Here is a 115343-nt window from a genome sequence, read left to right as displayed (position 1 = left end):
TTGATTTTATGCTCGCCAATCGTAACCAGGTTATATCCCGGTGCATTTTGCGCAGCGTCCACCTTGTATGCCTTTCAGTAACGTGGTTGGCCGTGCCAACCTCTCCCGGCGTCGGATCAGGAGAATAACCACAATCAAAATAAGTAAATTGGTACGATTATACTATACTGTTCAGACCGGGCACGGCAATGATAAGTTCCGCTGCAACTGCGAGCAGCCCGGCCCGTCTATGCCAAGCATTTCAAGGAACTGAAGGACATACTTGCATTCATCTGATCTTGCAAGCATCAAGCAGATGGCTGCTTTGGCTCTTTCACCTATGTCATATACACAGACAGCCCGTAAAAAATGCGATGCGCGATCACGCAATCATTGACAGAAACCCGAAGTCATGGCTTATCGCGCAGCAGAAAATACTTACATCGGGCCTGAAATTTGGCAAATTGTAGCCCGCTGTTTATGACCCAAAGGAGTGTGGCACGCTATGGCGCGCAACGGATTCGACGCAATTGATCGCAAAATTCTTCGTGAAATTCAGGAAGACGGTCGCATTTCGATGGTCGAATTGGCTGACAAGGTCGGCCTGTCTGTTTCTCCCTGTCTGCGGCGTTTGCGCAAACTCGAAGAAAGCGGCGTGATCCGCAAATATGTTGCCCTGCTTGATCCGGCACATCTTCATCTTGGCGTGAATGTCTTTGTCACCGTCTCCCTGACCCAGCATGACGAACCATCGCTCCGCCGCTTTGAAACCGCGGTCCAGGAACATCCGGAAATCGTCGATTGCTATGCCATGGTCGGCAATCAGGATTACATGATGCGCATCGTCGTGCCCGACCCCGCATCCTATCAGCGCTTCCTGTCCGAAGTGATGATGAAACTTCCCGGTGTTGCCAACATGAAATCAAGCTTCACCCTGCATGAAGTCAAAAACAGCACCACCCTTCCGGTTTCCGACATCGACTGATCTGATGTTGCTGACCTGCGAGTGCTGATTTGCGGCTTGCGCCATCTAAGCAATGGCGCAAAAAACGACGGACCGTTCCAACCGGCACCGTCATCCCCGCGCAAGCCGGCACATCGCCTCCGGGCGCAAAACATCCCAGCTTTAGCTTAGCCCTGCGGACACACTGCGCACTTGGGCACCCGGCCTTAAGACACAAGGTCGAAACGCCAGCCGTGTACGCGCATCATGTCCGCCGTTACGCGCGCATCGTCGCCACACGCCGGTCCGGGATAATGGTCGGGAACAGAACGGCCAGTGTCAGACCGCGCAACAGGAAAAAGGCGTTAAACGCCGCCCATAGCAAATGGTTGCTGTCCATCGCCACAGCCCCCCACGCCATCAGCGCATAAATACCCACCGATACCAGCATCATGTTGCGCCAGTGCTTGGTCTGCATCGCGCCCAGAAACACCCCGTCAAACTGAAAGCCCAGAACCCCGGTAACCGGCAAAATGACCGCCCACAGCAAATAGGTATAGGATGCCTCGCGCACCTCGGGGATGCTGGTCAGGGCATCAATGATCCACGGGCCGGTCACGGCAAAGATCGCCGCCATGCAAACCGCTGATACAATCCCCCAGATCGTGGTCTTGCGCACCGCCCACAGGAACTGTTTGCGTCGCTCCGCCCCATAGGCCTGCCCGACAAGGGTTTCGGCGGCATGGGCAAACCCATCAAGGGCAAAGGACCCGAACATCAAAAAGTTCTGCAACACCGCATTGGCCGCAAGGGTAACCTCGCCAAACCGGGCCGAGAAACTGGTAAACAGCGCAAAGGCCGATGTCAGCGCCATGGTGCGCACAAAGATATCACCATTGATCTTCATCAGCTTGGCAAGCTGCACCCGATCAAGAACCCCGATCCCGCGCCATGTGCCGCCCAGACGTTTCAGGTGCGGCTGCATCAAAAACCAGCCCAGAACCACGCCGGAATAATCGGCAATCACCGTCGCACCAGCCACCCCTTTGACGTCCCAGCCGAACCCTTGCACAAACAGGATATCAAGAACGATGTTAAGCGAGTTCAGCACCACCTGGAAAATGAACACCGCCCGGCTGTCGCGCATCGCAAGCAACCAGCCCAGCATGCAATACTGCATCAATGTCGCCGGTGACGCCCAGATCCGCACATGGAAATAGTCCCGTGCGGCGGCCTCGACCGCCGGTGTTGGCGCAATCAATGACATCGCAAGCTCGATGATCGGCCATTGCAATATCATCACCGCAAGCCCGGCAGTCATGGCGATCAGGGCCGCGCGCGCAAACACCGCCCGCACCCCGTTGGGGTCACGCCGGCCATAGGCCTGTGCCGCAAGCCCGGTGGTCGCCATGCGCAGGAAACCGAAACTCCAGAACACATAGGAAAAAATCAGCGCCCCGACCGCAACCGCACCAATATAGTGCGGGCTGTCAAGATGACCGACCACTGCCGTATCGACCGCGCCAAGCAACGGAACTGTGGCATTGGACAAAATGATCGGCAGGGTCAGTGACAGAACACGTCGATCCCCCTTGCCGAACCAGCGGCGCGTGCGGTTCATCTGGGCCTCGGAATTGGACTTGATTTGGGGCGTTTTGCCGAACAGTGCCGGCAACCGGAAGATTTCTTGTCGCACAGATTAAGGCAAGACAAAAGACGGGTTGTCATGACAACCACAGGCAAAAAATCCACATCGTTGAATTTTGTCCGACCTTGCACCTATCATTTTGCAATAATCGTATTTCATTTTTGTGACATCCGTCGCGATTTTCGGAATACCAAATTCGCCAATGCATAAAAATATTGACGCAACCATTTGATTTTAAATGATAAATAAAGTTTCACAATATCCACACTGGAAAAAAGGTCACTTTGCGAAAACCGATACCAACGGATAGATCATTCTTCAGATGATCGTAAAAATGGCGGTGGAATTATAAAAATTCGCCTATACCGGCCTTTCCATCCACACACTTATCCACAGGTTGATGATCCCGACCGGTTCGCGCACGCGAAACCCGATCGTCCCGAAACGGTCCCTGTTCCTTATCACCAGTCATCATCCATCCTGTTGCCATGACCAGCTTGATCTTTTTCCAACCATCCAGTCGTTGTGATCACGCCTTTGCCCCCCCTTTGCGACCTTTGCAAAATTTCCGATCCGTGCAACTTTATTGCCAGCACAAAGGAAACCGGCATGTTTGAACTCACCAGCCTTCTGACCATTGCCATTGCCTTCTTCATCGCCGCGGCATCGCCGGGGCCGGCGACCCTTGCGGTTGCGACGGTCTCGATGCATGCCGGGCGAAAATCGGGCCTGTTTTTCGGGGCCGGGCTTGCGCTCGGACTGGCCTTTTGGGGATTGGTGGCGGCAACCGGTCTTGGCGCGATCCTTCAGGCGTCAAGCTACGCACTCTCGGTCCTGAAGCTGGTCGGCGGGGCTTATCTTCTGTGGCTGGCATGGATGTCGGCCCGTTCTGCCATGGTCAAAGCCGATATGTCTGTGCCCCCCAAATCAACGCGTCCCCCCGGCTTCCGCCACGGGCTGGTTCTCAACCTGTCCAACCCCAAGGCCGTGATTGCCTGGATGGCGGTTCTGGCACTTGGCCTTGATGATGGCGGGTCTGTTGCCCAGGTGATGCTGGCAACCGGCACCTGCATGGTGCTGGGCCTTGCGATCTATATGCTCTATGCGCTGGTCTTTTCGACATCGGGGGCGATGGCGCTTTATCGCAAAACCCGGCGCTGGATCGATGGCGCGGTTGCCGGGCTGTTCGCAGCAGCCGGGATCGGCTTGATCCGCTCTGCCTTTGTAAAACAGTGATCATCTTTCCCCGCTGACTTGCTGAATTTGCTGAATTTGCCGAACTTGCCGCACCTTTAAGCGGGACGGCCCGCGCGGATCATCCTGTTTGCGCCCTTCCGGCTCCTCCGCCATACCCTCTGCCGGCCATATGTCGGTTATCCCGCGACCCCCCGTTGCCCGACCATGGCCCCCTTCATGCCCAAGAATTCCGCAAGATTTCCCGATATTTGCCCTGCACATGACCGACAGCGCGCCGGATCGCAAAAATAACTGGTGGTCAGCTGTCTGCATTGCTAATCAGGGGAAAAGGATTTTTCAGGAAAGTCATTATGAGCACTGATCATCTATTGTCTGGCCCGACACTGCCGGCGGCATCGGGAACCTCCAAAAGCGTTGTGATCCTGCTGCACGGATATGGCGCGGATGGCAACGACCTGATCGGATTGGCCCCGCATCTGGCGCGCGCCCTGCCCGACACCAGTTTCTATTCACCCGATGCGCCGTTCCCGTGCGAAATGTCGCCCTTCGGTCGCCAATGGTTCAGCCTGGCCGAATATGATCCGGAATTCCTGCGCCGTGCGCCCGAAACCATGTCCGGTGCCCTTGCCGCCATGGCCGAAGGAGCCAATAAAAGCGCATCCTACGTCAATGACTTCATTGACCATGTCATGGAAACCCATGGCATTGGCGAAGACCGGATCGCACTGGTCGGCTTTTCGCAAGGCACCATGATGTCGCTGCAAACCGCCCCGCGCCGCGCCAAACAGCTTGCCGGTGTGGTCGGTTTTTCCGGGGCACTTCTGGGCGATGGCGCCTTTGCCACCGATCTGAAATCGCGCCCGCCTGTCCTGCTGGTGCATGGCACCGCCGATCCGGTGGTCCCGATCGAGGCATCGCGCATCGCACGCGATACATTGGCCGCCAACGGCATCGACGTTTCCCTGCATGAACGTCCGAACCTGCAACATGGTATCGACGAAGAAGGTCTGGGTCTCGCGCTTGAATTTTTGCGCAAACATCTCGGCTAAGACCGCTTCAAAACACAAAAAAATGCAAAAGCACCTGCTGTTAGACAGTCAGGTGCTTTTTTTATTGAAAACAGCCCCAACATATCCCCGGTCATCGCACGGGTCTTGCCGGTGATTTCAACAACCGGGCCGCACAAAGCCCCCTGTGATCAACACCATACAGCCCGCGTGGCACGCAAATAACTGATGCACATTTTCGCGCCACACCCTATACTTTCGAGACAAGAACCTATCCATAACATTAATAAAATTCTAAACGGCATCGCTTCCTGCCGTGGCTCAAACGGAAACAATCAAGAAAACGGGTACACAGACCATGCTTCAAAACATCAGGATCGGTAAAAAGGTTGCAAGCTTGTCGCTACTGTCGCTTGTCGCTTTGCTTTTGATTGCCGCACTTGAACTTCAAACGTTGCGCAGCGGGATGCTCGAAGACCGCAAAGACAAAATTCAGACAACTGTTTCAATGCTGGTAACAGCGGCTCAGTCCTATCAGGATCGCGTAAACAGTGGTGAACTCACTCAGGAAGCAGCTACAACCGAGTTCTATCGCTGGAGCACCGCGGCAAGGTTTGATGACGGCACGGGCTATTTCTTTGCCTATGACAAAAACGGCATCAATAAGCTACATGGCGCCAAACCGTCACTTAACGGCACGGATATGAGCCAGGTTAAAGACCCTACGGGCAACTTCATCGTGCAGGACCTCTTGGCTGCGGCTCAAAACCCGGAAGGCGGTTTCTTTTCCTATTACTGGCCAAAACCCGGCGAGCCAGAGGAGAAACTTTTCGAAAAGCTTTCCTATTCCGCTATGCTCCCATGGGGTGATGCAATCGGCACCGGGATCTATATTGACGATGTGGATGCCGCCTTCTGGGAACAGGCCGTTTTTGTGATGATATTCATTGCGATCGTTGTTGCCCTGATGATTGCCTTGTCTCTTGCGATCGGACGCAACATCACAGTTGGCCTGAATAAGCTCTCAACCCGTATGACTGAAATCGCCAATGGCAAACTCGAAGGCGAAATCGAAGGTCAGGACCGTGGCGACGAAGTCGGCGACATGGCACGCACTGTCGTGTCCTTCCGTCAGCAGGCGCTTGAAAATCGCGAATTGCAGGATCGCCAGAAACAGCTGGAAATCCAGGCGGACAAACAGCGCCGCAAGGACATCACCGATATGGCCGACAGCCTTGAACAGCGCGTCAAAAACCTGATCCGCTCGATCTCGACCTCGATCGCCGAAATGAAGCAGGCCACCTCCTCGATGCAGGAAGCCAGCAACACCAACAGCCAGCTGTCTGCCGCTGTGGCATCTGCCACGACCCAGACGTCAACCAACGTTCAGACCGTCTCGGCCGCGACCGAGGAACTGACCGCATCAAGCGATGAAATCGCCCATCAGATCGCCCAGTCGGCAGACATTGCCAATCAGGCCAATGAACAGGCTGCACGCACCAACGAAACCGTCACCGGCCTTGCCGATGCGGCCCAGAAAATCGGGGATGTGGCAAAACTGATCGGCGACATTGCCGAACAGACCAACCTGCTGGCCCTCAACGCCACGATCGAGGCGGCCCGTGCCGGTGACGCCGGCAAAGGCTTCGCCGTGGTCGCAAGCGAGGTCAAAAACCTTGCCAACCAGACCGCCAAGGCGACAGAGGAAATCAACCAGCAAATCCTCTCGGTTCAGAATGAAACCGGCGAGGCCGTTGATGCCATCCGTCTGATTTCCGAAACCATCGCACGCGTTGCCGACAGTTCGACCGCCATTGCCGCCGCTGTGGAAGAACAGCATGCCGCAATCGGGGAAATTTCGCGCAACGTTCAGCAGGCTGCCGATGGCACCGCCGAAGTCTCCCAGCGCATTGAAACCGTCAATGACAATGCCGGGCGCGTATCTTCCGGCACCAGCCAGCTGGCCCATTCGGCTGAAAAACTGGTCGATGAAGCCCGCTCGCTTGATCAGGCGGTCGAAAACTTCCTCGCCGATCTGCGTCAAAGCGCGACCAAATAACCGCGCTTTGATCCCTGCGGATATTTCCGCCCCGACTTCCATCCCCCGGTGCCCGCCACCGGGGGATTTTTGTCTCCCCGGCATGTCTTCCTGTCCGCCCGTTTGGTGCGTATCGGCCCGCTTGTCTGACCGCATTTCCGACAGCATCTCCGACAGCATCTCTGACGACAATTCGGATCACGCTTCGGACGACCCCCGGACCTGTTGCCCTGGCCGTTTAGCAGGCCGTGTCTCTGGCCATTTCAATCGCCCCTTCCCTGGTCGGCTTCTCTTGTCACGTCCCAGGCCCCGTCTCTTGCCACGTCTCAGGAACGTGCCCGGCCGCTCCCGTCTACCGCCCTCCGGACCGCTTCCCAAACTGCGTTCCAAACCTGCCCCGTCCGCAACCACGCCCCGAACATCGCCGCCCGTCATCCTGACAAGCCCCCGACGTTCCGGGCGTGTTTCAAAACACGGATCACATCCTTTGGGTCAAACAGTTTGCCGACCCATGCGCCATATGGCTCTGGCCTGATTGTGGTCTTGGATTTACACTGAGTGCGACTTCAGTTCATTGATCGACCGGCCGCCATGCGGTCTTGGCCATCGGAAGGACGGAATATCATGACGCCTTCAACCAGTCTGAACACGGTTTTTCGCCATGTTTTATCGGGCATCGCGATTGCGGCACTCCTTGTGACTTTCAATCCGCTTGATGTTCGCGCCGAAGACCGGAACCCGTCCCTGCATGGCATTGATACATCCCATCACAATGGCGATATCGACTGGCAGAAGGTGCAAAATAACGGCATTGCCTTCACCTTTGTAAAGGCCACCGACGGGCTGGATTATCTTGATCCGACCTTCACCGACCATTTCGCCGCCGCCCGCAAGGCCGGGCTGTTGCGCGGGGCCTATCATTTCTATGAAACCAATGATGACGGTGCCGGTCAGGCCGACTGGTTTATCAAAAACGTCACCCTTGAACCGGGGGACCTGCCGCCGGTTGTTGATATCGAACGGATCAAACCGCCGGTAAAGGGCGATCTGCATCAACAGTTCGAAACCTTCCTGACCAGACTGGAAACCCATTATGGCCGTCGCCCGATCATCTATACCGGCCCGACATTCTGGGAACATGCCATGAAGGATCATTTTCCCGGCAATCTGCTATGGATTGCCGAATATGGCGTTGATCAACCGACCATCCCGGTGGAATGGGCCAGTTGGAGCTTCTGGCAATATACCGAAGAACTCAGCGTGCCGGGCGTCCCGACCAAGGTTGACGGCACTTATTTCAACGGTGATCACGCCCATCTGGGCGCCATGCTGATCCCGGCCAAATAGCCCCCGCGCCACCCCCGTGCCAGCCCCGTCACAAAGCTTCAGGCACATAGCATCAGGCACGCTGGCACGTTCACGCTGGCAAACTCACACTGGCATCAGCCCCCCGAACGCCACAAACAACAAAGGACGGAAAGCATCCTTTCCGTCCTTCATCATCAGCAATTTTTTATTGGCAGTTCCGGGCCAGCCCCGATGCCAGATGCCCGATGCCCGATGCATAACGCTTTGCCCCCGGCAACCCCGACCGCATCGGCCGTCATAACAGGGGGCTGGCGTCTGCGGCGTTATTTCGACGCCGCAATCGTGATATTGATCGTCACATCATCGCCAACCTGGCTGGTATCGGCCCACTGGCCCTGCCCGACGCCAAAATCGGTACGCGCGATGGTGACGCTGCCTTTTGCTTCGGCCTGATCGCCAGTAATCACCAGATCAAATGGCAAGGTCACTTCACGCGTCACATCGCGGATCGTCAGATCGGCGACCGCCTGATAGCGGCCCGGCTCGATCTCGGAAAACGACTTGGTTTCAAATTTGGCGGTTGGCCATTGTGCCGCATCAAACCAGTCGGACGACACGATCTGGCTGTCGCGGTCACTATTCTGGGTATCGACCGATGCAATATCAATCAGCACCTCGACCGAGGATCCGGCAAGATCGTCTGGCGAAAAGGCAATGGTTGCGGTGAAATCTTCAAACACCCCGTCAAACCCCGCGCCAAGCTGTGTTCCGGTAAAGGCAATCGTGCTTTGGCTGGCATCAACAGTCCACTGGTCGGCGGCCTTTGCCGGGGTGGCAAATACCATAAGCGATGTCACGAACGCGGCAGCAAGCGGGCCCATCAGTGTCGATTTGAAAGTCAAACCCATCAGGAATTCTCCTTGGCAGTCGTATTGGCGCCGATATCGGCATTGTTATTGCCGCCAAACGCCGGCAGCATCCGGCGCAATGTGGCATCGCGATCAATAAAGTGATGTTTCAGGGCCGCACACACATGTCCGCCAACCAGGGCAACAATCACCCAGGACAACACGAAATGCGCAGTCCTGAGACTTTCAAAAAGCCCCTGATCCGGCGCGACAAGGTTTGGCAATGTAAACAGTCCGAAAACACTGACCGGGAAATTGGCCGCGGACGACATCATCCAGCCAGTCAGCGGCATGGCAATCATCACCCCATACAGGCCAAGATGCCCGATCTTTGCCGCCAGCCGTTCAATCGCATGTGTGCCCAATGCCGCGGGTGTCGGTTCGGACAAACGCCAGATGATCCGCAAAACCGCAAGCATCAGGATCGTCACACCAAGCGATTTGTGCCGTGACATCCATTCAAGTTTGGCCATGCCAAGCGGCAGGAAATCCATATACCAGCCAATGGCAAACACACCGATAAACAGTGCGGCAACAATCCAGTGCAGGCTTTTGGTCACGCTGCCAAAACCGTTGCGGTGACTACGCAATGCCATACCCATCCCCTTCCACGCAGAAGACGAAAATGGCAGGCCGGCCATCATGCCAAACCCGCCATTCTCTTTTAAAAAAGTCGGCTTATTTCTGCTTCAGGAATTCCGAAGAAATCTGCAATTTGACGTCATCGCCAACGCCCGGAACCAGGAAGTTCATGCCATATTCCGAACGGATCACGGTACCGGTCGCGCCAAAGCCGACAACATGATCGCCGGTCATCGGATGATCGCCTTCACCGGTCAGGGTAACATCAAGAACCAGCGGCTTGGTTTCGCCAAGCAGGGTCAGGTCACCGGTGATTTTGGCTGCATTGTCGCCAACCAGCTCGACCGAGGTGCTTTTGAACGTCGCGGTCGGGAATTTTTCAACATTCAGGAAATCGGCGGTTTTCATATGATTGTCGAGCGCCTCGACACCGCTATCAACCTGGTTAAGGTCGATCGTGATGATCGCAGCCGATGCTGCCGGGTTTTCACGATCAAGGGTCAGTTCGCCCGAAACACCGGCAAAACGGCCCTGGAAGTTCGAAAAACCAAGATGGTTAACAATAAAGATCACGCTGGTATGGGTCGGATCAAGCTTATAGCTTTCTGCCGCCTGTGCCGAAAAAGCAGCTGCCGAAAGACCGGTTGCAAGTGCCAGTGCAAGACCGGCTTTTTTCATCGCTTTGAACATTGTCTATTTCCCTCATTTTCGGATCGCGATCCGCAATGCTGCGTCGCAAAACTTGTGGCATGAGGATGACAGTCAAACCACCGGCTCTCAAGCCGGTGCTGCGGCAACATATATTTTCTATTCAGGAAACAATATCCGGCGTTTTTGCCATATTTGGGACAACATCCAAACAATCAAATATTGGTTCGCCCGGCATCCGCGCCCCTGAAACGGCGCAAAACCGCCAAAAACCGAAATCCCGCCCGCAAACCACATATCGTCACGGCCTGCCCCCGCATTCCGGCAAAATGGTACGACTGGGTCCGTTCCGTGAACGATCAAACATTCACCGCCAGACACCAAACAGATGACGGAAAAAACCCAGGATCAGAGGCCCTCTGCCCGAGTGCCCGAGAGCACAAGGCTGATGACAGCCTTACATCCATGCTTGTATGGCTGCCATATTAAGGCTGCGATCTTATGGTTGCTCGGGGGCCGGTTTGCCCTGTGCGGCTTCGGGTTTGGAGTCGTCCGCATCCGCCGGATCAAGACATTCTTTCAGCCACACATCGTAAACCGGATGTTCAAGTGCCGAAAGACCGGGGCTTGATGCAAACATCCATCCCGAAAACAGCTGTTGGCGCGTCGCATTGCCATCATCGCGCACATCGGCGATCTCAAGGAAGGTCGCGCTTTCCGGACGTTCTTCGGGCGGGGTCCGGTAACAGGCATCCACCCGGATCGACAGGGTGCCGAAACTGGCGACCTGCCCGACCGGCACTTCAAAAGTCGAAATGCGGGCGGTAATTTTATCAAGCCCCTGAAGCTGGGCAACCGGGGCCGGACGATAATCAAGCGCGGGATAGGCCGTTCCGATCATTGCACATGTCGAACAGATCGCGGCAATCGCAAAAGATCGTTTCATCTTGTTATTCAGTCCTGTGTGTCGCTGGTATCATAGGGATTGTGCAGTTCGGCCACGAGATCACGCATCACCTTGCGGAATTGCTCCTCGTCGCAGCCCATCAGAAGCGCATCTTCAAGCGCATCCTGCATCATCTCGCGCAATTCACCGAAATTGTCGTTCAAAACCTTGATCTTTTCCACGCAGGACAAAGGCGACCCGTCTGTCGCCTGCCAGGTTGGAAAATGTTCAATCTGTTCGGTTTTCTTCATCGAACGCTCCGACATTTCTTGCACAGCAGACCATTTTACTGCCATTGCCCGGCACCCTGCCCGGCAAAACCGGCAAAATCATGACCGGTTTGATCTTGCCCTGCGAGTTGCAAGGGCACCATTCCCGAACTGGTCACAATAGCCCGTCACAATATGGTGTGCTTGTGCCTATTCGCTGCTACTGGTCGAGGAATAAATAACCTGACCAATCAGATCTTCAAGATTGACCGACCCTTGCGTGTATTCGATTTCACCACCGGCCTGGATCATGTCGATATCCCCGCCCGGCTCGATCGATACGAACTTGCCGCCCAAAAGACCATCCGATGCCACCTTGGCCGAACTGTCCATCGGCAGCGACAGGTCCGCGCGCACCGACATTTTGACAACTGCCATATAGGTATCGGGATCAAGTTCCTGTCCGGTAACGCTGCCAACCTTCACGCCGGAAATCCGCACGTCGTTGCCCACGACCAGACCATCAATACGGTTAAAGCTGGCTTTGATTTCATACCCTTCTACCGTGTCGATCCCCGCACGGCTGTATGAATATGCTGCAAACCCGATCGCGACTGCGATCACCGCAGCACCTGCAAGGGTTTCAATCAGTCTGTTGCTCATGGACCTTATCCGATCTGTATCTCTTTGATTGGCATATTGTATTGCACAGCGCCAAAACACAACCGCCCAAAACAGAACCACTTAAACAAAAAAGCAGGCCCCGAAACAAAAACGGGCGCGAGTTGCCCCGCGCCCGCCTGAATTTTCAAATTTCCGGCTGATCAGCCTTCCGGCGACCAGGCCTGATAATCGCCGGTCGCTTTCGCGCGCTTGCCACCGCTATATTCGTGGCCCTGCGGGCGATATGCGTGTTTTGTCCCGGTCAGGTTCGGCAGATGCTCTTTCTGCCAGTCATAACGGTCCTCGGCCTTTTCCGACAGCGGCGCATCAAGGGTATAATGCAGCCATGCATGCCATTCGGCCGGAACTTTCGATCCTTCGTCAACGCCCTTGTAGATCACCCAGCGCTTGGTGCGGCGGCCCTTGGCCGGAGTCTTTTCGGTGTAATAGACATTGCCGAAACGGTCTTCGCCAACGCGCTTGCCAAACAGCGCAGTATAAATACGGGTGCCGACGGTGGCCATGTTGGGTCTCTCTCCAGATTTGGTTTGTCCGCCAGACTGAAACCGGCGGAACAGGGGTCATGCGGTGTGAACCCTGTCGAACAAGTGACTTATATGTCGTGATGCGGTTTGAAAGTCAATGTTTCAAGGACATCGACCCGCCCCAAATCACAACATTTGCCCACAGCCCGCCCCGTCACCACAAGCCGCCTCAACCCCGACCTGAACCAGCGCGCCGCGACAGTGCCATTTATCGGTTCAAAACAACCCACAACTGCTTGTAGTGCGACGACTCATTGATCCGCATATATCTGGGGCGTCTGTCCACCCGGTTATCCACAATCACACACATATATATGGTATGGGCTGTTGGCTGATATCTGCGGATTTGCGCCTGCGATAAAATCAATACTTTAATATAAATATCAAACTGTTATCATTGCCGCATGTGCTAAGAACATCATTGTTACGGCACATTTTCAGCTTCGCACTGGAAATGAAACGCAAACAGCGTTAGCTTGGGTTCGTGTTCGGGAAAACCGATCCTTCCCACACAACATCTAGTCCGAGTCTTAGGACAGGCACACAATCTCGCGGTAACAGAAACCGCAGTTTTACAGGCCCTTAGCCCTGATTCAGAGATTGTTAACACGAATCCCACCAGCATCGAATCAGCAAGACAGCAACCGACCCACTACATGTTGTGGTAAAAATTGCTGTCAACCACAAAGATTAGTGGACTGTGGCGAAATTTTGCCATTATAGTCTTCCCCACGGACCGGATGGTTCCAAGGGGGGACCACACCACCGAATTCAGATAGATGCGAGGCGCCAAAAACACCGGAAAATATCGGGTATTGGGGCAGCGCAAGAGCGATGAGCAAACTATATAAAGTCAGGCGATGTTGGCGCATTACCAGATAGCGCCCCCTCACGTCTGATCAAAACCGGAGCAGACCATGCGGATTACCAGAAAGTTCACTCAGGACGGTGTCAGCCCTTACGCCGACATCGAGTTTCGTAAGTCATCTTCTGTCATCAAAAACCCGGATGGTTCCGTTGTTTTTGCGATGAATGACATCGACATGCCCGCTTCCTGGTCACAGGTGGCGAGTGACGTTCTGGCTCAGAAATATTTCCGCAAGGCCGGTGTTCCGGTTGCCCTCAAACCGGTCAAGGAAAAGGACGTCCCGTCCTGGCTGTGGCGCAAGACTGCCGACACCGCCAAGCTTGACAAAATGCCGGCTGAAAAACGCTATACCAGCGAAACCAGCGCGACCCAGGTCTTTGATCGCCTTGCCGGCACCTGGACCTATTGGGGTTGGAAAGGCGGCTATTTTGACGCCGAATCTGACGCGCTGGCCTTCTTTGATGAAATGCGTTATCAGCTCTCCCACCAGATGGGTGCGCCGAACTCTCCGCAGTGGTTCAACACTGGTCTGCATTGGGCCTATGGCATTGACGGCCCGGCACAGGGTCACTCCTATGTTGATTTCAAAACCGGCGAACTGACCAAATCGGCCAGTGCCTATGAACATCCGCAGCCCCATGCCTGCTTCATTCAGTCGGTTGCCGATGACCTGGTCAATGAAGGCGGCATCATGGATCTGTGGACCCGTGAAGCCCGTCTGTTCAAATTCGGTTCGGGTACCGGTTCGAACTTCTCGAACGTTCGCGGTGCGGGCGAAACCCTGTCGGGTGGCGGTCGTTCTTCGGGCCTGATGAGCTTCCTGAAAATCGGTGACCGTGCTGCTGGCGCGATCAAGTCGGGCGGCACCACCCGCCGTGCGGCCAAAATGGTCGTGGTTGATATCGACCATCCGGATATCGAAGAATATATCGACTGGAAAGTCGTCGAAGAACAGAAAGTTGCCGCCCTTGTTGCTGGCTCCAAACTTGCTGAGAAGCACCTGACCGCGGTTCTTGCGGCCTGCACCAACTGGGACGGTGCCGCTGATTCGGAAGACCGTTTCATTCCGCGCGCCAACCCGCAGCTCAAAGAAGCTGTGCTTGCTGCTCGCGCTGTGATGATCCCGGATTCCTATATCAACAAGATCATCGAATTCGCCCGTCAAGGCTTCACCGAAATCAGCTTCAAGACCTATGACACTGACTGGGATTCCGAAGCATATCTGACCGTTTCGGGTCAGAACTCGAACAACTCTGTTCGTGTATCGAACGACTTCCTTCAGGCTGTTCTTGATAACGGTGACTGGAACCTGATCCGTCGTATCGACGGCAAGGTCGCAAAAACCATCTCTGCCCGCGAATTGTGGGACAAGGTTGGCGAAGCAGCCTGGGCCTGTGCCGATCCGGGCATCCAGTACGACACCACCATTAACGAATGGCACACCTGCCCGAATTCGGGTCGCATCAATGCGTCCAACCCGTGCTCGGAATACATGTTCCTTGATGACACCGCATGTAACCTCGCATCGCTCAACCTGATGAACTTCCGTTCCGATGATGGCGGCGTTGATATCGAGGCCTACGAACATGCCGTTCGTCTGTGGACTGTGGTTCTGGAGATCTCGGTTCTGATGGCACAGTTCCCGTCCGACCGTATTGCCGAACTGTCCTATCGTTACCGTACCCTTGGCCTTGGCTATGCCAACATTGGCGGCCTGCTGATGAGCATGGGCATCCCTTATGACAGCGACGAAGGCCGTGCGATTGGCGCGTCCCTGACCGCGATCATGTGTGGTATTTCCTATGCGACCTCGGCCGAAATGGCTGGCGAACAGGGTCCGTTCCCGGGCTATGCCGACAATGCCGATGAAATGCTGCGCGTCATGCGCAACCATCGCCGTGCGGCTTATGGCGAACAGGAAGGCTACGAAGGCCTGTCAATCAATCCGGTTCCGCTGGTTGCTGCTGACAGCCCCTATGCCGATCTTCCGGTTGCAGCGCGTGCTGCATGGGACAAGGCACTGGAACTGGGTGAAAAGCACGGTTACCGCAACGCCCAGACCACCGTTATTGCGCCGACCGGCACCATCGGTCTGGTCATGGATTGCGACACCACCGGGATCGAGCCGGACTTCGCCCTTGTGAAGTTCAAAAAGCTTGCTGGCGGCGGTTACTTCAAGATCATCAACCGCACCGTTCCGGTTGCGCTTGCAACCCTTGGCTATACCGAAAACCAGATCCGCGACATTGAAAAATACGCGGTTGGTCACGGAACCCTCGTTGGTTCGCCTGCCGTCTCCCATGACGATCTGCGTGCCAAGGGCTTCGATGACGACGCCATTGCCAAGGTTGAAGGTGCACTTAAAAACGCATTCGACATCAAGTTCGTCTTTAACAAATACACCTTTGGCGATGATTTCTGCGTCAACACCCTGGGCCTTGATGCCAAAGCCATCAACTCGATGGACTTTGACATGCTTGCCGCTCTTGGTTTCGACAAGAAACAGATCGAAGCAGCCAACACCTATGTTTGCGGTTCGATGACCCTTGAAGGTGCCCCGCATCTGCGTGACGAAGACCTTCCGGTCTTTGATTGTGCAAACCCGTGCGGCCGTATCGGCAAGCGTTACCTGTCGGCTGAAAGCCACATCCGCATGATGGCAGCAGCCCAGCCGTTCATCTCGGGTGCGATTTCCAAAACCATCAACATGCCGAGCAGTGCTAACATTCAGGATTGCAAGGACGCCTATATGCTGTCCTGGCGCCTGGGTCTGAAAGCCAACGCCCTGTATCGTGATGGCTCGAAACTCAGCCAGCCGCTCAACGCTGCCCTGGTTGAAGAAGACGATTACGCCGATCAGCCGACCGCTGCCAAGGCAACGGCCGTGTCTGAACAGATCGTTGAAAAAATCATCGAACGCGTCATCCGCGGCGAGCGTCGCTCGCTTCCGGGTCGCCGCAAGGGTTACACCCAGAAGGCCACCGTTGGCGGTCACAAGGTTTACCTGCGCACCGGTGAATATGAAGACGGCAAGCTTGGCGAAATCTTCATCGACATGCACAAGGAAGGCGCTGCTTTCCGCTCGCTGATGAACAACTTCGCAATCGCGGTTTCCATCGGCCTTCAGTATGGCGTACCGCTCGAAGAATATGTCGAAGCCTTCACCTTCACCCGTTTTGAACCGTCGGGTATGGTTTCGGGCAACGATGCGATCAAGATGGCAACCTCCATCCTTGATTACATGTTCCGCGAACTGGCCATCTCTTACCTTGGCCGTAACGACCTCGCCCACGTTCAGCCGTCCGACATCCTTCCCGATGCCGTTGGCGAAGGTGTCGCCGAAGGTGATCTTGGCGAAACCGCCCAGAAAGCCGGCGATCAGGCGATCGAAACCATCCGCAAGGTCGCATCAAGCGGCTTCGTACGTCGCAACCTCTATGTTGTCGATGGCGGCGCCCAGACCGAAGAACGCGTTGTCGAAGTCAAGTCCACCGGCACGGACGGTCATGGCCACAATCACAGCCATGAAACCACCGCAAGTGCCGCAACCACCGCGACCCCGTCCGCACCGCAGACCTCTGCGATCCTGACGGCAAGCGAAGAAGTCATCGCCAAAACCGATGACAAGATGGACAAAATTCGCGAAGCCCGCATGAAGGGCTACGAAGGCGACGGTTGCCCCGATTGCGGCAACTTCACCCTGGTGCGTAACGGCACCTGCCTGAAATGCGACTCTTGCGGCGCGACCACCGGTTGCTCCTAAGGGTTACGGCCCGAACGACTTTCTGATCTGATCAGCAAAACGGCCGGGATTTTCCCGGCCGTTTTTTCTTCACCCTAAGGTTGACAAAGAACCAACACGCACATCATTATTTAGAGAAATATTATTTATCTACGAGGCATAGTATGCTTGATAGCAACCCTGCAGCTTATTATGACCATTTGAAATTTATCAGTCGTCAAAAGGTTGCAGATAGCTTTATCAAGCGTTTTCGAAAAACTGGCGGACCGCACAGTTGGGATCTAGTTACACTGTCTTCAGTAAAGAAAAACGCACTGGACTTCGCCCGAATTGAATGGCCCAAACACTATAGTAATGCGCCCAATTTCAATGGGTTTCCAATCGGTTGGCCTGAAATTTATCACAAGTTTTCATATCGACCGTCTTTCTTCGATTTGGCAATATGGCAGCAAGTTGCTGGCGAAGACGTTCTTCAAGGACTATGTATAGGAAGACCTTCGCGAGGGAAGACCCACCTGACCATTAACTGGATAGAGAGGTCTTTTGCTCCAAACTACTTTCGAGGAGGCATATTGTTGCCAGCCCTAGCGTGTGCATATGAGTATGCGAGATTGCTGGGATGCAAAAGAGTCTTGATAAAGAATCCTATTGACTCTGATATATATGGAAAGTACGGATTCACCCCGTTTGCTCTACGTGGAGCGTGCGGGAACTACTTGGGTAAGGAGCTAGAACATGGCTAGCAGCATTTTGGCAGAGAAAGTTGATTTTGCGGTAGATCAGTCTGATGACATCGCGAAACAGGTTGCTGCTGCGCAAAAGCGTGCTGAACAAGTCTACAGCTCGGGAGTAAAAACCCTTGTTGACGAAATCAGTGACGCGCAGTGGAAATCTTGGGATGCATCGGAAGAGTATGCGATCCTGATGGATTCAGATCTTGATGAGGAAGATCTGAATGATAGTGACTGTTCCGCAGTTTAATAAAACGGTCCTGACATTTCGTTCTCCAGAGCCTCAGTAAATACTGAGGCTTTTTCATTTGGATACTATAGCTATGAAGCTAGAGAACACCGCCCTGATCGTTCTTGATGTGCAAAAGGCAATGGATCATCCGCGCTGGAATGCCAAAAACAATCCCGGTTATGCCGATGTGATTGCCAAATTGCTCGCGGCCTTTCGCGCCGCCGACCTGCCCGTGATCCATATCCGCCACGAAGAAGCCAATCCGGCTTCAAGCTTCTATGTCAACGGCCCCGGACAGCCGTTCAAGGACGAAGTCGCACCCAATGCCGGTGAAACCGTCTTCGCCAAGCAGCAAAACTGCGCATTCGTCGGCACCACGCTTGAAAAACACCTGCACGATCAAGGGATCAAACGCCTGATCTTTACCGGTGTGGTCATTCATAACTCGATGGATGTCACCATCCGCATGGCCCATTGTCTGGGCTTTGAAAACTGGTTGCCGCTCGATGCGACCACGGCAATTGATGTGACCGATGCCAACGGCAAGACCTTCCCGGCACAGGATGTGTTTGATCTTTATGCCGCCGTTCTGGCCTCGGAATATTGCCAACTGACCGATGCCGATAGCGTAATCAAATCCCTGCCCTGACATCGTGTTTTTGACGCGTCGGGAACAAGCTTCCCGATTGCGCGTTATCAACCCTGTTCAAAAGTTCTGGCAAACGGAACCGAAAAAAAACAGGAGCAAACATCATGTCGATTGGCCGCATTCTTGGCGTTGTTATCCTTGTGATTGGCGTTGGCCTTCTGGTGACGGGCTATAACGCATCGGAAAGTGCTGTGGATCAGATTTCCGAAACACTGGTTGGTCGCTATACCGATGAAACCATCTGGTATCTGATCGCCGGGATTGCCGGCATCGTCGGCGGTGTCTTGCTGATGCTGTTTGGCCGCCGTCGCTAATTCTCCCCCCGACAGCCTGTTGCCATCGCCCTCGGCCCTCCCCCCACTGAAACGCGGGCCTTGGCGACAGGCTGTTACCCTTTTTTCCTGACCTTCTGACCTCGGGATCTGATCGCGACACTGTTTCGCAAATGGAAACACGCATCATCCCAACGTCCCCCGGTCACTCCCCCCCGGACTTCCCGACCGATCCCGAAATTGGCAAAGCACCGGCAATCCCCGCCAGACGCCCAATGGCAGTTCGTCCGCAGCACTCCGGAAAGCCGATCTTAGGCACCGCATCTCTGGCATAGTTTCCCAAGGCACCATCCCGACACGCCATCACCACGACGCGCCACGACAGGACGCGCTCTCTCGCCCGCTTTCAACTCAAGTCCCGCGCTCCGACGCTCAAAGCAGGTTTTACCCGCACAAGCCCGGCCAGCACCGGTTTTACCCGGCACCGGAAATGCCCGTATGTGCATCTGGAATTACGATCTTTGGTGCATGGCCGTCAGCTCAGGCCGTGGATCCAGCTTTCATAGCGATGATCCAGCAGATCATTTTGCGGTTTGGTCGAACGCGGGACATATCCGGCGCGCACATCCCCCGGCGTCACGCCATATTTGGCACGAAAGGCCCTGATAAAGCTGGCATCGGTTGCATATCCGCATTCAAGGGCAATGTCATAGATCGAACTGCTGCGCCGAGCCGGATCGCTCAGCAAATGCAACGCATGGCGCAGGCGCATATCGCGCACAAACTGGTTCACGCCGCCATATTGTGCAAACAGCTGATACAAAACACTGCGCGACACCCCAAGATCGGATGCCGCACGTCTTGCGGTCAATTCCGTCGACAGCATATTGGCCCGCAAATAGCGCCGCGCGCGTACCAGTTTATCAAGATCCTGGCGAAAACCTGTATTTTGCGCCCCGATGCCCGATGCATCATTCATGCAGGCAGCCAGCATCATGACGATGGTTTTCTGCATCACGGCAATCTGTTCGTCACTCAGAACATCAACATGGCGATGCAACGCCAAAATCTGGTCATGCAGGATCCGCACCAGCGGATCGCGTTCCGACAAAAAACGCAGATTGTGGTCATCTGGATTTTTAAGCTGATCTTCCAGAAGCCGGCGTGGCAAAAACAGATGCAGGGAATTGAAATGGCTGGTCTGTGCTTCTGTGGGCTGGGCGAGATCAAGCAAAAGCAACCCGCCATGGGAAATGGTATCGCCGCCAAGTCCTTTTTCCGCCGCAACATGCCCGCTGGTAAAAAGCTGCACATTGTAATGGTCAAGCCCGTCCCGGCCTGCCATCTGGGAGGATCGGACAAAGTTCTGGGGTTGGCTTTTCGCCTGCACCATCACCATGTCCTTGTGGCACCATGAATTCAGATCGGCGCTAAAGCCGTCCTTGCGATCCTGCCGACGGGCATCAACCGAATAGACGCAATTGATGCTGTCCTTCCAGACTTCAAACTGCTGGTCGCGTGGAAGCGCATCAAGCGAGAAAACCGATCTTTCCAATATCCGGCTGCCAAGTGGCGGCTGCTGGTCCATTCAAAATATGCCTCGGTGGAACAATGACTTGCCCCAGATTGATGCAATTCCGTTTCATTATCAAGACCGCTGGTCATTTATATCGCACCCTGACGGGTGCCATTATCGGCCCCCATCATCAAACTGACGGCAAACCGGCGGCAAATCCGGCCTGTTTGCCCCTGCCTTTTTACCCCAGCCCGTTTACCCCTGCCTGCTTGCTGGCAACAGACTGTTGCCAAACCGGGTCTGGTCTTGTCGTCCGCAGCGGCGCATAGTCATGGCAAATGATGCAATTCTGACCAAGGTAGTCCGCCATGACTGACACCGCGATCTCCCCGTCCCGGCCGGATCAATCCGCACCGCAAGACCGGCATAATCTGGCCCCGATCTTTATTTCGCACGGCTCGCCGATGCTGGTGGCGCGCCAAAGCACGCCGGCATTTGATTTCTTTGTCGGTAATCTTGGCCGTCATACCGATGGCGTGCGCGCCATCCTGATGGTTTCCGCCCACTGGCAAACAGCCGAACCGACCATATCGACCGCTGCGCGTCAGGAAACCATTCACGATTTCTATGGTTTCCCGCAGCCTCTTTATCAGTTGCACTATGACGTTGCTGGCGATCCGGCGCTGGCCCGGCAGATTGCCGATCAGATCGGCTGTGCCACCGACAATGCGCGTGGTCTTGATCACGGGGCCTGGATGCCTTTGATCCTTGCTAGGCCCGATGCCGACATCCCGGTCTTCCAGCTTTCCATGCTTGCCCATGGCGGTCCAGCCGATCATTTTGAACTGGGCAAAAAATTGCGCGGGTTGCGCGATCTTGGCGTTTTGGTGGTGGCAAGCGGGGCGATGACCCACAATCTGCGTGCGCTTGATCGTCACGAAGGCCCGATTGATCCTTGGGCGATCGAATTCACCACCTGGATGATCGACCGGGTCAAGGCCCATGATATTGACGCATTGCTCGATTATCGCCGCCTTGCGCCCCATGCCGCCATGGCCCATCCCGAAGACGACCATCTGATGCCGTTCTATGTCGCCCTTGGCGCCGCATCCGATGATTTCGCCCCCGATGTCATCCATGACAGCTATGAATTTGGCAATCTTGCCATGACGGCCCTTCGTTTCTATGGACCGAACGAGGACCGCATTGCGGCCTGATCAAGCTACCCGCCTGATCTGCCGGGCCTTGCTGATCATCACATATAAAAAGGGGCCGGAAGGAAGTCCTCTCGGCCCTTGTTTCTAGAACATCAACCGAAGCCCAGTGACGATATAGGTCGCCTCGAAATCCTCGCCGTCTTCCTTGGCAAAGTCGGCGGTATCGCCAAATTTGCGTTCATAGGACACCCCGATATAGGGCGCGACACTGCGATCAATCAGATCGTAGCTTAACCGCAATCCGATCTCTGCACTTGATATCCCTGTGCCGATTTCGATTTCCCGATCCTCGGAAAAGGCAGCATTCAGCTCAATCGACGGGGTCAGGATAACGCGATTGGTAATCAGCCCCTCATATTCAAGATCAAGCCGCGCGCTGCCATCGCCGGTTTCGCTGACAAAAAGATCGGCATCGACTTCGATCCATTGCGGCGCAAGCCCCATGATCCCGACCGTCCCGTACCAGCGATCCGTGCCCGTCGGGGTATCAAGCCTTACCCCCGCCTTGGCATCGAAAAAGTCACTGATCGGGGTTTGCAGCACCAACCGGTTTTCAAGCCCTTCATTGATATCGGCCTCAAGGTCGCGTTCGCCCTCGCCCTGCCAGCGCAGTTTGAGCTCGTCCGTTCCCCAAAAGGCATCCGCATCCCAGACCAGCCGTTTTTCATTCTCGTCACCAAGACGATATTCAAACTGTTCGGCCTGGAACCCGTAATAGGTCCGCCCTTCTGCCGCCTGTCCGGTGCCCGGAACGGCGGCCATCACCACGGCGACAAAGCCGCCCTTCATCATCAGATCATGTCGTTTCATGATGGATCAATTCCCGTTCTTCAGTGTCGCAACCGCCGGACCGCCTTCAACCACGACCTTGCGGAACATACCCGTCGCCATGTGATAGCTCAGATGGCAATGAAACGCCCATTGGCCGGGCTCATCGACCTCGGTCTCGGAATAGACCGTGGTGCCGGGATTGATATTGATGGTGTGCTTGACCGGGTTCCATTTGCCCTGCCCGGTATCAAGGATCGACCACATGCCATGCAGATGCATCGGGTGCGACATCATGGTTTCATTGACAAACTTGAACCGCACCCGTTCGCCGTATTTCAGGCGGATCGGTTCGGCATCCTCGTATTTCACGCCATTGATCGACCAGCTATAGCGTTCCATATTCCCGGTCAGGCGCAGCTCGATCTCGCGCGTGGCCGGACGGTCGGCATAAAGCGGCTTTTGCGCCTTGAGATCGGCATAAGACAGGAACTTGCCGCCATTTGCCGCCTTGGGCGTCAATCCGCTGCCCGCCGCATAAAACGGATCGGCGCGATTGCCCATCGCCATCGCCGAATGATCCATCCCCGCCATATTTGAATGGTCCATACCGGCCATGCCGGAATGATCCATGCCCGGCATCGACCCGCCCGATCCATGATCCATTTCCGCATTGCCCATCGCCGAATTGCCCGATGGTGCTGCGCCATGATCCATACCGGCCATATCACTTTGGCCCATATCACCATGGTTCATGCCCATATCGGCCATGGTCAGAAGCGGTGCCTCCTTGCGCAATTCGGGCATTTCGGCACGCATGCCCTCATGCGGGGCCAATGTGCCAAATCCGTATCCCGAACGCCCCATCGATTCCGCCATGATCGCATAGGCCTTGTCGTCCTTGGGCTGGACAATCACGTCATAGGTTTCGGCAACCGCAATGCGGAATTCATCAACCTTTACCGGCTGCACATTATTGCCATCGGCCTGCACCACCGTCATTTCAAGTCCGGGGATCCGCACATCGAAATAGGTCATGGCCGATGCATTGATGAACCGCAACCGCACCCGTTCTTCGGGATGAAACAGCCCGGTCCAGTTCTGTTCGGGCGACATGCCATTGATCAGGCCGACAAAGCCCTGCACATCCTCGATATCGGTCGGCATCATGCGCATCGCGCCCCAGTCGGCACGCTCCGAAAGTGTCGCGCCCAGGCCGTTCTTGCGCACATCCATGATGAAATCGCCAAGGCTGCGCTGATTGCGGTTGTAATAATCAGGCATCATTTTCAGATTGCGCAGGATGCGGTCGCCCGAATGCGGGTGCTTGTCTTTCAGCACCACCACATATTCACGGTCAAATTTGAACGGTTCGCGCTTTTGCGGCTCGATAATGATCGACCCATAGGCCCCGTCGGGTTCCTGAAAACCCGAATGGCTGTGAAACCAGTAGGTGCCGCTTTGCGAAACCGGAATGCGATAGGTAAAAGTCTCGCCCGGCTCGATGCCGGGGAAACTGATGCCCGGCACCCCGTCCATCTGATAGGGCAGGATCAAGCCGTGCCAGTGGATCGACGTTGCTTCATCGAGATTGTTGGTGACATTGATCACCACCTCCTCGCCTTCCTTGAACCGCAAGGTCGGCCCGGGCGATGACCCGTTATATCCGATGCCGCGCGTTTTCATGGTTCCGGTATCGATTTCGACATAATCGACCGTCAGATCATAGGTCGCAGCAAAACCGGTGGCAGACAGCATGACCGTCCCCAGCGCACCCAACAGGGCGCGTAAGACAATGCGTTGTTTCATTTCAAGTTACCTGAAAAGGCCGGACAGACGCCCGGGATGACAGACAAGCCGATCCCGAACGCCCCCGGTCACATCATTGATGATTACTGAAGACGGATTTTGCCCATCATGCCGCTTTCATAGTGGCCCGGCACATTGCACGCGAATTCAAGTTCGGTGTCCTTGGGGAATGTCCAGATCACTTCGGCACTTTGGCCCGGCTCAAGCAGGACACTGTTGGGATCGTCATGCTTCATCGTCATGCCGTTGCCCATGTCCATTTCCATCATCGCCATGTTGATTTTGTCGGCTTCAAGCGCGCCATGCTCCATCATCATGAACATTTCCTTCTGATGGTCTGCATGCATTGCCGCGGTGCCGATATTGAATTCGTGAACGAATTCGCCCTTGTTCTCGATCATGAAGCGCACGGTTTCGCCCGCACGCACAATGATCTTTTCCTGATCAAAGAAATTGTCTTCCATCACGATCCGAATGGTCCGGCGAACATCGGACAACTGGCCGGGCATGCCGATATCGGTCGCTGCCCCGCCATGACCACCGCTATGGCCTGCACCGGCAAAGGCCGGGGCCTGCATACCGGCAAACGCGCCCAAAAGAACGGTCGATGCCGCGATGTGACGGATAAGGGATTTCTTGAAACTGGGCATATCATGCTCCTGAAAATAATCGTCAGAATGATTGCCATCGCCGCATGAAGACATGCGCAAACCTTGCTGCTTTGCCCGACATTGGTCAAACAGACACGGGCCAAACAAACGACGGCGTTTTCTTTAAAACGGGATTATTTTCAGGCGCGCGGCGGCTTGTAGCTGCCATCCGCCTCGGCGGAAACAAGGGTACGGTCCTGCACCCAATAGGTCACAGACGTCACCACCGGCATGAACAATGCCGTGCTGACATGTTCCTCGGCATAGGGACCGCACACCGTCATGCCACAAATATCGGCATGGGATGAATGCGGATCATGGGACACCGGTTTGGTGACATCGATCGTCACAACATGGTGCCCTTCACCGGACGAACCGGAACCTGCCTGCACGGTGCCATGCCCCGACAGCAGAACTGTCAGGCTGATCAGGATCACAAGCATGCAGGAAATGAAACGCAACGGATTTTCCAGTCGAAAGTTAACGCCCAGATCGTTATTCACACCGGCCGTTTGCGTCAAGTGGCAATATTGTGGCACGGATAACATGCTGAAAACGCGATGGTTTTACTGCCCCCGCCAACAAACATGACAGCCCCCTTGTCAGCAACAGATCGCACTTCTACCATCACCGCCAGACCAATTTCCCGTCAATGACAGGCAAGATGAAACGATGCTGCGTCAGGATCAATGCACCCTTGAAATCAAAACCGGTACCCAGGGACTGACTGAAATCACCGATCAGGTGCAATCATGGGTCGCCTCGACCGGCATTGCACGTGGTCAGTTGACGGTCTTTGTCCGCCACACATCGGCCAGCCTGACCATTCAGGAAAATGCCGATCCCGATGTGCGTCTTGATCTGGAAACATTCTTTGGCCGGCTGGTTCAGGAAAATCCGAGCCTTTATCGCCACACCTGCGAAGGCCCCGATGACATGCCCGCCCACATCAAATCGGCCCTGACTGATGTGTCCCTTACCATTCCGATTGCCGATGGCTTTGCCATGCTTGGCACCTGGCAGGGCATCTATCTGTTCGAACATCGCCACGCCCCGCATCGGCGCCAGGTCATCCTGCATCTGATCGGGCAATAGGTCCGGTTACGCCGCACATTCGGGTTTGCGGGCCCAAAGTCCGATTGTCTGGACCTCGATCAGTTCGCGCAGCGTCGCACACATGTCTTCGCAGTCGAAATTCTGCGTGCTCATATGTTCGTGGATCGTAAACAGAAACAGCGCCATCAGGCTTTTGCGGATCAGGGTCGGTGACAGATCCGGGTTCAATTCCCCCGAAAGCTGCGCTTCTTCGATCAGATCGGTAATCGCCTTGATCAGGCCGCTGCGCTGCATCATGTCATGCACCGCCCCCTTGCGCGGCGCAAAGGTCAGCTGGCGCATGATCACGTTCCAAAGTGTCGGATGAAGGCCGATCTGGGTAAAGCGGTATGACGCCACATGCATCAGCTTGTCGACAAAACACCATTCCGGGTCCATCGTATAAAGACCCTTTTCAATGGCTTCGGCCAGTTGTGTGGTCACACAGCTGATGATCAGTTCTTCCTTGGTCGAAAAGTGATGAAAAATCGTCCCTTCGGCGACCCCGGCCCGCTTGGCGATTTCGCGCGTCGATGCCTCCTCGAAATCACCGCTTTCAAGGATGCCCCGCGCCGCCTCAAGTATCTTCTGACGGGTTTCTTCACGTCTGGTTGCCCGAATGCTCATCGGGACCCTCCAACTCATCAAGCAAACTCACTGAGTTCACTCAACTAATACGAAGTGCCCCGTCTGTCAATTCCTTGCGGGCCTTGTCCCGGCACCTTACTGCCGTTGCGGACCGGCCGCGGACACTGTTGCAAGGGCCGCTTCAACGGCCCCGTCGCGCCGCCCTGCCATGTCGGCATCGTTGGCGGCACAGCGCGCCAGAATATCCTTGGCCGACTGATAAAGCCCGGTTTCGACTCCCATGACGCCAAGCACGGTTGAAAACAGATTGTCATGGGAAAACGCGCCATTTTGCGCCTGATCACCAAGGCACTCCTGCCCGACCGCGCGCGCGGTCTGATATCCATCGGACATCCACATCATCATCGGCACATGGGTCTGTTCATCCGGGGCCAGCATATAGGGCGCGCCATGCAGATAAAGCCCGCCTTCGCCAAGCGATTCCCCGTGATCGGACACATAAAGCAACACGGTGTTATAGCGATCCTCATAGGATTTAAGCTTCGCCACCAGTTCCGCCACCACATAATCGGTATAGCGGATCGTATTGTCATAGGTATTGATCAGCTCGCGGGCGCTGCAATTTTCAATATCGCTGCGCGGGCAGTCCGGCGCAAAGGCACGATGGGCTTCGGGATAACGTTTGTAATAGGTCGGCCCGTGGCTGCCCATCAGGTGAAAGGCAATAAGCTGATCGACCGGCTTATCTGCCACCTGCTGATCAAGGTTGCGCAACATCACCTCGTCATAACAGGTGCCAAGAACGCATTCTTCGGGAAACGCATCGGCTGAAATCTCGATGTTAGGAATGCGGTCGCAGACCCCCTTGCAGCCCTCGTCATTATCCTTCCACAGGACCTTAACCCCGGCACGCTGCAACACATCCATCAGGCTTTCACTGTGGCGCGCGATTTCACCGTCATAATTGGCATGATCCATCGGCGAAAACATGCAGGGAACCGAAACCGCCGTCGCCGTACCACAGGATTGCACATTCTGGAACGCCAGAAGCCCGTCAATCTGACTGGTAAAGGGCGATGTCGGGCGATCATACCCGTTGGCCGCCACACTTTGCGCCCGCGCGGTTTCCCCGATCACCAGAAACATCAATGTCGGCTTGGTCTTTCCCGGTGCGGCGACAAGACGCGCATCCTCGCCGATCTTGCGAAACGGCATATCGGCATAAAGATAGCGCCGCTTGACCAGCTGGATCGTCCCGGTGATGAAATTTGACGGGATGATCTCCTTGCCCAGCACCTTGTTATTGCGCCCGACCGATGCATAATCCTTGAAATAAAGGCCCCCAATTCCGCCCAGCAACACCAGCGGCACAAGCATCATGACAATGCGCTGCCCGACCCCGCGCAACACTGTCGACGGATAGCGCACTGGCACGATCAAAAGAATACATACCGGCATAATACCGGTCGCCACAAACCACAACAGGGCCGGCACACTGAAATAGGATGCCGCTTCAAGCTGGTTGGTTTCGATCACGTTTTCCATCATGCCGCGATCAAACACGATGCCGTATTTCATCATCCCGTAATGGGCAAGCGCACTTGTGACAATCAGCACCACGAAAAACGGCTTGAACAGATAGCGCCACGAAAACGGCGTAAACACCACAAGCGACGCCAAAATCAGCACAAACGGCGCACTGATCGCAAATCCGCGGTCATAGGCACCAAGCGCGCCCAGAATGTCATAGAAATGACCAAGCACCCTGGCATTGAGAACCAGCGTGAAAAAGACCGCCAGCACAACAAGAACAATACGATAATCAATCGGTGGAATTTTCGGTACGAACCGGGAACGGGGCATAAAGGCCTACCTGCTATCTGGGCACATCCACCCCGCAGCAGAAAGCGCACCTCAACAGATGCCCTGCGGGGCGATTGGTCCTTGACCAACCCCGCAACATTTAAAGCCCCAACCTGACAGCAACCTGAAAGATGTGCGCTGGCAACAACCGCCCCGGTCAGGCCGATGCACCAACCCGCATCCGGCGCACTTCACGAATACCAAGATAGCTGTGAAACACCAGTGTCACGATCACAACCGATCCGCAAATCAGTGTCGTGTTGCTTGGCACTTCACCGATAAACAGCCACACCAGAAACGATCCGAAAATCGCCTCGTTCAGCATGATCAGTCCGACCTCGGCTGCCGGTATTTTGCGCGCCCCTGCCGAAATGAACAGAAACGATACCGGCAACACCCAAAAGCCCAGCATCGCCAGCCACAACCAATCCATGCCGGTGACAGTGAACGGCTCCGCTGTTGGCAGCAAAATCACCGCCCCCAGAACAGCGCCCAGCAACATTGCCTTGATTTCATTGATTTCGGGCTTGGCCCCGATCACGTTGAAAAACCCGGCCATGCAGGTCGCCGTCCCCAGCGCCAGAAGATCGCCAAGCGCATTCTTGCCGCCAAACCCGGCCCCGACAATCATGCCCAGTGCCGCCAGCACGACAAAGGATGCCACCCAGGTCCGCATCGGTTGTCCGCGCTTGAAGATGAAGACCCCCATCACCCCGGCAATCAGCGGGGTTGCGGCAATGATCACCAGCGTATTGGCCGCATCGGTATTGCGCACCGACAAAATGAAAAAGATCGTCGTGCCGCAATAAAACAAGGCTGCTGGGATCTCGGCCCTGCCCGGCGTGACCGATTGCAAAACACCTTCGCCGCGCCGCTGCCCTTTCCACAAGGCCAGCATCAGGGTCGCAACACTCAACAATGCCAGACGCCAGAACGACGCCGTCATGTCATCGACTTCAATCAGCCGGATCAACAGCGCATCCGGGCAAATCACCAGTACCCCGATCAGGGCAAGCCACCCGCCATGCAAATTTCCGATCTGGTCGCGCAATGCCATAAAGTCCCCTTTGGCGAACTGGTTTCATTCCAAACATGTGCCCGGCATCTGCCACCGGCACCGGTTGTTGTGCATACAGTTTTGCGGTGCTTTGCCGCCCGGCACAATTTGATTTTTCTCAACTATCGGTGAAATGCGGCACCGCAGCAATGCCCAATCCCTGCCATCGTCATAAATCCCCGATGACCGACGAACCAAAAGAAACTGTTTTGTTCGGCGGTCAGGATCGGTAAGTTTGCCTCAAACGAGGGTTCCGACCCTGTGCCACCACAGTCTGAAGGATGGAAATCATGGCTGGTAAAATCGACGCACGTCTTGCCGAACTTGGCATCACCCTGCCCAATGCCACCGCACCGGTTGCGAATTATGTGCCCTATGTTGTCTCGAACAATCTGGTTCACATTTCCGGTCAGATCACCATGGAAAATGGCGAACTGAAATTTGTCGGCAAACTCGGCAAGGATTATCAGGTCGAAGACGGCCAAAAGGCCGCCCGCCTGTGCGCGCTCAACCTGGTTGCCCAGCTCAAGGCTGCGATCGGCGACCTTGATAAGGTCACCCGCGTTGTCAAACTCAATGCCTTTGTCAATTCCGCCCCGGAATTCACCGATCAGCCCAAAGTCGTCAATGGCGCGTCTGACACCATGGTCGAAATATTTGGCGATGTCGGCAAACATGCCCGCTCCGCTGTGGGTGTGGCATCGCTTCCGCTTGGCGTTGCGGTTGAAATTGACGGCATTTTCGAAGTCGCCTGATCAAATCGCCGATCACAATTTCAAAGCCGGGCATTTGCCCGGCTTTTTTGTTTGCCCGGATTTTGATTGCCCCGATAAAACCGCTTGACCTCAATCGCGGTTGAGGTCGGAAAACACCGCCTGTGGCCATCGCCAAATCTGTTCTCACAGGAAGGAATTTCAGATGCGTGTTTTTGTTACCGGCGGAACCGGGCTGATCGGCTCGGCACTTGTTGACAGCCTGATTTCCCGTCAATACCGGGTCTTTGCGCTGGCCCGATCTGAAACCGCCTGCACCAGATTGCGCGCGATCGGGGCAGTTCCGATCCATGGCGATCTGACCGATCCGGCCCGCTGGTGTGCGACCCTGCCACCCGTTGATGCGGTCATTCATGCGGCCTGCGATTTTTCCGATGCCATGACCGATATCGACCGCACCCTGCTTGATCATCTGATCCCGGCGATGCACGCCATGCCCGGACCTGTGCGCTTCCTCTATACCGGTGGCAGTTGGTTGTTTGCGCAAACCCCGCCCGGACAGTCAATCGATGAAGGCAGCCCCTTTGATCCGCTGCCCGAATTTCAATGGATGTGTTCGGGGATTGATCGCGTGCTGGGCGATGAACGATTGCACGGCATCATCATTCATCCAGGCTGTGTTTATGCCACCGGGCGGCACGGGCATTACGGGCTTCTTGGCCGTGATCTGCAAACCGCACGTACCAATAACCGCGTCACCCTGATCGGTGATGGCGATGTGACCTTGCCGATGGTTCATGCCGATGATCTGGCCGATCTTTATTGTCTGGCCCTTGGCAACGCCACCCGCGGTTCAAGCTATTTCGGGGTTGCGATCAATGATCTGACCAACCGTGCGCTGGCCGGTCTGATCGCCCGCCATGTCGGCACGCCCGATTGCCAGATTGATGCGATCACGGTGCAAACCGCAATGACGCGACTGGGCCGCTGGGCGGCGGGACTTGCCCGCCATCAAACCATGACCGCGACAAAGGCCGTCAGCGATCTTGGCTGGAATCCGGCTCATTGCGATCTTGAAAATGATCTGCGCCGGATCGGCATGCAATTTCGGGATTAGCTTTCCGAACTGATCGCCTTTAATCCGACCACACCGCCAATGATCATCAACAGGAAAACACCCTTAAGGGCGGTCATCGGCTCCTTGAAAAACACCAGCCCGATGATCGCGACGGCCGCCGTGCCAAGCCCCGACCACACCGCATAGGCCGTGCTGATCGGCAAGACCTTCAAGGTCAGCGCCAGCACCCAAAAGCTCAGCCCGTACATCACAAGTGTCAGGACCGAAAATTTCAGGTCGGTAAATCCGTTGGAAAATTTAAGCGACACGGTCCCGATCACTTCAAGACCGATCGCGCCCATCAAATAGACCCAGGCGAGCATGGCAAATATCCTGCACATAAAGGTGGTGGCAACAAACGCCCGCCCAAAATGCCCGATCCATCCTTCCGGTGCAATCCCGCCCGCCACATGCCTGCTGTGACATGCCCCCGGAACGGCCTGAACCATCCCGAACATCCGCTGCAACACACCCACCACCTGCACCACTCACGTAACACGCCGGCACTCCCAAACCACCAACACCCGCGAACAATCCCGTCCCCCAACACATACCCGCCACGCAGTCACGCGAACGCTACCCGTCCTTCGTCACAAGCCCGCACCCGCCCGCAAAAGACCGCCCCGTTCACCCCCAACACCGACACCAACACGGATGCCTTGGGCAGCGATACCCCGCCCCAAACATCATCCAACACCCCACCAGCAGCCGCCTTCATCGCCCGTCACGCCCCGAACCACCTCACGGCATCACCACATCACGGCACCACCACACTACAGCCTCCCCGCCTCACGACATCAAAACACCACTGCAACACTGCAACTCAGCACCACCAGCTCGCCTCCTGCTCCGACGCCCCGAACACCTCCCGTCCCCGATACGATGCCTCTTGCACCTTCCTGCTGCTTGCTGCTTGCTGCTTGCTGCTTGCACGATCAATCGGATGGTGGATGGAATGCGTATAGCAAGACGATCTGTATCAAGACATTTGGCAAAACAATTGCGTATAGTCCGCCAAACGGGCACATTGCCCGACATCAAATGTATGGCTTTGGCCGTTGCATTTTGCCGTGAAGACAGGAAAGACCGATCATGATCGAAACCGATATTCTGATTGCTGGTGGCGGGATCGCCGGAATGAGTGCAGCCGCACGGTTTGCGGCCGACGGACATCAGATCGTGATTGTTGATCCGGCCCCCGCCGACATTGGCGAAGGCACGGATTTGCGGACCACCGCCTTTCTTGAGCCGGGCATCGAAACCCTGAAAAAGGCCGGTGTCTGGGATGCGATCAAACCGACCGGGGCGGAACTTCGCGTCATGCGGATCGTCGATGCCGGCGGTTCCGAATGGCAACCGCGCGAAACCGCCGATTTTGACGGGGCCGAAACCAAACAGGGATTTTTCGGCTGGAACGTTTCAAACAAGGCGGCCCGCGTTGCCCTGATGGCCCGTCTGGCCGAACTTGAAAATGTCGATTTCCGGTTTTCGACCACGGTAACCGGCTTCAAAAGCACTGCGCGTTTTGGCGAAGTCACGCTGTCTGATGGTGAAACCGTCCGGGCCAAAGTCGTGATCGCCGCCGATGGCCGCAATTCCAGCTTGCGCGACATGGCCGGGATCAAACACAAACGCTGGGCCTATGATCAAAGCGCGCTGGTCTTTGTCGTCACCCATGACAAGCCGCATGACAATATCTCGACCGAAATCCACCGCACCGGCGGGCCGCTGACACTGGTGCCGATGCCCGATCTTGATGGCAAGCCGTGCTCGTCCGTGGTCTGGATGACGCCTGCGGCCCGGGCCGATGAGCTTAATGCCATGAGTGACGATGCATTGTCCGCCGAAATCACCCATGACACCATGAACCTGTTTGGTCCGCTAAGCGTCGCATCCCCGCGGGCGGTCTGGCCAATGATCGCACAGATCCCCACCCGTCTGATTGCCGCCCGTCTTGCCCTGATCGCCGAGGCCGCCCACGTCGTGCCGCCGATTGGCGCACAAGGGCTGAATATGAGCCTGCATGACATCGAAACCCTGGCCGAACTGATGGCAAAGGCCAAGCTGCACGGCAAGGATATCGGCGAAACCCCGCTTCTGAAATCCTATGAACGCCGCCAGTTGCCCAAAACCGTGATGCGGGTCGGCGGTATCGATATCCTGAACCGCGCATCGATGCTTGAACCCAAACCGTTGCGCGACCTGCGTCTGGCTGGCCTGTCGGCAATCAACCGCATCAGCCCGCTTCGCAAACTGGCCATCAAGGTCGGGGTCGGCAAATAGCCTGCACCATCTTCGCGGTTATCGCGCTTATCGCTGATATCGCGATATCAATGACGCAAAGGCCACCTTCGGGCGGCCTTTTTGCATTCAGCTTTGATGCAGGATCAATTCCGCCATGAAACCGTCCGTCTTGCCCGGACGCGGCGAATAAAGGTTCAGCTCGGACCGTGTATTGCGCACGATCGCATCAACGATGGCAAGTCCAAGCCCCGCCCCGTCCCCGCTGTTATGGGACCGTTTGAACCGGGTTTTAAGATCATCAAGATTGCCCGCCGCGATCGCCGGTCCGCCATTGGCGACCCGGATGATGTGGCGATCTGTGACCGTAATCTCGACCGGCTGGTTCTTTGCCCCGTGTCTGAACGCATTTTCAATCAGATTGCGCAAACAGATGGCAAAGGCATCATGGTCGATATTGGCCTCAAGCGTTGCCACCGCGTCGCTGTCATAGACGATATCACCACCATCAATTCCCGCACGCATCAGATCATCAATCACCAGCAAAAGCGTCGATCCAAGCTTCTGATCATGCCCGGTCGGGCTAAAGCCGCCGCCCGCTTCGGCCCGCGCCAGCTGCAAAAGCTTTTCGGCCAGCCGCGACAACCGTTTAAGCGATGCCTCGGTCTGAAGGGCGCGCTTGCGGCTTTCATGTCCTTCGGGCAGTTCAAGCACAAGCCGCTGGGTCTGTGCCAGGGCTGCGGCAATCGGGGTGCGCAATTCATGGGCGCTGTTGGCGGTAAAGCTGCGCTCGACATTCAGCGCTGCCTCAAGCTTGCCCATCAGGCTGTTGACCGCCGATACGATGGTGGTGATTTCTTCGGGGGCTTCTTCCTGTTCAATCGGCGTCAGGTTGCCTTCGCCGCGCGCCTCGATCTCGTCGCGGACCCGCTGTACCGGCACAAGCCCCTGACGCACGCCAAGGATAATCCCGATAATCACCGTCGGGATCAGAAGCGCAATCGGCAAAAACTGTGCCGCCACACTTTCAAGGATTGCCTCATGGCGATGCTCAAGCGGCTCTGCCACCTGCATGTAAAGCTGCCCGTCGCCACTGCGGGCGGTATAAATCCGGAAATCGTCATCCTGATAAAACCCGACCGCCACAGGGGCGGAAAACGGTGCGGCCATGGCATTATGCGACCGCAACAGCACATCCCCGTTAGCCGCCCGCAACTGATAAAGCAGGTAATCGGCGACATTTTCCTCGTCCCCGTCATTATCGGTGCTTGCCACTTGATCGGCCGGGGTTGGCATCACCACCATGGATGATCCGTCCCAATGGGCATCGAAATAAAACCGCATAAGGGTCGAACCCCGCCGGGCGGTTTCAACAAGCCCGGTATCGGCCGCCTCTTCAAGCTCGTGATACATGCTATAGGCCGCAAGAACCGACCCTGCGATCCAGCACAGCGCGACAATGATCGTCAGCCGCTTGGTCAGGATGAATTGCAGGCTGTTTTGCTGCTTGATTTTCATCATGCCGGCCCCGCCCTATACCCGATAACCCACACCGCGCACGGTCTTGATCACATCGCGTCCAAGCTTGCGGCGCACCCGGCTGACATAAACTTCAACCGTATTGCTTTCAATTTCCGCCCCGAATTCATAAAGCGCTTCTTCAAGCTGGCGTTTTGACAATGTCTGACCGGGGCGGCGCACCATCTGGTCAAGCAACGCCCATTCGCGCGATGTCAGATCGGTCTGCACCCCGTCCACCAGAACGGTCCGCCCGGCAAGGTCAACCTCGACCCCGCCATCAAGGGTGACAAACGGATTGGGATTGCCGCTATAACGCCGCGCAACCGCGGCCAGACGGGCCGATAATTCATTCAGATCAAACGGCTTGACCAGATAATCATCCGCCCCGGCATTCAGCCCGGCAATCCGGTCGGAAATCTGATCCTGGGCGGTCAGAATGATACAGGGAATGGCCGATCCACGCCGCCTGAGCCCGCGCAAAAGATCAAGCCCGCTGCCATCTGGCAAATTAAGATCAAGCAATAGCACATCATAATTGGTGGTGCGCATCATGATCTCGGCATCGGTGACATTTTCGCTGTGATCCACCGCCTCGCCACTGGCCAGCAAATGATCGCGCACTGCCTCGCCCAGCATGATCTCGTCTTCGACCAGAAGAATTCGCAACGATTTTCCATCCACGATATCTGCACCAGACCGTTATTGAAACAAACCGTCTGGCTATGCCCCTGTCCTGACAGCAACCTGAACAGCACACATGGCTGCCTTCAGTTGGCTGTCAGGAAACACCGTCATTCTTGTTCCTGTTCGGCGCATCGTTGACACGGCACATCCCGGAAATGTCCGTCACATCGCCTGCGTCCGCCGGAATTCCTGCATCGTTCCCTCTGCCGGATCCGCATCCAACAGTTATGAAGGATTATGCCCATGAAAAGAACTGTTTTCCCAACCGCCCTTTTTGCCGTTGCCATCACCGCCCTTCTGGCCGGGGCGGTTGCGTCCCTTTCCTCGACTGCGGCCTTTGCCGACGAGGATTACTGCAAAGTTCCGAAATCGGAATGGAAAACCACCGACGAACTCAAGGCCAAGCTGACCGGCGAAGGCTGGGACGTCCGTAAGATCAAGGAAGACGAAGGCTGCTTTGAAGTTTACGCCATCGACAGCGACGGCAAGAAAATCGAAGCCTATTTCGATCCGGCATCTTTCGTGATCGTCAAACAGGATGGCGAAGACGACTGATCCCCAAAGTCAGTTGTTGCCATATCCGGGTGTTTCTGGCGGCGCCAATAGTCCCCCGCGTCGCCGGAAACGCTTTCTGTCTGTCTGAAAGGAACCATCATGTCGATCAAGGTCTGGGATCCGTTCATCCGCCTGTTTCACTGGGGATTGGCAACAAGCTTCCTGATCGCCTGGATCACGGCCGATGAATGGCACGCCCTTCATCACTGGGCCGGTTATGCTGCCGGGTGCCTGATTGCGCTGCGTCTGGTCTGGGGATTGGTCGGTACGCACTATGCCCGCTTTGCCCAGTTCATCAAGGGCCCGGCAACCACACTTGGCTATCTTGGCGATATCGCGCGCGGTCGTGAACACCGCTATATCGGCCATAATCCGGCCGGGGCGGCCATGATCATCGCCCTGCTGCTTGCCATGGGTGGCTGTGCCTTTACCGGTTGGCTTTACACCACCGATGCCTTCTGGGGCTCTGATGCCGTCGAACATATCCATGAATTTCTGGCCAACGGCCTGCTTGCGCTTGTGCTGCTGCATATTGGCGGTGTGCTGCTGGCAAGTCTGCGCCATCACGAAAACCTGATCCGCGCCATGATTACCGGGCACAAACGCCGCCCGATGTCTGACGATATCGCCTGAATTCGAACTTTCCCTCATACTGCAAACTTGCGGCGGCCGGTCCTCAACCCCTTCTGGCTGCCGCTTTTTTTTTTGGGGGGGGGATTTTGGGGAAAAGTCAAAGCGATCCGAAGATCACCCGATGGCCCGTGCCGGATTACCGACAACCGTGGCTCCCGGCGCAACATCGCGGGTCACCACCGACCCGGCCCCGACAATCGCATCATTGCCGATGGTAATACCCGGCAGAATGATCGCGCCGCCACCGATCCACACATTTTCCCCGATCGTCACCGGCTTTCCGACTTCAAGATGTTCCTTGCGCAATTGCGGATCACGATGATGGTCCGCACAGTAAATCTGCACATTGGGGCCCAGCATCGAATGATCGCCGATATGGACCGGTGCGGTATCAAGGATCACGCAACCGACATTCAAAAACACATCACGTCCCAGATGGATATTGATGCCATAGGCACAATGAAACCGCGCTTCGATCCGCACATCATCTGCACAGGCCGGAAACAGGGCGCGCAAGGATGGCCCGATATTGCCGCGCTCTGCCGGGGACAGCACGCTATGCTCGTGACAAGCTTCAAGCGCGCGGCGGCGCAGGGCCGAAAGCTCCGGATCAAGGCAGCTATACCATTCCCCTGCCTGCATTTTCTCAAATTCGGTTTTGGACATTTCCGGTCGCACTTTGTTGGTTCTATCGGGCGGTTTGTGTTTGGACTGCCTTCTCTGGACTGCCAGTCTCCGGGCGCCATGTATCTGGTGCAGACAGACAAGCCTACGCCCCGCACGCGCAATGTGCAATCGCCCAACCGAGGATCTCAGGACGTATAATCGGGCGCAAACAGATCAAGATCAAGCGACGGCCTGACACCGATATCGCGGCGATGGCGGCTCAGAAACGCGCTTGCCGCCTCCCGCCCGAGATCGCGCAACATGGTCATGAAGCTCCATTCCGCATTGAGTTTCGAGGAATGATCAAGATCGAGCATATCTTCACTGGCAATACAATGCATCCGCATCGCCCCCCATTTGGCGGCTTCGCACATATGTTCGGGCGCATCCTTACGCAGGATCGAAATCATCCGCAGCTCTTTCATCAGGCTGCTGTTAAATGAAACCTCATTAAGCCGGTTGGCAATTTCACGTGACGTTTTGGGCACACCCGGTCGCCGGACCGGATTGATCTGCACCAGCACCGTATCATCGGACCCGCATTCGAGCACCAGCGGGCCAAGGCTCGGATTGCCGGTATAACCGCCATCCCAATAAGGTACGCCATCAATCTCGACCGCCTTGTAGATCGTTGGCAAACAGGCCGATGCCAGCAACACATCAACCGTGATATCGGGATTACGAAATACCCGCCCCTGCCCGGTTTCAACATTGGTCGCGGTGATAAACAGCTTGGCCGGGCTACTGTTCAACGCCTTGAAATCCACGACCTCTGTCAGGATCGCGGCCAATGGATTATCCCCCGCCGGATTAAGGTCATAGGGCGAAAACATCTTGGCACTCATATCCAGCCACATATAGGCCAGCGAGTTTTCAAGCGACCAGTTGCCAAACAGAATATCAATCGGGCTGCGTTGCAGCGGGCTGAACCGCGCGGCTTCGGACACCGCGCGCCAAAAGGTTTCAAGATCGGCCCGTGCACCTTCATAACCGCCCCTGGCAACCCCCGACGTCACCACAGCCGCATTCATCGCCCCGGCCGAGGTCCCCGAAATCGCCTCGATGCTCAGTTCCTCATCCTCAAGCAACCGGTCCAGAACACCCCATGTAAACGCCCCGTGCGACCCGCCCCCCTGAAGGGCAAGACTGATATTCTTGCGCGGCTTTTTGCCCGCACTGGCACTCGCACTGGCACTGGCACTGGCACCCGGACCACCCCCGGCATCAGCTCCGCCATCAGCCCCCTTTTCGGTTTCCGTATCCGTCCCCGTATCCGCGCCCTTCGCACTCATACCGCCTCCTGCCTGACATCACACAACCCGCAATCATGATATGTCGCAGCCGGCACAAATTGCCAGTTTCTCTCCTGCAACGAACGACCATAACAATCCTAGGTTGATAAATTTACCATCATAAGTTACTAATATAATATTGCAACAGACGGCAAAGGGGGCTCTCATGGGTCGACAGCACTTCAAATATATGCTTCCGGCCTTCCTGGGCCTCGCGACCATCACTGGTTGCACCGAGCTAAAATCAGGTCTGGTAAGCAACGACGGAAAAGAAGCACTGCAAGGGGGCGTTCTTTATAGCCTTCCCATGGCGCAATATAAGCTTGAAACAAGCTTTCGCTTAACAAGCTGCCCGGACCTCTCCATTGCCAATATTCCCGTTGAAGCAGGAAGAATATTGCTCGCCCCGGATTTCGAAATCAAACAAACTGCCGAAGAAAAGGTCATTCCCGACCCGGACAAGCTCTATGTCCTGAATTATGAAGACATGTCAGGCCCGACCAAAACCTCGACTTTGAAAGTGGATTTGCACAAAAACGGGACACTCAAAAGCATCAATGCCGGGGTCTCTGATCGCACCACCGAAGTTGCAAAGGCCGCCATCAAAACCGGCTTCAAAGTCGTCCAGTTGGCCTCTGGTCTTCCGACCTTCACGACATTGGGCAAAGCCACGCAACCCTTCGCGAATGGCGTTATTTGTACCGATTACGCCCATCAACTTGTCCTCAAGCGGAATGACACCGCCGAAAAACAGGAAACAGAAACAGGAACATTGCTTGGAGCGACACAGGCACTCGAGCAGGCACGGGCGGACGTAAAGGCATCGGACAAACCAAGTGATCAAGCAATCGCAGCGCTTGAGGCCGCCCTTAAACAAAGCCGTGATGCAGAAAAGGCACTGGCCGGGACTCAAAAACTGCTGGCAAGAATAGACGCTGCCTTGACGATCAAGGTTTCTGACACGTGGCCGAAACAAGGAACCGAGACGTCAACCCGAACCCGCATGCCTGCGCCACCGATTGCCAAGCTTTTAATGGATGGTTCATTCACGCTGGCAAACGACGATTTGAAGGCACAAGTGATCACAACATCCCTTGCTGAACTGCCTGAGCAGCTTGCTGTCCTCACCGAAATATCAAAGGCAACAAGCACCGGCGCAACGACGGGAAATTGCAGTGACAGTAATCGGGAATGCAGCACTAACAGACAGGGCGTCTATTATCGTGTCCCGGCGAAGGCCTATCTGCGTTCTTGCATGACAAGTTCCGCTTTGAGTTCAACCTGTCTGGGCATCCCCGAAGGCAGCCTGCTTTTGAACGAGTTTCTCGATGTTCCGCAACTTGGTGTTCTTGCTGTCTTGCCTCTGAAAAATGGCGTTGGGCAGGATAATGTTCTGGCCGCTACATTCTCAGACAAGGGCATGCTGGAAACATTCAGCTATGAAGAAAAAAGCGCATCCCTTGAGAAAATCGCCGGTGTTCTTAATGACGCTGTCGATAATGCCTTGGCCTTCAAGGAACTTCGTCGAACTGCCGAACTTGAAGACCTGAAACTTGAAAAACAGGAGGTCGAAGCACGCAACGCATTGCAAGCCGCGATCGCCGAAGGCCAACCCGACCCGACAAGCGAAAGCACCGCACAAATCAACAGCGAGACAGAACTGCTAAATGCCCTGCTCGAGCGCATCAAGGCCCAAAAGGCCCTTGAGGAAGCTCAGGCTGCCCAAGCGGCTCAATGATCCTGCGATCAGGCGACGGCTCCTGATTGGGTTGGTTCCGTTGCGGCTTGCTTCGCCTCAACATACGCCAACTCGCCTGCGTGTTGCGCAAGCCCCGCACAGGCATCCGTCCATGCCGGGTCATCACCATAAAGCGCGGATCGCAGATAGGCCCATGTCATGCGCTGGGTGATGGCAAGGCGGTCCGGGTCTTCGTCATCGGTTTCCTTGGCATCATATCCGGCAATGCCGCCCAGCCCGTGCTTGCCACCGATCAGGGTCAGCAAGAACTCCCCGCCCGGCGCATGATGGAACGGATCGGTGTGCCAGGCCGCCCCGCGCGTGGTCAGGTTCGGATTGATATCCTGATCGCCCGCCACCACCAGCGTTCTGGTCGTCATATGCGAAAAATCGGGATTAAGCGCGGTATAGTTCCGGCGCGCATGATCGCTCAGGCTGTCGCCACCCCGGCCCGGTGCCGCCAGAAGAACCCCGGCCTTGATCCGCGGTTCGATCAGATTGACATCCTGCGCATCCGGGTCGGCACTGTCGCTCAGCCGTGCGCCCAGCAACATGCCCACCGTCTGCCCGCCAAGCGAATGACCGACCGCCGCCACCCGGCCATGGTCAAGCCGCCCGTCCAGAATAGGGCTGGCACGTTCGATATCATCAAGATGATCGAGAATGGTTTTGAAATCCTCGACCCGCGATCGCCAAAAGAACGGCGCACCGGGCGCGTCCGCGCCAAACCCGGCGACTTTGGAATTGCCATGGGTCGGCTGGATCACGACAAAACCGTGCTCGGCATAGAAATTGGCAAGCGGCCCATAGCCATCCTTGGACGGGATATAAAGCGACGGACCATGCCCGTGCGACAACAGGATAATCGGCAAATCCCGCCCCTGCGCCGGGGCCGTCACCCGCATTTCGATCGGCTTGGGCCGCCCGGGTGCGGCCAGGATCACCGGACATACCGAAATGGTCGAAACAGCTTCATTGACCGGAATGTGGCGGGCCTTATCAATCAGGTTATTCATCGCTGAGATCCTTTTCCGATTGGCGAAACCGGATGTTTCACCTATATATCCCGAAACGGAACATTGATCCGATAAGCTGTGGCCCGTAAGTGGGCCCATAAATGGATCAACGTTCCGCTTATGCGAATGCAAATATGGAACATTGTTCCGTTTATCAAGCGCAAAATTTGATGCGACAATTCCGTCCGCGCGTCAAAACCCGATTTTGCTATTGGAAAACAATGAGATGACCGACGATTCTGCCGTCGAAAAAAAAAGCATCCGTGCCGATGCCCTGCGCAATGAGGACGCGCTTCTTGAAGCCGCCAAGGAGATTTTTGCGACCTCGGGGGTGGATGCGCCGGTGCGTGAAATCGCCGCCAGGGCCGGTGTTGGTGTCGGCACGCTTTATCGTCGTTTTCCCAAACGCAGCGACCTTGTGGTTGGCGTTTACAAACGCGAAGTCGATGCCTGCGTCAAAGCCGCGGCCGACTTCACGCGCCAATATGGTCCGGGCGATGCCCTGACCCACTGGCTGAAACGCTATTGCCAGTTCATCGTCACCAAAAAGGGATTGGCCGCCGCCCTCTATTCCGGCGACCCGGCCTTTGATGCCCTGCCCGCCTATTTCCGCGCTAATTTCGAACCGACCCTGCAATCCCTTCTGCAATCAGCAGCCAGGGCCGGTGAAATCCGCGGCGATATTGATGCCTTTGACTTGCTCCGCGCCATCGGCAACCTCGCCTCCGTCGGCGGCACCGAAGGCGCCGAACATACGCACCGCATGCTCGAACTGATGATTGACGGGCTGCGTTTCGGGGCGACGAAGCCCTAGGACCAGATCGCCAGCCGCACATTGCATTACCCCTTTGCCCAAATCCGGGGATGTCAGTTCGCGGACAACCGGCCCTCGCAAGATGCTGGCAGCGAAGCAAAGCTATTTGGAACACCCCGCGCCCAAGATCATCCTTTCCCGGATGCCCCGCGCAGCAAATCATCCATCAAGGGGCCAATTTTTTCTTCTGTTGACGCCCATTTTGACGCGTTGAGCCCGCTACCGCAAACTCATTACTGGCAGGACCAGCTTATCACCCGGCGCGGACTGGCATGTGCCCCGGTCCGCCCCCATTACATCACGCAGCACCGGGCACCAGGCACTCGGCACTCATTGCTCAGCACTCGACACCGGGCAATCTGTCTCCCGCTCCTTCCTCGTCGGTGCTGCCTCCTGCATCCCTTGCCTCAATACCACTCCAGTGCGGCTGGCAGATCAAGGCCTGCGGCCTGTTCGCGGACCTGATGCAGGAACAGGCTGGCAATCGGGGACAGGCTTTTGCTTTTGCGGGTGATGATGCCGATATGGCGCTGGCGGACCGGGGCGGACAGCGGTACGAAGACAAGCCCCTTGTCGCGCGTCATGTCCGATACCCGGGCGGCCAGTTCCGGCAGCACCGTGATCCCCACCCCCTGGGCCACCATGGCGGCCAGCGTTAGGGTATTGGACGCCTCCACCGTCGGGCGCGGCAGGGTGATCGGCATGGCCGAAGCACCGTCGCCCGCACCTGCGCGTGCTTCGGATTTCGCGGCTTTTTCCGTGCGATGATCGGTCAGTTTATTCTGTGCGCGCGCCAGCTTTTCGGCCTGTTTCATCACCCCTTTGGCCGCAGAGATGCCAAGCCTTGCGGCATCTTCGATGGCCGGACTTGTGAAATCCGATCCGCTATACTGCGGGGCCTTTGCCGAGCCTTCCCCCCAGGGCTCGCCGCTGACCCCGGCCATCATTGCCGATGTCCCGGATTCTGGGCCCAACCCGACAAAGGGTTGATCGGAAAGCTGTGCCCAGGTCACGAACGGATGTTTGGCAAAGGCATGATCGGCCCGGCACAGCACCCCGAACCGGTCGGAAAATAGCGGCCGGAACGCGATATCGGGCAGTGGTTCCCACTCCCCGGCAATACCGAAATCGGCCTCGTTCGCCGCCACGGCTGCATGGACCTCCCCGGCATTCATTTCATCAAGGCGCAAGCGCGCATCGGGGTGATCGACCACAAAGCGCGATATCACGGCCGGCAGAATGCGGGTCAGGACCGACGGGGCCGCCGCAATGGTGATTTTCCCGCCAATCCCCTTGGACAGCGCATCAAGATCGCCAAGTGCTTCCTCGAAATCACCGATCAACCGCTTGGCCACCGGCAAAAACCGCTCCCCCGTATCGGTCAGGGTGACTTGCCGTGTCGTGCGATCAAAAAGCGCTGCCCCCGTCACATCCTCGAACTGGCGAATGGTTGTGGTCAGGCTGGGCGGGGTGACGCCAAGGACGGCTGCCGCCGCCGTAAAGGACCCGTGATCGGCCACCGCCACAAAGGACCGCATATGGCGCATATTCAGCGATGAAAACATCGAAACTCCCCCTTTTCTTGGCCATTTATGACCCGGTGATACCGGCCATCACAGCCCAATCAAATCACCGACAACATCAGTACAGTTTCAGCACGGCTTCTGCATTCTTTCCAACGGCTTCAGCACAGCTTGGGAACGGCTTCCGAGCGGCTTCAACATGATCCCAACACGACATCTGCATCCGCACACCGCCAACACGGCCACCGACAGTTGCAACCCGACTGCTGCCCGGCTATTGCACGGCGATTGCACCGCTTCTGCAAGGCTCCGGAAGACCTTCGGCTCACGCCCTACCGCTCATGCCCCCGGCACAGAAACCATGCCCAAAACACCCAAATCCCTAATCCGCATGCCAGCCGGACAACCAAAGTCCGCCTGAACCGCTCTATAGCGCGCTGGGCTGGGTTGGGTTGGGCTGGGCTGCGCCGGCCCGGGTCGGGTCGCACTGAAACGGACCAACTCAGAGCCGACCTACCCAAACCAAACTTGCCCGAACTGAACCGAACCAAACATGCCCTGTCTAGGCCAATCCAGACCAAACACCATCAGGCCAGGCACCATCAAACCAGACACCCCGTTGCCAGGACGGGTTCACGCCAGAACAGCTCAAACCACCGCTGCCCGATCAAACAGCACCACGCGCTGTAAACTTTTCTTTACACCGGCACGTTATGGCGGCTGCGCATCCACACCCTTTGTTCGTAGCCCGATGCCAATTTCACAGCCGGAAAACAAATCCTCATACAAATAAAAGAGTGCAGTGGCTAAAAACGGCCGCAGTTTTCCCGGCAAGGGTGCCCGAATTGCCAAATTCTGTCAGGAGGTGTCAGCAAGTCGTTCTTTGCAGCATGGTTTCGCCCTCGGGATTATTAGGCAAAAACTAATAATCATTCGGAATTTTCAATTTGTCCAATTAATCCTGATCGGGTCAAATAGGGAAAATTGCCATGACATCGATCCCGACCCGGTGCCAGATCCGCCATGAAATCCGATATCAAGTCCGGTATCAGACTTGCTATCAGAACAGGCATCAAACCCGGAACCAAACCGGCATCCAGCCGGGGGATCGCAGACAGAGAGATCACCATGCCCGCCGCGACCGCCGCCAAAAGCGTTATTGCCAAATTGCCCCGCCTGACCCCGGACCGGTCGCTGGACAAGTTGACGCTAAGTTTCCTCAAAACCCTTGAATCCGAAGGAAAATTTAGCGGCGAGATTCATGCAGATTTCCCCACCCGTCTGATCCATGCCACCGATAACAGCGTCTATCAGGTGATGCCGCGTGCCGTGTTGCAGCCGCGCACCCGCGATGACATCAATATCGTCATGGAATTGGCCGGTCGCGAAAAATTCAGCGAGGTCAAAATCACCCCGCGCGGCGGCGGGACCGGCACCAACGGGCAGTCGCTGAACAACACCATCATTCTCGATACTTCCAAATATCTCAATAACATACTGGGTTTTGATGCGGAAAAGGGACTGGTTCATGTTGAACCGGGCGTGGTGCTGGATCAGCTTAATGCCTGGCTGAAACCGCATGGCTATTTCTTCCCGCCCGCCGTCTCGACCGCAAGCCGCGCCACGGTTGGTGGCATGATCGGATCGGACAGTTCGGGCAAGGGATCGCGGATTTATGGCAAAACAAGTCACTATATCCATGACATGACCACGGTCCTGATTGACGGCACCGATTTCCGCACATCGGCCCTAAGTGCCGATAAAGCAAAGGAAATCATGTCCCGCGACGACCGGGTTGGCGCGCTTTATCGCAAGGTCCATGACGAAATCGCCCCGCGTCGCGATCAGATCAAGGCAACCTTCCCGGAAATGAACCGGGGGCTTACAGGCTATAACCTTAAGGAAGCCGTTTCCGATCAAGGGGATATGAACCTTTCCTTCCTGATTGCCGGGGCTGAGGGCAGCCTTGGCATGGTCAAGGAAATCACCTTCCGCGTTATTCCCCTGCCCAAGCACAAGGCGATCACTGTTGTCCGGTATGACAGCTTTGATAGCGCCCTTCGTCACGTGCAAGCCCTTGTAAAATTTGATCCTGTGGCGATTGAAAGCATCGATGACAAGGTCATGAAACTGGCCGAGCAGGATGAAAGCTGGCACATGCTGGGCAAGCTTTTGGGCACGGAAAACAGTACCATCGCCACGCGCGGCTTTAACGTCGTTGAATTTGTTGGCGAAACGCCCGAAGAAGTTGCTGCCAAACAGGACGAATTGCGCGCCTATCTTGATGGCAATCCCGACACAGCTTACGCCCCGATCGGATTTGTGCAGGCGACCGATCCCGGCCAGATCGCCGCAATCTGGTCAATCCGCGCGAAATCGGTGGGGTTGCTCGGCAATCTTGAAGGCAAACGCCGCGCGACACCATTCGTCGAAGATACCGCCGTCCCGCCCGAAAACCTTGCCGATTTTATCGCCGAATTCCGCGCCCTCCTTGATGCCGAAGGCCTTGATTACGGCATGTTTGGCCATGTGGATGTGGGTTGCCTTCATGTGCGGCCGCTTCTTGATATGTGCGATGAGGAAGACGAAGCGCGCCTGCGCCGGGTTTCGGACGCGGTCGCCGAATTGACCAAGCGTTATAACGGCCTGATCTGGGGCGAACATGGCAAGGGTTTCCGCGGCGAATACAGCCCGATCTATTTCGGGCCGGAGCTTTATGATGTGCTTCGCCGCATCAAGGAAGCCTTTGACCCGGAAGGACAATTAAACCCCGGCAAGATCGCGTCCCCCTATGCCAAAGACATCCCGATCACGGCAATCGACGAGGCGCCCATGCGCGGGCAGCTTGACCGTCAGATCGAAGATGCGCTTCGTGATGAATACCTGAATGCGACGCGGTGCAACGGCAACGGGGCATGCTTTAACTGGGATCTGATGGACGCCATGTGCCCGTCCTATAAGGTCACGAGGTCGCGCGTACATTCGCCCAAGGGCCGTGCGGGAATGCTGCGCGAATGGATCAGGCAGCTTTCGGTCGGTACCGACCCGATGAACCAGGATCTGGCGGTGATCAACGGGCGGGATTTCTCGCATGATGTCTATGAAGCCATGGCCGGTTGCCTGTCATGCAAGGCGTGCGCTGGGCAATGCCCGGTCAAGGTCGACATCCCGGAAATGAAATCGCGTTTTTTGGAGACCTATCACACCCGCTACAAGCGCCCGGTGAAGGATTATGTGATTGCGAAACTTGAATATATGGCCCCGCTTCTGGCATGTGCGCCAGGCCTGTTCAATGCCCTGCAATCAATCCCGCCAATGCCGTGGATTTTCAAGCGATTCATTGGCCTGACCGATTTGCCGAAGCTTGATACCCGGGGCCTTAAATCGGGCTTACGTGCGCGTGGCATCGGCAAGTTCCGGCAGGCTGATCTTGATGCACTAAGCCCTGATGAAAAGGCCAGGTCGGTGATTATCTTGCAGGATTGCTTTACCACCCATTATGACACCGACGTGTTCCTTGCCCATGTCGATTTGTTGCAACGCCTTGGATACCGGGTATTTGTGCCGCCCTATCGCCCCAACGGCAAGGCCATGCATGTCAAAGGCTTCCTGAAGAAATTCGATTATCAGGCCAAGCAGAACGATATCGTTTATGGCCGCCTTGCCAAATCCGGTGTCGCCATGGTCGGGATCGAGGCCAGCGTCACCCTGACCTATCGCCAGGAATATGCCCAGCGCCTTTCAGACCGACCGGATTATCGCGTGCATCTGTTCCATGAATGGCTGGCGTCTGAAATCAATGAGGGTCGCCTGAACGCGCCAAAAATTGATAACGGCGTTAACATCAACACCCCGGCAAGCCTGTTCCCCCATTGCACGGAAAAGACATCAATCCCCGATGTTGGCGTAAAATGGCAGAAAATCTTTGAGGCCTTTGGCCTTAAACTGACAGCCGAGAAAACCGGATGTTGCGGCATGGCCGGCGTTTACGGACACGAAACCCGCCATCAGGAAACCTCGCGCGCGCTTTATGAGCTGAGCTGGAAAAAGAAGGTCGATGCGACGGGCCCCGAAAACATGCTGGTCACCGGCTATTCGTGTCGCTGTCAGGTCAACCGATACGAGGGTGTGAATCCGCAGCATCCTGTGGAGTATTTATTGAGCCAAATCTGATTGGGCATGACAAGCCGACCAATTCTATTCCAGGAACGTGGACATAAGAGAAATTAAGATGCATGCCATCTAAACAGGTATCCATTTTACGTTGCATATTATTAGGTGTAGGGTTGTCTTATAATAGACGTCACATGACCTTGACCCTCTGAATTCTTGAGCAACGAATTGGAAAATCCACCGTTTTACATCAGCAGACATATCAGGGTCGGAGAGAGCATCCTCACCGAAGAGGAGCTGCTTGCTAGCTCGGACCTCATTATTCTTCTCGCGCCACCGGGTGCTGGAAAAACTGAACTTTTAAAGAGATTAGCTGAATTACTGCAGGTTTCTAGCCTGCGTGCAGCAGTTTTCCGAAACAGGCCTGAAGCATCCCTCGCGAATGACTTGATTATCGACGCTATGGATGAAGTTGCTCGTGTAAGCGAGGAAAACGTTTGGGATATTTTCGGCAAAGCAAGCAAGGCAACTGGAACAGTCATCTTTGCCAGTAGATCTAGTGAGTGGGAGAGCTCGCGAACCAAGCTCATAGAGGAGCAATTTGGCCGAGAAGCAGTAACAGCATCTATCGTTGAATTCACCCAAGATGAGCAGAAGTTGCTTTTTGAGCGTGCGTTTCAAGGCGAAAACTTTGAAGCTTTCTTAAAAGAAACACAACGGTTCGACCTTACTCCCTTGTTGGGGAATCCTCAGTTCTTACAGATATTTGGATATGCTTTTGTTCAGAGCCACGGAAAGTTCCAGAGCAAACTGCAAATTTACTCAGATGCAGCTAGACAGTTAGCACTTGAAGCTAACTCCGGTAGATCATCAAGAGGACGCCCTGAAGCATCAGCAATTGTAAAAGAAGCAGGCAATATCTTTGCACACCTTTTGTTATCCGGCGCGTCGGGGGTGACTGTTAAAGAGACAATTGATGATCACAACTACCCATACATCGGTAAGTTTAAAGATGTTCTTTCAATAGAATGGACAGCTCTCCTAGACTCACAGCTATTCAAGCTAGGGAACACCCAAGATGAGCACGAACCAGTACATCGTATCGTAGCTGAATTTCTTGCGGCAAAGCACCTCGTCAATCAAACTGAAGATTCTTCAAATCGCCTATCAGTTCGACGTTGTTTAGCGGTGATCGCTCCAAATGGAGTCGTACGAGATGAACTGCGGGGCCTGTTTGGATGGATGGCTGCATTAGGGAACATTGAAACCCAAAAAACGCTTATTGAGATTGACCCTTACGCAGTTCTTGCTAACGGTGACCCTTCACAACTAACCCCGCAAAGCAAGACTTTCCTAATTCAACAGCTGCAGTGTTTAAGCGAGCAAGACCCATATTTTAGAAGAAGCGATATGTGGCGTTCGTTCAACATTGGGCAGTTCTTTACAAACGACACCGTTTCTGCCCTACGGTCCTTGATAGCTGACGAAACAGTAAATTCGCATCTAAAAATTCTCATTCTCGAATTGCTAGCTGGAACGCCAGTAGTCAGCGATTTAACTGATGAACTAGAACATCTCGCCTTGTGCCGCTCAAGCCACAAACAAGAGAGGATCGAAGCTTATGATCTTCTTTTAGATTGTGGAGAATATGACGCTACTCATACTCTAGACGAACTCATTTCAGAAGACACTGGAACGTCATTACAAATGGCGACCCGTTTAATAACCTCTTGCGGTGCAGAACAATTCACGTTTGATGTGCTATTGGTTGTTTTAAGAAAAATATCTGCGTTGTATTCAAGAAACCGGCCATATCGCAGAACTGAGCGGTATAACCTCTACTACTTCACAAAATTTCTAGCTGAGTTCCCGGTTGAACACATTGAAGACTATATTGATCATTTAACTGAAGACTTAGAATGCACCTGCGGAAAAGAGCGGGACTTCGAATGCGAATGCCGCTTCGGGCGCAGCAAGACCATTGGCTGCCTTCTGGATCGCTATTTCTCCGAAAACAAAGGGCCTTACGATCCTGAACGACTGTGGGCTTGGTTAAAGAAACTTAGATTTCCCAATCGGCTAACACCAGAAGATAGTATCTCCGTAAAAGTTTTGTCTTCCAACCATAGCCTTCGACAAGACATACACAAACTAGCCTTTGGCGAAGCACATACGGCCGAACAGTACCGTGACGTGCGCTTTGGCCTCTTAATCGACCACCACCATTCTGGAATTCAGATACAGAAAAGAGATTTAATTGAGCTCCTCAAGTTCGCCGAAGACAATAGTCTTTATGAACTTTGGAAATGTCTGTGGGCTCCACATAGTTATTATAGCGACGATAAAAAAAGTAATCCGGTAAGAGCATTTACACGCAAGCAAGCGCGCAAAAATAAAGAACTTCAAAAAATTTGGACCCAACTTAATCGACATAGTATTAATGAATGGCGTGAAATTAAACGCACTCACCCAACACGAAAGAATCACCTCCAACGCATTGACAGAGAGAACAAAGAGAAAATAGAAAATGATGTGAAGAAAAACCTCGACGCTATTCGAGGTGGCAAACATTTTTGGTGGTTACAACATTTTTCCAACTGGGAAATATTTGGGTCGTCTGAAATTTCAGATTTTGTTTCTAGGGAAATCTCTCAAGAAGCACTCATTAACTGCATTCCTCATTTATCTAATCACGTCCCGAGCCTTGAAGAAATGGGACAACATCGAGGACATGCAATTGCACAAATCCTGTTTGTTGCTTGTCTCCTCCGCTGGAGAAATGGCTTCCCTGTCAAAGACTTGCCCAAAAGCATTTTGCTCGCAGCTCGGGTAAAATCAGGAAACTCTAGTGGTCTGGACGAGACCGAAGTAGATGCTTTTGAGACAGAGCTTAATCAAGCGATTTTCTCTGACAACGATGATAAGGAGCAGTTTGCTCGAGCCTTTATCGAACCTGGTCTAAAAAGGACAGAGGGACCAAACTTTGCCAGTTGGCTTGGCTCCAGACCCTTCTTGAAAACTGTTCGCAAAAAACTTTCAATGGAGTGGTTAGAGCGCTTTCCAGACATGCCCTTCGATGCGGAATACGAACTTTTTAAAACTGCATGCAAAGAAAATTCTCAACAGGACATCTGCAGCCTGATCTCCCAACGGCTAGAGTTCTACTCACCTAAAGAAAAAAGAGAAATTTCTAGTAGCGACCATGACAGAAGAACGTTTTGGCTTCTTAATTCGTTTTTCCATGACGACAACAAAGTGGCATGGGAAGAGCTCAAATCAGATAGGAATAATCTTCTAGGCATAGCGGCTCGGAGCGAGAGGTACCTTGCCGACGACGAGGAGTTATCACCTCCATTGTCCCCAGAAAAACTGTACGATGTGCTCGACGCTTTTTTCGAACAATGGCCCGAGGTGGAACTTCCCTCTTCTTGGGGATCCAGTTCACCACCCGGGGAGAAGGCATACAGATATATCTCTGGAATACCATCACGGATTGGCAGAACGCCTCCTGCAAATGCAATCCCGATCCTCGATCGATTGATTGCAGAAGAAAGGTTCTTGAAATTCAGAAACGCTTTCCTTTCAGAGCGAGCGTTCTGTTTGAGGAAACTAGCACTAGAAAACTTTTCTCCACCATCACCGTCTGACATCATGGCCTTACTCCGAAATCAAGAGATCGCCAGCGTCGAAGATTTACGAGCTCTCATTATAGAGAACCTTGGAGACCTCGAGCAGCAAATTCGAGAGGCGGAGACAGATACTCTCGAAAACTTTTACGAAGGCTACGAACACGTTAACGAGAACACTGCCCGAAACCGCCTTGTCGAACTTCTAAAAGGCCGGATGTCTGCGCTGAATCTGGCTATTGAAATAGAGCGACATATGAGAGACAGCAACCGATGCGACATTACCATAGCATCGCTGATAGACGGTCGACGCAGATTATTGATGATTGAGGTAAAAGGCCAATGGCACCGCGAGTTATTTAGTGCTGCGTCGACTCAACTCGACCAACGGTACTCTGTTCATCCCGATGCAGAGCAGCAGGGAGTTTATCTAGTCCTTTGGTTTGGAAAAGATGTGGCCATTGCAGATAGAAAGCGATCTGAAATCCAATCCAGTGAACAGTTGCACTCAGAGATAATCAAGTCGATGCCACAAGAGCTTAAAGGCAGGATTGATGTCTTTGTAATGGACCTGAGTCGCTAGCAGCAACTTTCACAAAAACGGCAGCATGTTTTTGACGTGATCGGCGAAGGCGGTTGTGGCGGGGTTTTGGGTGCCCTCGCCTGCGATGACTTTCAGGCCAAGCTTCGGCAAGGCAGGCAGCGGCGCCTTGAGGATATAAAGATCATTTGGCACCGCCTGTTGCATCATCACACTGATGGCAAGGCCGGAACGGGCCACCGCGATCAGGCCGGTCAGGCTGCTGCTGGCATAGGAAATCTTGTAGGGAATTTGGGCTGCGTTCATGGCATCACACGCGGCCTTGTGATCAAGGGCATTTGATGCGGGCAAGGCCAGCGGGATGGTTCGGGCGGTTGTCGGGTTGTCGCCTGCCCCCGATGCATCGCCGATCCCGGTGCCGGTTCCGATCCCGTTTCCGAAATCATGGAGATCAAGGGTCGGTTTGGCACCGACCCAGGCCAGTTGTTCGGTCCGTGCGATATCGGGCTCCCCGTTCGGGTTGGCGACAGAGACCAGTGCCAGATCGATCTGACGCGCACGCAGCATTTTATGGAGTTCCGGCGTCGGGGCCGAAACCACCCTGATCTCGACATCAGGATAGATCGTCCCGAAGCTTTTAAGCAGGGCCGGAAAAAAGGCGATCAGGTAATCCTCGGGACAGCCAAACACCATCGATCCGCGCAGGCCCCGGTCGGAAAAGGCAAAAACCGCCTCGTCATGCAGTTTCAAAATCCGTTCGGCATAGCCAAGAAACCGTTCACCACTTCCGGTCAGGGTAACGCCACTGCCGCTGCGATGAAAAAGCGTCTGGCCCAGCGCATCTTCAAGACGCTGTATCTGCATGGTGACGGTTGATTGCGTGCGCCCGACCTGAAGGGCGGTGGCGCTGAGCGTCCCGGAATGGGCGGCGCGCACAAAGGTCGTCAGCAGTTTAAGATCAAGTAGGGTTTGCATGGCTTTGCCACCGCATATCAATTTTTCCAATACCGGAATGCCATCATTATCAATTTTACGAAGATATCAACAGCCGATACCCTGTATCCATCAAAGACACACGCTTGCAGGGAGCCAACCATGTCAAACAATGCCGATCCGAAATTCTGGGATGCCACCCAAAAACACCTGATCCGCTATGGCGGAACGTTTGAACCCGCAATTATCGAACGTGCCAAGGGATCGTTTGTTTATGATGCCGATAATCGTGCGATCCTTGATTTCACATCCGGGCAGATGAGTGCGGTTCTGGGGCATGGGCACCCGAAAATCGTCGAGACTGTGCAGCGTCAGGTCGAAACGGTGGCCCACCTGTTTAGCGGCATGTTGACCCGCCCGGTGGTGACCTTGGCCGAACGTTTGGCCGCCCTTGCGCCGGGGCTTGATCGTGTGCTTTTGCTGTCGACGGGTGCCGAAAGCAACGAAGCCGCCATTCGCATGGCAAAGCTTGTGACCGGCAAGCATGAGATTGTGGCCTTTTCCAAAAGCTGGCACGGGATGACCGGGGTTGCGGCATCGGCAACCTATAGTGCGGGGCGCAAGGGTTATGGCCCGGCGGCGGTCGGATCGCTTGCCATTCCGGCCCCCAATGCGTTTCGCCCGCGGTTTAAAAATGCCGACGGATCGCTTGACTGGCAGACCGAACTTGATGACGCCTTTAACCTGATTGATGCGCAATCAACCGGCAATCTTGCGGCATTCGTCGCCGAGCCGATCTTATCAAGCGGCGGGATGCTGGAACTTCCCAAAGGTTACCTTGCCGCACTCAAGCAGAAATGCGTTGAGCGCGGGATGCTGTTGATCCTGGACGAAGCCCAGACCGGCATTGGCCGTACGGGCACCATGTTTGCCTTTGAACGCGATGGCGTGATGCCCGATATCCTCACCCTTTCAAAAACCATCGGGGCCGGATTGCCGCTTTCGGCCGTGATGACCACGCCGGAAATCGAAGATGCCGCCCATGAAAAGGGCTATCTTTTCTATACCACCCATGTGTCAGACCCCCTGCCCGCCGCCGTGGGCGTGACGGTTCTTGATGTTGTGGCCGAGGAAAACCTTGTGGCGCGGGCCGGTCACATGGGCAAACGGCTGTTTGACGGGTTGGCTGCGTTGAAAGAACAATATTCATGCGTGGGTGATGTGCGCGGACGCGGGCTTATGCTTGGTATGGAGATCGTCAAGGATGGCGGTGCGCCCGATCATGACCTGGGGGCGGCGCTTGCGAGTGAGGCATTCAAGCGCGGGCTTAGCATGAATATCGTCAAGCTTCCGGGCATGGGCGGCGTGTTCCGCATTGCCCCGCCGCTGACCATTACCGAAGAAGAACTTGATCTTGGCATTTCGATCATCGGGGACAGCATTGCAGCAAGCCTTCATGGTCGCTGATCACGTTCACATCAGTTGACAGACCAAACGAAACAAAGGTGAAATCAGGCAAAGCCAACCTTCACAAAGGTCTTGTCATGATCCGCCATATCGTTCTGGTCAAATTCCAATCGGGCATCAAGCAGGATGACATCACATCGCTGTTTGATGCCCTTGCCAATCTTGGCACGCTTATCCCCGGTATGCGGGGCTTTGACGGCGGCATATCGGTCAGCCCGGAAAACCTTGAACAGGGGTTCCGCCACGGGTTCTGCATTGACTTTGATGATGCCGCCGCGCGTGATGCCTATCTTGAACATCCCGAGCATCAGAAACTTGGCGGGCAACTGGTCGGGATGCTTGACGATGGTTTGGCGGGGTTGGTGGTGTTTGATCTTGAGATGGCCTAACCCGCATCATTCAAGTATATACAATTGACATATACATTCAAAATCGCGACAATAACCTCCCCCGATCCATCCTTGCAGGAGGTCGCCATGACGCAAGCATCCGTATTCCTGAACAACAAGACGCAGGCCGTGCGCCTGCCCAAGGATGTCGCCTTTCCCGAAGGCACAAAAACGGTTGAAGTGATCTCGGTCGGGGTGACCCGCGTGATCGTCCCAAGCGACCATCTTTGGGATACGTTCTTTGATGGTCATGCCGTCAGTGACGATTTCATGGAAGACCGAAACCAGCCCGCCATGCAGGAACGGGATGGGTTTTAATGCTGCGGTTCATGCTTGATACCAATATCTGCATCTATGTCATCAAGAACCGCCCGGCCTCCTGCCGCGAGAAGTTCCGCACCCATAGCGGTGCGATGGCAATTTCATCGGTGACACTTGCAGAATTGATTTATGGCGCCATGAAATCGGCCAAACCCGAAAGCAACCTTCGCACCATCGAAGAATTTGCTGCACGCCTGAGTGTTCTTGATTTCGATACCGATGCCGCCGGTCATTATGGCGATATCCGAAGCACACTTGAACGCGAAGGCAACGTCATCGGGCCATATGACATGATGATTGCCGGTCATGCGCGCAGTCACGGCCTTATCCTTGTCACCAATAACACCCGTGAATTTGAACGGGTCGACGGCTTACGGCTGGAGAACTGGGTTTAGCGTTGGACAGTTTGCGCGACATCAAAGAACGGCACGTCACAACCCTTTAGGATCATTCCAGAAAATCGGACATTGCAAGCGTAAGCGAACTCTGGTCAGATATTACGATCAGAGATTGTAGATCCCTTGCCCCCTGTCCTGGCCCCGTTTCTCGGAGAATGGAATGAAGAACCTGCGTTCTGTGCTGATTGTTCTTGTGGTGATTGTGGCGGTTGCCGGTGGCGGCTTTGCCTATTGGAAATCCCAGCAATCCGAGCTTCCCGACTTTATCGCATCGGGCAATGGCCGCATTGAAGCCGAAGAAATCCGGGTGGCAACCAAATATGCCGGGCGGGTCGACGAGGTTCTGGTTGATGAGGGCGATACGGTCAGTGCCGGTCAGGTTCTGGCACGTATGGACACCGCCGAACTGATGGCCAGTCAGGCGCGCGCCCGGGCCGAAGTTGCCGGTGCCGAACAGGGCATTGCCGAGGCCGAGGCATTGATCATCCAGCGCCAAAGCGAGCTTTCCTTTGCCCAGCAACAATTGGCACGCGCCAATGAGCTGGTGAAAAACAACAATATTTCCCGCGAACAGGTCGATCAGCGTCGGGCTGATCGGGATGTTGCGCAGGCGGCCCTTAGTGCCGCACAGGCCAAGCTTGTGAGCGCGCAACGCAATGTCGAGGCGACCGAAGCGGAACTTAGACGCATTCAGGTCCAGATTGATGATTCAGTCCTGAAAGCGCCGCGCGATGGCCGGGTGCAATATCGTCTTGCCGAACCGGGCGAGGTTTTGTCGGGTGGCGGGCCGGTCATCACGATGATTGATCTGAGCGATGTTTACATGAATGTGTTCCTGCCCACGCGACAGGCCGGTTTGGCCTTTGTTGGCAATGAGGTGCGCATCATGCTCGATGCCGCGCCGGGCTTTGTGATCCCGGCCAAGGTATCGTTTGTTGCCGATGACGCGCAATTCACCCCGCGCGAGGTCGAGACACGGTCCGAACGTGACAAGCTGATGTTCCGGGTCAAGGTGCGGATTGATCGGGAATTGCTTGCCGAACATATCAAGCGGGTCAAGACCGGCCTTCCGGGTGAGGCCTATATAATGCTGGCCGATCATCGGGACTGGCCCGATGCATTCACGCCAAACGTGCCCGATGACGCCACCCTTCGCCAGAGCATGAAGTAATGAGTGATACCGGCTCAAAGCCCGCTCACGCTGTCGGTCAGGGCGTCGTTCAGGGCGCCGGTCATGCCATCGAACATGCCGTGCGGCTTAAAGATGTGTGCCACCGCTATGGCAAGGTCACGGCCCTTGATCATATTGATCTGGAAATCCCGACCGGACAGACCGTGGGCTTTATCGGGCCTGATGGTGTCGGCAAATCGACTGCCCTTGCCCTGATATCGGGGGCGCGCAAGGTTCAGGACGGGCTGGTTGAAACATTGGGCGGATCAATGGCCGATCGCGGGCACCGCAACGATATCCTGCCCCGGATTGCCTATATGCCCCAGGGGCTTGGCAAGAACCTTTATATGGATCTGACGATCCGCGAAAACCTTGATTTCTTTGGCCGATTGTTTGGCCAGGGCAAGCGAGAACGCAACGAGCGGATTGCGTCCCTTACCAAGGCGACCGGACTGGCACCCTTTACCGAACGGCCTGCCGGAAAGCTTTCGGGCGGGATGAAGCAGAAGCTTGGTCTGTGTTGCGCGCTTATTCATGATCCCGATATCCTGATTTTGGATGAACCGACCACCGGGGTTGATCCCCTGTCGCGACGGCAATTCTGGCAACTGATTGACGCAATCAGAGAAACCCGGCGCGAGATGACGGTCCTTGTCGCCACCGCCTATATGGATGAGGCCGCCCGGTTTGATCATCTGATTGCGATGAATGACGGCAAGATCCTTGCGACCGGCAGTGCCGATGACATCCTGAGCCGGACCGGTACGGATAACCTTGAAGCGGCCTTTATCGCCCTTTTGCCCGAGGAAGAACGCAGCGGGCATCATGAACTGGTCATTCCGCCGCGCACCAGCCATGGCGACAGACCGGCCATTGTTGCCGAAAACCTGACCCAGCGATTTGGCGATTTTACCGCCGTGGACAATGTCAGCTTCCGCATCGAAAAAGGCGAGATTTTCGGGTTTCTGGGCTCGAACGGTTGCGGCAAAACCACGACCATGAAGATGCTGACCGGGCTTTTGGCAGCCACCGAAGGCACGGCAGAACTGTTTGGCAAGCCGGTCGACGGGCAGGATATCGAGCTTCGCCGCAAGGTTGGCTATATGAGCCAGGCCTTTTCGCTTTATTCCGAGCTGACCGTTATGCAGAACCTTGAGCTGCATGCGCGGCTGTTTCACCTGTCTGAAGATCAGATCAAGCCGCGTATTGACGCGCTTTCCGAGCGGTTCGGGCTTGGTGAATATCACGATGACCTGGCAGAGCGCCTTCCGCTTGGTGTGCGGCAACGCTTGTCGCTGGCGGTTGCGATCATTCATGACCCGGAAATCCTGATCCTTGATGAACCGACATCAGGTGTTGATCCGGTGGCGCGTGACGGGTTTTGGGAATTGCTGGTCGAACTTTCGCGCAAGCAGGGTGTGACGATCTTTATTTCCACCCATTTCATGAATGAGGCGGAGCGGTGCGATCGCATTTCACTGATGCATGCCGGCAAGGTGTTGATCAGCGACACCCCGGACGCGATTACCAAGGGACGCGGATCAGACACCCTTGAAGAAGCCTTTATCAGTTATCTGGTCGAAGCCAGCGGAGAACAGGAAACCGCCCCCGAACCGGACCCGGATCAGATTTCGGGCGATGACATTCAACCCGATCACTGGAAACCGGCAAAGGCATCGATATTCAGCCCGCGTCGACTTTGGGCCTATTCATTGCGCGAAACCATGGAGCTGATCCGTGATCCGATCCGGCTGATGTTTGCCCTGATCGGGACGGCGATCCTGATGCCGGTCTTTGGCTATGGCATTACGTTTGATGTTGAAAACCTGACCTATGCGGTGCTGGACCGCGATCAGACACCGGAAAGCCGGACCTATATCGAAAATCTTTCGGGATCGCGCTATTTCCGGGAACACGAACCGCTGATCAGCAATGCCGATCTTGAGGCACGATTGCTGTCGGGCAGCATTTCACTGGCGATTGAAATCCCGCCCGGTTTCGGGCGCGATGTCGGCCGGGGTACCAGCCCGGAAATCGGGGCCTTTATTGACGGCACCATGCCGTTCCGGGCCGAGACCATTCATGGCTATGTCGAAGGCATCCATCAACGGTATCTGAGCGAGACAGCCCGCCGCGAGGATGGCAGCACGACATCATCCCTGCCGATCCAGATTGAAACCCGGTATCGCTACAATCAGGATTTCAAAAGCATCTATGCCATGGTGCCATCGGTGATTTCCCTGCTTCTGATGTTTATTCCGGCCGTTCTGATGGCAGTGGGCGTGGTGCGTGAAAAGGAACTGGGATCGATCACCAATCTTTATGTCACCCCGGTTTCAAAGCTTGAGTTTCTGTTGGGCAAACAGTTGCCCTATATCGCGCTTGGCCTGATCAACTTTGTTCTGATGAGCGCCATGGCGCTGTTCTGGTTTGAGGTGCCGTTGCGCGGCAATGGATTGACGCTTTTGCTCGGGGCAACATTGTTTGTGATTTCGACCACGGGGCTTGGTCTTTTGATTTCGTCCTTTACCAGCACCCAGATTGCCGCCCTGTTTGGCACGGCGATCATTACCATGGTGCCATCGGTGATGTTTTCAGGAATGATGCAGCCGATTTCATCACTGGAAGGCGCACCGGCGGTTCTTTCGACCATCATCCCGACATCGCATTTCATGTCGATCAGTGTCGGCACCTTTACCAAGGCGCTTGGCTTTGCCGAGCTGTATCCCGAACTGATCAAGCTTGCGATCTTCTTCCCGGCACTCAGCATAATTTCGATGCTGCTTTTGAAAAAGCAGGAGGCCTAAGTGATGTTGGCAAGACGGATCAGCAATATCTATCGGCTTGGCATCAAGGAGCTTTACAGCCTTAAACGCGACATCGTTCTGATGATCCTGATTGTCTGGGCGTTTTCATTTGCGATCTATAACGCGGCGACCGGGTTTTCCCATGACCTCAACCATGCGTCGATCGCAATTTCCGATCAGGACGGATCGGCACTTTCTCTGCGCATCCGTGATTCATTCCTGCCGCCATTTTTCCAGAACCCGGTCCAGATCGAGGAACGCGACCTTGATGCGGCAATGGATAGCGGTGAATTCACCTTTGTACTGGTGATCCCGCCGCAATTCGAACGCGACCTGATTGGCGGGCGCAATCCGGAAGTGCAGCTTAATATCGATGCCACAGCGATGATGCAGGCCGGGATCGGCCAAGGATATGTCAGCAATATCATATCGCGCGAAGTATCAACCTGGCTTGGTGGCAAATCGGCCTATGCCGGGGCCAATGGCGACAGCACGGCACAGATCGTCACGCGCTATGCCTATAACCAGAATGCGACCAGTTCGTGGTTTACCGCGACCATGGAAATCATCAATGCCATTACCATGCTGTCGATCATTCTTTCGGGGGCAGCCCTTATTCGCGAACGCGAACATGGCACGATCGAACACCTTCTGGTCATGCCGCTTGATCCGTTTGAAATCATGATGGCAAAGGTCTGGGCCAACGGGCTTGTCATTCTGATTGCCAGCACGCTGTCACTGACCTTTGTGGTCGAGCTGATCCTTGGCGTGCCGGTGATCGGATCAAAGCTGTTATTCATGGCCGGTACGGTGCTTTATCTGTTCTTTGCCACGGCCCTTGGCATTTTCCTGGCGACCATGACGCGATCCATGCCGCAATTCGGGTTGCTGTTTATCCTGGTCGTCCTGCCGCTGCGCATGCTTTCGGGGGGCACCACCCCGCTTGAAAGCATGCCCGAAACCCTTCAGAACATCATGCAGATCGCCCCATCGACCCATTTCGTGAAATATGCCCAAGCCATCCTGTTTCGCGGAGCGGGCATTGATGTGGTGTGGCCGGAATTTCTTTTGGTCTTTGTGATCGGCAGCGCCTTTTTCGCATTCAGCGCCATGCGGTTCAGAAAAAGCATTGCGCAAATGCGGTGAGGATCGGGCCAGAAACACAAAACCCCGAGAAACACAAAACCCCGCGCGGCAACCCGGCGGGGTGGGAATGGTGGGCCTAACAAGACTCGAACTTGTGACCTCTCGCATGTCAAGCGAACGCTCTAACCAACTGAGCTATAGGCCCCTATGGGTGCAAAAGATGGTGGGCCTAACAAGACTCGAACTTGTGACCTCTCGCATGTCAAGCGAACGCTCTAACCAACTGAGCTATAGGCCCGCAAATCCATCTTTTAAAAGACCGCCCCGATCAGGGTGAAAGGATTGGTCCGTGCCGTTTGCGTCGGCGAGGCGGTATTTAGCCCAAGGCAGACAAAGGTGCAACCCCAGAAATGGTTTTTTGACAAAAAATCTTCATCAATTCTGCTCCAATTACCATATGCTAGGGAAGCCTGCTGCACCTGATCGGGTGCAGGATGGTTTTGGGGACCGCGGGATATTGAAGAACACTGTTACCAGGGATGGACGTTACGCACGACAATGAACCAGTTGCCTTCGGAAATTACCTCAACCGGCCCAGCTACTGTTATCCTGCCACCACGGCAAACATTGCCAGTGGTGTTTGCATCCCCACATTCAGGACGCCAGTACCCCCAGGACCTTATTGAAAGCGCGCGGATCGGATCGTTCGAACTGCGCGCATCGGAAGATGCCTTTGTCGATCAGCTGTTTACAGCCGCCCCGAAACTTGGCGCACCGCTTTTATGCGCGACATTTCCGCGTGCCTATGTCGATGTGAACCGGGCCGCGATGGAACTTGATCCGCGCATGTTCGAAGGCGATCTGCCCGATGATGCGGAAATCAATTCGATGCGCGCGCTTTCGGGGCTTGGATCGATCCCGCGCGTGGTCAGCGGCGGGGTCGAGATTTACAAAAGCCGCCTGCCCGTCGAAGAAGCATTCGAGCGGATTGATACCTATTACCGGCCCTATCACAGCGCGTTGCAGAAACTGATTGATCAGACACGCGACAGTTTCGGCTATTGCATTCTGATTGATTGCCATTCAATGCCCGGTGATTCCACCGACAGCATGAAAAACCGCGTTGATCTGGTGCTTGGCGATTGCTATGGAAGTTCATGCCACCCGTCATTGACGCGGTTTGTGGATGATTGTCTTCGCAATATGGGCTTTGGCCCGGCGCATAATGACCCCTATGCCGGGGGATATTGCACGCGCCATTACGGCCGCCCCGAAGAGCATGTGCACAGTCTTCAGATCGAGCTGTCACGCGCGCTTTACATGGACGAAGCCACAATCACCCCGCATCGCGGCTTTGACATTCTGCGTGATCAGATGACCAATCTGATTGCGGCCTTCCATGATCTCGACGGGAACCCGTTTTAATGACCGATACTGCGACCAGCGTTGTTTTGCACGATCTGGTGATCCGCGATGCCGAACCCGAAGATTTCGAACGCATTACCGAAATCTATGGCCATCACGTCCTGCACGGGCTGGCATCATTTGAAGAACGTGCACCCGAAATTGCCGAACTGACATCACGCTGGCAGCATGTGCGCGAACGCGGCCTGCCCTATCTTGTCGCCGAACTTGACGGCCGGGTCGAAGGCTTTGCCTATGCCGGATCATACAGAACGCGCCCGGCCTATCGCTTTACCGTCGAAGACACGATCTATATCGCGCCCGATGTTGTCGGCAAGGGTGCGGGGCGTGCCCTGCTTTCGGAGCTGATCAAACGGTGTACCGCCCTTGGTTACCGCCAGATGGTAGCCGTGATTGGCGACAGTGCCAATGTGGCATCGATCGGGCTTCATGCGCGGCTTGGCTTTAGGGTTGCCGGAACCCTTCAGTCGGCCGGGTTCAAGCTGGGCCGCTGGGTCGATAGCGTGATCATGCAGCGCGGCCTTGGCGATGGCGATGGGACAACCCCGCAAAACAACCCCTCGCGCGAGAAATAATTCCGGAATCAAGCCCCTGATCCGGGAACATATCCAGCCCGACACACTTATTATTCGATTTTTCTAAAATAAACTGCAAAACCTACTCTTGCAGCTAGTTCCGCGGGGCCTGAAACGCTCCTATTCTCCGACGCGTGATCCGCAATCGGGGGAAAGAGCGATAAGATGCTGAACGATCTTGCGACCAGCTATGCCGGCCTGCCCGATCAGGCTGCCCGTGCGGTGAATTTCTGCATGTTTGCCGCTGCCGGATTGCTTGGCGCGATGTCGCGCAGAAACAACATATCGATCACGCGAACACAGTATTTTGTCAGACTTTCGCTTCTGGGATTTGCCATTGCGCTTTCCGGGGTCGCCTATGTTTTCACCATGCCCGCGATCGAGCATAATCTTTACTGGGTGATCACGGTATATCCGCTGCTTGTCGCCATGGTGGCGGGCTTTGTCCTTGGCCGCCTTTCTGTTGCCCGGGCGCTTGATATCGGCGGGCAGAAGCAACTGGCCATTCTGGGATTTATCCCGGTTCTCAATCTTTATCTGCTTTTGAAAAGCGGGCGGACAAGGCCGGGTATCATAAGATCCGGCTCGGCATCCCTGCTGTCTGGCGGCAAAGGCATCATGATCGGACTGGCGATCATGATGCTGGGTGCCTATACGTCATTCAATTTCAAGACATCCGCCTTTACGATCGATGATCAGCAACAGCTCAGTGCGAAGCTTGGCAAGATCGCAAACGACCTTCAGCCGATGCTGCCGATCACAACGGGGGAAACGGTTGACCTGGTCATGATCAAAGCTGCCCGGAACGAGCTTCAGCGGACCTATATCGTTTATGATCCCGCCTTTGCCTTTACCGCCAACTCCCATGATCAGATCGCGGCCTATTTATGCAGCGATCCGAAAATAGCACTGCTGGTGAATGCCGGTGCCGTATTTGTCGAGAACTACGTCACCAGTCAAAAGCATCTCAATACATTCCGGGTCAGCCGAACCGATTGCAGCCATTAGGGCAATCGCGTCCCGAAATATCAGCCCCGCACACACTGGCGCGGCGTGGTTGATTTGCAACGCACAAAAATCCGCGCGAAAATTAAAAACGCATATCAACAGGATTATTGAGACAGCCGAAATCAACCTAAATGGCTGAATTCAGGCAAAAAAGAAGGCCGCCTGTGACAGCGGCCCAAGTCTAGGGAGGAAACGTCCAAGAAACGAGCGACAAGTCGCTCGCCGGAATGCACTGCGTCCTACCGCAGCGCACAAATGGAGATTACCCATTTGACGGGGAGGACGCAATAGCTTTTTGACTATTTTTTCGTCAAAAATATCAATGCATATTTTTTGATCACAATTTTATGACAATGCCCGCCAATCGGTCTGAATTTCCGATGTGGGAGGCTATTTTTTGATCACCAAAGAAAAGCGGACTTTCGAATATGGAAAAAGAATCGATGCGAATCCATCGCATCAATCGCCCGAAATCCCCCTGCCCGGTTCGGGTGATTCGGGAAAATCACCCTGAAAGCAAGAAAACCGCCCGGGACAGGCACATCAAACGGCGTTTCGCCCGTCAAACACAGACCGAAAGCCCGAGGGCTGCACGCAAGCGTCGAAAGCACCAGAACTCTTTCCCCCAATACCGGGGATTAAAGTCGATCACAAAAGAAAATAAAAACCCGCGATTTGATGGCCTGCCCGCAAACACCGTCATGGGCACCAAACGATGTGCCACACCGCCAAAGCTTGAGAACCTGCACAACCCGCTTGAACCACCGTGCGAAGGGCGTCGTAAATCGGAAGTGGTTATGAGAGCTTCGGATTTCAGATGCTCTTGCCGAGTGTAGCGTGCTGGTTGACCCCTGCGGAACAACCGGCACTAGATAGCCGATGCTGGTGCTCAGGTGCTTCGGCGCCAAGCCGAAGCGCCAAGCGTCCGAGAGACGGCCGACAAACAGGCATCTGACGTTAAGCGCCAGAAACATGGCCCGTGGTGTGAAGCGCAGAGAGAGACAGTCCCGGAGATGGACTTAAGGAGCTGTGGTGCTTCCGATGCAAATTGTCAGGTGAAGAACAGGAGCACGTACCGCCGCCGCCCTTTACCCGATGCTGGCAAAGAGCATACAGGATCGGACCGATCAATTCAGGGTACGGTCAACCGACTGGACATTGGCGCTGCAGGGTGCGCCAGCAGGCTTGCGGGTCGGGTGACGGCGCCCGGACAGCCCGTTTGCAATCATGTCATCATGATCGCGGCGTTTTTTGGCTTCATACATGCGGCGGTCGGCCAGTTCGATCAGGTTTTGCGGCAAGGCGATTGCATCTTCGATCCGCTCGGACAGACCGACGCTGGCTTTCTGGACCTGACCATTTTCAAGGGCGGCCAATCCCGGTGCCATGACACGATCAAGGACCTCGGCGGCGCGGGCGCGATCAAGTTCGGGCAGCAGGACCAGGAATTCCTCCCCACCCCAGCGCACGACAAGATCGGAACGCCGGAACCGGGCAACCAGATTTTCACCGACCTCACCCAGAATGCGATCGCCATAGTCGTGCCCGTAGCGGTCATTGATCTGTTTGAAATCATCAAGATCGATAAAGGCCACCGTATAGGGCACCTTTTTGCGCAGAGCGCCATCAAAGCTGACCTTGATCATTTCCATGCCAAAGGCACGGGTATAACAGCCGGTCAAAGGATCAATGGCGATTTCCTGGGCCGCGACAATCGTGCGATAGAGCTGTACCAGTGCCGAAAAGACCGCAAGCGGCAGCAGCACCATCAACAGCAATTCAAGCGGGATCATGCCGGTGGCAAGGTCGATATAGCCCCCGACCACCAGAAGCCCGAGAATCGGCACACACAGCATGACTGCTTCGACCAGGGTCACGGGCATGATCGCAATCATCACCACCAGCCCCAGCATCAGGAAACTGTGCGCGGTATGCATGCGTTCGGTCGCCTGAAGATCATTGCCGCAAAATACCGTCAGCAGACAGACCGCAACAATCAGCATCAGCATCGGCAAATAGGGAAAGTGCCGACGCAAGCGCGCACTGACCGCCCGGTTGGTGATGACGGCCAAGGCCACCCCGGACACCAGCAGCCGCATCACAAAGACCTGTGAGGTCCACATATCAATCGAAAGAGAACCATCCCAGAACGGGACAGCCAGCATCAGCACCAACACAAAGAAGGCGGCGAAACGCGCCGATAGCAGAATCGTTTCCTTACGCCGCAGATGCAATAATTCCGCATGTCTTGGCGTATAGAGGAAGTCACGATAGCAACACCGCAAAGACCCGGCAGTGCGCCTACTATCTCTGAAGAGATCAGATAGCACGCAGAACAGCTCCACCTTCAATAATTTCAGGGACCTACCTGTCCCCGAATGTGACCATCATGGTTCCCTTATTTAACCAAAGATACAACTATCCATTAGAGGTGGTCGTATCCAAACGACATAGCGATCTTTGCAACATCGTCGAGAACCGTGGCGCAACATATTGATAAAAAAGATAATTATTCAAGTTTCAATTTTGGAATCGCTTTAAAAAAACTGAAACTTTTTCAAAATGACAGCAAAGGCAATTCGACCTGCGGTCATATTGCGCAAAAGAAAAAGGCCGCACCCGAATGCCGGGGCGGCCTTTTTAAACATATCAGTCAGATGACAGGATGCGCACAGATCACCGACCCGCGCGCATCGACATCACCCCCAAAGGGCACGATCGGGAAGCCCCATCACCCCGTTTTTGAAGGTCAGGGCGTGGTCGCGATCCTTTGCCATCCAGATCGGACCATCAAGATCAACAATGCGCGACATTGCACCGATGATCATGGCCGGTGCCATTGCAAGCGATGTCCCGACCATGCAGCCGGTCATAATTTGCATGCCTGCCTTGGATGCTGCTTCGGCAAGTTCGAGCGCGCCGGTAAGCCCGCCGGTCTTGTCGAGTTTGATATTGATCATGTCATACAGATTGGCCAGACGCGGAATGTCTGCCACCGTATGAACCGACTCATCGGCACATAGCAGAACCGGGCAATCGATATCGATCAGACCATCATCCTGACCGGCAGGAAGCGGCTGTTCGATCATTTCGACTCCCAACCCGTCAAGTTCGGCCCCGATATCTTCGAGCAGATCAAGTGACCAGGCTTCGTTGGCATCGACAATGATGCGGGCCGTCGGGGCACCTTCGCGAACCGCACGCACGGATTCGAGAACATTTTCCCCGTTCAGCTTGACCTTCAACAACGGTGCATGGGCAATTTTGCGTGCTGCTTCGCGCATGTTGTCGGGGGTATCGATGCTGAGCGTTTCGGCCGTTACCAGACCTTCCGGTGCCTTGTGCCCGATCATTTCCCAGACACGACGGCCGAACCGCTTGGCTTCGAGATCCCAATAGGCGCAATCAACGGCATTGCGTGCCGCGCCGGCCTTCATGGCATCCTGAAGCTCCTTGCGGGTCATGCCGCGCGACAGGGCATCGGCCTGGGCATTGATATCAGCAATGACACCGTCGACCGTTTCCCCGTAACGGGCATAGGGAACGCATTCCCCATAGCCCGTATGGGTGCCGTCCGTCAGGGTCACCTTGACCACATGTGCCTCGGTCCGGGCCCCGCGCGAGATTTTGAAAACCTGTGCAAGGGGGAAGACTTCGGAAATCACAGTGAGTTGAGGCAACTTAAATCTCCTGAAGCTTGTCGACGATCGACGCAACGCCGGTGCGGACCGGGTCAACAGCCGGAAGACCGAATTCGGCCTCGATATCGGCCAGAAGCTTGGTCGCGGCGGCATCGTCAAGCGCCTTGGTGTTGATGGCAAAACCGACAACCACACAGTTCGGGTTGGTCAGTTTGGCATGCATCAGATTGACATCCATGCAGGTCTTGAGATCCGGAAGCTTGTAGCCGGGAAGACCACGCATATGCGCACGGGTCGGTTCATGGCAGACAACCAGCGCATCGGGCTGGGAGCCGTGGATGAGGCCCATGGTCACACCCGAGAACGAAGCGTGGAACAGGCTGCCCTGCCCTTCGATAACGTCCCAGTGATCGGCATCATTGGCCGGCGCAATGGTTTCAACTGCACCGGAGATGAAGTCGGAAATCACCGCATCAACCGAGATGCCTTCGCCGGCGATAAAGATGCCGGTCTGGCCGGTTGCGCGGAAGTCGGACTTCATGCCGCGTTTTTTCATTTCGGCATCAATGGCAAGAGTGGTGTACATTTTACCAACCGAGCAGTCGGTACCGACTGCCAGCACGCGCTTGCCGGAACGTTTTTCGCCGTTACCGACCGGGACCTTGCCATCGAAGTGGCGAACGTCAAACAGCTTTACACCCTTGGCGGCAGCAGCTTCGACCAGCTCGGGAATCGTCGAAAGACGAGTATGAAGACCGTTTGCGATATCCATGCCGGCATCAATTGCGGCAAGCAGGGTTTCCATCCATGCCGGGCCGATAATACCGCCACGGTTGGCAACACCAAGAACCAGGGTTTTGACGCCAGCGGCCTTTGCTTCGGCGATCGTCATTTCCTGCAGACCGAGATCAGCCTGACAGCCCGGCAGGCTGAGCTGACCGACGCACCATTCCGGGCGCCACTGCTTGATGCCGATTGCGGTTTTTGCAGCCAGTTCGTCCGGCGCGTCACCAAGAAACATAAGATAGGGATGTTCGATTTTCATAATACCTCCTTGACCAGCGTCCAAGCGCTGCCCTTATAATCTGGAGCAGTTATACCGCAATATGGTGGGGTCGTTCCAGAGATATGAATTGATATCTTCGACGATCACACCGATATTTCGACTATAATTCGAAAAACCAAAACAATAACAAAATAAAATACAAAACTCTTCGAAGACCAACATTCTTTCTTGTGAAATTTGTCGGGAATGGCCCGAAAAACGCAAGAAAATGCAATTTTGAAGGACTGGCGTGAAAGCGCCCGACTACATATGAGCACCGATCTCAAGAAGTGGCTATCTGAGCGAAAAATCGAAGAAGTCGAATGCATTGTACCGGACATGTCAGGGGTGGCCCGGGGCAAGGTTCTGCCGACGCAGAAGTTTCTGCGCGGTCTGGAAGCCAAAAGCCTTGCCATCCCGGAGGCGATTTTCTGCCTGACTGTAACCGGCGGCTATCCGGAAGAAACCGATGCATTCCTTGACCCGGCGGAAAAAGACGTCGTCATGGTTCCCGATCCGGAAACCATCCGCGTCGTGCCGTGGTACGAGGAGCCGACTGCCCAGATCATCTGCGATTGCTATCACTTCTCTGGCGAGGAAGTTTCGACCTCGCCGCGCGGGGTTCTCAAACGTGTTCTCAAGGCATTTGAAGAACGCGGCATGAAACCCGTCATTGCCCCGGAACTTGAATTTTATCTGGTGGCGAAAAATACCGATCCGGACAACCCGCTTGAACCGCCGATTGGCCGTTCCGGCCGCCCGGAACGTGCATCGAACGCGTTTGGCATTGATGCGATCAACGAGTTCGACCCGCTGATCGAAGATCTTTATGACTATTGCGAAGCCATGGATATCGATGCCGATACCATGAGCCACGAATCCGGTCCCGCCCAGCTTGAAATGAACTTCAACCATGGTGAGCCGCTTGAACTGGCCGACCAGTCGTTCCTGTTCAAGCGCACGCTGCGCGAAACCGCACTTAAGCATGGAGTCTATGGTACCTTCATGGCCAAACCGATGGGCAACCATCCGGGCAGTGCCATGCATATTCATCAGAGTCTTGTCGATATCAATACCGGCAAGAACCTGTTTGCCGATGATGACGGCGAAAACTCCAAGATGTTCCTGAACTATATTGGCGGCTTGCAGCGTTATCTGCCTGCGGCCATGCCGCTTCTGGCACCGAATCTGAACAGTTATCGCCGTTTGCAGCCCTGGTCGGATGCCCCGATCAACATGCACTGGTCGCTTGATAACCGAACGGTCGGTCTGCGTCAGCCCAATGGCCCGGCAGCCGCACGCCGGATCGAAAACCGCATTCCGGGTGCCGATGCCAACCCGTATCTTGCAGTGGCAGCGTCCCTTGCCTGTGGTCTTCTGGGTATTCTTGAAGAAGTCGAACCGACGTCACCGATCGAAGGGTCGGGCTATGACCGCGCGCATTCCCTGCCCCGTCATATCCACGAGGCACTGGCGAAATTCCAGCGTTGCAAGCCGCTGAAAGAACTTCTGGGCGAGGAATTCTCGGCCGCGGTTCTGGCGGTGAAGGAAGCGGAATGGGATGCCTATCAGACCGTGATCAGCGCCTGGGAACGCGAGCACCTGTTGCTCAACGTTTAAAATCACAGATCGAATTTTGCGCCGGGATCCTGAACCCGGCGCAAGATTATTGCATCTCGAATGCCCAAATTTTCACTTGATGCGAAAAATGCACAATTTTCCATCTTGTGTTTGACAATATCCTGATGCATTCGAAGGATATTGGACGTGTCCTCTTGTCCTGGGGGAATGAAACAACAGGACGCCCAAACTTTTCAAACGCTGCCACATGGGAGGCTCAGCGAAATGAAATCTCTTCTTAAATCTTCAAGCCTTGTTGTGCTTGCATCCGTTGGCCTTGCCGGCGCGGCGCAGGCCGAAGATGTTCTGAACATCTACAACTGGTCGGATTATATCGGCGAAGAAACCATTGCCAATTTCGAAAAAGAAACCGGCATCAAGGTTAACTACGACGTGTATGACAGCAACCAGGTTGTCGAAGCAAAGCTGCTGGCAGGCAATTCCGGGTATGACATTGTTGTCCCGACCCTTGCCGACGCCGAACGCCTGATCAAGGCCGGTATCTTCCAGGAAATCGACAAATCGAAATTGTCCAACTATGGCAATCTTGATCCGGTCATCCTGAAACAGCAGGCCAAATACGACCCGGACAACAAATTTGCTGTTCCGTATTTCTGGGGTACGAACGGCTATGGCTATAACGTCGAGAAGGTCAAGGAAGTCCTTGGCGACGACGCACCGGTCGATAGCTGGTCACTGATTTTCGATCCGAAATATGCCGAGCCGCTGTCGAAATGCGGTCTGAGCCTTCTGGATGATCCGGGCGAAGTTGTTCCGCTGGTCAACTTCTATCTTGGCAATATGGAAGACGGCGCACCGTCCGCAGAATCGATTGAAACCGCGATTGCCGAGCTGGAAAAAATCCGTCCTTACGTGACCTATTTCCACAGTTCGCAATACATCAACGATCTTGCAAACGGGAACACCTGTGTTTCTGTTGGCTGGTCGGGTGACGTTGGCATGGCTGCCCTTCGCGCCGAAGAAGCCGGCAACGGCAACGAGATCAAGTATGTCATCCCCAAGGAAGGCACCCTGATCTGGTTTGATGCCATGATGATTCCGGCCGATGCGCCGAATGCGGAACTGGCACACAAATTCATTGATTATGTGCTGCGTGCCGACGTTGAAGCCGACATTGCCAACTATGTTGCCTATGCCACCCCGAACCTGGCGGCAATGGAACTGGTTGACGAGGAACTCCTGAACGATCCGGGCATCTACCCGCCGCAGGAAGTCAAAGAACGTCTGCGTTCGAAAGTCGAACCGGGTTCCCGCGAACTGCGTACCCGTACCCGTCTTTGGACCAAGCTTAAAACCGGTCAGTAAGACTGTCGTTGCGATCATCCCCTGATGATCGGTCAACAAAACAGTACGAACCATCAAAGGGCGCGATTTTCATCGCGCCCTTTTCTTATCTGCGACATCAAGTGCCAGACGCCCAGTGCCGGCCACCTCCCGCACCCCGGCATGGCTGTGACTCGCAAAGCTGTGAAGACAGTCACACAATCCCCGCCTGTCCGCGCACCATCCTCAGCGTTCGAAGAATGCACATTTTCTGAACACCCAAAGGCCATTTTCTGCCGTTTTGGGCGGCAAATCATATTTGTTGTTCAAAATATCGCACACCCCTCTTTACAGATTGTAGAATTGCTTCATCCTGTTATCAGAGCGAACCGACACCCGGCGCCGACGCAATAATCAAAAACTTGCGCAGCAGATCATCAGGGACTGTCGTCTGGTCAAATCGGTTCATCATGACACTGAAAAAGGGGAGAATGCTGGTGCCTGAGGCGGTTTTGGATCGCGCGCATGAGGACGTGCATAAGACGCAACCTTGGAACAATCCAGATGCGGTTCCCTATATCCGCTTCGAGAATGTGACCAAAAAATTCGGCGACTTTTACGCTGTCGATGACGTTTCCCTTGATATTTATCGCCACGAGCTTTTCGCCCTTCTGGGCGGTTCGGGCTGCGGGAAAACGACGCTTCTGCGCATGCTTGCCGGATTTGAAGAACCCACATCGGGCAAGATTTTCATTGATGGTGTCGATATGGCCGGCGTCCCGGCCTATGAACGCCCGACCAATATGATGTTCCAGTCCTATGCCCTGTTTCCGCATATGAGTGTTGAACAGAATGTGGCGTTCGGCCTTGTTCAGGACGGCGTTTCGCGCGCCGAGATCAAGGAACAGGTTGCTGATATGCTTGCCCTTGTGCAAATGACCAAATTTGCCAAACGCAAACCCCATCAGCTTTCCGGTGGTCAGCGTCAGCGTGTCGCCCTTGCACGGTCACTGGTCAAGCGCCCGAAGGTGCTTTTGCTTGATGAGCCACTGGGTGCGCTTGACAAGAAGCTGCGCGAACAGACCCAGTTTGAACTGGTCAATATTCAGGAAAAAGTCGGCACGACCTTTGTCATGGTGACCCATGACCAGGAAGAGGCCATGACCATGGCATCACGTATCGCGGTGATGAATGAAGGCGTGATCAATCAGATCGGCACCCCGTTCGAGCTGTATGAATATCCCAACAGCCGCTATACCGCGAACTTCCTGGGCCAGGTCAATCTGATCGAAGGCGTTCTGGTTGATGATGATGAAAAATACGCGGTCATCAAATCGGACGAGGCCAATTGCGATATCTATATCGATCACGCCGTTCAGGGCCATGAAGGCATGACTTTCTGGGTGGCACTGCGCCCGGAACGCCTGCGTCTGACCAAGGATGCGCCGGAAGACACCAAATATAACTGCCTGTCGGGCAAGGTCGAAGAGATCGGTTATCTTGGTGGTATTTCGACCTATCACGTGCGCCTTGAAACCGGCAAACGCATCAAGGTCACCGAACCCAATTCCACCCGCCAGATCGAGCCGCGCTATACGTGGGAAGACAGCGTGTGGGTATCGTGGGAGGCCGGGGCTGCGTCGGTTCTGAACAAATGAGCAGTGACAAGCTAACCATCAAGCAAAAATTTGACCGCTGGATGATCAAGCATGGCCGGGTATTGGTGATCGGGATCCCTTATTTCTGGCTTTTCCTGTTCTTCCTTGTGCCGTTTCTGATCGTTCTGAAGATCAGTTTTTCAATGGCGGAATATGCACAGCCGCCCTATAGCGCCCTGTTTGCATGGATTGATGAAGGCGTCACGATCACGCTTAATTTCGGGAACTATCTGTTCCTGTTATCTGACAGCCTGTATGCCACGGCCTATCTTAATTCGATCCGGATTGCCGCCATTTCCACGATCATTACCCTTTTGATCGGTTATCCGATGGCCTACGGGATTGCACGCGCCCGCGGATCGATGCGCAGCGTTCTTTTGATGCTGGTGATCCTGCCGTTCTGGACCAGCTTTCTGATCCGTGTTTATGCCTGGATTGGCATTCTCGACCGCGAAGGTCTGATCAATGCATTCCTGATGTGGACGGGGATCATTACCGAACCGCTGATCATGCGTCAGACCGAGTTCGCGGTTTATGTCGGCATTGTTTATACCTATCTGCCATTCATGATCCTGCCGCTTTATTCGACGCTTGAGAAAATGGATATCAGCCTGATCGAAGCGGCGATGGATCTTGGCTGCAAACCGTGGCAGGCCTTTGTGAAGGTGACCTTGCCGCTGTCCCTGCCCGGTATTCTGGCAGGGTCGCTTCTGGTGTTTATTCCAGCTGTTGGCGAATTCGTTATTCCGGAACTTCTGGGCGGTCCGAATACGCTTATGATCGGGCGAACGCTTTGGAATGAATTCTTTGCCAACCGTGACTGGCCGATTGCATCGGCGGTGGCGATTGCGATGCTGATCTTCCTTGTGGTGCCAATCATGTGGTTCCAGCATATCCAGACCAAGCAGGAGGAACGCGAACAATGAGTGGTAAACGTTCAACCTTCCTGATTTCGGCTTTGGTTTTCGGCTTTGCGTTTTTGTATGTGCCGATCCTGCTGGTCATTGTCTATTCGTTTAACGAAGGCAAGCTGGTTACTGTCTGGGCCGGGTTTTCGACCAAATGGTATGTGTCGCTGTTTAACAATGACGGCATGATCGATGCCGCCTGGAACAGCCTGCGGATCGGAGTGATGTCTGCAACGCTTGCGCTGGCACTTGGCACACCGGCCGGGCTTGTCATGTCGCGCTTTGGCCGGTTCAAGGGCCGAACCCTGTTTTCAGGCATGATTGCCGCCCCGCTTGTCATGCCCGAAGTCATTACCGGTCTGTCGCTTTTGCTGTTGTTTGTGACCCTTGAACAGTTGATTGGCTGGCCGGCCGGACGCGGGCTTTCGACCATCACGATTGCGCATACGACATTCTGCGCGGCCTATGTCGCGGTGGTCGTGCAATCGCGCCTGTCAGGCATGGACATTTCGGTTGAGGAAGCGGCGATGGATCTTGGCGCCAAACCGGGCAAGATCTTTTTCGTGATTACCCTTCCGATGATCCTTCCGGCATTGATGGCCGGGTGGCTTCTGTCCTTTACGCTGTCGCTTGATGATCTTGTGATTGCAAGCTTTGTCGCAGGGCCGGGTTCGACCACCCTTCCGATGAAGGTATTTTCATCGGTGCGTCTGGGTGTATCGCCGGAAATCAACGCGCTTGCGACGCTGATTATCCTGGCGGTATCGATCCTGATTGTGATTGCCAGCATCCTGATCCTGCGATCAGAACGCCTGCGCAACCGGGCCGCCAATGGCGGTGCCGAGGCCACCTGATCATCAGGTCCTGCAAAGCTACAAACAAAAACAGCGCCGGAAGAAATTCCGGCGCTGTTTTGCATTGTGATCCGATTTATCTGATCTGTCCGATCTGTACCGCACTGTGCGCGGTGCTAGCACTCGCCAGATGCGGCACGGCGCATCATTTCACGGCATTTCATGCCAGGTGCCGCCACCTGCCAGTAAGACACGACAGCCTCTTCGGCAGCTTCTTCGAAATCAATGATCAGATTGGTCAGCGCATTCTGTTCCATCAGCTTTTTGACGCGATCAGGCAGCTGCGACATCTGCCAAAGGCCAATCACCAGCGCATAGGATGACCGCATCAGCTTGCTGGCATCGTCCGGCGTGATTTCGTAAAGCTCGGCCAGGGCATCGGCCGTACGTTTGACCATTGATGCCAGAAAACGGCGGTGGCCGACGACCATTTCATCGTCCGATCCCGATTCCAGCACACCTTGTGACAAGGACGCCAGATACAGGAACTTTTCGTTTTTCACGAGATACTGCACAAATTCGCGCGCCACACGGGTTGAATCCCGTTCCTCTGGCCGTCGCAGTGCTTCCTGATCAATGACATCAAGATTGTTCTCAAACCAGCCTTTCTGGAAATGGCGCAGCACTTCAAGGAAGAGTGCTTCTTTGCTTGAGAAATAAAGATAGAGGGTCCCTTTTGCCAGATTGGCCTTGCGGGCGACCTCGGCAGCCGATGGCAACGTTCCATCGCCTTCCAGATACAGCTCGCGTGCAGCATCCAGAATATCTGCACGGCGCTTCAGTTTCTGTTCGTGGCTACGCGCACGAACAAGATTCTCTTGTTCCATGTTGGTTAACTTCCCCCAGCGTTTTTCCCCGCGCATATTATTGCATTGTAATTCACCTAAAAGTCAAACCGTGGAACCAGAATAAATTGACAATTTTGATGACGCCTTGAAATAGCAGGGATTTTGCTTGTGCAAAGCTTCTTCCACTAGATGAATTGCAGTCATATAAATCAACCGACCTTGGCAATTCTGAACATTTTCCGCGAATCTGTACAGTTTTTGGGCGAGTCGTATTGTACAATTTCCGATCTCACCTAACCTTTTGAGTGAGTGATCATGAGCTCACTACACGCTAAAGCTTAGTGCGGGGGAGATCAGCAACCTGAGACACAAGCAGGTGCCTTTTTCACTTCACCACGTTTGCAAAAGCAAACAGGGCACGAGGGGCTCATGACGAATCGAGACAATGACCAAAGTGATGTTCCGGAAACAGAAGATCACAACGAAGTTGTGTTTTCTGAACCACCCTTGGATCAAACACATCACAAACTTGAATATACCGGCACATGGAACAAGATCATGGCTCTTGCCATGTGGAATGCCCTTTGGACCATTTTGACGCTGGGCATTTTTCGGTTCTGGGCCAAGACCCGGGTACGTCGTTATGTCTGGTCGCATACCAGAATTGACGGTGATGGGCTTGAATATACCGGACGCGGGCTTGAACTGTTTCTGGGCTTTGTGATTGTCGCACTCTGTGCGGGCCCGTTCATTGCCCTTTTCGTTTATGCGCGCATGCAGGTTCCGGTTGGAAATGCCGGGATCAATTTCGCGATTGATCTTGCAACCTGGATACCTTTGATCTTCCTGATGCATATAGCCATGTACCGCGCACAGAGATACCGGCTGTCGCGCACATCGTGGCGGGGTATTCGCGGCCATCTTGGCGGATCATCGCTAAAGTATGCAGGGAATGCGCTTGTTTCCCTTTTCTTTACCGGCCTTACCCTCGGTATCTGCAAACCATACTATGACATCGAACTAATGAAGTATGAGCGCAACCATACGATGCTTGGCGATGCCCAGATGGCCTTTGGCGGCATGTTCACGCCCGCATTCAAGAAGTGGCTTGTTATCTGGTTTATTTTACTTCTGACCTATCTGGTCACGTTTGGGTTATTTGTGGCACTGGTGAAGGTGTTATTGCCGCTTGCCATTGTAATCGGGCTTGTCGGCGCTGGTTTCGGAGCCTATCAATTGGCGCGGTATCAGGCCTGGTTCTTCCGCTATACGACAGGTGAAACATCACTGGGTAACCTTGCCTTTTCGTCGGAGCTTACCCCAAAGAAGCTGTTTAAGATCTATGCGGTCTTGCTGATATCCTTGGTGGTCCTGTTTGCACTGATCTTCATGATCTTTTCTATGGTTATCGGTGCTTCTATCGCTGCAAGTGGCAATGCCGGCCCCAACATGCCATTTGTCTTTGCGATGACGTTTCTGTTTCTGGTCCTGCTTGGCCCGGTTCAGCAAATCGTCCTGTTGCCGATGTTTGTGCAACCGCTTATTGCCGCGAAGGTTTCATCCATTACTATGACTGGTGAAATTGACCGCTTCACGGTTCAGCAGGTCGCACGTAGCGAACCAAAGACCGGTGAAGGACTTGCCGAGGCATTTGATCTTGGCGGAATCTGACGACCCCACGCAAGGACAGGCACGTTTCTTCGACGGTCTGTCAATAACGTCGCATCATGTGGCGGTCACAATTGCTGACCGTCACCTGATCGTTGAACTTGATGATGATCGCCGACGATCATACCAAATCGACAATCTGGTCCTTTGTGAAAAGCCGACCGGAATGCAACCCGTGCGCCTTCGCCCGCACACGGATGATGGTGTGCGGATCGTGATTGATAAAGGTCCGTTCACTGACACGCTGATCAGGCAGTTCCCGAAATTAACGGTTGCCGAGGGGTCATCAAAATTTCGGGCTCTTCTGATTGGAGGCATTTCTGCACTGGTTGCCTGTATCGGACTATTGGTGTGGTTTGGGGTGCCAATTACGGCAGAACTGCTTTCGAACGTTTATCCGCGCGACAGTGAAATCCGCCTTGGCGAGATCGCCCGCGATCAAATCATCTCAGCCTTCGCACTTGAAAACGAAGAGAACGACGAAGAAGTTGTTTGCGTGCCAAACGCCGATGCAATACGCGGTCTTGATCAGATCATGCATCAGCTGATCAAGTCCGGCGATCTTGACTATACCTACGAGATAACAGTGATACGCAGCGAAATGGCCAATGCAATCGCATTGCCCGGTGGCCAGATTGTCCTTTTTTCCGACCTGCTGCAGATGGCGACATCACCCGAAGGATTGGCAGGCGTCCTTGCCCACGAGATCGGCCATACCGAGATGCATCACGGGCTTAGGAAAATGTTCTACGGGATCGGGCTCGGTCAGCTGATCTGGCTGTTTGGTGGCGGGCTGGACGCGCCGATTGATTTGCTGTTTCAGCACAGTTATTCGCGCCAAATGGAACATGACGCCGATCTATATGCGCTTGATCTTTTGGGGAAGGCCAAGGTCACCAGCCACGATCTGGCAGCGCTTCTGGAAAAGATGTCCCATCAACGCACCAGAAATGGCTTGCAAAACACCATTCCGGAGTTTTTAAGCAGCCACCCCGATACCGACGGGCGATCTGCCCTGTTCAAAGAAGCCCGGTTGACGGGCAAGGTCGACATTCCCTATGCCGACTGGCTTGCCATCGAGAATATCTGCCGTTTCTAGCCAATTCGATCACACCGGCAATTCGGTTGTGCGTTTGACTTCGCGAAGGGTAATGACCGTCTGGACACGTTCGACACCGGGAAGCTGGGTCAGGACTTCACTGTGGATGCGTTCATAATCAGCGGTGTCGCTATAAACGACATGCACCAGATAGTCGCTTTGCCCGGCCAGAAGATAGCATTCGACGACCTCGGGCACCTTCTGGACTTCCTTTTCAAAGGTTTCCAGGGCTTCGCGGGTCTGGCGGGTGATGGCAATATTGACGAACGCATTGCCCGGTTTGCCAATTCGGGCCGGATTGAGAAGCATGGTGTAATGGTCGATGAAACCGGCTTCTTCAAGCAGGCGCACGCGCCGCAGGCAGGCCGATGCGGACAGGTTTACCTTTTCGGCCAGATCCGCATTGCTGATACGTCCGTCTTTTTGCAACAGACGCAGGATCATGCGATCACGTTCATCCATCTGCATTTGAATAATCCTCCGAGATTTCGGTCATTCTTTTAAATTATCTAGCAATGATACCACCAACACCCCCTAGAAATGAAGATTAATTGCCCTATTTTTAGGGTATCATTCACAAACAATAACAAAATGGGCGCAAAACGCCCGGGCGTCCCCGGTCGATCCCGTGAGACACCCCGATTGCCACCTATTTCGTCGGGAGAAAACGAAATGCTGATTGGTGTTCCAAAGGAAATCAAAAACCACGAATACCGTGTCGGACTGACGCCAAGTTCAGTTCGCGAACTGACCGCCCATGGCCATGCGGTCAAGATCGAAACCATGGCCGGCGCCGGTATCGGTTGCAGCGACGAGGATTATGTCGCCGCCGGTGCGGAAATTGTCGGTACCGCCGCCGAGATTTTTGCCACCGCCGAAATGGTCATCAAGGTCAAGGAACCGCAAAAAGTCGAATATGAACAGCTGCGCGAAGGACAGTTGCTGTTCACCTATTTGCATCTGGCGCCGGATCCGGATCAGACCGCAGGCCTGATCAAATCGGGTGTCACGGCGATTGCCTATGAAACCGTGACCGATCGAAATGGCGGGTTGCCACTTTTGGCACCGATGTCGGAAGTCGCAGGACGCATGGCCCCGCAGGTGGGCGCGGCTGCCCTGCAAAAGGCCAATGGCGGACGAGGCATGCTGCTCGGCGGTGTGCCCGGCGTTGCCCCGGCCAAGGTTGTGGTGATTGGCGGCGGTGTTGTTGGCACCAATGCCGCGCGCATTGCCGCAGGCATGGGGGCAGATGTCACCATTCTTGATAAAAACGTCAAACGCCTGACCTATATCGATGATGTATTTGGTCCGCGCATCAAAACCCAATATGCCACCATCGACGACACTGAGGCGCTTGTCTTTGATGCCGATATGGTGGTCGGTGCGGTGCTTATTCCCGGTGCGGCAGCCCCGAAGCTGATCCGCCGCGAACAGCTTGCCAGAATGAAGCCGGGTTCGGTGATTGTTGATGTCGCCATCGATCAGGGCGGATGTTTTGAAACATCCAAAGCCACCACCCATGCCGATCCAACCTATATCGTTGATGACGTGGTGCATTACTGCGTTGCCAATATGCCCGGAGCAGTTGCGCGCACATCAACCTTTGCGCTGAACAACGCCACCCTGCCCTTTGCCCTGGCACTGGCCAACAAGGGATGGAAACAGGCCTGCAAGGATGATCCGCATCTGGCCGCGGGCCTTAATGTTCATAACGGCAAGATCACCTATCAGGCGGTCGCCGATGCGCTGGGATATGACAACTTGCCACTTGAAAAGGCATTGTCTTAAACCCGCACAATCACATGAAAAAAGGGCCCCGAATTGGGGCCCTTTTGTTTTGGTTCATGCCGGTCGAAAATCAGAATTCGACCTGGGTAACGTCGCGCACAGCCCCCTGATCCGCACTGGTTGCCATGGCGGCATAGGCGCGAAGGGCGGTTGTGACTTTGCGTTTGCGCGGCTTGGCCGGGCGCCATGCTTCTGGCCCCTTGGCTTCCATTGCCTGACGGCGGGCGGCAAGGGTTGCGTCATCAACCGCAATCTTGATCGTGCGGTTCGGGATGTCGATTTCGATCATATCCCCCGGTTCGACCAGCGCGATATCGCCACCAGCCGCAGCTTCGGGGGAGACGTGACCAATCGAAAGACCGGAGGTCCCGCCCGAGAAACGACCATCGGTGATCAGCGCACAGGCCTTGCCCAGCCCCATCGATTTCAGGTAGCTGGTCGGATAGAGCATTTCCTGCATGCCCGGACCGCCTTTGGGGCCTTCGTAGCGGATGACGACAACATCGCCTTCCTTGACCTCGCCACCGAGAACCTTGGCGACGGCTTCGTCCTGACTTTCGCAAATCACGGCCGGGCCGGTAAATTTCAGGATGCTTTCATCCACACCACCGGTCTTGACGATGCAGCCATTGACCGCAAGGTTGCCAAACAGAACCGCAAGACCGCCATCCTGACTATAGGCATGGGCAACGTCACGAACGCAGCCTTCCTTTTCATCAAGATCAAGGTCATCCCAGTAGCGTTCCTGACTGAACGCGGTCTGGGTCGGGATGCCACCGGGCATGGCGCGATAGAATTTGTGGACCGCCTCGTTGGTGGTGCGTTTGATGTCCCACTTTGCAAGGGCATCGGCCATGGTTTTGGTATGGACGGTTGAAACATCGGTATGCAGCAACCCGGCACGATCAAGTTCACCCAGAATGCGCATGATGCCACCCGCACGATGGACGTCTTCCATGTGGAATTTCGGATGGTTCGGTGCGACCTTGGACAGATAGGGGATCTTGCGCGACAGGCGATCCATATCGGCCATGGTGAAATTGACTTCGGCTTCCTTGGCAATCGCCAGCAGATGAAGAACCGTGTTGGTCGACCCGCCCATTGCGATATCAAGCGCCATGGCGTTTTCAAACGCCTCGAACGTGGCGATACCGCGCGGGGTCGCAGTGACATCTTCTTCTTCGTAATAACGGCGTGCCAGCTTGACCGAGGTACGGGCCGCTTCGAGGAAAAGCTCCTTACGGGCGGCATGGGTTGCCAGAACCGAACCGTTACCCGGCAATGCAAGGCCAAGGGCCTCGGCCAGGCAGTTCATCGAGTTTGCGGTGAACATGCCCGAGCACGACCCGCAGGTCGGGCAGGCAGAACGTTCAACGGTTTTGACCTGTTCATCGGAAATTTTCGGGTCGGCGGCCTGAACCATCGCATCAACCAGATCAAGGTGATGTTCTTCGCCATTCAGGACGACCTTGCCGGCCTCCATCGGGCCACCGGAAACAAAGACCGCCGGAATATTCAGGCGCATTGCAGCCATCAGCATCCCGGGCGTGATCTTGTCACAGTTGGAAATGCACACCATCGCATCGGCGCAATGGGCATTGACCATATATTCAACGGAATCGGCAATGATTTCGCGCGACGGCAAGCTGTAAAGCATGCCGTCATGGCCCATCGCGATGCCATCATCTACCGCAATGGTGTTGAATTCCTTGGCGACACCGCCGGCAGCCTCGATCTCGCGGGCGACCATCTGGCCAAGATCCTTGAGATGGACGTGACCGGGCACGAACTGGGTGAAGCTGTTGACGACCGCGATGATCGGCTTGTCGAAGTCTTCATCTTTCATACCAGTGGCGCGCCAAAGGCCGCGCGCACCGGCCATGTTGCGGCCATGGGTTGTTGTACGGGACCGATATTCCGGCATGGAAGGAACCTCTCTTTTTCGCGGGGTACGTTTCTTTAATATACTCGCGTTCTAGCACAGTATTCGCGCTTTTTGACAGTTTTTTGCCTGAAAATTTCACCAGACCCGAACATTTGGTACGATTGATACATCGGACAATGCGAAGACCCGCCGAAACGTCCGATCGGGAATGCCCCGCCCCGGCGCGAAGCGCCTTGACCGTCCATCGGGGGGCCAATTTTGTGACCCAGTTCACAATTTACATTACATCATTATGAAGTACCTATCCCAAATACCAAGAATACTATCCCCTTGGATAGGCGATCTTTACCTGAACAATCCATATCTTAGTGGATGATTATCGCCGCCAGGCGATTCTCCCACTCCCATTCTCACCCCGGACCTGTAGCGGTTCGGGGTTCTTTTTTTGCCTTTTGGGCAAACGACTGATGGCGTGTCAGAACTGTCTACTTTAAAGGTGTCCCGTAACCCTTTAATGTCGGGGGTCAGTCATCCATTCGGAATGAGAAGATCAGGCGGAGAAGCGCACCCAGATGTCGGACCAACTCAAGACATTGTTGCGACGCGGACTTAGCGCGCATGAGGGGAACCGGCCAGACGAGGCCGAGAAGATCTATCGCCAGGTTCTTGATATCGCGCCCAACAATGCAGAAGCAGAGCATCTTCTGGCGACCCTTCTGACCGGGCAGGGCCGCCATGGCGAAGCGATTGACCTGTTTGAAAGCTGTTTGTCGAGCTTTGGCGCCAATCCGGCCGCCCGGTGCAATTATGCCATCGCGCTTGAAAGTTCAGGACAGATCGAAAAGGCCATCGACCAGTTCAAGCAGGCCATCAGCTATCACGGGGATTTCCCCACCGCCCTTTATCATCTGGCGCGTCTTGAGATACCGCGCGGCCATCTTGGCCAGGCGGTCGACCTTCTGGGGCGGTTGCTGGGACTTAAACCCGACCATTATGAAGGGTTGCTTCTGTTCGGGGATGCATTGCATGCACTCGGCCAGGAAGAAGCCGCCCTGACGTCCCTTGAACATGCCGCCCAGGCCGCCGGAATTTCACCGGACCTGATTTGCCGGGTTGGCGGGGCCTATTTGCGGCTGGGCTATCCGAAACCGGCACAGGAACTTTATCAGCGCGCGCTGAGCATCAATGCCAAATTTGTTCCCGGTTTGCGCGGACTTGGACAGGCACTTGCCCATCAGGGCCAATATGCCAAGGCAATCGCCCTTTTGAAAACGGCGCGCCAGCTTGCCACCCGGACATCGGATATCGATCTGGTTCTGGCCGATATTACCCTGAAATGCGGTGATCTGACTGAGACCATCGCCCTTCTTGAAGGGATCCTGGCAAAGGACCCGGACCATGCGACCGCGGATGCGCTTTTGGTCAGAACAAAGGCCAAGCTTGGATCAACAGACGGCACAGACCACGCCAAGGCGGCCAAAAACTGGGCAAAGCATCATATGCCGATTGCGGCCAAGCCCAGCTTTGCCAATATCAGACAAGCCGACAAGCGGTTGCGTATCGGGTGGCTGTCGCCGTTCTTTTGTGATCACGCGACCCACGGGCTTTTGCGGCCCCTGGCACGTCATCTGAACCGCCACGAGATCGAACTGTTCCTGTATTGCGCAACGCCGCGCCCCGATGATGTCACCCGGTCCTGGCAGGTCTTGGCAGATGGCTGGCGCGAGGTGTTCGGACAAGACCCGATGCAAATCGCCGACCGCATCCGCAAGGACAAGGTCGATATCCTGATTGATGTTTGCGGCATTCACCCGACCCAACCGATCGAGGTTTTCGCGCTTTATGCTGCCCCGGTTCAAGCCAGCCTGTCGCCGATCACAACAGGTATCGCCCAGATCGATTATCTGATCGGACACAAGGAAATGTTCAGTGGCAAGCTTGCCGCCAACAAGCTGTTTTCCGAACATCCCCAGAAGCTTGAACTTGGGCCGTATCTTCCTGATGAATATGATGACGCGCTTCCTGTCAGTCCGCTTCCTGCCGCGGTGGGCGATGATATTATCCGGTTTGGCTGCATCGACCGGGTTGCCAATATCAGTGATGAAACACTCAATTGCTTTGCGCGTATCCTGAACAAGGTCAAAAACAGTCGCATTGTCATCCAGGACGATGTTCTTGAAGACAGTTATGCCGCCAAGACGTTTCTTGACCGTACCCGTCAGGCCGGGATCAAGCGCGACCGTCTTGATCTTGCCGGGGTTGTCGCCAAAGAAGACCGCCCTGCCCTGTTTGCCCAGATTGATATCGGACTGGCGCCGTTCCCGGCGATTTCGATCGAGAATTATTTTGACATGTTGTGGTTCGGGGTGCCGTTTGTATCGCTTGCAAGCGAATTGCCGGGATCCCGTATGGGACTGGCATTGCTGGGTGATATCGGGCTTGAAGCATTATGTGCCCAAACCGAGAAGGGCTATGTCGATAAATGCATCATGCTGAGTTCCGACCTTAAGGCGCTGGCCAGCATCCGGGAAAACATGCGTGAACGCATCCGCAACAGCAAAGCATTCCACGGCCCGGCAGTCGCCCGCGAGTTCGAGGAAGCCTGTCGCGAGATGTGGCAAAACTGGTGTCTGGCCAAATAGCAGATCCGGATCGGCAATCGCACAATGCGAACGCGGCCTAACGGACGATCATCGAGCGCAGAATTTCATCAACAGCAGCCGCCAGATCATCGGCGATGAAGTCGGCTTCTGATGATTCCGGTTGTCTGGTTTCCTTGGCCCCGTGCCCGGTTCGCACCATGATGGCACGTGCCCCCGCGGCATGACCGGCGCGGATATCATTGATGCGATCGCCCACCAGAACGCTGTCAGGCAGTGAAATCGCGAATTCATCGGCCGCGGCCAGCAACATGCCCGGTTCGGGTTTGCGACATGTGGTTTCGCGACGGTAATCGCCTTCGCCCTTTTCGTGATAGGGAGAATAGAAAATCCCCTGAAGGGATGCATGTTGTTGGGCAAGCATTGCAACCATCGCCTTGTGAATTTCAAGAAGCTGGTCTTCGGTAATATAGCCGCGCGCAACACCGGACTGGTTGGTCACAACGATCACCGGAATGCCGGCATCGTTCAGTTTGCGAATGGCGTCAGCGACACCATCAATCAGGCGCAAATCTTCGATGCGTGACAGGTAATGAACTTCTTCATTGATCACGCCGTCCCGATCCAGAAAAACCGCCGGCAACAGATTGCGGCGATCGCGAAACCGCGGGGCCGGATCAATCAGGTGACGTTTGACAGGATCATCGGAAGGGTTTTGCATCAGGAACCTTTTACGCAATCAATCTGGGGCAACAATACCGCAAGTAACAATACTGCAAGCTTGGGGCCTGAGCCCATTTTAAACAGTCAATCAGGTTCAGCCCCCAGCCAATATGGCAAGATCGCCGGGAAAAGCCACCCCGCATTCCGCAGCGCGAAAAACAAAGTGGTATTACCATTATTCACTTGCAGGAAGGCCGTCTGCCGTGACAGGTTCTGGTTAAAAGAACCTGATCAGGAATACGTATCCAATGTTTGCCGATATCCTAGCCATTCTGGCGCCCGTCTTTATCACCGCTGGACTTGGCTATTTCTGGGCCCGTGCAGGCAAGCATTTTGACACCAATCTTGTGACATCCATCGTCACCTATTTTGCGACACCGTGTTTGACATTTGCCGCCCTTGCAACGGTCGAACTGGGTGGGGATACACTGATCCTGATGGGGACGGCAGCACTTGCGGCCAATATTCTTTTCGCCCTGATCGGATGGCCGATCCTGAAGGTTTTCAAGCTGTCGCCGCGCACATATTTGCAGTCGCTGACCTGGCCGAATGTCGGCAATGTCGGCTTGCCGCTTTGCATGCTGGCCTATGGCAAGGAGGGACTGGCGCTTTCGGTGGCGTTTTTTGCCACCTATGTGGTGCTTCAGCTGACCATCGGGGTCGCCTTTGTTTCCGGCAGTTTTTCACTGAAATCGCTGGCAAAGATGCCGATCATTCCGGCAACCCTGATCGCCACCATCTTTCTTGCCACCGATACCGACGTTCCGGCCTGGCTTTACAATACCACCAACCTGATCGGGCAGCTGACCATCCCATTGATGCTGTTTACCCTTGGCGTATCGCTTGCCAAGTTGCGCCCGGTCAGCCTTGCACGCAGTACAGCGCTTAGCCTGTTGCGCCTTGGCATGGGTTTCGGGGTTGGCGTTGGTCTTTCGGAAGTCATGGGTTTGACCGGGATCGAGCGCGGCGTTGTGATTTTGCAATGCTCGATGCCGGTTGCTGTTTTCTGTTATCTGTTTGCGCAGCTTTACAACCGCGAACCCGAAGAAGTCGCGGGCGTGGTCATCAGTTCAAGCTTCCTTGCCGCCATCGCCCTGCCGGCCCTTCTTTGGTACGTGCTGTAAGGCGCGCGCCCTAGGGCAGGTTCCGTTTCAATCCAAACGGAACTTGCACTAGCGGATGATCAGGCGATAGTCCCCCGAAACAGTGCCGTCCCCGGCACTTTTATCGGGGTAAAATCCGACAGCGCATTCAAAGCTTCCTTTCTGAAGATCAGGGTCGCCTTTTTCGGCGGCCAGTTCCATCACGTGATCCCGGCAGGCCGCAACATCGGCAAAGACGGCCTCGGTAATCTGGATTTTGCGCGGTTCGGACCGATCAGGGGTATAGACCGCGGTGACATTTTCCCAAGGTGCGGCATCATCAGACCAGAACAGGTCGGCGATATGGCGTTCGGGATTGCCAAAACTTGCGACAGCAAGACCGGCAATCGCCAGTGCAAGAACCGCACGACGTAGCATTCGTTTATTCATCTTCTTCCTTCAGGCCCCTTTGCCGCGAAGCAATGTGAAATCGATTGCCGGAAACGGGGCATCATATTCAAGATGGTAGTCATCCATCGGTGGTGGCGACTGTGTGGTGGTTGCAAGCAGGATGTGAACCTGCCCGCGTTGATGGGTTTGATAGACAAACAGATGTGACAGGATATCGGCAACAGTTTCATGTGTGACCACATTGTTGCGACGTTCAAGTTCAACATCACGCATGGCATCCTTTTCCCCGAGCTGATCACAAAATGCCATCAGTTTATGGTCGGCATCGCGCTGGGCCGCCGCCAGACCGGCGATGTCGGAAAAGGGTGTCATACGGCCCGAATACAGGGTCCCCTGCCCGTGCCCGCCATCCAGCAAGGCATCAAGATAATAACTGTCAACCGTCAGGGTCTGGTTCAGGGCTTCGAGGATCGAAGGGGTGAAACGTGTCCGTTTGGCATTGAGTTCACGCGGTGTGAGCTTTTGACACACACCAAACAAACGATGATTGGACCAGGCATTGTTTCGCGCCTGATGAAAAAACGAAGTTCCCGGCATACCGCAAGTGTCCCAATTTATGGCACCCGGCGACGTTTGACAGAAATGTCTATCCGGTCACAGGGTGCGCATGGTTTAGCGGACCGTTTCCTTTGCCGTAATTTGGTGCGGTTCGGATGGCTTCGCGGACATAAGCCCGTGCGCGAGCAACAGAATCACTCAATCCCATGCCCTGTGCCAGCCCGGTTGCAATCGAACTTGCAAGCGAGCAGCCCGTACCATGATTATTTTCAGACGGAATGCGAGAACCTTCGAAGCCTTCGACATCACCGTCCCGGCGCCACAAGATATCGACGATTTTATCCCCTTCGGCGTGACCACCTTTGATCAGGACAGCCTGCGCGCCCAGATCGCCAATTTTGTGCGCCGCAGCAATCATATCACCTTCGTCGGCGATTTTCATGCCTGACAGTACTTCTGCTTCGGGAATATTTGGTGTCAGAACCGTTGCAAGCGGGATCATTTGTTCGATCAATGCCGAAACCGCGTCATCTTCGAGCAGTTTTGAACCGCTTTGTGAAACCATCACCGGATCGACAACTACAGGAATCCCGTCTGCTTTTGCTTTGATGAATTCCGCCACTGCATTGATCACCGGCACAGAGTGCAGCATCCCGGTCTTGATTGCATCGGCACCGATATCATCAATCGTTACTGTTGCCTGATGGACGATCATTTCCGGTGCGATGCCCAGAACGTCGAAGACTCCGGTCGTATTTTGCACCGTGAGCGCGGTAATGGCAGTGGCGGCATAGCCGCCAAGTGCTGTGACCGACTTGATATCAGCCTGAATACCAGCCCCGCCCGAGCAATCGGACCCGGCAATAATCAAGACGCGACCTTTCATGATCGACTTCCTTTATCCGTGCAAAACGATGTTCTGTTTAACGCCAAACCGGCAACCGGTCACGGCTTAGCCGGCAACGGCGGTGATCTGGGCCACAATCCCGTCGACGATTTTTTCGACCTTGGCGGCGTCGTCGCCTTCGGCCATGACACGGATCAGCGGTTCGGTCCCCGATTTGCGGATCAGAACACGGCCATCGCCATTGAAGGCCTTTTCGGCCGAGGAAATGGCTTCGATTACACTGCTGTCAGACAGCGGATCGGAACCGGCCGAATAGCGCACATTTTTAAGGATCTGCGGCAGCGGTTCGAACACGCGGCTCATTTCCGAAACGCGGCCTTCGCGACTGGCAAGAACGGCAAGCACCTGAAGGGCGGCAAGCAGGCCATCACCGGTCGATGCGAAATCAGACAGCACGATATGGCCGGACTGTTCGCCGCCGACATTGCAATCAAGCGCGCGCATCTGTTCAACCACATAGCGATCGCCGACTTTGGTGCGGATCAAACGCACATCATTGCGTTCCAGATAGCGTTCAAGACCAAGGTTGGACATCACGGTCGCCACCAGCGCATTGCCGCGCAACTGTCCGGTGCGTTTCCAATGGGTGGTAACAAGGCCCATCAACTGGTCCCCGTCAATCAGCTGGCCTTTTTCGTCGCACATCTGAACACGGTCGGCATCACCATCAAGCGCAATTCCGACATCGGCCTTTTCGGCCAGAACGCGGTCGCACATGGTTTTGGTATAGGTCGAACCGCATTTGTCATTGATGTTCAGGCCATTCGGGCTGGTGCCGATTTCAATCACATCAGCGCCGAGTTCACGCAGAACCTTGGGGGCGACGGAATAGCCCGCACCATGGGCGCAATCAAGGACGATACGCAGGCCTTCGAGCGTCACCGAACCGGGCAAGGAAGATTTGACCGCCTCGATATAGCGGCCCGGCGCATCATCAATACGCTTGGCACGACCAAGAGCATTGGCCGGTACCAGTTTGCTTGAAAGGTCGCTTTCCATCAGTTGTTCGAGTTCGAGTTCGACCTCGTCGGACAGCTTGAAACCATCCGGCCCGAACAGCTTGATACCGTTATCCTGGAACGGGTTGTGCGAAGCAGAGATCATGACGCCGATATCGGCACGCATGGATTTGGTCAGCATGGCGACCGCAGGCGTCGGCATCGGCCCGACCAGCATCACATCCATCCCCATCGACGTAAAACCGGCCACAAGTGCAGGTTCAAGCATATAGCCCGACAGGCGGGTATCCTTGCCAATGACGACCTTGTGGCGATGGTTGCCGCGCGTGAAATAATGGCCTGCTGCCATCCCGACCTTAAGTGCCACTTCGGCAGTCATCGGGGCCGTATTGGCCGTTCCACGAATTCCATCGGTACCAAAATATTTGCGGCTCATGCTTCTTTTCTCTGTTTCTTCAACGGGCGGTCATGCCCGTCCTATGATTTCTGATTGCCGGTTATATCAAAGTGACGTTTCAATGCTACTGTTCAATGTGTTCGGCAAGCGCGCATTTTAGCCCAACTCACCCACCAATCCGTTAACGCGCCCGGTACTTTGTCGGCCGATAAAAGCAATGACCTGATGGCAAAAACCGGCTATCACAAAGCGACATGTTTTAAAGGCTTGAAACCGGGGGAATTTTGGGGGTTTTCCGCACAAATCTGGCATTGCTTGCGATGATCGTGGCAATCGGTTGCGGTGTGCTTGTTTCCCGGACAGCGCCATCCCATGCCCATGAACTGCGCCAGCATTTTGTTCTTGATGGCAATGGCCCGAAAAACACCGTCAATCTGAACCGGTTTCTTGAACGGATGGTTACCGACCGGTCGATCATCATTCCATCCGATGTCGTCAATCTTCCCGATTCCGAATTCGAAAAGGTGTTTGGCACACCAGGGCCCGGCTATACCGACAGGACAATCTGGTATCGGGCATCATTCCTTGTCGAGGCCGATGACAGCGACAGCAAGGCGTTATCCTATCTTGAAGTTGGCGCGACTTATCTCAATGACATCCAGATGTATGTATTGTCGGAAGAAAGCGGTCGCACCATCTGGGAGGGACGCGTTGGCGATCGCATCCCCAATGGGCCTGATGCGATTGCCGGGTTAAAGCATATTGCGCAATGGCCCATATTGGGCCCGGGCCATTACTGGCTGGTGATGGCGGTCAGAACCAACAGTTCGCATGTTTTCGAAGTGACGCTGTCGCCGGAATCCGTTGTCATCGCCGATGCCGGTTCTGAAAGTTATCTCAAGGGCAGTTATCTTGGCATTTTGCTGGTGGCGTTCGGGGTTTATCTGACCTTTGGGGTTCTGACCCGTGATCGCGCGATCAACTGGTATGCGGGCTATATTCTTTCGCTGTTTTTGATCAATCTTGGTACGTCGGGTTACGCGCAGCTGATTTTCAAAGATCTTTGGCCGCTTGCCAGTGATTTCGTTACCGGTACGGGGACGGCACTTGCGCTTGGAACCAGTCTTGCGATGTGGGCATCGATTGTCGAGCTGGACCGTCATAACCGGTTTCTGTACCGGGTGATGATGTGTTTTGCCGGTTTGGCAATGTGCGGTTTCCTGACATCGACATCCGATCTTTATATCTATTTTGCCAAACTGTTTTTCGTTCCCGACATCTTTTTGCTGATTGTGTTGCTGGTCTATTTTGTGATGATCGGTTATCGCGAGAAGCGACTGGCACGGTTGAGTTTCCTTCTGGTGGCGCTTGGTGTGCCGACCCTTGCGGTGATTGTGCATCTGTTGATGCTGATGGGGCTTGTGCCGATCAATGCCTTTACCGGCAATATCTATTCGGCAAGTTCGACGGTGCATCTTGTCATGGTGGCCCTTGCCATGGGGTATCGCACCTATGCGCTTGCCAACCGGCGTATGGATGCATTTCAGAACAGCCAGCGCGCCAATCAGCTTGCCGGGGAACAGCGCACCTTTATCACCATGCTGTCGCATGAATTCCGCACCCCGCTTGCCATCATTCAGCGGTCGGCGGAAATTCTTGGCCTGCATCTTCGTGACGAACAGGAAGCGGTCCATACCCGACTGGCCACCATCCGCAGCAATGCCGGACAGTTATCGGGACTGGTCGATGCGTTCCTGACAAAGGAAACACTTGATAGCGCGACCTTTACGACATCGCGCCAACCGGTCGCCATTGACCTTTTCCTGAGCGAACTGATCGCGCGGCGCACCCGGGAAGTCCCCGAACAGAACGTCAATCTGATCAATTCGGAATTCGCAATTGTCGAGGTTGATCGCATTCTTCTGGAACGGGCGATCGTCAATCTGATTGAAAATGCCCGCAAATATGCACCGGGATCACCGGTATGGATTGCGTGTAACCGGGCGGCAAACGGGTTTGTCTATATCCGGGTCCTCGATGAAGGACCGGGCATTCCCCCGGAAGATCTCAGCAATGTGCTTAATGCGTTTTATCGTGGCCGGGAATCTTCAGTCACCCAGGGGGTTGGTCTGGGACTTCATATCACCAACCAGATTGTCGAAGCCCATGAGGGCACATTATCGGTCAGTGTCGGTGAACGCGGCGGCACGACCATTTTGTTAAAGATCCCCTATAACCACGAAGCAACGATTGCGCGCACCAACGAAATATATCTTGGCGTTCCCGGCAAGTTTCGCCCCAAATCCCGCGGGGAGGACCGGTAACATGCGCAAAACAATGATGCCAGGTCACCTGTCGGACCGTTTGCACAAGATCGCGATGATGGTTGGTGCGGTGATATTTGCAATTGTTTGCGCCCTGCCCTTCGGGATCGGAGGCGGATTTATCGGCGGTTCCGGATCCGCATTTGCGCAAACCGGGTCCGCATCCCCAAATGGTGCGGTGGTCCTTTCGGGGCGTCTTGAAACAGCAATCGACCTGACACCGTTTATCCGGTCCTATGTCGACAAATCGCGCCATCGTTCATTGCGCGAGATCCTTGCCCTGCCTGATCAGAGTTTCGCGCGATCCGAACATATCCCGTCATTTGGCTATACGCAGGATATCATCTGGTACCGGATGGCGCTTTCCATCGATGCGCCGGTTAGCAATCAGGCGCTTTTTGAATTTGCGCCAACCTATCTGGATTTCATTGATGTGTTTTTGTTCGCCAAGGGCGACGATCAGCCTGTCTGGACGGTAAATCTTGGTGACAATATTCCGGCAAGTGCCCGCCCGTACAAGGGCGGCACCCATATTGCGGCCTTGCCGCCGCTGATATCGGGCCAGTATGAGATGTATATCCGGGTGCAAAGCAACAGCACCAATATGATGCAATTGAAGCTTTGGCCCAGCAACGCCCTGATCACGTCCCTGACCTATCGTAATTTGACGACCAATGTGTTTTTCGGGCTGGTGGTGACACTTGGCATTGCCTATTTCACGTTCGGTCTGATTGCGCGCGATTATGTGGTGTCGCTTTATGGCTGCTGGATTGTCACGGTCGGGGCCGTGGTTGCGATTGTCAACGGGCTGGTCCTAAGCGAAATCAGCCCGGAAATTCCGTGGCTGAATGATTTTCTGTTGAGTGAGACCAACATATTGTCGCATGCGGCAATCGCGTTTTTATGGCTTTACATCACCGACATTCGCAAACGCCATCCACTGATTTTCAAGCTGTCATGTTGTTATGCCCTGTTTGTCCTGGCCTTTACCCTGACTGGTGGCGGGCGCTATTACACGTGGTTCGGGACCTATGTCGTTCCCAGTCATGCGCTGTTCATGGCGATGATGTGCCTGTTTCTGGTCAAACGGTTGATCGAGGATATCCGTTCCTGGCTCAACTGGGGATATCTGGCTGTTCTGGCCATTCCGACCGCAGCGGGGATCACGCTTCAGCTTGTTCATAGCGGCTGGATTGATGCAACACCGCTGCGTATCGGGCTGCATCAATATACCCTTGTGCTGCATCTTGTCGGCATGGGCATTTTGATGGCGGTGCGGCTGTTTCATATGAACAGCGAACGCCTGTCGGTTTCGCGGCAGGCATCGGAAACCACGACGCTTGTCGAAGAACAGCGCAAACTGATTTCCATGCTGTCCCATGAATTCCGCACCCCGCTTGCCGTCATTCAGCGGTCAGCCGAAATGCTGATGCTGCGCCTTAAGGGCGGGACGCGTGACGTGATGGATCGCCTTGAACGGATCCAGTTACAGGCCCGCAAGCTTGCCCGTCTGGTTGATATTTTCCTGAGCAAGGATGGCATTGATAATCAGGAATTGTCGCTGGCGCGTGAACTGGTCGCGATTAACCGGTTCATGGAAGATTTCGTTGCCAACACCACCCGCGAAGGGGCGGAAATCTTTGTGACCTGCCACGATACGGACGGGTTCGAGGCCTTTATTGATGAAACCCTGATCGGGCTTGCGATTACCAATCTGATCGAAACATCGCGCCGGTTCGCCCATGGCCGGCCATTGCACATCCAGGTGGTGCGTCATAGCAGCGCGATGGTTGAAATCGCCATTCCGTGCAGCGGACCGGAATTAAATGATGACGAAATCAGATTGATCGGCGATGCGCTGTTTCGTCAGAACATGGAAGCCAAATCCATGCGTAGTGCCCTTGGCCTGCATATTTCCCAACGCATCGTCGATGCCCATGGCGGGTCGATCAAATTGCGTGATCAGGGACGTTTGGGGATCGAGCTTTGTCTGTTGCTGCCTTGTGAAGAAGCCGGCGCGGGCGAACCGTAAGACGGGTTGCGTCCCCCCGGACTATCACTGCTGGCAACAACGCCCAAAAGTTCGGGCACAGCAAAATGCCGGCATCGGGCGCAAGCTGTCCAGCGCAAGGTATCGGACACCAGAACGGGGCGATATGCCCAAAAAGTCAGGACGCGTCAGCCGCCCCCTGAACAATTGCAGTCGAGGTAAAGGCATAACCGCGACCATAGGCCGTTCTGACCGGCAGTTCTTCGCCGATTTCCTTGAGGATTTTCTGACGGACACGACGGATGGCGGTATCAAGGTTACGGCAATTTTCCGCCGTATCGGCCTTGCCAAGTTCAATGACGATTTCCGGGCGGGTCAGCCAGGCACCGTTTGCTTCGATCAGCAATTTGATGATCGTGCGTTCGGTCGCGGTCAGGGTTGCTTCATCCCCGTTGGGATTGCGCAAAGTCCAGTTCAGCATGTCAAGAACCCAACCGCCTTCAAGACCGGCCTGTTCGGGGCCGGAGTCGACATCGCTGCGGGTTGTCCGGCGCATCAACGGTTTAAGGGCGGCCTCGATCACGGAAAGCGGGCTGTCTTTGGTCAGGTAAACATCCGCGCCGGATTTGTAACCGGTCAGATGATTATCCATGCCCGAAAGCGATGTCAGCATCATGATCCCGCAATCAATCGTCTTGCGGACATGTTTTGCCAGTTCATAGCCATCCGCATCAGGCAGCATGATATCAAGAATAACCGCGTCGGGTTGCTTGGTTTCCAATGCACGATAGAAGGCTGCGCCGGTTTCACATCCCACGACGTCAAACCCGCACATTTCCAGATACTCGCACAGATCCTTGTTCAGGTCTGTGTTGTCTTCAACGACAAATACACACTGTGTCATAGCATCCCGGCCGGATGTGACGCTGCTGAAATCAGGCTGCGTCAGGCCGCCAATTCCGTTCATACAAAGACCTTCGCGTTTGCTTTTTTGTGCCAACCAAGAGTTGTGGCTTTGTGCCACTTGTATTCATTCAATATCTGGTATGTGACGATGTGCCCTATTCTGCAAGCCCCAACCGTCAAAGGTCAGAAAATGCCAGAATCCAAATAGAAAAAGGCAAGACCACATCAGGTTGGGTAAGAAGTCCCCAACCTTTTGAATGATCTTGCCTTTTAATCGAAACGTTAAAAATCACAAGCTATACAGCCAGTGAGTGTAAAGGTCTTATCGGCTATACCATAGAGGTAGAACTGGACACTGAAAGTGCCTGCACCGTTTCCTGAACATCATGGACGCGGATCATCTGAACCCCGTGACGCCAGCCATTCACCGCCGATGCAATAGATCCGCCAAGGCGCTGCTTGGGATCTGCATCAGGGTCGATCTTGCCGATGAAGGATTTGCGCGACGTCCCCAACAGGATCGGGCAGCCCAATCCATGGAAGATCGCCAGACGCGACAGCAGTTCAAGATTGTGCGACAACGTTTTGCCAAAACCGATGCCCGGATCGACACAGATACGGTCACGTGCGATCCCTGCCCGTTCGCAGCTTTCGATACGATCCAGCAGATAGTCATAGACATCAAGAACCGCGCAATCATATTGCGGATCGGCCTGCATGGTGCCCGGTTCGCCCTGCATATGCATCAGCATGACGGGTTTGCCCGATGCGGCGGCGACTTCCATTGATCGTTCGTCGCCTTCCAGCCCGGTAACGTCATTGATGATCGCGGCCCCGGCTTCAAGTGCGGCCTCCATCACCGAGGCATGACGGGTATCGATCGAAATCACGTGACCGTCGGCTGCGAGTTCCCGAATGACCGGAACCACACGGTTAATTTCCTCGTCTTCGGACACATCGGCTGCACCGGGGCGGGTTGATTCGCCGCCGATATCAAGGATCGATGCCCCGGCCTTTGCCATGGCGCGACCGCGTGCAACCGCATCGGACGTGGTGTTGTAATCCCCACCGTCCGAAAAACTGTCAGGCGTCACATTGATGATGCCCATGACATGGCAGGTCGCCATATCAAGCCCGGCATATTCCGGCCGTTTGGCCATCAGGCGATCCAGAACATTGTTGATTTCTTCGACACGTCCGCTGTTCTGAACCCAACCTTCAAGGGCAAGCAGCGGCAGGATCATGCTTTCGGCCCCGCCACCATCGCGGCGGCGGATGATCTCAAGCGCAGAAAAGCCGCGGCGCGATCCGGCCAGCGGAAGCGTGTTGGGATCATCGGCGTGGTCAATGAAACCCGTAGGTGCGTAGTAAAGCGGTCCATCAAAATCAGCAAAGCCCCGCACATCGGCGGGGCTTCGCAGGACCGATCTTTTGATCTCGTCCATCAGTCTCTTTCGTTAGCTTCCCGGTTGCGGTTCCGGGGACAGATCCCCGCCACCTTCGCCAGGGTTGTCTTTGCGGGCACCACCGGTGCTCGGCACGGTGGAACGACGTCCACCACCCGCATCCTTGCCGCCGCCGGTCGAATGGCCCGGACGGTTGATTTCCTCGCCGCGCAGCAGCGCATTGATTTCATCACCCGACAGGGTTTCATATTCCAGAAGACCTTTGGCCAGAACATGCAGGTCATCAAGATGTTCGGTCAGAACACGCTTGGCGAATTCATAGGCCTCGTCGGAATAACGACGGACTTCGTCATCGATCAGCTGTGCCGTTTTCTCGGAAACGTTTTTGTGCTGTGCGACGCTGTGACCAAGGAACACTTCTTCCTGGTTATCAACGTATTTGACGTTACCCAGTTTGTCCGAGAAGCCCCATTCGGTCACCATCTTGCGGGCATACTGGGTCACCATATTGATGTCCGAAGATGCGCCCGTGGTGACCTTGTCCTTGCCAAAGATGATTTCTTCGGCAACACGGCCCCCCATGGCAACAGCCAGATCCGAGATCAGCTGTTCATAGGATTTGGAAACCTGATCACGTTCCGGCAGGCGCATGACCATCCCCAGTGCGCGACCGCGCGGGATGATGGTTGCCTTGTGGATCGGATCGGATGCCGGGGTATGAAGGGCGACCAGTGCGTGGCCACCTTCGTGATAGGCGGTCAGCTTTTTCTCGTCATCGGTCATGATCATCGAACGGCGTTCCGCCCCCATCATGACTTTGTCCTTGGCGTTTTCGAAATCGGCCATGGTGACGACGCGCTTGCCAAGACGGGCAGCAAGAAGGGCCGCTTCGTTGACAAGGTTTGCCAGATCAGCACCCGAGAAGCCCGGCGTCCCACGTGCAACCGTGCGCAGATCAACATCCGGCCCCAGCGGAACCTTGCGGGCGTGAACACCAAGAATATGTTCACGGCCTTCAAGATCGGGGTTCGGGACAACGATCTGACGGTCAAAACGACCCGGACGCAGCAATGCCGGGTCCAGAACGTCCGGACGGTTGGTTGCCGCAACCAGGATCACGCCTTCGTTGGCTTCGAAACCATCCATCTCGACCAGAAGCTGGTTAAGGGTCTGTTCGCGTTCATCGTTACCGCCGCCAAGGCCGGCGCCACGATGGCGACCAACCGCGTCGATTTCATCGATGAAGATGATGCAAGGTGCGTTTTTCTTGCCCTGTTCGAACATGTCACGGACACGCGATGCACCGACACCAACAAACATTTCCACAAAGTCCGAACCCGAAATGGTGAAGAACGGAACGTTTGCTTCGCCGGCAATTGCACGTGCCAGAAGCGTTTTACCGGTACCCGGAGGACCAACCAGCAGCATGCCTTTGGGGATTTTACCGCCAAGGCGCTGGAATTTCTGGGGATCACGCAGGAAGTCGACGACTTCTTCAAGTTCGCCCTTGGCTTCTTCGATGCCCGCAACGTCTTCAAAGGTCACGCGACCGGACTTTTCGGTCAGCATCTTGGCCTTTGACTTGCCAAAGCCCATGGCCTTGCCGCCGCCGCCCTGCATCTGACGCATGAAGAAGATCCAGACACCGATGATCAGCAGCATCGGGAACCAGCTGATCAGTGCGCTCATCAGTGGCGAAAGGCTTTCTTCCGGCTGTGCGATGATGCGAACACCCTTGTCGTTCAGTTTTTCGACAAGGTTCGGATAATCGGGGGTGTAAACATTAACAGAGCGACCGTCGCGCGTTTCTGCTGTCAGATTATTGCCCTGGATGGTGACTTCCGAAATCTGGCCGGTATCAACTTCGGCAAGGAAGTCCGAAAATGCCAGCGACGACTGGCCGGACCGTCCGGAGGGCGACTGAAACAGGTTAAACAAGGCCACCAAAAGGATGGCAATGATAACCCACAGTGCGAGATTTTTTCCCATATTCATTCCAAGCTACTGGTCGCAATTATGTGTGCCGTGACGCAAAACTTCCTGCGCAAGGCTTGATCATCAGATAGTCACAAGCCCTGCTTACGCAAGTAGGTTGTCGGGTTTCGGCGACGATTTGAAACCACTTTCCCACAAAGGTACTGGTGGTGCAAACCGCCATCGCCCGCCAAATGCAAATTTTCCCCTGCCCGAAGGCGGTTCACAGTCGGCGGCGGATAATACGTCGGAAAGCTCCGAAACCTCAAGCCCGCCAACGGATCGCAAGCCTTCTTTATCGTAGAGTGCAGGCATGGATGCAAGGGCCGCGCGTGGCAAATTGCCAATAAATGGTACGATTTCGCGCAATGCAGCCCGAAATGCCTTTGTGTGAAACACATCACAAAGATCAAGCGGCCCGATCCACGGATCGGTCAAGCCCCCGAAATTGGCGCGATTTAGCAGCAATTCGAACCGGTTATCCCAACAAACCGATCCGGTTTTGACATCCCCAGGCACATCCATCGTCATCGCCAGATGCACTGCCGCACCATCAAGCCGCCCCCGTTCGCGATACACGCAAACCTGATCACGGCGCGCATGCAAAACGCATCCGCCCAAACTAAGACGTGCGGACGGATTTTCAGAAATCCGCGTCAATGCCCCCGCGAGACTGTCAAAAGCCGGCATATAGCCCGCCCCGCCAACCGTTCGAACCACCTGCCCAACAGCATAAATGCGTGCAGTATCGTCGTCATGCCCGGTCATAAACAGGGATCGGTCGCAAAGCGCAACCCCATTGCTATGAAGGGTAACAAACCCGGCCAGAAGGCGTCCGATCGACTGTTCAAGCGTCCGTCGTTCCCCGGCAATATCCGCGCGGTGTCGTGATGGCGCGCAGTTGTCGGCAAGCTGGTTGCGCACCCGGACGCGTTCGAATTTTTCATTGCGATTTGACGGGTCTTCGACCCAGGTTTGATCGCGGTTCTGAAGGGTTGCGATCAGATCGGCCTTTTTCACGGCCATAAAGGGGCGCAGCACACGAGCATGTTTCATAAAACGCCGTGCTGACATGCCCGCCTGCCCCAGCGGGGTTGGCCCACGCATTTCGCGCATGGCAATTGTTTCGGCCTGATCACCGGCATGGTGGGCCACCAGCAGATGGAAAATACCGCGATCGGCCAACAACTGATCCATCAGATCATAGCGCGCGCGTCTGGCCTGTTCCTGCACCGCGCGCGACGGTTTGGTGCCCTGCCATCGCAAAATGACATGTTCAATCCCGTGTTCGGAAAGCTGATCGCCGACCCATTGCGCTTCCTGGGCGGAATCGGCGCGCAATCCGTGATCGACAGTGATTGCCAGGATTGCCCCGCCCCGCACCTGACACCATTCATCGGCCAGCAACGCCAGTGCCATGCTGTCTGCGCCCCCCGAAACCGCGACACCTACAACCGGGGCGGCTTCGAACGGGGCAAATTCGGCCATCAGCTTTTCAAAGACAACGGCGTCCAGTGGAGTTCCACTGGACGCCGCAGCATGTTCGGATCTGTTCGGGACGCTGTCGGTCATGACATGCCTGTTGCCAATGGCCTATTGCGCGCAACCGCGGCTTTTGCGTTCCTGACGGGCACGATCAAGGACAACATTCGATGCATTCGGGAAGTTATCGATCAGATGGCCGAATGCGGTACAGGCATCTTCGTTTTTGCCAAGATTGGCAAGCGACATGCCAAGTTTCAAAAGATTATCCGGTGCCTTGGTGCTGTCGGGATAGGTCTGGAAACCTTCGGTAAAGGCAATGGCGGCATTTTCATACTGTCCGCGCACATAATAGGTTTCGCCCAGCCAGTATTGCGCATTGCCCGCCAGCGGATCATTGGGATGCTGGGCGACAAAGCTACTAAGAGCCTGTTCGGCAGCCGGGAAATCCTGTTTGCGCAGCAGGCCAAAGGCTTCGCGATATTGTTCTTCGGGGGTGCCGGTCGATGCCGATACCGATGCGGACTGGGTCGAGGTCGCAGACACATTGCCCGACGGACCGGACGGAATTTTTGGCGGCTGCCCTTCGCTTTCGATCACGCCAAACAGCTTGGTGCCGCGTTCGTTAAGACGTTCACCACTTGCAGATCCGCCCAATTCGCTTGATGCGACCGCATCACCGGTTGGCGCCGGACCATCCGCAGCCCCCGCAGCCAGCGGCGCAGCACCGGACGGGGCCGCACCGGACATGGCACCGCCATTTTCAAGCTGGCCAAGGCGGAAATCGATATCGGCAACCAGACGTTCCAGACGTTCTTCCATCTTGCGAATACGGAAATCGAACTGTTCGAGTTGCCCGGTCAGTTGCGACGCATTGCGCTGAAGTTCATTGATCTGAACCTGCTGGCGGGCTGCTGCCGGGGTTGAGGCACTGTCGCCACCAGATGCGGCAGCACCGGCAGCCGCACCTGCGCCACCGGTCCCTTCGCGGTAGACATAACGCTGCAAGAGATCGAGATCCTTGCGCAGTTGTTCGACCTGGCGGGACATGTTGGCGTCCTGGGCGTGGATCGTTCCTGATCCAAGTGACGTCATGGCAAACACGGTTCCCATGGCCAAAGCCACAAGAATCCGGCGGCCTTTACGCGAAGTTGCGGCCCCTGTTGCGCGTGAACCCGTGGCACTGGCCCGATCGGATCGGATCGCGGCACAGGCAGCAAGGTGCGATTCAGTGGTGGGTCGAACTCGGATCATTATCAGGTCCTTTGTCGTCAATGCTGTCTTTGTTGCGTCACTATGAACAGGACACGATGACATTTTCAACATTTTCAGGCGGCAAAAATAAGGCGCCTGCCCCGGACGGGACAGGCGCCTTGGTATTCAAGTCAGGCTTTCACCTGCACGCGCTTAGCGTATAACCGATACAGCGCGGCGGTTTTTCGCCCAGCTTTCTTCGTCATGGCCAAGAGCGACCGGACGTTCTTTACCATAAGAAATGGTTTCAACGCGCGACGGGTCGATACCCAGAGCGATCAGGTAATCTTTAACCGAGTTCGCGCGACGTTCGCCGAGTGCAAGGTTGTATTCACGGGTGCCGCGCTCGTCGGCATGACCTTCAACAACAACTTTGTACTGCGGGTATTTTTTCAGCCAAGCGGCCTGCAGTTCGAGGGTGCGACGTGCTTCGCCAGCCAGATCGTATTTATCGAAGCCGAAGAAGACGCGGTCACCAACGTTAACAGCGAACCACTCTGGGCTGCTTTCCGACAGCGACGTGCTGGTGGACGGCTGGTTTACAGTCGATACACCCTCGCCACCAGTGGTCGCAGAGCTATCAGGTGCAGTTTCACATGCAGCCAGAAGAGCGGCAGCAGCAAAAACGCTGAGAATACGAAGTTTCATTTAAGTTTTCCCCTTAACACCGGACGCATTCGCCCGAGGTTGGTGTTTTCCATGTCTCGCGACACCGAAAATGCCCGCGATAAAAGCGAATCGCATTCAGTGCTTCGCGATGACTATACTCTTGAGATATCAGGGAATCAAGGGTGACCATGCTGGATCCGACCCATCCGCAGGTGTAACGATCTCTCGCTCGTTATAACCTGTGAGATCTATCGAATACAGACGATAGCGATCCTTGGTCCCGTCCCTGGACGGGTGCTGGCGGTGATACATCAACACTCTTCCGTTCGGAGCCCATGTTGGTCCCTCTACGAGGAACCCTTCGGCCAGCAGCCTTTCACCACTGCCGTCTGGCCGCATGACACCGATATAGAACCTACCTCCTTGTGATTTGGTGAATGCAATCAGGTCTCCGCGTGGCGACCAGACTGGTGTGGCGTAAAGACCCCCACCAAAACTGATACGCTGAACGCCACCACCATCTGCATTCATCACGTAAATTTGTTGTGACCCACTGCGATCAGAGTTGAACGCAATGCGCGAACCGTCAGGCGAATAGGAAGGCGAGGTATCCACGGCGGCATGACGCGTCAGCTGATGCTTTTCGCGCGTGCGCAGGTCCAGTTCATAAATTTCACTGTTCCCGTCAAGCGCTTGCGACATGACAACCGAGTTCCCGTCTGGCGCGAATCGGGGCGCAAAAGTCATCCCCGGAAAATCGCCCAGCAATTCCAACTCGCCGGTATCGATATCCAAAACATAGACGCGTGGCTTGTCGTTGAAATACGACATATAGACCACTTCCTGTGCTGTCGGCGAGAAACGCGGGTTCAGCACAAGGAACCGACCGTCCGACAGGAACCGGTGGTTTGCACCATCCTGATCCATGATCGCCAAACGTTTTACACGTTTGTCGGCCGGGCCTGATTCAGACACATACACAATTCTGGTGTCGAAATATCCGGTTTCGCCGGTAATGCGCTTGTAGATCTCGTCAGCGATCTTGTGCGCAATACGGCGCCAGTTATTGGGCTGTGTACGGTAGGCAACACCAGACATCTGGGTTTCTGCCAGCACATCCCAAAGACGGAATTCGACACGAAGCAATCCGTTTGGTTCCGTAACAACGCGACCATTGACCAGTGCCTGGGCACTGATGGCGCGCCATTCGGCGAAGTTCGGATTGACCGCCAATGATGCGGCACTCTGGATGAATGCCTTTTCATTGATCGGTGCAAACAGCCCCGAACGTTCGAGGTCGGCAGCAATCACCTGTGTCAGGTTCTGGCCGATCTCGGTTTCGGCAACGCCTTCACCCGGGAAGCGGGTGACGGCAATTGGCATTGGCTTGAGTTCACCCCGGGTGATGTCAATCCGGAGTTCCGCCTTTGCCGGCGACATGAAACCGACATTCAGGCCAGCGACAACGGCAAGGGCACACAGTGTCGCGACACTGCTTCTTACCCAAAATCGTTTTCCTGCGTTGGTCTTGATCGTCATCCTGCCTCGCTATTTTCCACGCGTATTCAAGAACTTATCATTAAAGGCCCAGCATTTCACGCATGTCGAAATTAAACGTGAATGTGCGCCACATTTCATATTTATCCAGCGGCAGTTTTAGAGGACTGCATTGCGGATTTAGCACTGCTCGCAAAGCACTTTCTGCAATCGTACGGCGAGAAGAATCGCCCTGTATGTCATTCAGATTACTGATACGTGCCTGTCGAACGGTTCCGTCAGGGTTTGCGCTGACGTGAATTTCAACAGCAAAGCTCCCGGCTTCCTTGGCACCGGCCGGCGGGCTCCAGCATTTTTCAATCTGGCGCTTTACGGCATCAAGCTCGCTCATGGTCAGATTCGCATCCAGTCTGGTTGCCACGACCTCGCTGGCGTTTTCTTCGGGTACCTGATCAGGTTCCGGGGTTGCCTGTGCCGTTTCCTTCAGCTTGCTCACATCCTTGAGAACACTCATCAGGTCGCGCTTTTTCGGCTCTTCCTTCTTGGGTTCTTCCTTTTTCGGTTCCGGCTTTTTGACCGGCTCGGGTTTGGGCGGCTGTGGCTTGCTGTCGGGCTTTACCGCAGCCAGTTCGGTCGGCTGTGGTTCCGGTTTGGGTTCAGGCTGCTTTTTAACCTCGGGCGTGGGCACCGGTTCCGGCTTTGGCGCCGGTTTTGGTTCGGGCTTCGGCTCTGGCTTCGGTTCCGGTTTGGGCTCGGGTTTCGGTTCGGGCTTTGGTTCCGGTTTCGGCTCAGGCTTTGGCTCGGGCTTTGGTTTCGGCTCGGGCTTGGGTGCCGGTTTTGGTTCCTTTTTCGGTTCGGGCTTTGGCAATGCCTTGGTCGGGGCAGCGGAAAACTCGTCCACTGTCACGACTTCGACCGAAATGGACTGCAATTCCAGCGGCGTTTCATCAAACAGGTCAGGCAAGCCCAACCACGCAATCAGAAACAGCGCAATATGCAAACCAAGCGATATGAGAGCGTAACGCAGCATAGTCTGTTACGAACCCTCGTTGGGCAATTCGGCGATCAGGGCGACCTTGGTAAAGCCGGCATCCTTGATCAGCCCCATAACTTCCATCACCCGGCCGTAATCGATGGCCTTGTCACCGCGCACAAAGATGCGGGTGTCGGCCTTGTTATCGGTAATGGCCGCGAGCTTTTCGGTCAGGGTGTCCTGCGCGATTTCACTATCCATAATATAGATGGTGCCTTCACGCGAAACCGAGACGACAAGCGGCTCGTCCTGCCCGGTCATCGGGGCGGCGCTGGTTTCGGGCAGATCGACTTCGACACCAACCGTCATCAGGGGGGCTGCGACCATGAAGATCACCAGCAGCACCAGCATGACGTCCACCATCGGCGTGACGTTGATGTCGCTCATCGCTGCGCGTCGGTTGCTCCGACGTCCGCGACGGCGTCCTCCACCAGATCGGGATGCGAGTTGAGCGCCCATAATCAGTCTCTCGTATCGTCAAGTTGGCGCGAGAGGATCGAGCTGAACTCGTCCACGAAGGCTTCAAGACGGTTGCTGTAGCGGTTGAGATCACTGGAAATCTTGTTATAGGCAACCACGGCCGGAATTGCGGCAACAAGACCCATGGCGGTTGCAAACAGGGCTTCGGCGATCCCCGGTGCGACAACCGCAAGCGAGGTGTTTTTGGATGCGGCGATCGACTGGAAGGACACCATGATCCCCCAGACAGTACCGAACAGACCGACAAACGGTGCGGTCGAGCCGACCGAAGCCAGGAAGGTCATGTAACGTTCGACGCGATCCATTTCACGACCCAGCGTGATTTCCATGGATTTTTCAAGGCGCTGCTGCAAACGGGCGCGCATGGTATCACCATGAACACCGCGCGCATTCGAACGACGCCATTCGCGCATTGCCGAAACAAAGATTGCCGACATCGGATCCCGCGGCTTGTCCGCAATCCGGTCATACAGGTCTTCAAGCGAACCGCCCGACCAGAATGCTTCTTCGAATGTGCTGGCTTGCGCGCGCAACTTGCGCAGGCGCATCAGCTTTTCGATGACAATCGCCCATACCCAGACAGATGCCAGCAACAGTCCGATCATCACCGTTTTGACGACCAGTCCAGCCTGCATGAACAGTCCCCACAGAGACATGTCATGCGCCATGACCGACTGCCCCAGCGTTACCGCGTCGACCACTTGATTTTCCATATTCCCGTTAGTCCTTGTTCACATCCAGATATCGACTAAATACTGTTCTTAATTCTTCGGGCAGTCTTTGTGCCCGAAGTTCTTCCAACGACATGCAGGCGAGATAAATCTCGATCACCACAAGTTCTTCTTCGCCGCGCATGATCTTTTGTTCATACCCGAGTGATGCGCCCCCTAGCTTAATCACCCTGGTTTCCACCGTCAGGCGGTCTTCCAACTGAGCGGCGCGACGAAAATCGAGCGTACAGTGTCGAACGGCTATGGCAACTTTGTGGCGTTCTGCAACATTTCGATTGGTAAAGCCCAACAGGTTAAGCATCGCTGAACGCGCACGTTCGGCAAATGCAAGATAGTTGGCGTGATACACGATGCCGCCGGCATCGGTATCTTCATAAAATACGACTAAAGGATAAATGTGACGTTTGCCGTCCATGTAGCCCAACAGGGCATCATGCGTGTCCTGTCCCATCAGGAATCGCTCCTTGATGATCCATTACCCTGACTGTCAAAAAGATCGGACATCGGCATTCCGCCCGCTTCACGCGGCGGCGTCAGACCAAGATGCTGGAACCCCTTGATGCCCAGCATGCGCCCGCGCGGGGTGCGCTGGATCAAGCCCTGCTGAAGCAGATATGGCTCGATCACGTCTTCGATGGTGTCGCGTTCTTCCGACAGGGCCGCAGCAAGGGTATCAACCCCGACCGGTCCACCACCGTAATTTCCGGCAATACAATTAAGATAGCGACGGTCCTGACTGTCCAGACCAAGGTTATCGACCTCAAGCCGGGTCAGCGCCGCATCTGCAATAAATTTATCAACCGGTGACTTTTCGGCCACGGCGGCAAAGTCACGCACACGTCGCAACAAACGGCCGGCAATACGCGGCGTACCGCGCGACCGGCGTGCAATTTCCATCGCACCTTCTTCGGTCATGTCGAAATTCAACAACCGCGCACCGCGCGACACAATCGAAACCAGTTCTTCGGGCTCATAGAACCGCAGACGCAGCGGAATGCCGAAACGATCACGCAGCGGCGTGGTCAAAAGCCCCGAACGCGTGGTCGCACCAACCAGGGTAAAGGGCGGCAAATCGATACGCACCGAACGGGCTGCCGGCCCCTCGCCGATGATCAGATCAAGCTGGAAATCTTCCATCGCCGGATAGAGGATTTCCTCAACCGCCGGGTTCAAACGGTGAATTTCGTCAATGAACAGAACATCGCGCGGCTGAAGGTTCGTCAAAAGAGCGGCAAGGTCGCCTGCCTTGGCAATGACCGGACCGGACGTTGCGCGGAAACCGACGCCAAGTTCACTGGCAACAATTTGCGACAACGTGGTTTTGCCGAGTCCGGGCGGACCGAAGAACAGGACATGGTCCATGGCCTCTTCACGCGCACGAGCCGCCTGAATGAAGACATCAAGGTTTTCGCGCACTTCTTTCTGACCGGTGAAATCATCGAGCCGGCGCGGACGCAGCGATCCTTCCTGATGGTCTTCTTCGCGGCGCTCACCACTGAGCAGACGGTCTTCTTCTTCGCTCACGCGCTAAGCTCCTTTAGTCCCAGACGGATCAGGGTATCGATTGTCTTGTCATCGCCTGCCTGCTGGGCGGCCTTGCCGACCGCACCGAAGGCTTCGGACCGGCCATAACCAAGATTGACCAGTGCCGATACGGCATCCGCCATTACGACACTATCATCCACGACCGGTTCGGCCGGGGCTGTGTCGATTTTCACATCTGTTTTGGATTTTGCGGTTTTCTTTGCCTTGGCTTCCGGCTTGGCGGGTTCCACAGCCGGGCTTGCCGGTGCGGCCACCGGACCAAGATTAAGCTTTGCGGCCTTGTCTTTGAGTTCGCCAACAATGCGGGTTGCGACCTTGGGCCCGATGCCAGGTGCGCGGCACAATGCCGTCGTATCCTGAGCGGCAAGGGCACGCAAAAGATCGGTCGGACTCAGCACCGACAACAGGGCAAGGGCAACCTTGGCCCCCACCCCCTGTACGGTGGTCAGCAACGAAAACCACTGTTTTTCGGCGTTATCGGCAAAGCCATACAGGTGAATGTGATCTTCGCGAACGTGGGTTTCGATCATCAAACCGGCATCCCCGCCCTTTGGCGGCAACATGGAAAGCGTGCGGCGCGAGGCAAACACAAGATAGCCAACGCCATTCACATCAATGATGACGCTGTCTTCGCCAATGAAATCGACAATTCCGCGCAGTTTCGCGATCACCTGTATCGTCTCCCGTTTCCTGTTGGTTTGGCCGCCATGCTTGCCGCAAGCGACCGGTTCCCGGCATGTTGCGCGTGACAGATCGCCACCGCAAGCGCATCGGCCGCATCCGCCCCGGCAATTTCACATCCCGGAAGCAGGGTCGAAACCATCATTTCGACCTGTTGCTTGGCGGCGTGACCGGCACCGACAACAGTCTTTTTGACGGCATTGGGTGTATATTCCGTTACCGGAATGCCATTGCGCGCCGGTGCGAGCAAGGCAACACCGCGTGCCTGACCGAGCTTAAGGGTGGATACCGGGTTCTTGTTGACAAAGGTTTCTTCGACCGCGGCCTCGTCCGGGTCCCAGGTCTGGATCACCTCGATCAGGCCGGAATGCAGCTGATCAAGGCGTTCGGCAAGGCTTAGCGACTGGGTGGATGTGACAATGCCGTTGGCGACATGGCGCATCCGGTTGTCCTGAAGGTCGATCACCCCCCAGCCCGTGCGTTGCAGACCGGGGTCAATTCCAAGTACGCGGACCACTATGTCACCCCATTTCCCGGAAGCCAGATACAAAACACCCGCCATTCAAACATGAAGGGCGGGCATCAAACCGCCCCCGAACATGATGGCGTTTGCAACCATATTCGGGGGAGTGGTTTTTAAACAAGTCTAGTTATCGAGACCAGCGACGATTTCGTCGGTCCAGGCAACGTTGGTCCAGACGTTCTGGACGTCATCATTGTCTTCAAGAACATCAACAAGCTTCATGATGCTCTGGGCCTGTTCGACATTGATTTCGGCCTCGGTCACGGCACGGAAGACCATTTTCGCACTTTCCGGATCGCCAAACTTTTCGGTCAGCGCTTCGCGAACAGCGTTCAGGTCTTCAAGTTCGGTATCAACAACGTGGCTGTTTTCATCAGACTCAACGTTTGCCGCACCGGCTTCGAGGGCCGCTTCGAAGATTTCGTCAGCATCAGCGGCATCCGCCGGATAGACGATTTCACCAAGACGGTTGAACATAAAGCCGACCGAACCGGTTTCGCCAAGGTTGCCACCGCTTTTTGCAAAGGCAGCACGCACTTCGGACGCAGTACGGTTACGGTTATCAGTCAGGGCTTCGACGATGACGGCAACACCAGCGGTGCCATAACCTTCGTAGCGGACTTCTTCGTAATTGTCGCCCTCGCCTGCACCGGTCGCCTTTTTGATGGCGCGTTCGATGTTGTCCTTGGGCATGTTCTGACCGCGGGCCGCCGCGATCGCAGCACGCAGACGCGGGTTGCTGTCAATGTCTTCGCTGATTTTTGCCGCAACCGTGATTTCGCGGGCAAGCTTGGTGAAGATCTTGGCGCGTTTTTTATCCTGGGCACCTTTGCGGTGCATAATGTTCTTAAATTGGGAATGGCCGGCCATAACCTAAAACCTGTATTCATTGAACTCGATGTGGAACGGTATCGGGTGATACCACGCCGGTCATGCGGGAGTTCCCTGTCAGACCAGCCCGTCCGGACATCTGCAAGACAATGCTTTGTGTCGTTTGCAGCAGGTACGAACGAAAATTTCGACCGCTCCTATAGCCTGTTTACCTGCCAAGGTCCAGCGATGCTTGGTATCGCTGCCAAGATCACCGGGAATGAACCGCCCCCGACCGCAGATCACACCACCAATCCAGGTGGCAATTTTCTTGCATTTTACAGCTTCGGTTTGGTTAGATGTTGCAGTCGCAAAGATATTCTTTCATTAATAATACGAATGTAACTTATTAAACTAAAGAAGAACACTCTCCGGGGTCCAAGATTCCGGCCTGGTTGAAAAGACCATTTTCTTTTCAGGCGGCCGAAACAACCCGAATGGACACAGAAGCCATACGGGAACAGTCAGGAAACAAAGGTTAGATAGAATGGGAACTAAATTCGGGGTCCAAAGCAAGTTACTGATTTCATTTGCTCTGGTTGGATTGATGGCGGTTATTTCCGCTGTTGTCGGCGCTGTATCCTTCAACAAATTCGGTGATGCTCTTACGACCATCACGGAAGAAAAGCTTCCGCCTATTGCTGCGGCACAGGCCTTGGCAACCGAAAGTGCAGAAATTGTCGCCATTGCACCGCGTATCGTTGCATCCGCCAACACGGATGAAGAAAACGCGATCAATGACGAACTTGCTATCCGTCTTCAGGCACTGGTTTCGAAAATCAACGAAATCGAAGCCACCGGCTTCATGCCCGAGGTCATTGCAAGCATCAATGACAATCGCGGTCTTTTGCAGGACAACCTTGAAAAGCTTCATGCGGTAACGCAGGAACGTTTCCAGATTGCCAACGAAAAAGCTGAAAAACTTACAGAATTCCAGAACCTGTCCAAACGGTATGCAGATACCCTGAAACCGGTTCTGTCCTATACGCAGAACGATATTTCCCAGGGTGGCCAGTTCGCCGCATCGCTTAAAGATGACCCGGCAAAGAAATTCAGCACCGACAAGGAAGAAATTCTTGAAGTCTTCCAGAAATATTCTTCTGCCATCGAGACCCGCACCCCGATCCTTGACATTGAGCGTCTTGGATCGTCTGCGTCGAACATGATCATTTCGAGCACCACGGAAACCCAGGCGGTGCGTCTTTCGATCATTCCGGTGCGTATTCGCGGCACCTATAGCGACGCGCTGAGCCAGCTTGATGCCATCGGCAATGACCGTCTGAAGGCATTTTATGTCGATCTGATCGACAAGATGCAGAAGCTTTCGGTCGGCGAAGGCAGCCTTCCGGATCTTCGCAAACGCGAACTTGAAGCCAGCGAACAAAGCCAGGCACTGGTTGTGCAGAGTGGCGAATATGCCAACGCGATGCGCGCAAGCGTTGCCGAACTGGTTGCCGGTCTGAACCAGGAAGTCGCCGAAGCCGCCGCCGAAGCCGGTATTGTTGAAAAGCAGGGCCTGACCGCACTTGCCGCAGTTGCCGCAATCGCGATCATCATTTCGCTTCTGATCTATGTTCTGTATGTCCGCGGTAACGTTCTGCGTCGTCTTGGCGGTCTTCAGAAAACCATGGTTCAGCTGGCGGATGGCAATCTTGACGTTGATGTCCCGGCCAAGGGCAATGACGAAATCAGCGCCATGGGCCGTGCGGTTGAAGTCTTTAAGGACAACGCCCTTAAGGTTCGCGAAATGCAGGCCGAGGAAGAGCGTCTTAACCGTGAACGTAACGAAGCCCTTCGTGACGAGCTTCTGGGTCTTGCCGATACGCTGCAGAACGAAGTTGAAAGTGCCGTGAACGAGATCGCCGCCCTTGGTGATCAGCTTCAGGGTGTTTCCGGTCAGATGACATCGAGCGCCGAACTGGTATCGGGTCAGACCGAAGATGTTGCCAATTCCGCACAGGAAGCCACCGGCAATGTCGAAACCGTTGCAGCCGCAACCGAGCAGCTTTCGGCATCGAATGCGGAAATCAACCGTCAGATGGCGGAATCAACCCGCATTTCGAGCGAAGCATCGACCCGCGCACAGCAGACCAACGAACTGGTTGTCAGCCTGTCGCAGTCGGCTGATCGCATCGGCGAAGTGATCGCCCTGATCACCGACATCGCCGAGCAGACCAACCTTCTGGCCCTTAACGCGACCATCGAGGCCGCCCGTGCCGGTGATGCCGGCAAAGGCTTTGCCGTTGTTGCTGCCGAGGTCAAAAACCTTGCCAACCAGACCGAAAAAGCGACCGAGGAAATCTCGGGTCAGATTGCCGGTATCCAGAAAGCCACCGGTGAATCTGTCAACGCGATTGGTGACATTGGCCGCATCATTGAAAACATCAATGAAATCGCCACCACCATTTCGGCCGCAGTCGAAGAACAGGGTGCCGCAACCGATGAAATCACCCGCAACGTGCGCGGTGCTGCGGACCGTACCCGTTCGGTATCGGCGTCAATCACCGAGGTTGCCAGTGAAACCGGTAAAACCGGCGAACTGTCCAGCCAGGTTCTGGCCACAGCCCAGAACGCATCGGAAAAAGTTGAAAACCTTCGGTCGCGGATCAACGGCATTCTCGATGACTTGCGCAAACAGGCGCATGATCGGGCTGCTTCCTGATCGAAGAATCGACACCATCCTGACTGAAAGGGTCCGCCATCCGGCGGGCCCTTTTTCATTTTGCCCTTGTGACCGGGCATCCGATTTATCGGAAATTCGGCAGAAACGCCCGTAAAAACCCGTAGCAAAACCGCACAACCTATACGTCTGTTTAAGCATAAAAACTCATGCTTAGTTTGCGTGCAATGTGCTATATGGGCTTTAACTATAACAGAAAAGTCGCTTTTTCCGATCAAGCCGCCCCACAACCTGGCAGACCGGCCCTACCCTTAAAGTGACATATCCAGGGAAGCTACATCTGAGAGACCCACAATAAGCAGGTCGACACAGCACGTGTGTCGGCACGGGACTCATTCGTCTATGGGGTATCATGAACTATGGGACTTAAATTCAAGCGCGGCAGCTCCCCGTCGCCATCCAGTAAAACAAAAACATCGGGACTTGGTGTCCGTGAAAAGCTTGCCGGTGCGTTCTTTCTTGTCGGTCTGATCGCTGTGCTTGCCGCAACTGTTTCGGTCTTTTCATTCAACAAATTTGGCAGCCAGCTTGACGAAATCACCCATGCCCAGCTGCCACCAATGTTCACCGCCCAGCAGTTGGCCACCGATAGCGTAAAGGTTGTCGCATCCGCACCGCGCATCGTTGCCGCCACGTCCCCGGAAGAAGAACAGGTCGTCAAGATCGAACTGGACATGCTGCTTGACAGTCTGCGCGAGAAACTTGAACAGCTGTCGCAGTCCGGCCTGCCGCCCGCATCGCTGTCTCATATTGAAACCAACGGCAAAAACCTTGCCGATAATCTTGAGAAACTGCACGACACCACGCTTCGCCGTTTTGACGCCGCCAACAAGCTGGCAGAAAGTCTTGATAAGTTTCAGCAGCTCAATAACCGGTTTGGTTCGATGCTCAAGCCATTGCTGGCAATGTCGCAGAACCAGATTTCCAACATCGGCACCCAGGTTGAAGACATCCGCAAAAGCGGTTCTTTCCTGACGCTGGATCAGAAGACCCAGGGCACCGAGCTTCTGGTCAAGCTTGATCAGACGATTGCCGAACGTGCACCGATTCTTGAGCTGTCGAAACTTGGCGGTGATATGGCCAACACAATTCTGGCCGCGGCATCAAGCACGGACGAAACCCGCCTGAAAATCATCGGCGTGCAGGTCAACGGGGCGATCGGCACCATCGAGACCCTGATCAAGAATCTCGAAAACAAGAAACTTCAAACATATTATTCCGACCTGATGGGCGACATCAAAACGCTTGCCGTCGGGGATCAGAGCATTCCGGCATTGCGTCTGGCCGAACTGCAACTGATCAAGGAACAGGGTGAAGTTGTTATTGAAAGCGCCGATTACGCAACCACCATGGAAAGTGGTGTGAATGCATTGGTCGAGGCCTTGCAGACCGGTGTTGACCGTTCTGCCGGTGCGGCCAATACGCTTAGCATCCAGAGCACCTATGTGATGTATGCGGTCGGTGCGCTGGCGGTTCTTTTGCCGCTTTTGATCTTTGTATTCTATGTGCGGGGCAACCTTCTGCGCCGTCTGGCCGGCTTGCAGAAAACCATGGTTGCACTGGCAGCCGGGGATCTTGCGGTTGATGTCCCGTCCAAGGGCAATGACGAAATCAGCGCCATGGGTCGCGCGGTTGACGTGTTCAAGGAAAACGCCATCAAGGTCCGCGACATGCAGGCCGAGGAAGAGCGCCTTAACCGTGAACGCAACGAGGCCCTTCGTGATGAGCTGCTTGGTCTTGCCGATACCCTTCAGGGGGAAGTGGAAACCGCAGTGAACGAAATCGCCGCCCTTGGCGAACAGCTTCAGGGTGTTTCCGGTCAGATGACCGAAAGTGCCGAACTGGTTTCAAGCCAAAGCGAAGATGTGTCGACATCGGCACAGGAAGCAACCGGCAATGTCGAAACCGTTGCCGCCGCGACCGAGCAGCTTTCAAGTTCGAATGCGGAAATCAACCGTCAGATGGCGGAAACCACCCGCATTTCCAACGAAGCCGCCCAGCGGGCCCAGCACACCAACGAGCTGGTTGTCAGCCTGTCACAATCGGCCGGCCGCATTGGCGAAGTGATCGCCCTGATCACCGACATCGCCGAACAGACCAACCTGCTGGCACTGAATGCGACGATCGAGGCCGCCCGTGCCGGTGATGCCGGCAAAGGCTTTGCCGTGGTTGCCGCCGAGGTTAAAAACCTGGCCAACCAGACCGAAAAGGCGACCGAAGAAATTGCAGGTCAGATTTCCGGTATTCAGAAGGCCACCGGTGAGTCCGTGACCGCAATCGGTGAAATCGGGACAATCATTGATAATCTTAATCAGATTGCCACGACGATTTCCGCCGCGGTCGAGGAACAGGGTGCCGCCACCGACGAGATCAGCCGCAATGTTCGTGGTGCTGCTGATCGTACCCGTGCGGTATCGGCATCGATCACCGAGGTCGCCAATGAAACCGGGCGCACCGGTCAGTTGTCGGGCGAAGTTCTGACCACGTCGCGGGCTGCATCCGAAAAAGTCGGCGAGATGCGCAATCGTATCGCCAGCATCCTTGAAGATCTGCGTCAGCAGGCCCGTGATCGCGCAGCGTGATCGCGCCCTGCCCGACGGTTCCAATCTGAATGACAAAGGCCCACCGGTTGGTGGGCCTTTTTTTCATCGCGGATCAGGTTGATCCGTATATGCAATCTGATTGCAGGGGCGATCAGGCGCTTGGCCAGCTGCCCTTAAGGCGTCCGCCGATGCGAACCGATTCAATACGTTTGGCCAGGCCGGTCTTGTCATCGGTTTCGACAAACACACCGCACACGGTCGCCGGGCCTTCGGCCGGTTCAAAACGACCGGACGGCATTTTGGTCAGGAATTTGCGAACCGAGTTTTCCTTTTTCATGCCGATGACGGAATCAAAGTCACCACACATGCCAACATCGGTCTGATAGGCCGTACCATTTGGAAGAATTTGCGCATCCGCCGTTGGCACATGGGTATGCGTGCCCAGTACAAGCGATGCCCGCCCGTCGCAATGATGACCAAACGCCATCTTTTCCGACGTGGTTTCGGCATGGAAATCCAGAATGATCGCATCGACATTCTTGCCCAGCTTGTGCTTGCCAAACAGCTTGTCCGCGCCCTGGAACGGGCAGGAAAGCGGATCCATGAAAAGACGGCCCATCATATTGATGACGCAGACCTTCTTGCCCGATCTGGTTTTGAACACGTAATCGCCATTGCCCGGCGTCCCATCAGGGAAATTCCAGGGACGCAGGAGTTTTTCATCCTCGTCGATATAGGCGATGATTTCGCGTTGATCCCAGACATGGTTGCCGGTGGTCAGGACATCCGCCCCCGCCGCGTAGAATTCCTTGCAGATTTTGGCGGTCACACCGAAACCATGGGCCGCGTTTTCGACATTCACCACAGCGATATCAACAGACAGGCGATC

Annotated in this window: 98 protein-coding genes and 2 tRNA genes (2 of these 100 cut by a window edge); 46 read left to right on the top strand and 54 right to left on the bottom strand. The window is 55.0% G+C overall.

The window, feature by feature from the left end:
- On the bottom strand, nt 1-62 hold the beginning of the coding sequence (locus tag M9H61_RS02230) for a GNAT family N-acetyltransferase (protein WP_082817773.1). 436 nt of this gene lie to the left of the window's left edge; the window shows 62 of its 498 coding nt (coding positions 1-62); it begins with the start codon at nt 60-62; its stop codon lies beyond the left edge, outside the window.
- A 422-nt stretch (nt 63-484) separates the two neighbouring features.
- Between M9H61_RS02230 and M9H61_RS02225 the strand changes: the two genes are divergently transcribed.
- Complete coding sequence (locus M9H61_RS02225; protein WP_068518426.1) at nt 485-964, top strand: Lrp/AsnC family transcriptional regulator; 480 nt, start codon at nt 485-487, stop codon at nt 962-964.
- A gap of 235 nt (nt 965-1199) precedes the next feature.
- On the opposite strand, the gene M9H61_RS02220 is transcribed toward M9H61_RS02225, so the two are convergent.
- Complete coding sequence (locus M9H61_RS02220; protein ID WP_101246418.1) at nt 1200-2543, bottom strand: MATE family efflux transporter; 1344 nt, start codon at nt 2541-2543, stop codon at nt 1200-1202.
- Nucleotides 2544-3179: 636 nt separating this feature from the next.
- On the opposite strand from M9H61_RS02220, the gene M9H61_RS02215 reads away from it, so the two are divergent.
- The 4 genes from M9H61_RS02215 to M9H61_RS02200 all read left to right on the top strand — a co-directional run bounded on the left by M9H61_RS02215 (nt 3180) and on the right by M9H61_RS02200 (nt 8159).
- The gene (locus M9H61_RS02215; protein WP_250283134.1) at nt 3180-3806 is read left to right on the top strand and encodes a LysE family translocator; all 627 of its coding nucleotides are present in this window, start codon (nt 3180-3182) and stop codon (nt 3804-3806) included.
- Nucleotides 3807-4117: 311 nt separating this feature from the next.
- Nucleotides 4118-4816, top strand: a complete 699-nt coding sequence (locus M9H61_RS02210; RefSeq protein WP_250283132.1) for an alpha/beta hydrolase — start codon at nt 4118-4120, stop codon at nt 4814-4816.
- 316 nt (nt 4817-5132) lie between these two features.
- Nucleotides 5133-6833 (top strand): methyl-accepting chemotaxis protein, encoded by a 1701-nt coding sequence (locus M9H61_RS02205; protein ID WP_250283130.1) that lies wholly within the window; start codon nt 5133-5135, stop codon nt 6831-6833.
- A 603-nt stretch (nt 6834-7436) separates the two neighbouring features.
- Nucleotides 7437-8159: a glycoside hydrolase family 25 protein gene (locus M9H61_RS02200; RefSeq protein ID WP_250283128.1), complete on the top strand. Its 723-nt coding sequence runs from the start codon at nt 7437-7439 to the stop codon at nt 8157-8159.
- Between the two features lie 284 nt (nt 8160-8443).
- On the opposite strand, the gene M9H61_RS02195 is transcribed toward M9H61_RS02200, so the two are convergent.
- From M9H61_RS02195 to M9H61_RS02185, 3 genes are all read right to left on the bottom strand, one after another.
- The gene (locus M9H61_RS02195; RefSeq protein ID WP_250283126.1) at nt 8444-9028 is read right to left on the bottom strand and encodes a YceI family protein; all 585 of its coding nucleotides are present in this window, start codon (nt 9026-9028) and stop codon (nt 8444-8446) included.
- Nucleotides 9028-9624: a cytochrome b gene (locus M9H61_RS02190; protein ID WP_250283125.1), complete on the bottom strand. Its 597-nt coding sequence runs from the start codon at nt 9622-9624 to the stop codon at nt 9028-9030. Before M9H61_RS02190 ends, M9H61_RS02195 begins: the two co-directional genes overlap by 1 nt.
- Nucleotides 9625-9706: 82 nt before the next feature.
- A complete protein-coding gene (locus tag M9H61_RS02185) occupies nt 9707-10300 on the bottom strand; it encodes a YceI family protein (protein ID WP_250283123.1) in 594 nt (197 codons plus the stop codon).
- Between the two features lie 35 nt (nt 10301-10335).
- Here M9H61_RS02185 and M9H61_RS02180 point away from each other — a divergent pair, with 35 nt between their 5' ends.
- Nucleotides 10336-10650 (top strand): hypothetical protein, encoded by a 315-nt coding sequence (locus tag M9H61_RS02180; RefSeq protein ID WP_250283121.1) that lies wholly within the window; start codon nt 10336-10338, stop codon nt 10648-10650.
- A 107-nt stretch (nt 10651-10757) separates the two neighbouring features.
- Here the strand turns inward: M9H61_RS02180 and M9H61_RS02175 are convergent, their stop codons facing one another.
- The 4 genes from M9H61_RS02175 to M9H61_RS02160 form a co-directional block, all read right to left on the bottom strand.
- Nucleotides 10758-11204 (bottom strand): DUF2155 domain-containing protein, encoded by a 447-nt coding sequence (locus tag M9H61_RS02175; protein ID WP_250283119.1) that lies wholly within the window; start codon nt 11202-11204, stop codon nt 10758-10760.
- 8 nt (nt 11205-11212) lie between these two features.
- Nucleotides 11213-11500, bottom strand: coding sequence for a hypothetical protein (locus M9H61_RS02170; protein ID WP_371922201.1), 288 nt, complete (start codon nt 11498-11500; stop codon nt 11213-11215).
- 123 nt (nt 11501-11623) lie between these two features.
- Nucleotides 11624-12076, bottom strand: a complete 453-nt coding sequence (gene mlaD / locus M9H61_RS02165; RefSeq protein ID WP_068518050.1) for an outer membrane lipid asymmetry maintenance protein MlaD — start codon at nt 12074-12076, stop codon at nt 11624-11626.
- 161 nt (nt 12077-12237) lie between these two features.
- Nucleotides 12238-12600 carry an NADH:ubiquinone oxidoreductase subunit NDUFA12 gene (locus tag M9H61_RS02160; protein WP_068518051.1) on the bottom strand — a complete coding sequence of 121 codons (363 nt, stop codon included), beginning with the start codon at nt 12598-12600 and terminating at the stop codon, nt 12238-12240.
- Between the two features lie 938 nt (nt 12601-13538).
- On the opposite strand from M9H61_RS02160, the gene M9H61_RS02155 reads away from it, so the two are divergent.
- The 4 genes from M9H61_RS02155 (at nt 13539) to M9H61_RS02140 (ending at nt 19157) form a co-directional block, all read left to right on the top strand.
- Nucleotides 13539-17252 carry a vitamin B12-dependent ribonucleotide reductase gene (locus M9H61_RS02155; protein WP_250283118.1) on the top strand — a complete coding sequence of 1238 codons (3714 nt, stop codon included), beginning with the start codon at nt 13539-13541 and terminating at the stop codon, nt 17250-17252.
- A 714-nt stretch (nt 17253-17966) separates the two neighbouring features.
- Nucleotides 17967-18212, top strand: a complete 246-nt coding sequence (locus M9H61_RS02150) for a hypothetical protein (protein ID WP_250283116.1) — start codon at nt 17967-17969, stop codon at nt 18210-18212.
- Between the two features lie 73 nt (nt 18213-18285).
- Nucleotides 18286-18843 carry an isochorismatase family protein gene (locus M9H61_RS02145; protein WP_250283114.1) on the top strand — a complete coding sequence of 186 codons (558 nt, stop codon included), beginning with the start codon at nt 18286-18288 and terminating at the stop codon, nt 18841-18843.
- A gap of 104 nt (nt 18844-18947) precedes the next feature.
- Nucleotides 18948-19157 carry a DUF3185 family protein gene (locus M9H61_RS02140; protein ID WP_068518054.1) on the top strand — a complete coding sequence of 70 codons (210 nt, stop codon included), beginning with the start codon at nt 18948-18950 and terminating at the stop codon, nt 19155-19157.
- A 493-nt stretch (nt 19158-19650) separates the two neighbouring features.
- Here M9H61_RS02140 and M9H61_RS02135 read toward each other — a convergent pair whose 3' ends face one another.
- A complete protein-coding gene (locus M9H61_RS02135; protein ID WP_250283112.1) occupies nt 19651-20703 on the bottom strand; it encodes a helix-turn-helix domain-containing protein in 1053 nt (350 codons plus the stop codon).
- 296 nt (nt 20704-20999) lie between these two features.
- Between M9H61_RS02135 and M9H61_RS02130 the strand changes: the two genes are divergently transcribed.
- Nucleotides 21000-21848 carry a class III extradiol ring-cleavage dioxygenase gene (locus M9H61_RS02130; protein ID WP_250283110.1) on the top strand — a complete coding sequence of 283 codons (849 nt, stop codon included), beginning with the start codon at nt 21000-21002 and terminating at the stop codon, nt 21846-21848.
- An 84-nt stretch (nt 21849-21932) separates the two neighbouring features.
- Here M9H61_RS02130 and M9H61_RS02125 read toward each other — a convergent pair whose 3' ends face one another.
- The 4 genes from M9H61_RS02125 to M9H61_RS02110 form a co-directional block, all read right to left on the bottom strand.
- The gene (locus M9H61_RS02125; RefSeq protein WP_250283108.1) at nt 21933-22658 is read right to left on the bottom strand and encodes a copper resistance protein B; all 726 of its coding nucleotides are present in this window, start codon (nt 22656-22658) and stop codon (nt 21933-21935) included.
- 6 nt (nt 22659-22664) lie between these two features.
- Nucleotides 22665-24425 carry a copper resistance system multicopper oxidase gene (locus M9H61_RS02120; RefSeq protein WP_250283106.1) on the bottom strand — a complete coding sequence of 587 codons (1761 nt, stop codon included), beginning with the start codon at nt 24423-24425 and terminating at the stop codon, nt 22665-22667.
- Nucleotides 24426-24508: 83 nt separating this feature from the next.
- Nucleotides 24509-25075, bottom strand: coding sequence for a plastocyanin/azurin family copper-binding protein (locus M9H61_RS02115; protein WP_250283103.1), 567 nt, complete (start codon nt 25073-25075; stop codon nt 24509-24511).
- Nucleotides 25076-25215: 140 nt separating this feature from the next.
- The gene (locus M9H61_RS02110) at nt 25216-25578 is read right to left on the bottom strand and encodes a hypothetical protein (RefSeq protein ID WP_250283101.1); all 363 of its coding nucleotides are present in this window, start codon (nt 25576-25578) and stop codon (nt 25216-25218) included.
- Nucleotides 25579-25747: 169 nt separating this feature from the next.
- Between M9H61_RS02110 and M9H61_RS02105 the strand changes: the two genes are divergently transcribed.
- Entirely contained in the window at nt 25748-26170 is a 423-nt protein-coding gene (locus tag M9H61_RS02105) for a secondary thiamine-phosphate synthase enzyme YjbQ (protein WP_250283099.1), read from the top strand.
- A gap of 6 nt (nt 26171-26176) precedes the next feature.
- Here the strand turns inward: M9H61_RS02105 and M9H61_RS02100 are convergent, their stop codons facing one another.
- From M9H61_RS02100 to M9H61_RS02090, 3 genes are all read right to left on the bottom strand, one after another.
- Nucleotides 26177-26797 carry a TetR/AcrR family transcriptional regulator gene (locus M9H61_RS02100; RefSeq protein ID WP_101245973.1) on the bottom strand — a complete coding sequence of 207 codons (621 nt, stop codon included), beginning with the start codon at nt 26795-26797 and terminating at the stop codon, nt 26177-26179.
- 96 nt (nt 26798-26893) lie between these two features.
- Nucleotides 26894-28621 (bottom strand): phosphoethanolamine transferase, encoded by a 1728-nt coding sequence (locus M9H61_RS02095; RefSeq protein WP_250283097.1) that lies wholly within the window; start codon nt 28619-28621, stop codon nt 26894-26896.
- A 157-nt stretch (nt 28622-28778) separates the two neighbouring features.
- Complete coding sequence (locus M9H61_RS02090) at nt 28779-29678, bottom strand: DMT family transporter (RefSeq protein WP_101245971.1); 900 nt, start codon at nt 29676-29678, stop codon at nt 28779-28781.
- Nucleotides 29679-29968: 290 nt separating this feature from the next.
- On the opposite strand from M9H61_RS02090, the gene M9H61_RS02085 reads away from it, so the two are divergent.
- Together M9H61_RS02085 and M9H61_RS02080 are read left to right on the top strand one after the other, a co-directional pair.
- Entirely contained in the window at nt 29969-30433 is a 465-nt protein-coding gene (locus M9H61_RS02085) for a RidA family protein (RefSeq protein WP_228195955.1), read from the top strand.
- Between the two features lie 163 nt (nt 30434-30596).
- Nucleotides 30597-31508 (top strand): NAD-dependent epimerase/dehydratase family protein, encoded by a 912-nt coding sequence (locus tag M9H61_RS02080; protein WP_250283095.1) that lies wholly within the window; start codon nt 30597-30599, stop codon nt 31506-31508.
- On the opposite strand, the gene M9H61_RS02075 is transcribed toward M9H61_RS02080, so the two are convergent.
- The gene (locus tag M9H61_RS02075; RefSeq protein WP_101246413.1) at nt 31505-31831 is read right to left on the bottom strand and encodes a multidrug efflux SMR transporter; all 327 of its coding nucleotides are present in this window, start codon (nt 31829-31831) and stop codon (nt 31505-31507) included. The genes M9H61_RS02080 and M9H61_RS02075 overlap by 4 nt on opposite strands.
- A gap of 769 nt (nt 31832-32600) precedes the next feature.
- Here M9H61_RS02075 and M9H61_RS02070 point away from each other — a divergent pair.
- Complete coding sequence (locus M9H61_RS02070) at nt 32601-33791, top strand: FAD-dependent oxidoreductase (protein WP_101245968.1); 1191 nt, start codon at nt 32601-32603, stop codon at nt 33789-33791.
- An 87-nt stretch (nt 33792-33878) separates the two neighbouring features.
- Here M9H61_RS02070 and M9H61_RS02065 read toward each other — a convergent pair whose 3' ends face one another.
- Complete coding sequence (locus tag M9H61_RS02065; RefSeq protein ID WP_250283093.1) at nt 33879-35270, bottom strand: ATP-binding protein; 1392 nt, start codon at nt 35268-35270, stop codon at nt 33879-33881.
- A gap of 12 nt (nt 35271-35282) precedes the next feature.
- Complete coding sequence (locus M9H61_RS02060) at nt 35283-35936, bottom strand: response regulator transcription factor (RefSeq protein ID WP_068518067.1); 654 nt, start codon at nt 35934-35936, stop codon at nt 35283-35285.
- A gap of 261 nt (nt 35937-36197) precedes the next feature.
- Between M9H61_RS02060 and M9H61_RS02055 the strand changes: the two genes are divergently transcribed.
- The gene (locus tag M9H61_RS02055; protein WP_068518068.1) at nt 36198-36509 is read left to right on the top strand and encodes a PepSY domain-containing protein; all 312 of its coding nucleotides are present in this window, start codon (nt 36198-36200) and stop codon (nt 36507-36509) included.
- Between the two features lie 99 nt (nt 36510-36608).
- On the top strand, nt 36609-37142 hold the full coding sequence (locus M9H61_RS02050; protein ID WP_250283091.1) for a cytochrome b/b6 domain-containing protein: 534 nt from the start codon (nt 36609-36611) through the stop codon (nt 37140-37142).
- A 114-nt stretch (nt 37143-37256) separates the two neighbouring features.
- On the opposite strand, the gene M9H61_RS02045 is transcribed toward M9H61_RS02050, so the two are convergent.
- Together M9H61_RS02045 and M9H61_RS02040 are read right to left on the bottom strand one after the other, a co-directional pair.
- On the bottom strand, nt 37257-37808 hold the full coding sequence (locus M9H61_RS02045; RefSeq protein ID WP_250283089.1) for a sugar O-acetyltransferase: 552 nt from the start codon (nt 37806-37808) through the stop codon (nt 37257-37259).
- 146 nt (nt 37809-37954) lie between these two features.
- Nucleotides 37955-39100, bottom strand: coding sequence for a patatin-like phospholipase family protein (locus M9H61_RS02040; protein WP_250283087.1), 1146 nt, complete (start codon nt 39098-39100; stop codon nt 37955-37957).
- Between the two features lie 166 nt (nt 39101-39266).
- On the opposite strand from M9H61_RS02040, the gene M9H61_RS02035 reads away from it, so the two are divergent.
- The gene (locus M9H61_RS02035; RefSeq protein ID WP_114112576.1) at nt 39267-40838 is read left to right on the top strand and encodes a hypothetical protein; all 1572 of its coding nucleotides are present in this window, start codon (nt 39267-39269) and stop codon (nt 40836-40838) included.
- 8 nt (nt 40839-40846) lie between these two features.
- On the opposite strand, the gene M9H61_RS02030 is transcribed toward M9H61_RS02035, so the two are convergent.
- Nucleotides 40847-41854, bottom strand: coding sequence for an alpha/beta fold hydrolase (locus tag M9H61_RS02030; RefSeq protein ID WP_250283086.1), 1008 nt, complete (start codon nt 41852-41854; stop codon nt 40847-40849).
- 226 nt (nt 41855-42080) lie between these two features.
- Between M9H61_RS02030 and M9H61_RS02025 the strand changes: the two genes are divergently transcribed.
- The gene (locus M9H61_RS02025) at nt 42081-42668 is read left to right on the top strand and encodes a TetR/AcrR family transcriptional regulator (RefSeq protein WP_250283083.1); all 588 of its coding nucleotides are present in this window, start codon (nt 42081-42083) and stop codon (nt 42666-42668) included.
- 407 nt (nt 42669-43075) lie between these two features.
- On the opposite strand, the gene M9H61_RS02020 is transcribed toward M9H61_RS02025, so the two are convergent.
- The gene (locus M9H61_RS02020; RefSeq protein ID WP_250283082.1) at nt 43076-44233 is read right to left on the bottom strand and encodes a LysR family transcriptional regulator; all 1158 of its coding nucleotides are present in this window, start codon (nt 44231-44233) and stop codon (nt 43076-43078) included.
- 1086 nt (nt 44234-45319) lie between these two features.
- On the opposite strand from M9H61_RS02020, the gene M9H61_RS02015 reads away from it, so the two are divergent.
- Entirely contained in the window at nt 45320-48364 is a 3045-nt protein-coding gene (locus M9H61_RS02015) for an FAD-binding and (Fe-S)-binding domain-containing protein (protein WP_250283080.1), read from the top strand.
- 168 nt (nt 48365-48532) lie between these two features.
- Nucleotides 48533-52513 (top strand): hypothetical protein, encoded by a 3981-nt coding sequence (locus M9H61_RS02010; protein ID WP_250283078.1) that lies wholly within the window; start codon nt 48533-48535, stop codon nt 52511-52513.
- Nucleotides 52514-52522: 9 nt separating this feature from the next.
- On the opposite strand, the gene M9H61_RS02005 is transcribed toward M9H61_RS02010, so the two are convergent.
- Nucleotides 52523-53446: a LysR family transcriptional regulator gene (locus tag M9H61_RS02005; RefSeq protein ID WP_250283077.1), complete on the bottom strand. Its 924-nt coding sequence runs from the start codon at nt 53444-53446 to the stop codon at nt 52523-52525.
- A 120-nt stretch (nt 53447-53566) separates the two neighbouring features.
- Here M9H61_RS02005 and M9H61_RS02000 point away from each other — a divergent pair, with 120 nt between their 5' ends.
- The 7 genes from M9H61_RS02000 to M9H61_RS01970 all read left to right on the top strand — a co-directional run bounded on the left by M9H61_RS02000 (nt 53567) and on the right by M9H61_RS01970 (nt 61103).
- Nucleotides 53567-54871, top strand: coding sequence for an aspartate aminotransferase family protein (locus M9H61_RS02000; protein WP_250283075.1), 1305 nt, complete (start codon nt 53567-53569; stop codon nt 54869-54871).
- A 38-nt stretch (nt 54872-54909) separates the two neighbouring features.
- Nucleotides 54910-55260, top strand: a complete 351-nt coding sequence (locus M9H61_RS01995) for a Dabb family protein (protein WP_250283073.1) — start codon at nt 54910-54912, stop codon at nt 55258-55260.
- Between the two features lie 87 nt (nt 55261-55347).
- Nucleotides 55348-55578 carry a type II toxin-antitoxin system VapB family antitoxin gene (vapB, locus tag M9H61_RS01990; RefSeq protein WP_228195922.1) on the top strand — a complete coding sequence of 77 codons (231 nt, stop codon included), beginning with the start codon at nt 55348-55350 and terminating at the stop codon, nt 55576-55578.
- Entirely contained in the window at nt 55578-55976 is a 399-nt protein-coding gene (gene vapC / locus M9H61_RS01985) for a tRNA(fMet)-specific endonuclease VapC (RefSeq protein WP_250283071.1), read from the top strand. Before vapB ends, vapC begins: the two co-directional genes overlap by 1 nt.
- 163 nt (nt 55977-56139) lie before the next feature.
- Complete coding sequence (locus M9H61_RS01980) at nt 56140-57150, top strand: HlyD family secretion protein (protein WP_250283069.1); 1011 nt, start codon at nt 56140-56142, stop codon at nt 57148-57150.
- Entirely contained in the window at nt 57150-59957 is a 2808-nt protein-coding gene (gene rbbA / locus M9H61_RS01975; protein WP_250283067.1) for a ribosome-associated ATPase/putative transporter RbbA, read from the top strand. Before M9H61_RS01980 ends, rbbA begins: the two co-directional genes overlap by 1 nt.
- 3 nt (nt 59958-59960) lie before the next feature.
- Nucleotides 59961-61103 (top strand): ABC transporter permease, encoded by a 1143-nt coding sequence (locus M9H61_RS01970; RefSeq protein WP_068518083.1) that lies wholly within the window; start codon nt 59961-59963, stop codon nt 61101-61103.
- Nucleotides 61104-61171: 68 nt separating this feature from the next.
- On the opposite strand, the gene M9H61_RS01965 is transcribed toward M9H61_RS01970, so the two are convergent.
- Nucleotides 61172-61248 (bottom strand) — tRNA-Val (locus M9H61_RS01965).
- 16 nt (nt 61249-61264) lie between these two features.
- Nucleotides 61265-61341: transfer RNA gene (locus M9H61_RS01960), tRNA-Val, on the bottom strand.
- 260 nt (nt 61342-61601) lie between these two features.
- Here M9H61_RS01960 and M9H61_RS01955 point away from each other — a divergent pair.
- From M9H61_RS01955 to M9H61_RS01940, 4 genes are all read left to right on the top strand, one after another.
- On the top strand, nt 61602-62468 hold the full coding sequence (locus tag M9H61_RS01955) for an N-formylglutamate amidohydrolase (RefSeq protein WP_068518084.1): 867 nt from the start codon (nt 61602-61604) through the stop codon (nt 62466-62468).
- On the top strand, nt 62468-63043 hold the full coding sequence (locus M9H61_RS01950) for a GNAT family N-acetyltransferase (RefSeq protein ID WP_068518085.1): 576 nt from the start codon (nt 62468-62470) through the stop codon (nt 63041-63043). Before M9H61_RS01955 ends, M9H61_RS01950 begins: the two co-directional genes overlap by 1 nt.
- 165 nt (nt 63044-63208) lie before the next feature.
- Entirely contained in the window at nt 63209-64051 is an 843-nt protein-coding gene (locus tag M9H61_RS01945; protein WP_250283065.1) for a hypothetical protein, read from the top strand.
- 428 nt (nt 64052-64479) lie between these two features.
- Nucleotides 64480-64887 carry a hypothetical protein gene (locus M9H61_RS01940; RefSeq protein WP_250283062.1) on the top strand — a complete coding sequence of 136 codons (408 nt, stop codon included), beginning with the start codon at nt 64480-64482 and terminating at the stop codon, nt 64885-64887.
- A gap of 291 nt (nt 64888-65178) precedes the next feature.
- On the opposite strand, the gene M9H61_RS01935 is transcribed toward M9H61_RS01940, so the two are convergent.
- The 3 genes from M9H61_RS01935 to dgcN form a co-directional block, all read right to left on the bottom strand.
- The gene (locus tag M9H61_RS01935; protein ID WP_250283060.1) at nt 65179-66285 is read right to left on the bottom strand and encodes a diguanylate cyclase; all 1107 of its coding nucleotides are present in this window, start codon (nt 66283-66285) and stop codon (nt 65179-65181) included.
- 465 nt (nt 66286-66750) lie between these two features.
- Nucleotides 66751-67731, bottom strand: coding sequence for an N-acetyl-D-Glu racemase DgcA (dgcA, locus tag M9H61_RS01930; RefSeq protein ID WP_101245946.1), 981 nt, complete (start codon nt 67729-67731; stop codon nt 66751-66753).
- Between the two features lies 1 nt (nt 67732).
- Nucleotides 67733-68737 (bottom strand): N-acetyltransferase DgcN, encoded by a 1005-nt coding sequence (gene dgcN, locus M9H61_RS01925; RefSeq protein ID WP_068518089.1) that lies wholly within the window; start codon nt 68735-68737, stop codon nt 67733-67735.
- A 270-nt stretch (nt 68738-69007) separates the two neighbouring features.
- On the opposite strand from dgcN, the gene M9H61_RS01920 reads away from it, so the two are divergent.
- The 5 genes from M9H61_RS01920 (at nt 69008) to M9H61_RS01900 (ending at nt 75061) form a co-directional block, all read left to right on the top strand.
- Nucleotides 69008-70357, top strand: coding sequence for a glutamine synthetase family protein (locus M9H61_RS01920; protein WP_068518283.1), 1350 nt, complete (start codon nt 69008-69010; stop codon nt 70355-70357).
- 225 nt (nt 70358-70582) lie between these two features.
- Nucleotides 70583-71683, top strand: a complete 1101-nt coding sequence (locus M9H61_RS01915) for a polyamine ABC transporter substrate-binding protein (protein ID WP_068518090.1) — start codon at nt 70583-70585, stop codon at nt 71681-71683.
- Nucleotides 71684-72132: 449 nt separating this feature from the next.
- Nucleotides 72133-73299, top strand: coding sequence for an ABC transporter ATP-binding protein (locus M9H61_RS01910; protein ID WP_101245944.1), 1167 nt, complete (start codon nt 72133-72135; stop codon nt 73297-73299).
- Nucleotides 73296-74225, top strand: a complete 930-nt coding sequence (locus tag M9H61_RS01905; protein WP_068518092.1) for an ABC transporter permease subunit — start codon at nt 73296-73298, stop codon at nt 74223-74225. Before M9H61_RS01910 ends, M9H61_RS01905 begins: the two co-directional genes overlap by 4 nt.
- On the top strand, nt 74222-75061 hold the full coding sequence (locus M9H61_RS01900) for an ABC transporter permease subunit (protein ID WP_101245943.1): 840 nt from the start codon (nt 74222-74224) through the stop codon (nt 75059-75061). The genes M9H61_RS01905 and M9H61_RS01900 overlap by 4 nt, the downstream gene beginning before the upstream one ends.
- A 116-nt stretch (nt 75062-75177) precedes the next feature.
- On the opposite strand, the gene M9H61_RS01895 is transcribed toward M9H61_RS01900, so the two are convergent.
- Nucleotides 75178-75888: a TetR family transcriptional regulator gene (locus M9H61_RS01895; protein WP_068518094.1), complete on the bottom strand. Its 711-nt coding sequence runs from the start codon at nt 75886-75888 to the stop codon at nt 75178-75180.
- Nucleotides 75889-76407: 519 nt separating this feature from the next.
- On the opposite strand from M9H61_RS01895, the gene M9H61_RS01890 reads away from it, so the two are divergent.
- Together M9H61_RS01890 and M9H61_RS01885 are read left to right on the top strand one after the other, a co-directional pair.
- Nucleotides 76408-77520 (top strand): DUF898 family protein, encoded by a 1113-nt coding sequence (locus M9H61_RS01890; protein WP_250283058.1) that lies wholly within the window; start codon nt 76408-76410, stop codon nt 77518-77520.
- A 172-nt stretch (nt 77521-77692) separates the two neighbouring features.
- A complete protein-coding gene (locus M9H61_RS01885) occupies nt 77693-78616 on the top strand; it encodes a M48 family metallopeptidase (RefSeq protein ID WP_250283054.1) in 924 nt (307 codons plus the stop codon).
- Nucleotides 78617-78625: 9 nt separating this feature from the next.
- Here M9H61_RS01885 and M9H61_RS01880 read toward each other — a convergent pair whose 3' ends face one another.
- A complete protein-coding gene (locus M9H61_RS01880) occupies nt 78626-79084 on the bottom strand; it encodes an Lrp/AsnC family transcriptional regulator (RefSeq protein WP_068518095.1) in 459 nt (152 codons plus the stop codon).
- 204 nt (nt 79085-79288) lie between these two features.
- Between M9H61_RS01880 and ald the strand changes: the two genes are divergently transcribed.
- Nucleotides 79289-80404 (top strand): alanine dehydrogenase, encoded by a 1116-nt coding sequence (gene ald / locus M9H61_RS01875; RefSeq protein ID WP_250283052.1) that lies wholly within the window; start codon nt 79289-79291, stop codon nt 80402-80404.
- Nucleotides 80405-80474: 70 nt separating this feature from the next.
- Here the strand turns inward: ald and ilvD are convergent, their stop codons facing one another.
- Complete coding sequence (gene ilvD, locus M9H61_RS01870) at nt 80475-82328, bottom strand: dihydroxy-acid dehydratase (RefSeq protein WP_068518097.1); 1854 nt, start codon at nt 82326-82328, stop codon at nt 80475-80477.
- A 533-nt stretch (nt 82329-82861) separates the two neighbouring features.
- On the opposite strand from ilvD, the gene M9H61_RS01865 reads away from it, so the two are divergent.
- Nucleotides 82862-84931, top strand: a complete 2070-nt coding sequence (locus M9H61_RS01865; protein ID WP_250283049.1) for a tetratricopeptide repeat protein — start codon at nt 82862-82864, stop codon at nt 84929-84931.
- Nucleotides 84932-84968: 37 nt separating this feature from the next.
- Here M9H61_RS01865 and M9H61_RS01860 read toward each other — a convergent pair whose 3' ends face one another.
- The gene (locus M9H61_RS01860) at nt 84969-85610 is read right to left on the bottom strand and encodes a D-glycero-beta-D-manno-heptose 1,7-bisphosphate 7-phosphatase (RefSeq protein ID WP_250283047.1); all 642 of its coding nucleotides are present in this window, start codon (nt 85608-85610) and stop codon (nt 84969-84971) included.
- Between the two features lie 250 nt (nt 85611-85860).
- Between M9H61_RS01860 and M9H61_RS01855 the strand changes: the two genes are divergently transcribed.
- Nucleotides 85861-86736: an AEC family transporter gene (locus M9H61_RS01855; protein ID WP_068518100.1), complete on the top strand. Its 876-nt coding sequence runs from the start codon at nt 85861-85863 to the stop codon at nt 86734-86736.
- 48 nt (nt 86737-86784) lie between these two features.
- Here the strand turns inward: M9H61_RS01855 and M9H61_RS01850 are convergent, their stop codons facing one another.
- From M9H61_RS01850 to glmM, 4 genes are all read right to left on the bottom strand, one after another.
- Nucleotides 86785-87132, bottom strand: coding sequence for a hypothetical protein (locus tag M9H61_RS01850; protein ID WP_114112596.1), 348 nt, complete (start codon nt 87130-87132; stop codon nt 86785-86787).
- A 21-nt stretch (nt 87133-87153) separates the two neighbouring features.
- Nucleotides 87154-87636, bottom strand: coding sequence for a DinB family protein (locus M9H61_RS01845; RefSeq protein WP_250283045.1), 483 nt, complete (start codon nt 87634-87636; stop codon nt 87154-87156).
- 115 nt (nt 87637-87751) lie between these two features.
- A complete protein-coding gene (thiD, locus tag M9H61_RS01840) occupies nt 87752-88549 on the bottom strand; it encodes a bifunctional hydroxymethylpyrimidine kinase/phosphomethylpyrimidine kinase (RefSeq protein ID WP_206927353.1) in 798 nt (265 codons plus the stop codon).
- Nucleotides 88550-88615: 66 nt separating this feature from the next.
- Nucleotides 88616-89965 carry a phosphoglucosamine mutase gene (glmM, locus tag M9H61_RS01835; protein ID WP_068518104.1) on the bottom strand — a complete coding sequence of 450 codons (1350 nt, stop codon included), beginning with the start codon at nt 89963-89965 and terminating at the stop codon, nt 88616-88618.
- A 245-nt stretch (nt 89966-90210) separates the two neighbouring features.
- Between glmM and M9H61_RS01830 the strand changes: the two genes are divergently transcribed.
- Nucleotides 90211-92250 carry a sensor histidine kinase gene (locus tag M9H61_RS01830; protein WP_250283043.1) on the top strand — a complete coding sequence of 680 codons (2040 nt, stop codon included), beginning with the start codon at nt 90211-90213 and terminating at the stop codon, nt 92248-92250.
- Between the two features lies 1 nt (nt 92251).
- Entirely contained in the window at nt 92252-94282 is a 2031-nt protein-coding gene (locus M9H61_RS01825) for a sensor histidine kinase (protein WP_250283041.1), read from the top strand.
- A gap of 136 nt (nt 94283-94418) precedes the next feature.
- On the opposite strand, the gene M9H61_RS01820 is transcribed toward M9H61_RS01825, so the two are convergent.
- The 15 genes from M9H61_RS01820 to M9H61_RS01750 all read right to left on the bottom strand — a co-directional run bounded on the left by M9H61_RS01820 (nt 94419) and on the right by M9H61_RS01750 (nt 109231).
- Complete coding sequence (locus M9H61_RS01820; protein ID WP_228195907.1) at nt 94419-95144, bottom strand: response regulator transcription factor; 726 nt, start codon at nt 95142-95144, stop codon at nt 94419-94421.
- Between the two features lie 331 nt (nt 95145-95475).
- Entirely contained in the window at nt 95476-96591 is a 1116-nt protein-coding gene (gene folP, locus M9H61_RS01815) for a dihydropteroate synthase (protein ID WP_250283039.1), read from the bottom strand.
- A gap of 12 nt (nt 96592-96603) precedes the next feature.
- A complete protein-coding gene (ftsH, locus tag M9H61_RS01810) occupies nt 96604-98547 on the bottom strand; it encodes an ATP-dependent zinc metalloprotease FtsH (RefSeq protein ID WP_068518109.1) in 1944 nt (647 codons plus the stop codon).
- Nucleotides 98548-98631: 84 nt separating this feature from the next.
- Entirely contained in the window at nt 98632-100098 is a 1467-nt protein-coding gene (gene tilS / locus M9H61_RS01805; RefSeq protein ID WP_250283037.1) for a tRNA lysidine(34) synthetase TilS, read from the bottom strand.
- Between the two features lie 21 nt (nt 100099-100119).
- Nucleotides 100120-101103, bottom strand: coding sequence for a tol-pal system protein YbgF (gene ybgF, locus M9H61_RS01800; RefSeq protein WP_250283035.1), 984 nt, complete (start codon nt 101101-101103; stop codon nt 100120-100122).
- Between the two features lie 312 nt (nt 101104-101415).
- Nucleotides 101416-101910, bottom strand: a complete 495-nt coding sequence (pal, locus tag M9H61_RS01795) for a peptidoglycan-associated lipoprotein Pal (protein ID WP_068518111.1) — start codon at nt 101908-101910, stop codon at nt 101416-101418.
- 129 nt (nt 101911-102039) lie between these two features.
- On the bottom strand, nt 102040-103410 hold the full coding sequence (gene tolB, locus M9H61_RS01790) for a Tol-Pal system beta propeller repeat protein TolB (RefSeq protein ID WP_068518112.1): 1371 nt from the start codon (nt 103408-103410) through the stop codon (nt 102040-102042).
- Between the two features lie 40 nt (nt 103411-103450).
- Nucleotides 103451-104398: an energy transducer TonB gene (locus M9H61_RS01785; protein WP_250283033.1), complete on the bottom strand. Its 948-nt coding sequence runs from the start codon at nt 104396-104398 to the stop codon at nt 103451-103453.
- A 6-nt stretch (nt 104399-104404) separates the two neighbouring features.
- Complete coding sequence (gene tolR, locus M9H61_RS01780; protein WP_371922200.1) at nt 104405-104860, bottom strand: protein TolR; 456 nt, start codon at nt 104858-104860, stop codon at nt 104405-104407.
- A 2-nt stretch (nt 104861-104862) separates the two neighbouring features.
- A complete protein-coding gene (tolQ, locus tag M9H61_RS01775) occupies nt 104863-105594 on the bottom strand; it encodes a protein TolQ (RefSeq protein ID WP_068518115.1) in 732 nt (243 codons plus the stop codon).
- A 7-nt stretch (nt 105595-105601) separates the two neighbouring features.
- Entirely contained in the window at nt 105602-106063 is a 462-nt protein-coding gene (locus tag M9H61_RS01770; protein WP_068518116.1) for a YbgC/FadM family acyl-CoA thioesterase, read from the bottom strand.
- Nucleotides 106063-107136 carry a Holliday junction branch migration DNA helicase RuvB gene (gene ruvB / locus M9H61_RS01765; RefSeq protein ID WP_068518117.1) on the bottom strand — a complete coding sequence of 358 codons (1074 nt, stop codon included), beginning with the start codon at nt 107134-107136 and terminating at the stop codon, nt 106063-106065. Before ruvB ends, M9H61_RS01770 begins: the two co-directional genes overlap by 1 nt.
- Nucleotides 107133-107828 (bottom strand): Holliday junction branch migration protein RuvA, encoded by a 696-nt coding sequence (ruvA, locus tag M9H61_RS01760; protein ID WP_250283029.1) that lies wholly within the window; start codon nt 107826-107828, stop codon nt 107133-107135. Before ruvA ends, ruvB begins: the two co-directional genes overlap by 4 nt.
- Nucleotides 107825-108400, bottom strand: coding sequence for a crossover junction endodeoxyribonuclease RuvC (gene ruvC / locus M9H61_RS01755; RefSeq protein ID WP_068518119.1), 576 nt, complete (start codon nt 108398-108400; stop codon nt 107825-107827). Before ruvC ends, ruvA begins: the two co-directional genes overlap by 4 nt.
- Before the next feature lie 84 nt (nt 108401-108484).
- Nucleotides 108485-109231 (bottom strand): YebC/PmpR family DNA-binding transcriptional regulator, encoded by a 747-nt coding sequence (locus M9H61_RS01750; RefSeq protein WP_068518120.1) that lies wholly within the window; start codon nt 109229-109231, stop codon nt 108485-108487.
- A gap of 547 nt (nt 109232-109778) precedes the next feature.
- Here M9H61_RS01750 and M9H61_RS01745 point away from each other — a divergent pair.
- A complete protein-coding gene (locus tag M9H61_RS01745; protein WP_250283027.1) occupies nt 109779-111893 on the top strand; it encodes a methyl-accepting chemotaxis protein in 2115 nt (704 codons plus the stop codon).
- Nucleotides 111894-112270: 377 nt separating this feature from the next.
- The gene (locus tag M9H61_RS01740; protein ID WP_250283025.1) at nt 112271-114493 is read left to right on the top strand and encodes a methyl-accepting chemotaxis protein; all 2223 of its coding nucleotides are present in this window, start codon (nt 112271-112273) and stop codon (nt 114491-114493) included.
- 112 nt (nt 114494-114605) lie between these two features.
- Here the strand turns inward: M9H61_RS01740 and M9H61_RS01735 are convergent, their stop codons facing one another.
- Nucleotides 114606-115343: the 3' portion of a TIGR00282 family metallophosphoesterase gene (locus tag M9H61_RS01735; protein ID WP_068518123.1), read on the bottom strand. The gene runs 78 nt beyond the window's last position; the window shows 738 of its 816 coding nt (coding positions 79-816); the start codon falls outside the window, past its right edge — the gene reads right to left on this strand; the stop codon is at nt 114606-114608.

This window comes from Thalassospira sp. GO-4, assembly GCF_023588965.1.
GTDB classification, from domain to species: Bacteria; Pseudomonadota; Alphaproteobacteria; order Rhodospirillales; family Thalassospiraceae; genus Thalassospira; species Thalassospira povalilytica.
The sequence above is the reverse complement of the archived record's forward strand: the minus strand, read 5'-3'. Positions and strand labels throughout refer to the sequence as shown.

Bases quoted from the DNA above. Each gene is read 5' to 3' on its own strand.
- M9H61_RS02220 (WP_101246418.1), bottom strand. From the start codon at position 2,543: ATGAACCGCACGCGCCGCTGGTTCGGCAAGGGGGATCGACGTGTTCTG.
- M9H61_RS02030 (WP_250283086.1), bottom strand. From the start codon at position 41,854: ATGAATAACCTGATTGATAAGGCCCGCCACATTCCGGTCAATGAAGCT.
- pal (WP_068518111.1), bottom strand. From the start codon at position 101,910: ATGAAACTTCGTATTCTCAGCGTTTTTGCTGCTGCCGCTCTTCTGGCT.
- M9H61_RS01895 (WP_068518094.1), bottom strand. From the start codon at position 75,888: ATGGAACAAGAGAATCTTGTTCGTGCGCGTAGCCACGAACAGAAACTG.
- tilS (WP_250283037.1), bottom strand. From the start codon at position 100,098: ATGACCGACAGCGTCCCGAACAGATCCGAACATGCTGCGGCGTCCAGT.
- M9H61_RS02205 (WP_250283130.1), top strand. From the start codon at position 5,133: ATGCTTCAAAACATCAGGATCGGTAAAAAGGTTGCAAGCTTGTCGCTA.
- M9H61_RS02140 (WP_068518054.1), top strand. From the start codon at position 18,948: ATGTCGATTGGCCGCATTCTTGGCGTTGTTATCCTTGTGATTGGCGTT.
- M9H61_RS02075 (WP_101246413.1), bottom strand. From the start codon at position 31,831: ATGCTCGCCTGGGTCTATTTGATGGGCGCGATCGGTCTTGAAGTGATC.
- tolQ (WP_068518115.1), bottom strand. From the start codon at position 105,594: ATGGAAAATCAAGTGGTCGACGCGGTAACGCTGGGGCAGTCGGTCATG.
- M9H61_RS02045 (WP_250283089.1), bottom strand. From the start codon at position 37,808: ATGTCCAAAACCGAATTTGAGAAAATGCAGGCAGGGGAATGGTATAGC.
- M9H61_RS01850 (WP_114112596.1), bottom strand. From the start codon at position 87,132: ATGCTACGTCGTGCGGTTCTTGCACTGGCGATTGCCGGTCTTGCTGTC.
- M9H61_RS01770 (WP_068518116.1), bottom strand. From the start codon at position 106,063: ATGGGACAGGACACGCATGATGCCCTGTTGGGCTACATGGACGGCAAA.
- M9H61_RS02120 (WP_250283106.1), bottom strand. From the start codon at position 24,425: ATGAAACAACGCATTGTCTTACGCGCCCTGTTGGGTGCGCTGGGGACG.
- M9H61_RS02210 (WP_250283132.1), top strand. From the start codon at position 4,118: ATGAGCACTGATCATCTATTGTCTGGCCCGACACTGCCGGCGGCATCG.
- ruvC (WP_068518119.1), bottom strand. From the start codon at position 108,400: ATGGCGGGTGTTTTGTATCTGGCTTCCGGGAAATGGGGTGACATAGTG.
- thiD (WP_206927353.1), bottom strand. From the start codon at position 88,549: ATGAAAGGTCGCGTCTTGATTATTGCCGGGTCCGATTGCTCGGGCGGG.
- M9H61_RS02015 (WP_250283080.1), top strand. From the start codon at position 45,320: ATGCCCGCCGCGACCGCCGCCAAAAGCGTTATTGCCAAATTGCCCCGC.
- M9H61_RS02035 (WP_114112576.1), top strand. From the start codon at position 39,267: ATGGGTCGACAGCACTTCAAATATATGCTTCCGGCCTTCCTGGGCCTC.
- M9H61_RS02125 (WP_250283108.1), bottom strand. From the start codon at position 22,658: ATGAAACGACATGATCTGATGATGAAGGGCGGCTTTGTCGCCGTGGTG.
- ald (WP_250283052.1), top strand. From the start codon at position 79,289: ATGCTGATTGGTGTTCCAAAGGAAATCAAAAACCACGAATACCGTGTC.
- M9H61_RS02130 (WP_250283110.1), top strand. From the start codon at position 21,000: ATGACTGACACCGCGATCTCCCCGTCCCGGCCGGATCAATCCGCACCG.
- M9H61_RS02095 (WP_250283097.1), bottom strand. From the start codon at position 28,621: ATGCCCCGTTCCCGGTTCGTACCGAAAATTCCACCGATTGATTATCGT.
- M9H61_RS02225 (WP_068518426.1), top strand. From the start codon at position 485: ATGGCGCGCAACGGATTCGACGCAATTGATCGCAAAATTCTTCGTGAA.
- M9H61_RS02155 (WP_250283118.1), top strand. From the start codon at position 13,539: ATGCGGATTACCAGAAAGTTCACTCAGGACGGTGTCAGCCCTTACGCC.
- M9H61_RS02080 (WP_250283095.1), top strand. From the start codon at position 30,597: ATGCGTGTTTTTGTTACCGGCGGAACCGGGCTGATCGGCTCGGCACTT.
- M9H61_RS02055 (WP_068518068.1), top strand. From the start codon at position 36,198: ATGAAAAGAACTGTTTTCCCAACCGCCCTTTTTGCCGTTGCCATCACC.
- M9H61_RS02160 (WP_068518051.1), bottom strand. From the start codon at position 12,600: ATGGCCACCGTCGGCACCCGTATTTATACTGCGCTGTTTGGCAAGCGC.
- M9H61_RS01980 (WP_250283069.1), top strand. From the start codon at position 56,140: ATGAAGAACCTGCGTTCTGTGCTGATTGTTCTTGTGGTGATTGTGGCG.
- M9H61_RS02085 (WP_228195955.1), top strand. From the start codon at position 29,969: ATGGCTGGTAAAATCGACGCACGTCTTGCCGAACTTGGCATCACCCTG.
- M9H61_RS01890 (WP_250283058.1), top strand. From the start codon at position 76,408: ATGGCTCTTGCCATGTGGAATGCCCTTTGGACCATTTTGACGCTGGGC.
- vapC (WP_250283071.1), top strand. From the start codon at position 55,578: ATGCTGCGGTTCATGCTTGATACCAATATCTGCATCTATGTCATCAAG.
- M9H61_RS01955 (WP_068518084.1), top strand. From the start codon at position 61,602: ATGAACCAGTTGCCTTCGGAAATTACCTCAACCGGCCCAGCTACTGTT.
- M9H61_RS01940 (WP_250283062.1), top strand. From the start codon at position 64,480: ATGGAAAAAGAATCGATGCGAATCCATCGCATCAATCGCCCGAAATCC.
- M9H61_RS01900 (WP_101245943.1), top strand. From the start codon at position 74,222: ATGAGTGGTAAACGTTCAACCTTCCTGATTTCGGCTTTGGTTTTCGGC.
- M9H61_RS02065 (WP_250283093.1), bottom strand. From the start codon at position 35,270: ATGATGAAAATCAAGCAGCAAAACAGCCTGCAATTCATCCTGACCAAG.
- M9H61_RS01880 (WP_068518095.1), bottom strand. From the start codon at position 79,084: ATGCAGATGGATGAACGTGATCGCATGATCCTGCGTCTGTTGCAAAAA.
- M9H61_RS01825 (WP_250283041.1), top strand. From the start codon at position 92,252: ATGCGCAAAACAATGATGCCAGGTCACCTGTCGGACCGTTTGCACAAG.
- M9H61_RS01855 (WP_068518100.1), top strand. From the start codon at position 85,861: ATGTTTGCCGATATCCTAGCCATTCTGGCGCCCGTCTTTATCACCGCT.
- M9H61_RS02150 (WP_250283116.1), top strand. From the start codon at position 17,967: ATGGCTAGCAGCATTTTGGCAGAGAAAGTTGATTTTGCGGTAGATCAG.
- M9H61_RS01910 (WP_101245944.1), top strand. From the start codon at position 72,133: ATGCTGGTGCCTGAGGCGGTTTTGGATCGCGCGCATGAGGACGTGCAT.
- M9H61_RS01970 (WP_068518083.1), top strand. From the start codon at position 59,961: ATGTTGGCAAGACGGATCAGCAATATCTATCGGCTTGGCATCAAGGAG.
- M9H61_RS01740 (WP_250283025.1), top strand. From the start codon at position 112,271: ATGGGACTTAAATTCAAGCGCGGCAGCTCCCCGTCGCCATCCAGTAAA.
- M9H61_RS01865 (WP_250283049.1), top strand. From the start codon at position 82,862: ATGTCGGACCAACTCAAGACATTGTTGCGACGCGGACTTAGCGCGCAT.
- M9H61_RS01945 (WP_250283065.1), top strand. From the start codon at position 63,209: ATGCTGAACGATCTTGCGACCAGCTATGCCGGCCTGCCCGATCAGGCT.
- M9H61_RS02020 (WP_250283082.1), bottom strand. From the start codon at position 44,233: ATGTTTTCATCGCTGAATATGCGCCATATGCGGTCCTTTGTGGCGGTG.
- M9H61_RS02025 (WP_250283083.1), top strand. From the start codon at position 42,081: ATGACCGACGATTCTGCCGTCGAAAAAAAAAGCATCCGTGCCGATGCC.
- ilvD (WP_068518097.1), bottom strand. From the start codon at position 82,328: ATGCCGGAATATCGGTCCCGTACAACAACCCATGGCCGCAACATGGCC.
- M9H61_RS02190 (WP_250283125.1), bottom strand. From the start codon at position 9,624: ATGGCATTGCGTAGTCACCGCAACGGTTTTGGCAGCGTGACCAAAAGC.
- M9H61_RS02000 (WP_250283075.1), top strand. From the start codon at position 53,567: ATGTCAAACAATGCCGATCCGAAATTCTGGGATGCCACCCAAAAACAC.
- M9H61_RS02115 (WP_250283103.1), bottom strand. From the start codon at position 25,075: ATGCCCAGTTTCAAGAAATCCCTTATCCGTCACATCGCGGCATCGACC.
- M9H61_RS01820 (WP_228195907.1), bottom strand. From the start codon at position 95,144: ATGACACAGTGTGTATTTGTCGTTGAAGACAACACAGACCTGAACAAG.
- M9H61_RS02180 (WP_250283121.1), top strand. From the start codon at position 10,336: ATGCTGCGTCGCAAAACTTGTGGCATGAGGATGACAGTCAAACCACCG.
- M9H61_RS01860 (WP_250283047.1), bottom strand. From the start codon at position 85,610: ATGCAAAACCCTTCCGATGATCCTGTCAAACGTCACCTGATTGATCCG.
- vapB (WP_228195922.1), top strand. From the start codon at position 55,348: ATGACGCAAGCATCCGTATTCCTGAACAACAAGACGCAGGCCGTGCGC.
- tolR (WP_371922200.1), bottom strand. From the start codon at position 104,860: ATGGGCGCTCAACTCGCATCCCGATCTGGTGGAGGACGCCGTCGCGGA.
- M9H61_RS01905 (WP_068518092.1), top strand. From the start codon at position 73,296: ATGAGCAGTGACAAGCTAACCATCAAGCAAAAATTTGACCGCTGGATG.
- M9H61_RS02005 (WP_250283077.1), bottom strand. From the start codon at position 53,446: ATGCAAACCCTACTTGATCTTAAACTGCTGACGACCTTTGTGCGCGCC.
- tolB (WP_068518112.1), bottom strand. From the start codon at position 103,410: ATGACGATCAAGACCAACGCAGGAAAACGATTTTGGGTAAGAAGCAGT.
- mlaD (WP_068518050.1), bottom strand. From the start codon at position 12,076: ATGAGCAACAGACTGATTGAAACCCTTGCAGGTGCTGCGGTGATCGCA.
- M9H61_RS02105 (WP_250283099.1), top strand. From the start codon at position 25,748: ATGCTGCGTCAGGATCAATGCACCCTTGAAATCAAAACCGGTACCCAG.
- glmM (WP_068518104.1), bottom strand. From the start codon at position 89,965: ATGAGCCGCAAATATTTTGGTACCGATGGAATTCGTGGAACGGCCAAT.
- M9H61_RS02145 (WP_250283114.1), top strand. From the start codon at position 18,286: ATGAAGCTAGAGAACACCGCCCTGATCGTTCTTGATGTGCAAAAGGCA.
- M9H61_RS02200 (WP_250283128.1), top strand. From the start codon at position 7,437: ATGACGCCTTCAACCAGTCTGAACACGGTTTTTCGCCATGTTTTATCG.
- ybgF (WP_250283035.1), bottom strand. From the start codon at position 101,103: ATGACGTCACTTGGATCAGGAACGATCCACGCCCAGGACGCCAACATG.
- M9H61_RS02170 (WP_371922201.1), bottom strand. From the start codon at position 11,500: ATGGCAGTAAAATGGTCTGCTGTGCAAGAAATGTCGGAGCGTTCGATG.
- M9H61_RS01950 (WP_068518085.1), top strand. From the start codon at position 62,468: ATGACCGATACTGCGACCAGCGTTGTTTTGCACGATCTGGTGATCCGC.
- M9H61_RS02100 (WP_101245973.1), bottom strand. From the start codon at position 26,797: ATGAGCATTCGGGCAACCAGACGTGAAGAAACCCGTCAGAAGATACTT.
- M9H61_RS02050 (WP_250283091.1), top strand. From the start codon at position 36,609: ATGTCGATCAAGGTCTGGGATCCGTTCATCCGCCTGTTTCACTGGGGA.
- M9H61_RS02090 (WP_101245971.1), bottom strand. From the start codon at position 29,678: ATGGCATTGCGCGACCAGATCGGAAATTTGCATGGCGGGTGGCTTGCC.
- M9H61_RS02175 (WP_250283119.1), bottom strand. From the start codon at position 11,204: ATGAAACGATCTTTTGCGATTGCCGCGATCTGTTCGACATGTGCAATG.
- M9H61_RS02185 (WP_250283123.1), bottom strand. From the start codon at position 10,300: ATGTTCAAAGCGATGAAAAAAGCCGGTCTTGCACTGGCACTTGCAACC.
- ftsH (WP_068518109.1), bottom strand. From the start codon at position 98,547: ATGAATATGGGAAAAAATCTCGCACTGTGGGTTATCATTGCCATCCTT.
- folP (WP_250283039.1), bottom strand. From the start codon at position 96,591: ATGGACGAGATCAAAAGATCGGTCCTGCGAAGCCCCGCCGATGTGCGG.
- M9H61_RS01750 (WP_068518120.1), bottom strand. From the start codon at position 109,231: ATGGCCGGCCATTCCCAATTTAAGAACATTATGCACCGCAAAGGTGCC.
- M9H61_RS02135 (WP_250283112.1), bottom strand. From the start codon at position 20,703: ATGGACCAGCAGCCGCCACTTGGCAGCCGGATATTGGAAAGATCGGTT.
- M9H61_RS02215 (WP_250283134.1), top strand. From the start codon at position 3,180: ATGTTTGAACTCACCAGCCTTCTGACCATTGCCATTGCCTTCTTCATC.
- rbbA (WP_250283067.1), top strand. From the start codon at position 57,150: ATGAGTGATACCGGCTCAAAGCCCGCTCACGCTGTCGGTCAGGGCGTC.
- M9H61_RS01915 (WP_068518090.1), top strand. From the start codon at position 70,583: ATGAAATCTCTTCTTAAATCTTCAAGCCTTGTTGTGCTTGCATCCGTT.
- M9H61_RS02195 (WP_250283126.1), bottom strand. From the start codon at position 9,028: ATGGGTTTGACTTTCAAATCGACACTGATGGGCCCGCTTGCTGCCGCG.
- M9H61_RS01920 (WP_068518283.1), top strand. From the start codon at position 69,008: ATGAGCACCGATCTCAAGAAGTGGCTATCTGAGCGAAAAATCGAAGAA.
- M9H61_RS02070 (WP_101245968.1), top strand. From the start codon at position 32,601: ATGATCGAAACCGATATTCTGATTGCTGGTGGCGGGATCGCCGGAATG.
- dgcN (WP_068518089.1), bottom strand. From the start codon at position 68,737: ATGAAAATCGAACATCCCTATCTTATGTTTCTTGGTGACGCGCCGGAC.
- M9H61_RS01785 (WP_250283033.1), bottom strand. From the start codon at position 104,398: ATGCTGCGTTACGCTCTCATATCGCTTGGTTTGCATATTGCGCTGTTT.
- M9H61_RS01745 (WP_250283027.1), top strand. From the start codon at position 109,779: ATGGCGGTTATTTCCGCTGTTGTCGGCGCTGTATCCTTCAACAAATTC.
- M9H61_RS02040 (WP_250283087.1), bottom strand. From the start codon at position 39,100: ATGAGTGCGAAGGGCGCGGATACGGGGACGGATACGGAAACCGAAAAG.